This is a genomic window from Streptomyces sp. NBC_01116, assembly GCF_041435495.1.
In the GTDB taxonomy this organism is placed as follows: domain Bacteria; phylum Actinomycetota; class Actinomycetes; order Streptomycetales; family Streptomycetaceae; genus Streptomyces.
In genome coordinates this window covers 2,176,681-2,292,023 of the sequence record NZ_CP108644.1, presented here as the reverse complement: position 1 = coordinate 2,292,023, position 115,343 = coordinate 2,176,681, and the positions used below count along the sequence as shown (strand labels likewise).

The window sequence follows — 115,343 nt, the reverse complement described above, 5'->3', positions numbered from 1 at the left end:
AGGGACCAGCACAGGAAGAGCATCACCACGACGAAGGGCAGGGCCACCAGGATCGTCGCGCTCTGCAGGGACTCCAGGCCGCCGGCCACCAGCAGCGCCGCCGCGACCGCCGCCATGAGGAGGCCCCAGGTGACGACCAGCCAGCGCCTCGGGTGCAGGGCGCCCCTGCTGGTCAGCGAACCCATGACCAGGGAGGCGGAGTCCGCGCTGGTGACGAAGTACATCATGATCAGGATCATCGCGACCCAGGCGGTCACCGTGCTGACCGGCAGGGCGTCGAGCATCGCGAACAGCGTCGCCTCCGTCCCCTCCTCCGACTTCTCGGCCATGTCGACGACGCCCGTCTCCGCGAGGCGGATGCCGGTCCCGCCGAGCACCACGAACCACAGGGCGGTCGCCCCGCTCGGCACGAGCAGCACGGCGAGCAGGAACTCGCGGATCGTGCGGCCCTTGGAGATCCGCGCGATGAAGGTGCCGACGAAGGGCGCCCAGGACAGCCACCAGGCCCAGTAGAAGATCGTCCAGGCGCCCAGCCAGCTCTGGTCGCCGAAGGCGCCGGTGCGCGAGGCCATGGGCAGGAGCTGGTCCAGATAGCCTCCGACCGAGGACGGCAGCACGTCCAGGAGGTAGACGGTCGGACCCGCGACGAAGACGAAGACCATGAGGGCCGCGGCCACGACGAGGTTGATCGAGCTGAGCCACTTCACCCCGCCGTGCAGGCCGGTGAAGGCGGAGACCACGAAGGCCGCGCTGAGCACGGCGATGACCACCAGCTCGACGCCGGTGCTCTGGTCGAGGCCCGCCGTCAGATCCAGCCCGATGGCGATCTGGAGAGCGCCGAGCCCCAGGCTCGTCGCGGTGCCGAAGACCGTGGCGAAGACGGCGAGCAGGTCCAGCACCTTGCCGAAGACGCCGTCCGCCCTGCGTTCGCCGATGAGGGGGACGAACACGGCGCTCAACCGGTTGCCCCGCCCCTTGCGGAAGCTCGCGTAGCCCAGTGCCAGGCCCACGATGCCGTAGATCGCCCACGGAGTCAGGGTCCAGTGGAAGAAGGAGTACTCCATGGCGGCGCTCGCGGCGCCCGCCGTCTGCGGCTCGGCCCCGCTGGAGGGCGGCGGGCTCAGGTAGTGCGCGACGGGCTCCCCGACGCCGTAGAAGATCAGCCCGATGCCCATGCCCGCGCTGAACATCATCGCGATCCACGAGAAGTCCGAGAACTCCGGCGGGGAGTCGTCCCTGCTGAGCCGGATCCGGCCGTAGCGGCTGAAGGCGATCACGAGGCACAGCACCAGGAAGACGTCGGCGGCGATGACGAAGAGCCACGCGAAGTTGTCGAGCACCCAGGGCAGGGCCGCGTCCGAGGTGCTCTCGAAGGTGTCCTTGCCGAGGGCCGCCCACAGGACGACCCCGATGACGCCCAGCGCCCCGATCGTCACCACGACCCGGTCCGGTGAGGAGTCCGTCCCGGGAGCCGCACCGGGATCCGCGGGGCCGGAGGAAGACCGGCCGGGGGGCAGGTGAGGGTTCTCCGTACTCATAGCGCACCACTATGCGGGGCGTATGGGGTGATATGGGGGATGTGCCGCGCCGACGGCCGGTGTCCGGCGGCCGGCGTCGGGGGAGTGGCTCCCGATATCTGATGTACGGCCCGTTCACCGCCTGGGACCATGACCTCCATGCCTGACGTCTCCGCGCCCGTCTCCGCCCCGCCGACCGCCTCCCGAATACGGCCCAGCACCTGGGCGGTCGTGCTCGCCGCCTGCACCGGCCAGTTCCTCGTCGTCCTCGACGTCTCCGTCGTCAACGTGGCCCTGCCCTCGATGCGGGCCGACCTGGGGCTGAGCGCGGGGGGCCTCCAGTGGGTCGTCAACGCCTACTCGATCGCGTTCGCCGGGTTCATGCTGCTGGGCGGGCGGGCCGCCGACATCTACGGGCGCAAGCTGATGTTCCTCGTCGGGCTCGGCGTCTTCACCGCCGCCTCCCTCGCGGGCGGCCTCGCCCAGGAGGGCTGGCAGCTCCTCGCCGCCCGCGCCGCACAGGGCCTCGGGGCCGCCGTGCTGGCTCCCGCCACCCTCACCATCCTCACCGCGGCCGTGCCCGAGGGGCCGGCCCGGACGAAGGCCATCGGCACCTGGATGGCGGTCGGCGCGGGCGGCGGCGCGGCCGGCGGGCTCATCGGCGGGTTCCTCACCGACGCCCTCTCCTGGCGCTGGGTCCTCCTGATCAACGTGCCCATCGGCGCGGTCGTCCTGGTCGCCGCCGCCCTGCGGATCACCGAGGGCCGCGCGGGCGACCGCCGCCGCATCGACTTCCTGGGCGCGGTCCTCGTCACCGCGGGCCTCGCCGCCGTCGCGTACGGCATCGTCCAGACCGAGGTCGAGGGCTGGGCGGCCGCCGCCACCCTCGTGCCGCTGCTCTCCGGAGTCGTGCTGCTGGCCGCCTTCGTGCTGGTCGAGGCGCGGACCGCCGTCCCGCTGATCCCGCTGCGCGTGTTCTCCGTACGGGCCGTGTCCTCGGCCAACGTGTCGATGCTGCTCATGGGGTCGGCCACCTTCTCCATGTGGTACTTCATGACCGTGTACGCCCAGAACGTCCTGGGCTACACGCCGTTGCGGGCCGGCCTCGCGATGATGCCGACCTCGGTCGCCGTGATCATCGGCTCCAAGCTCGCCCCCCGCCTCATGGTGCGCACCGGGGCGAAGAGCCTCGCCGTCGCCGGGGTCCTGATCACGGCCGCGGGCTTCGGCTGGCAGTCCACGATGGGCGTGGAGGGCTCCTACCTCACCGCCATCTGCCTGCCCGGCGTCCTGATGATGGCCGGGGCCGGTCTCGCCTCCACGCCGCTCGCCACGCTCGCCACCTCCGGCGCTGACCCGGGCGACGCCGGGCTCGTCTCCGGCCTGATCAACACCTCCCGCACCATGGGCGGCGCGCTGGGCCTCTCAGTGCTCTCCACGGTCGCCGCCGCGCGCACCGCGGGTTCCGGCGACGCGGCCGAGGTCACCGCCGGATACGCGCTGGCCTTCCGCACGGCGACCGGGGTCCTGCTGGCCGGGGTGGTCGTGATGCTGATCTGGCTGCCGAACCACCGCAGGCCCCGCCCTCCGGCGGACCTCCCGGTCGAGGCCCCGACCGCGGGATGACGCCGGGCGCCACGTCATCGGTCCTGCGCCCACTGCGATGATCTGACGACACGTCAGCAGTCTTCCCAACTTCCGCGGCCTGCGTTATACATGGGCCATCGGCTAGAACGCGTTCTAGAAGGGCGGGTCCTGCCGGTCACCGCACGACCTCGGTGCGGCCGGCGGTGCGGACGGCCGTGCCGAGGTCTTCCCGCCATCAGGGACCACCAGGACCACCAGGGACGACCAGGGGCCACAAGGACCACCAGGGACCGCACGGACCATCAGGCACCACCTAGGACCATCAAGGAGCTGCTCCGTCATGCCCATTGATGCCCGGGCGGCACTCGCCGCCGAACCCCGCCGAGCCGAGATCGGCTGGGACCACAAGGACGTCCAGCTCTACCACCTGGGTCTCGGCGCGGGCAGCCCCGCCACCGACCCCGACGAGCTGCGCTACACCCTGGAGTCCCGGCTCCAGGTCCTGCCGAGCTTCGCCACCGTCGCGGGCGCGGGCACCGCCGCCTTCGGCGGCATGGGGGCGCAGGGGATCGACGTGGACCTCGCCGCGGTCCTGCACGGCGGGCAGTCCGTCACCGTCCACCGCCCGATCCCGGTGACCGGCAGCGCCGTGCAGATCTCGAAGGTCGCGGCGGTGTACGACAAGGGCAAGGCCGCCGTCATCGTGCTGCGTACCGAAGCGAGCGACGGCGACGGCCCGCTGTGGACCAACGACGCCCAGATCTTCGTACGGGGGGAGGGCGGCTTCGGCGGCGAACGCGGCCCCTCCGACCGGCTCGCCCCGCCCGAGCGGGCCCCCGACCGCACGGTCGAGCGGGCCGTCCGCGAGGACCAGGCGCTGCTCTACCGCCTCTCGGGGGACTGGAATCCGCTCCACGCCGACCCGGCCTTCGCGAAGCTGGCCGGTTTCGACCGGCCGATCCTGCACGGGCTGTGCACGTACGGCATGACGCTGAAGGCGGTCACCGACACCCTGCTGGACGGCGACGTCTCCCGGATCACCGCCTACCGCACCCGTTTCGCCGGCGTGGTCTTCCCCGGCGAGACCCTCCGCGTCCGGATGTGGACCGGGGACGGCCGCGTCCAGGTGACGGTCGCCGCCGCCGAGCGGGACGACGCGCCGGTCCTCGCCGACACGGTCGTCGAGCACGCCTGACGCCGGACACGCCTGTCGTCGAGCAGGCGCCTGTCGTCGGACACGCCTGAGCTCAGCAGAACCCTGATGTAGATGACGATGTGAGGGGAGCCGCACCCATGCGCGCAGCCGTACTGCACGAGATCGGCCAGGAGAAGCTCGAAGTCCTCGACGACGTCGAGGCGGTGGGCTTCGGCCCGGGAAAGGTCAAGCTCCGCATCCGCGCCACCGGCCTCTGCCACTCGGACGTCTCCGCGATGAGCGGCGTCCTCCCGCAGCCCGCCCCCTTCATCCCCGGCCACGAGGGCGCGGGCGAGGTCGTCGACGTCGGGGACGGGGTGACCGGGCTGAGCGCCGGCGACCGGGTCCTCGTCTGCTGGCTGCCCGCCTGCGGGGACTGCCCTTCCTGCAAACGCGGTCAGACCCAGCTGTGCCTCGCCGGTTTCATGAACGCGGGCACGCCGAACTTCAAGCGCCCCGGCGGCGACGTCTTCGGCTTCGCGGGCACCGGAACCTTCACCGAGGAGGTCGTCGTCGGCGCGGGCTGCGCGGTGCCGATCCCCGACGACGTACCGTTCGAGATCGCCGCCCTGATCGGCTGCGGGGTCACCACCGGACTCGGCGCGGCCATCAACACGGCCAAGGTGGAGGCCGGTTCGTCGGTCGCGGTGATCGGCTGCGGCGGCGTCGGCATCTCCACGATCCAGGGCGCGCGGGTCCAGGGTGCTGCGCAGATCATCGCCGTCGACCCGGTCGCCTCCCGCCGCGAGGCCGCCCTGCGCTTCGGCGCGACGGAGGCCGTCGCCCCCGACGGGCTGGCCGACGCCAAGCAGCGGATCACCGGCGGCGAGGGCTTCGACTACGTCTTCGAGGTCGTCGGCAAGTCCGCCACCGCCCGCACCGCCTACGAGAACACCCGCCGCGGCGGCACCCTGTGCGTCGTCGGGGCCGGAGCCATGGACGACAACTTCCAGGTCAACATGTTCGAGCTGTTCTTCGACGAGAAGCGCATCCTGCCCTCCATGTACGGCGGCGGGGACGTCCTGCGCTCCTACGAACGGGCCATCGCGCTCTGGCGGGCGGGCCGCATCGACCTGGAGTCGATGATCACCCACCGGGTCCGGCTGGACGGGATCAACGACGCCCTGGACCAGATGCGCACGGGCGAGTCGCTGCGTACCTGCATCGAGCTGTGAACCCGCGTCGAGCTGTGAACCAGGACCCCGAACACCGACGTTGAGGAATCCGATGTCACTCCCCCTTCCGCTGGACGGACTGTCCGCGATCGTCACCGGCGCGGGCCGCGGCCTCGGCCGGGCCGAAGCCCTCGAACTGGCCCGCCTCGGCGCGGCGGTCGTCGTCAACGACTACGGGCAGCCCGGCCGCGACGGCTCCGGCGAGGCGTCCGCCGCCCCCGCCGAGGAGGTCGCCGCCGAGATCCGCGCGGCGGGCGGACGGGCCGTCGCCCACCTCGGCGACGTCTCCGACCACGAACAGGCCCGCGCACTCGTCGACCTGGCCACCACCACCTACGGCAGGCTCGACATCCTGGTCAACAACGCGGGCATCCTGCGCGACCGGATGATCTTCTCGATGACCGAGGAGGAATGGGACTCGGTGGTCCGCGTCCACCTCAAGGGCCACTTCAACACCACGCACTTCGCCGCCGCCCACTGGCGCGCCCGCTCCAAGGAGACCGGCGGGCCGGTCTACGGGCGGATCGTCAACACCTCGTCGGAGGCGTTCCTCGCGGGCTCGGCGGGCCAGCCCAACTACGCGGCGGCCAAGGGCGGCATCGTCGGCCTCACCACCTCCACCGCGCTCGCCCTCGCCAAGTACGGCGTCACCGCCAACGCCATCTGCCCGCGCGCCCGGACCCGGATGACCGAGGACGTGTTCGCGGGCTTCCAGGAACCGGCGGACGGCACCCTCGACCCGCTGGCGCCCGAGCACGTGTCCCCGCTCGTCGGCTATCTCGCCTCACCGGCGGCGGCCGGGGTCAACGGGCAACTGCTCGTCGTCCACGGAGGGATGGTCGCCGTCGTCGAACGGCCGCGGGTGGCGGCCCAGTTCGACGCGGTGAAGGAGACCTTCACCTTCGCGGAGCTGGACGGGCTGCTCACCCCGTACTACGCGGAACGGCCACCGAACGAGACGTTCGCCGCCGCCGAGGTCCTCGGCCTGAAGCGGCGGTAGCGGCGGTAGCAGGGGTAGCGGGGGTAGCCGGCGGTAGCGGGTGAGGGCGGCGCGCGGGAGGGCCCGGCCGGCTGTTCGCCGGACCGGGCCCTCCTGTCGTGCTGACGTGCGCCTGCCGGGCGGCTCTCAGGCCGCCCTGGACTCCTCGTCGGCGGGCCGACGGTGGCGACCGTGCGGCTGCGCCGACGTGTTCTCCGCCGACGCACCCCCTCGGTGCTTTCCGGAACCGCCGTTCCGGCGCCCTCGTCCGCCCCCGCCGGGCGCTGCTCGTTCGTGTCGATCCGTGCTTCGGACATGTGGGAAGTCACCCCGTTGAAATCGCTTACGTGTTGTCGCGCCTACCTGTGTCGTAGCCCCGCCGCCATCCGACGTGGTCACCGTCGGTACCCGCCCGATACGGCCGCGTAGCCCAGGATCCCGATCTTAATCAGATCGGGCGACTCGGTGCAGGGGTGCCTGCCCCAACGGAACAGGCTTACACACAGCAGGAGCGGAGACGGCGGCGGAAGGTCGCGTTCCGCCCTCCGTGTCACCCGGACGGCCGGTCTCGGAAGAGGGTTCCACGTCCTGCGGTGCGTCCAGCATCGCCACGCCGCAGGACGTCGCCCTGTTCGTGTACGGGAGACGCAGCAGCCCGTCCCGGCCCCAGTACCCGGCCCCAGGCGCCCAGCCCAGCGGGGCCGCGAACTGGTGCAGCCGGCGTCCCGCCGGACGCCAGACCCCCAGCCAGCTGCCCGCGGCCCCGTCGATCCGCAGCGCCACCGCGCAGCTCTCCGGCATCAGCATCTGGCCCGGCTGCACCGCGAACGGCGTCACCGCCGCGTCCGCGAGGCGCAGGCACTCCGGGAACCTGACCGGCAGACAGCTCCCCAGCACGCCCCAGCCGAGCCGGTCCCGGCCCGGGGCGTCCGAGCGGATCAGCAGCAGCCCGCTGTCGGCGTCCGCGAGCAGCAGCCGGTCGTCGCTGCCCGGCGCGATCTGGAGCAGCGGCGTCACCTCGCCCCCGCGCCCCAGGTCGACGGCGACCGCCTTGACCGGTCCACCGTCCGGCGCCCGCCGGTCCAGCGCCAGTATCCGGCCCGCCCGGTCCAGCCAGGCCCCGCCCGAACAGCGCCCGGGAATCCGCGCGACCTCCTCGGGCCCGAACGCCCCGCCCGCCACCAGCCAGAGCGACGTGTGGTGTTCGCCCGCCGACAGGGCGTAGACGCACCGGCCGTCCGGCGACGGCGGCAGCAGGGTCATCTCCGCGCTTTCGACCGCGCCCAGCAGGAGTTCGCCGGTCGCGGGCCCCGTCGGATAGAGCAGCGAGAACATCTGCCGCTCCGCGACCCGCCGCCGGATCAGCACCCGCCCGTCGGCGAGCGGCGCCACCTCGGAGTCCGGCTCCTCGGGCTGATCGAGGGGGAGGGGCACCGCGTACGGCTCGGGCCCGTCCAGCGTCCACCGCTCCGGGTACCAGGCGCGCGTGCCCGGCGGGCCGGGAGCCGCGGTGAGCCGCGCGGCGTAGGCCCCGTCCGCGGTGAGCGTGAAGCCGCCGGGAAGCGGCGCGTCAGCGGCCGGTGACGCGGGGCCGCCCGCGGCGGACGACGCCTGGGAGCCGTCCTGGCGCGCAGCGGATCCGGGCGGGCCGGGAGCGTCCGCACCGGCGGATCCCACCGGGTCGCCGGACCCCTTCGGTCCCGGTTCCGCTCCGTATTTCTCCAGGCCGGATTCCGCTCCGGACTCTCTCGGGTCGGGTTCCGTTCTGGATTCCGCTTCGGGTTCCGCTCCGGGGTCCGCCGTCGCGGCGGCCCCGGCGGATCCGCCCTCGATGGCACAGGCAGTCATGGACTCGTCACCTCCGGCTACGAAAGTTAGTTTTCGCACTTCCAGCCGAACAACACGAGCCACCTGACTTCACACATAAGGGTGGTGATGCCCGGATTCTCCTGAGCGGGAGGGGGTGCGTGTGCTGCTGAGGACGGCCGTGTCTAGGGTGAGGCGACCCTTACCGAGGGCCCGTGCCCCACGCACGTACGCGGACCATCTGGAGCAAGTGATGTCCCTTCGACCCCGCGGTACCGCCGCAGTCGCCCTGGCCGTGGCGGCCGCCCTCTCCCTTTCGGCCTGCGGGAGCGGTGACGGCGGGGACGGCGACGCGGCGAAGTCCGACGGCGGCGGCAAGAAGGCCGCCGCCGCCACGGGTGGCAAGGACTTCGCGGACGCGGCGAAGAAGACGGCGGCGTACGGCACCGACGCCGAGGCCGGCGAGTTCCCGCGTACGGTCACCCACGCCATGGGAAAGACCGAGATCGGGGCCGCGCCCAAGCGTGTGGTCGTGCTGGACGTCGGCGAGTTCGACAACGTCGTCTCGCTGGGCCTGAAGCCGGTCGGCTACGCGCCCAGCGAGGGCGACGCGGCCATCCCCTCCTACCTGGAGAAGGGCGCGGGCGCGCCGAAGAGCGTCGGCACGATCAACAGCCTCAACCTCGAAGCCATCGCGGGCCTCCAGCCGGACCTGATCCTCGGCAGCCAGCTCCGCGCCGCGGACAAGTACGACGAGCTGTCCAAGATCGCCCCCACCGTGTTCTCCATCCGTCCGGGCTTCACCTGGAAGGAGAACTACCTCCTCAACGCCCAGGCGCTGGACCGCACGGAGCAGGCCGGGTCGGCGCTCGCCGCGTACGAGGACAAGGCGAAGAAGCTCGGCGAGGACATCGGCCCGGACAAGCCGACCGTCTCGATGGTCCGCTACATGCCCGACCGCCTCCGCCTCTACGCCAGGGCCTCGTTCATCGGCACGATCCTCGAAGACGTCGGACTGCCCCGTCCGAAGAACCAGCAGATCGACGACCTCGCCGCCGAGATCAGCCCGGAGAGGATCGACGAGGCGGACGCCGACTGGATCTTCACCGGCGTCTACGGCGACCCGAAGGCGACCCAGCGCGACAGCGCCCGCTCCAACCCGCTGTGGAAGAACCTGAAGGCGGTCGAGGAGGGCCGGGCCAAGGACGTCTCCGACGAGACCTGGTACCTGGGCCTCGGCGTCACCTCGGCCGGCCTGGTCCTCGACGACCTCCGCGCGGACCTGGTGAAGTAGCCGGCCCGGCGCCGGCCCGGTGGAGTGATCTCCTCCGCGCCGGCCCGTGAAGTAACGATTCGTGTCCGGCCGCCGGTCCTGGCGTACAGGTCCGGCGGCCAGGGGCGACGGACCACCCCGGACAGGTAGCCTTTCCCCCGTGCCCCGTCTGTCTGAAGTCATCGCCGCCCTCGACGCCCTCTGGCCCCCCGAGCGGGCCGAGGGATGGGACGCGGTCGGGACGGTCTGCGGTGATCCGGAGGCGGAGATCGACCGGGTGCTGTTCGCCGTCGACCCGGTCCGCGAGATCGCCGACGAGGCCCTGGAGCTCGGCGCCCAGCTGATCGTCACCCACCACCCGCTCTATCTGCGCGGCACGACGACGGTCGCCGCCGACACCTTCAAGGGCCGGGTCGTCCACACCCTCATCAAGCACGGCATCGCGCTCCACGTCGCGCACACCAACGCCGACACCGCGGACCCCGGCGTCTCCGACGCCCTGGCCGGCGCCCTCGACCTGCGGATCACCGGGCCCCTCGTCCCGGACCCCACCGACCCGGAGGGCCGGCGCGGACTCGGCCGGATCTGCGAGCTGGACCACCCCGAGACCCTGGCCGCCTTCGCCGCCCGGGCCGCCGCCCGGCTCCCCGCCACCGCGCAGGGCATCCGGCTGGCCGGCGACCCGGAGTCGCTCGTGCGCACCGTCGCCGTCAGCGGCGGCTCCGGCGACAGCCTCTTCGACGCCGTGCGCGCCGCGGGCGTCGACGCCTTCCTCACCGCCGACCTGCGCCACCACCCGGCGTCCGAGGCCGTGCAGCACTCGCCGCTCGGCCTCGTCGACGCCGCGCACTGGGCCACCGAGTGGCCCTGGTGCGAGCAGGCGGCCGCCCAGCTCGACGCGCTTTCCGACCGCCACGGATGGGACCTGCGGGTCCATGTCTCGAAGCAGGTCACCGATCCCTGGACCACCCACCATTCCTCTGGAGCCCCCAACTGAACGCCGCGCCCGCCGACCAGATCCGACTTCTCGACGTCCAGGCCCTCGACCTCCGTCTCGCCCAGCTCTCCCACAAGCGCACCTCGCTGCCGGAGCACGCCGAGATCGAGCAGCTCAGCAGCGACCTCGCCCAGCTGCGTGACCTGCTGGTCGCCTCCACCACCGAGGAGAGCGACACCACCCGCGAGCAGACCAAGGCCGAGCAGGACGTCGACCAGGTGCGCCAGCGCGCCGTCCGCGACCAGCAGCGCCTGGACTCCGGCGCCGTCTCCTCGCCGAAGGACCTGGAGAGCCTCCAGCGCGAGATCGTCTCGCTCGCCAAGCGCCAGGGAGACCTGGAGGACGTCGTCCTGGAGATCATGGAGCGCCGTGAGGGCGCCCAGGAGCGGGTAGCCGAGCTGACCGAGCGGGTCGCCGCCGTCCAGGCCAAGGTCGACGACGCCACCGCCCGCCGCGACGCCGCGACCGCCGAGCTGGACGCCGAGGCCGCCACGGTGACGAAGGACCGCCAGGTCGTCGCCGAGGTCATCCCCGCCGACCTGCTGAAGCTGTACGACAAGCTCCGCGCCCAGCAGGGCGGGGTAGGCGCCGCCCGGCTCTACCAGCGCCGCTGCGAGGGCTGCCGGCTGGAGCTGAACATGGCCGAGGTGGGCGACGTGCGCGCCGCGTCCCCCGACACCGTCCTGCGCTGCGAGAACTGCCACCGCATCCTGGTCCGCACCTCGGAGTCGGGCCTGTAATGAGCGCCGCGCGTCAGGTGGTGGTCGAGGCGGACGGCGGCTCCCGGGGCAATCCGGGGCCCGCCGGCTACGGTGCGGTCGTCATCGACCCGGCCACCGGCGAACCTCTCGCCGAGGCCGCCGAGTACATCGGGGTCGCGACGAACAACGTCGCCGAGTACCGGGGGCTGATCGCCGGTCTGACGGCCGCGAAGGCACTGTTCCCGGACGCGGGCGACGCGCTGCGGGTCCACGTCCGGATGGACTCCAAGCTGGTCGTCGAGCAGATGTCGGGGCGCTGGAAGATCAAGCACCCCGACATGAAGCCGCTGGCGGCCCGCGCCGCCGCGGTCCTGCCGCCGTCCTCGGTGACGTACGAGTGGATCCCGCGCGCGCAGAACAAGCACGCGGACCGGCTCGCCAACGAGGCGATGGACGCGGGCCGCGACGGCAGGCAGTGGGAGGCGTCCGCCTCGACCGCCGCCCTGGACGCCCCGGCGCGCGGCACCGTGAGCACCCCGCCGCCCGCCCAGGGCCCGCCCGGCGACCAGGCCGCGGGCGCGGCCAGGGCCCGCGCGGCTCTCGCGGCCGCACGCGGAGAGGCCGCCCCCGCGGCGGACACCCTCTTCCCGGTGCCCGAGCCCGGGGTGCCGGACACCACGGTCCCCGCCGCGCCGGTCTCCGCACCGGCCCCCGGGCAGCCGGCGGCCGGATCCCCGCAGCAGCCGTCCGGGGCCCCGCAGGTCGGCTGGGGTTCGGCCCCCGACCTCGGCGCGCCCGCCACGCTCGTCCTGCTCCGGCACGGCGAGACCGCCCTCACGCCCGAGAAGCGGTTCTCCGGCAGCGGCGGCACCGACCCCGAACTCTCCGCCACCGGCCGGGGCCAGGCCGAGCGGGCCGCCGAGCACTTCGCGGCCCTGGGCACCGTCCAGGAGATCGTCAGCTCCCCGCTGCGCCGCTGCCGCGAGACCGCCGCGGCCGTCGCCGGACGCCTCGGCCTCGACGTCCGGATCGACGAGGGCCTGCGCGAGACGGACTTCGGCGCCTGGGAGGGCCTGACCTTCGGGGAGACGCGCGAGCGGTACGGGGAGGACCTCACCGCCTGGCTGGCCTCCCCGGACACCGCCCCGACCGGCGGCGGCGAGAGCTTCGCGGAGGTCGCCGAGCGGGTCGCGGCCGCCCGGGACCGGATCGTCGCCCGGTACGCGGGCCGCACGGTCCTGCTCGTCACCCACGTGACCCCGATCAAGACGCTCGTCCGGCTCGCCCTGGGAGCTCCGCCCGAGTCGCTGTTCAGGATGGAGCTGTCGGCCGCCTCGATCTCCACGATTGCCTACTACGCGGACGGCAACGCCTCCGTGCGCCTGCTCAACGACACCTCCCACCTGCGCTGACAGCGGGCCGCACATGGACTGGCCGACAGGTCTGCTCGGGTTCGCGGCCGGGCTGCTGATCTCCGTGGCCACCGCGCCGGTGGGCGTCTCCGGCGCGGTGTTCCTGCTGCCGGTCCAGATCAGCGTGCTCGGGGTGCCCAGCCCGGCGGTCACCCCCACCAACCTGCTGTACAACGTGGTGGCGGGCCCCGGTGCCCTGCTGCGGCACCACAGGGCCGGGACCCTGCGGGGGCCGTTGACCCGGCTGCTCGTCCTCGGCACCGTTCCCGGCGTCGTGGTCGGCGCGGTGATCCGGGTGTTCGCGGTGCCCGGCCCGACGGTGTTCCGGCTGCTGATCGCCGTCCTGCTGCTGCCGCTGGGCGGCTGGCTCTGCCTGCGGACCCTGCGGCGCGCCTCCGACCCGGCCCCCGGCCGGGAGCCCTCGGACCGCGCCGTCACCCGGCTGGCCATGGCGGTCGGCGTGGCCGGAGGGATCTACGGGATCGGCGGCGGATCGCTCCTCGGCCCGATCCTGGTGGGGCGCGGCATGCCGGTGGCGAAGGTCGCCCCGGCCGCGCTCGCCGCCACCTTCGTGACCTCGGCCGTGGGCGCGGGAACGTACGCGCTGCTGTCCCTGACCGCCACCGGCGACATCGCGCCGTACTGGTCCCTCGGCCTGGCCTGCGGGCTCGGCGGACTGTGCGGGGGCTACCTCGGCGCCCGCCTCCAGCCGCGCCTGCCGGAGACGGCGCTGCGACTCCTGCTGGGGGTGTTGGCCCTCGGCGTCGGCGGGCTGTACGCCGTTCAGCTGCTGCGCTGAGGGCGTCGCCCGCGCGGCCCGGCAGACGGTGGTTCGACGACAGGGTCTAACGGACGAGCGCCGCGGCCTCCGCTGCCAGGCGGGCCACCCGATCCCAGTCCTTCGCCGCGACCGCGTCGCCCGGGACCATCCAACTGCCGCCCACGCAGCCCACGTTGGGCAGCGCGAGGTACGACGGCGCGGAGGCGAGCGAGATGCCGCCGGTCGGGCAGAACCGGGCCTGGGGGAGCGGTGCCGACAGGGCCTTGAGATAGGCCGTGCCGCCCGCCGCCTCGGCCGGGAAGAACTTCATCTCCCGCACCCCGCGCTCCAGCAGGGCCACCACCTCGGAGGTGGTCGAGACGCCGGGCAGGAACGGCACCCCGGACGCCTTCATCGCCTCCAGCAGCGCGTCGGTCCACCCCGGGCTGACCAGGAACCGGGCCCCGGCGTCGACGGTGTCCCGCACGTGCTCGGGCGAGATCACGGTGCCCGCGCCGACCACCGCGCCCGGGACCTCTGCGGCGATGGCCCGGATCGACTCCAGTGCGGCGGGCGTCCGCAGGGTCACCTCGATCGCCGGGAGCCCGCCCGCCACCAGCGCCCGCGCCAACGGCACCGCGTCGGCCGCGTCGTGCAGGACGACGACGGGGACGACGGGCGCGAGGTCCAGCACGGAGGCGTCGGAAGGGGTGGCGGGCGCGGCAGAGGAGGTCATGGGGTCATCCTGCCGCGAGCAAGGCAATATCTGCAACGAGCGTTGCGGAGAATGCAACGGTGTCGCGGAGTCGGTCAGTGGATGTCCGTCACCACCACGTCCAAGGACCACGGCCGCCCGGCCCGCGCGGGGGCCTCGGCCTCCACCACGTACCCGAGGTCCCGCAACACCTCCACCAACCGCGCCGGGCCCTTCGGCCGCGCGCCCGCCACCAGCAGGTCGCGCACCAGCCGGCCCTTGGTCGCCTTGTTGAAGTGGCTGACCACGGACCGCTTCTCCACCCCGTCCACGATCTGCGCGTGCAGCACCCGCACGCTCGCCGTGCGCGAGGCCACCTCGCCCTTCGGCTTCCAGGCCGCCGTGTAGGCGGAGGACCGCAGATCCAGGACGAGCCCGTCCCCGGCGGCCTCGGGCAGCACGGTCTCCATCGGGGCACGCCAGTGCGCGCCGAGCGCGCCGAGGCCGGGCAGCTTCACGCCCATCGAGCAGCGGTACGGCGGAATCCGGTCGCCGATCCGGACCGCGCCCCACAGCCCGGAGAAGACCAGCAGCGACTTCGCCGCCCGCCGCCGGGCATCCGCCTCCAGCGAGGCCAGATCGAGGGCGTCGTACAGCACGCCGGTGTACAGCTCCCCGGCCGGACGGGTCCCGGCGGTGCGCAGCTCCGCGTTCTTGCCTACCTCGCCCGCGAGCCCCACGCTCAGGCCCAGCACCTCACGGGCCTTCTCCTCGTCCGCCTGGCACAGCTCGACCAGCTCGTCCAGTACCGCCGCTCGGGCCGGAGCGAGCCCCGGCAGCGACAGCGACTCCGGCTTCAGCGAAGCCCCGCGCCCCGAGGCGGCCTTTCCTTCGGAGGGCGGCAACAGCACGAGCACGGCGGTTCTCCTTCGTACGTACGGCGCAAGCGCGGACCGGTCGGCGTGCGGGCTCTCCGGGTCCCCGGCAAGGGTACGGGGACAGGGAGGCGGTCCCCGTACGGTGACGGCCGCGCCCCTCGTACGGTGACGGCCCGCGCCCCCGTGCGCGCGGGCCCGCGTGCGCCCCGGATGCCGCCCGCCACCGCCCGGCCTACGCTCGGGCCATGCCCCGCCGCCACCTGCGTATGACCGGTGCAGCCGACTGCTCGCTCGGGACCGCCCTGCGGGCGCTGCGCACCGAGCTCGGCCTGCCCGGCGCCTTCCCGCCCGAGGTGCTCGCGGAGGCGGCCGAGGCGGCGCGGGCCCCGGACCTGTCGGCCCACGAGGACGCCACGGACCTGCCCTTCCTCACCATCGACCCGCCCGCCTCCACGGACCTCGACCAGGCGATGCACCTGGAGCGCCGTCGGCACGGCTTCCGGGTGCACTACGCCATCGCGGACGTCGCCGCGTACGTCCGGCCGGGCGGCGCGCTCGACGCCGAGGCCCACCGCCGGGTCACCACCCTCTACTTCCCCGACGACCGCATCCCCCTCCACCCGCCGGTCCTCTCCGAGGGAGCCGCCAGCCTCCTCCCCGGCGAGACCCGCCCGGCCGCGCTGTGGCGGATCGACCTGGACGGCGACGGGCGGGCCGTCCACGCCGACGTGACCCGGGCCCTGGTCCGCAGCCGCGCGAAGCTCGACTACGCCGGCGTCCAGCACAGGATCGACGCGGGCACGGCCGAGGAACCCCTCACCCTGCTCCGGGACATCGGGCGGCTGCGCGAGAAACAGGAACGGGCCAGGGGCGGCATCTCGCTGAACGTCCCCGAACAGGAGATCGTCCAACGGGACGGCTCCTACGGCCTCGCCCACCGCGCCACGCTTCCCGCCGAGGGCTGGAACGCCCAGATCTCCCTGCTCACCGGCATGGCCGCCGCCCGCCTCATGGCCGACACGGGCACCGGCATCCTGCGCACCCTGCCGATCGCCCCGGACGGAGCCGTCGCCCGGCTGCGGCGCTCCGCCCACGCCCTGCGCGTCGACTGGCCGCACCACGTCCCGTACGCCGAGGTCGTCCGCTCGCTCGACCCGGCGCGGAGCAACCACGCGGCGTTTCTCCAGGAGTGCACCACCCTGCTGCGCGGCGCGGGCTACACCGCCTTCGACGACGGCGAACTCCCCGACCCCGCCGTGCACGCGGCGGTCGCCGACCTCTACACGCACTGCACCGCACCGCTGCGCCGCCTCGTCGACCGGTACGCGTCCGAACTCTGCCTGGCCGCGACCGCCGGGACGGAACCACCCGAGTGGGTACGGGAGGCGCTCCCCGCCCTCCCGAAGGAGATGGCCGAGGGGACCCGCCGCGCGGGCACCGTGGAGCGGGCCTGCGTCGACCTGGTCGAGGCGGCGTTGCTGGAGGGGCGCGTGGGCGAGCTCTTCGACGCGTACGTCGTCGACGTCCAGGACCGCGACCCGGCCGTCGGCACGGTCCACCTCCGGGACCCGGCGGTCGTCGGCCGGATCGAGGGAGGCACGGACCCACTGCCGCTGGGGGAGCGGCTGCGGGTCCGGCTCACCCGGGCGGGCCCGGCGTCGAAGACGGTGCTGTTCGCTCCGGCGTGAGGGGAGACGGTGGTGTCCGCTCCGGCGTGAGCGGGGAGGGCGCCGTACGGTCCTCCGTGTCCTGGGCGCCCTTCGTGAGCGCCGCGACCGCCGCCCGTGGGTCGTCGGCGTGGAAGCGGAGTGTCCGGGCGCTCCCGCGCCGGCCGAGCGGCCGCACGAACTCCACCGGCTCCGTCAGCTTCACGGTCACCGTCGTCTGGCTCCCCACCGCCAGATCGAGCGTCCCGTCCCCGCCCACCCGGACGAGCCCCCCGCCCGGGAAGCGCCGCTCCACCCGGGCGGCGGCGATCACGGCGGCGGGCGCCCGCAGGTCGAACAGGGCGCCGTAGCGCAGCCGCAGCGAACCGTCCGCCTCCACGAGATGCGGCCGGGTCACACAGGCCGCCTGGAGGGCGAGGACGATGACGATCCCGTACACGTCCACCACGAGCAGGATCGCGTGGACCAGCGGCCAGGGGATCACCAGCGCCAGCACCACGGTCTCCACGACCGAGACGAAGACGAACACCCACATGATCGCGGTCTGCGGTTCGGTGTACGAGAACGGCCGGGCCCCCGCCGGTATCCGGTGACGGCGGCGCACGACCCACAGCCCGAGACTGTGCAGCGCCCGGAGTTCGTGCACCACCAGCCGCCGCACGGCCACCGGCACCACGGCCCGCACCGCGGACCGCCCGGCCTCCCGGCGCGTCTCCCCGGCCCGCCGCCGCGCCGTGTACAGCGGCCACATCACGTACGCCTCCAGCGCCAGGACACCCACCACCAGCGCCTCGGCCACCAGCAGGACGGCACCGGGGATCCGGACCCCGGCCACCAGACAGACCGCCAGCGCGACCTCCCCGGGCAGCACCGCCCACATCGCGACCCGCGCCATCCGCAGGCCCACCGCCCTCCCCGTACTCACGCGTTCCTCCCCCGCACCCGCTCGGCCAGCGCCTCCATCACCCGGCCCACCACCGCGCGCTGCGCGGGCGGATAGTCGTCGAGCAGCACCCGCCCCATCCCCGTCGACGACGGCTCGCCCTCCGGGATCACCGCCAGCACCTCGTCCGGTACGGCGGCGACCAGCTCGGCCGCCAGCGGCGCGATGCGCGGGTCGTCCACCCCGGCCCCGGCCAGCTCGTCGAGCCGCTCGTACAGCGCGAGCACGCCCGGGTCCTCGGCCAGCGGCCGCAGCGCCGCGTACACCTCGGCCCCGGCGCCGTCGCCCGCCGCGTCCAGCAACGACAGATGCTCGCGGTCCTTCGCCGCGGCCGGGGACGTGGTGGCGGGCGCGTGCTCCAGCAGTGCGGCGAGGCCGGGGGAGAGCGGCCCGTCCGAGGTGGGCGGCGCCTCCAGGAGCGCGGCCAGCACCTGCCGCCGCTCGTGGATCTCCCGCTCCTGGCGCGCCAGATCGGCGTCCAGCTCCCCGAGCACCTCGGCCAGCTCCCGCCCCGCGTCGTCGGCGAGCACGTCCCGCACCTCGTCCAGGGAGAGCCCGATCTCCGTCAGCCGCCTGATCCTGGCCAGCAGCACGGCATCGCGGACGGTGTACGCCCGGTAGCCGTTGGCCTGCCGGGCGGGCTCGGGCAGGAGGCCGATGTGGTGGTAGTGCCGGACGGCCCGGGACGTGACTCCCACGAGCGCGGCGATCTCTCCGATACGCATGCGGCCAGTAGAAACGTTGACGCCGCGACAAGGTCAAGCACCGCCACCGGGCGCCTCCACCCGACCCGGGGTTACCTCCCGTATGCGCGGCCCGGCTAGTATGTGAGGCACGGCAGACGAGCCGGGCGGACGGCCGCGTGAGGATCCTTCGGGGTTCTCCCGAGGAACGTCCGGGCTCCACAGGGCAGGGTGGTGGCTAACGGCCACCCGGGGTGACCCGCGGGACAGTGCCACAGAGAACAGACCGCCCGGGACCTCGGTCCCGGGTAAGGGTGAAACGGTGGTGTAAGAGACCACCAGCGCCTGAGGTGACTCAGGCGGCTAGGTAAACCCCACCCGGAGCAAGGTCAAGAGGGGGCGCCCCAGAAATGGGACGGCCCTGCGTGAACGTTCGAGGGCTGCTCGCCCGAGTTCACGGGTAGACCGCACGAGGCCGGCAGCAATGCCGGCCCTAGATGGATGGCCGTCTCCCCGGCCGCCGCGAGGCGACCGGGAGACAGAACCCGGCGTACAGCCCGACTCGTCTGCCGCTTCACCCGGCCCCGGCCGCCGCGCACCCCGGCACGCTCGCGGAGGCCGCGCGTTATTCCACCTGCGCGGAAGACTCCCGGTGTGTTCTGATCACCGCTGACCGGGCGCCGGCCGGGACCGTCCGGCGCCGAGCCGACGGGGAAGCGGGTAGACAGGCCGATGAGCGTTACGCAGAGCACCGGAGCCGGTCCGGCGGAGCAGCGGGGCGTACGGCTGCGCCCGGCCACGGCGCAGGACGCCGAAGCCGTCACCCGGGTCTTCCTCGCCTCCCGGGCCGCCGCCATGCCGTATCTGCCCCGGGTCCACAGCGACGCGGACACCCTCGCGTGGATCACCCATGTCGTGCTGCCCACCAGCACCGGGGTGTGGGTGGCCGAGGAGGCGGGCGGGAGCGGGGAGCTGCTCGGGTTCGCCGTGCTCGCCGGGGACGACGAGCTGGACCACCTCTACCTGCGGCCCGACGTGCTGCGGCGGGGGATCGGGAGCAGGCTGCTGGCGGAGGTGCGCGGCGCGGCGAAGGGGGCCCTGGAGCTGTACGTGTTCCAGCGCAACGCCGACGCCCGCGCCTTCTACGAGCGGCACGGCTTCACCGCCGTCGCGTTCGACGACGGCGCCCGCAACGAGGAGAACGAGCCGGACGTGCTCTACCGCTGGGTCCCGGGGACCGCTGAGGCCCCCGGAGACCGTTGAGGCCCCGGGCGGTGGCGGGTCAGATGACCGGCGGCCGGCCCAGCCGGGTCATCTGCCACACCGTGGACCAGCGCATCGGGCGCCGCTCGCCGCACGGGGTCCGGACGCCTTCGGCGAAGCCGCCCGCCCAGGCGCGCAGGCCCTTCGGGTCGCGGGTGCGGGCGAGGGTGAGCAGGGTCCAGGTGCCGAGGTAGGCGGGGACCAGGGGGAGGGGCAGGTTGCGGCGGGCCAGCCAGACGCGGTTGCGGGCCGTCATCCGGTAGTAGACCGCGTGCCGGGCCGGGGATGTCTTCGGGTGCTGGAGCAGCAGCTCGGGCTCGTACAGCACCTTCCAGCCCGCGTCGAGCGCACGCCAGGCGAGGTCCGTCTCCTCGTGGGTGAAGAAGAACTCCGCCGGCCACAGGCCGGTCTCGGCCAGCATCTTCATGGAGAACGCGTGGCCGCCGCCGAGGAAGGCGGTGACCTCGCCGCCGCGCATCGGGTCGCCGGCGCGCAGCCGGGGCACGTGGCGGCGCTGTGTCTCGCCGTGCTCGTCGGCGATCCGGAAGCCGACGATGCCGAGCCGGTCGTCGGCGGCGAAGTGGTCCCGTACCCGGCGGAAGACGTCCTTGTCGACCAGCAGCCCGTCGTCGTCCAGCTCGATCACCACGTCCACGTCGCCGATCTCGGCGAGCCTGCGCAGTCCTTCGTTCCGTCCGCCCGGGCAGCCGAGGTTCTCCGGCAGCTCGATGGCGGTCACCCCGCCGTCGAGGTCCTCCAGGCCGGGGAACGCGGTGAAGTCCGGGAGCGCCGTCCCGTTGCCGATGATCACGAGCCGGGTGGGCCGGACGTCCTGCATGGCGACCGACGCCAGCAGCGCCTCGACCGCCTGCGGGCGGTCCCCCATGGTCACGATGGATACGCCGATGCGTGGTGCGGACAAGTTCGGTACTCCTGGGCTCGGCTGCCGTGCGGCTGCTGGTCGGCTGCGGTGCCCGCGATCGTAACGCCTCGGTGTTCAGTGTGCGGTTACCGCCCGGCCATCCACGGGCCCGTCGGTGTTCAGCAGGGCGTACACGCTCATGTCCCGCCGCCGGTCTCCCACCTGCTGCCAGCCGCGCAGCAGCCCCTCCCGCCGGAAGCCGACGTCCTCGGCGGTCCGGGCGGATGCGGTGTTCCACGGTTCGACGAAGAGCTGGAGGCGCTGGACGCCGAGGTCGCGCAGGGCCCACCCCGTCACCGTACGCAGTGCGGCGCGGGCGACGCCCTGGCCGCGTGCGGGGCCGGTGAGCCAGTAGCCGAGCGTGGCGCGGCCCTCGGGCAGGTCGCGGAGCCAGAGCCCGATCGCGCCGACCGGGCGCCGGTCCCGGGAGCGGACGATGGTGAACGGGTATCCGGCGCCGGTGGCCGCGCGCTCCCACTGCCCGCGCACGAACGCCTCGCCGGCCGCGTCCGAGTAGCGGGACGGGATCGTGGTGATGAGCGGGATGTACGGGTCGAGCGAGGCCTCGCGGATCAGCGGGAGGTCGCTCATCTCCCAGGGGCGCAGGACGAAGTCCGGTCCCGCGGACATGCTCGGAACGGTCAGCGGCTCGGGCTCGGGCATGTCCGTATCCTCCCGCTGTCGACGCTGTTCCGCCCCCGGAGCCCTGGCCCCGGGGGCGGTCCGGTCCCGGCCCCGGGGGCCGGTGAGCCGCCCCGTGCCCGGCTCACTCCTCAGCCGCTGCCGCCGTCCGGTTCCTCCCGGTCAGGAAGTACCCGGCGAGCAGGGCGCCGACCAGGACCAGGGCGGAGTTCACGAGGATGGCGGTGGAGACGCCGGACAGCACGGCTCCCGGCCCCGTCGCGGCCCCTGTCCGGGCGGTGACGATCGCGCTCATCACCGGGATGCCGAGGGCGATGCCGACCTGCTGGGTCATCGTCGCCAGTCCGGTGGCCCGCCCCTGCTCCTCGTCGGGCAGGCCCGAGGTGGCCGTGACCATGAAGCCGACGATCATCAGCATGTTGCCCACACCGCCGACGAAGGTGGCCGCCAGCAGGAGCCAGATCCAGGAGCCGGACGCGCCGAGCGCGACGAGGGAGAGCGTGGCGGCGGCCTGGACGGCCCCGCCCAGCACGATGGCGCGCCGGTTGCCGAACCGGCCCACCGCCCGGCCGCCGAGCATCCCGCCGACGACCGTGCCGACGCCCAGCACGCCGAACGCGAGGCCGGTGGCCAGCGCGGAGTAACCGAGGACCTCCTGGAGGTACAGGGTGAGCAGGAACACCAGCGAGGTCTCGGTGACGAAGGCGATCAGCCCGGCGGCGTTGCCCCAGACGACGCTCCGCCGCTTCAGGATGTGCATCGGGACGAGCGGTGCGGCGGCCCGCTGCTCGATCCGGACGAACGCGATCAGGAGGGCGGCGCCGGCGGCCAGGGAGGCCAGCGTGGTGGGGGCGGTCCAGCCGGTCTCGCCGGCCTGGGTGAGACCGAGGACGAGCAGCAGCAGCCCGCCGGTGACGGTGACCGCGCCGGGCACGTCCAGCCGGGGCCGCCGCTCCGGCCGGGAGTCGGCGATCACGGACGGGGCCAGGATCACGACCAGGGTCGCGACCGGTACGTTGATGAAGAAGGCCCAGCGCCAGGAGAGCAGGTCCGTCAGGAGGCCGCCGAGGATCGCCCCGGCGGTGAATCCGGCGGACATCAGGGCGCCGTTGAGCCCCAGCGCCCGTTCCCGCAGCGGCCCCTCCCTGAACGCGGTGGTCAGCAGCGCGAGTCCGGCCGGGGTGACGGCCGCGGTGGCCAGGCCCTGGAGCACGCGGGCGGTGAGGAGGACCTCGGGCGAGGTGGCGAGGCCGCCGAGCGCGGAGGAGAGGCCGAGGACGGCCATGCCGCCGATGAACAGGTTCTTGCGGCCGACGAGGTCGGCGACGCGTCCGAGGAGCAGGGTGAATCCGGCGGCGGCGAGCGCGAAGGACGTGGCGATCCACTGGAGGTGGGAGAGGGAGAAGCCGAGCCCTTCCCCGACGACGGGCAGTGCCACGTTCAGGATCGAGAAGTCCACCGCGATCATGAACTGGGAGCCGAGCAGCAGTGCCAGCACCAGTTTCTGGCGTCTCGTCATGCGGGGGCCGGCGGGGCGCGGGGCGGCGGTCGGTCCGGTGGGTGCGGGCGTGGGGGAGGGTGCGGGTGCGGTACGGGACATGGCAGGCGCCTTCCTGAGCGCGGAACGGCTTAACGGGTCTGTGGTTCCGTTAAGATGGGTGTCACCGTAGCAGGAGGGCTGCCGTTAATGGAACTGGAGACCCGTTATGACTTCTGAAGGCTCTGAAGGCGTCGTCGACGCCGACGGTGGGGAGCCCGGCACCGTGCGCCCCGGCGGTCGTACCGCCCGGGTGCGGGAGGCGGTGCTGCGCGCCGCCGGGGACGCGCTGGTCGAGCACGGCTTCGACGGGCTCGACCTGGCCGACGTCGCCCGGCGGGCCGAGGTCGGCAAGACGACCGTCTACCGGCGCTGGTCCGCGCCCGCCGGGCTGGTGGCCGATCTGCTCTCGGACATGGCGGAGCAGTCGCTGCCGCGCGCGGACACCGGGTCGCTGGCCGAGGACCTCCGGGCCAACGCCCGCCTCGTCGTCCGCACGCTGACCGATCCCCGGCAGGGCGCCCTCTTCGCGGCCGTCATCGCCGCCGCCACCTGCGATCCGCGGACCGCCGAGGCCCTGCACCGCTTCTACGCGGTGCGGATCGGGGAGTGGTCCGGCTGTGTCGAGGCGGCGGTCGACCGCGGCGAACTCCCCGCGGGCACGGACCCGGGCGAGGTGATCGCCGCGGTGTCGGCGCCCCTGTACTACCGGCTGCTGGCCAGCGGGGCGCCGCTGGACGAGGGGGCGGCTGACCGGGCCGCCGCCGCCGCGGTCGCCGCCGCGCGGGGCGGGGTGTACGTGCGGTGAGGGCGTGCGAGGCCCCAAGGGGTGTCCCGCGATTCCCGGCGGGCGCGCGACGGCAGCTACGGCACCGCGCCGCGTTGTCGGGACGTCCGCATAAGTCCAGTTTGCGGACGTCCCTCCGCCGTGCGATGCACCGCATCTGAGGCCGCGCGCCGATCCACCGGGAATCGCGGGACACCCCTTGGGCGGCGACCGGCTTCGTGGTGCCCGACGGCGCGTCGATAAAGTGCTGGAATGATATTCGGTAAAGCCGGGTTCGGGGGAGCCGTCGCCGACTTCGAGGCAGCGGTGACCGCCCAGGACGCCAAGCGCTCCGGTAAGGCGTTCGTCCGGTTGCAGGAGACCTTCGGGCGGGCCGGGGAGATGGAGCTGCTCGACGGCGGGCCCCGGCTCGCCGCCGTGCTGGAGCAGGTACCGCCCGGCCCCCGTGCCGTCGTCGCCGTGCTCGTCGGGGCCTGCGTCGAGCGCGGTGCGGACGCCGAGCGCTGTGCGCCGGGTGTGCTGGCCGGGCTGCGGTGGGCCCTGGAGCAGGCCCTGGTGTTCTGCGAGGTGTGGGCCGCGACCGGGGGCGGCGCGTTTCCCGTTCCGGACGGCGGCGAGCCGGGCCCGGAGCCGGTGGAACGGGTGGGCTCCGACGCGGCCATCGGCTGGTGGACCCTTCCCCAGTGGGAGATGGCCGCGGTCGCGATGCTGAACCACCCCGGCGTGCGGCGGACGACCGCCTTCCGGGGCGAGGCGCTGCGGCTGCTCGGCGCGGTGGAGCGGGCCTCCGGCACGGAGTTGAAGTCCCTCGCCTACGCCCTCCTCGTGCTGGACGACGAACCGCTCGTCGCCCTCCACCGGGCGAGCGGCACCGGCTACCTCCTGCGGCTCTCGGGCATCGGGGACAACTTCCAGCTGCACACCCTGCTCGCCGACGCGCTCATCGGCGGCGGCCATGTGGAGGGCCGTGCGCCGTCGCCGCAGGAGGCGGCCGTCTGCCGGGAGACCCCCGGTCAGGTGGACACCGTGGGCTCCTTCGACCTGGTGGCCCCGGACGGCGGACTCATCTGGAACGAGGGCGCTCCCGCCGACATCCCCGTCGTCGACGGCGTCCGGCTGCTGGTCCTGGACGAGCCGTCCTACCAGCGGTCCTGGCCCGCGGGCCGCTTCTTCCCCGGTATGCGCGGCGACGCCCTGCTGGAGCGCCCGCTCGACCCGGAGGAGACGGAGCGCTGGTACGCCCACGTCTCCCCGGCCAAGGACGCCACCGGCTGAACGTCACCTGTCCGCCCGTGGCCCGGATGGCGGTTCAGCGGATCCGGGCGCCCGTCCCGCTGACCCGGACCCGGGCGTCGCCCGCGCGCAGCTCGACGGTGAGCGTGCCGGGGCGCCCCAGGTCCGCGCCCTGGTGCAGCGTCAGCACGGCCGCGTCCGGTACGAGCCCCAGCTCCCGGGCGTACGCTCCGAAGGCCGCCGCCGCGGCGCCCGTCGCCGGGTCCTCGACGACCCCGCCCACCGGGAACGGGTCCCGGACGTGGAAGACCTCGGGCCCCTCGCGCCACACCAGTTGCAGCGTGGTCAGGTCGAGCCGGTGCATCAGCGCTTCGAGGCGCGCGAAGTCGTAGTCCAGGTCCGCCAGCCGCTCCCGGGTGGCGGCGGCCAGCACCAGGTGCCGGGCGCCCGCGTAGGCGACCCGGGGCGGCAGGGCCGGGTCGAGATCGGCGGCAGCCCAGTCCAGGGCCGCCAGCGCCTCCGCCAGGTCGGCGGCGGCGGTCTCCTCGACGCGCGGGGCCACGCTGGTGAGGGTGGCGCGGAGTTCGCCGCCCTCCCGTACGACGCTCACCGGCACCGGGCCCGCGGCCGTGGCGAACTCCAGCTCGCCCGGCCCGTCCCGTTCGGCCAGGGCGAGCGCCGTGGCGACCGTGGCGTGGCCGCAGAAGGGCACCTCGGCCTTCGGGCTGAAGTAGCGGATCGTGTAAGCGCCTTCGCCGGTCCGCTCCGTCAGGAACGCCGACTCGCTGTAGCCCAGATCCGCGGCGACGGCGAGCATCGCCTCCTCGTCCATTCCGGAGGCGTCCAGGACGACGCCGGCGGGGTTACCGCCCGCGGGGTCGGCGGAGAAGGCGGTGTAGCGCAGGACTGCGGGTGCGGGTGCGGGTGCGGGTTCGGGCGTCATGCAGGGGTCCAACCGTGCCGCCGACCCCGGCATTCCCGCTGCGGGGCTACGGCGGTACGGCGCCGCGGCGCTGGCTGCGCGCGGGAGGGCCGGTCGCGGCCCCCCGTTCCGCGACCGGCCCTCCCGGGGCGTGTCAGTGGCAGTTCTTGACGCCCTTGTTCGCCTGGGTGGACTTCTTCCAGGAGCAGGAGTCCTGGAGCTTCCCGTTCGGCTTGATCAGCCGGGCCTTGTCGCCGGTGTTGTTCCAGACGTACGAGCCCCGGTTCCAGTGCACGGTGCCCGCGACGTTCTTGCCCTTGCCGGTGCGGAGCTTGACCGTCTTGCCCGCGCCGATCGTGTAGCTGCCGAAGGTGTAGGTGTAGCCGGTCCTGTCCTTCACCGTGAAGCCCTTGAGCTGGACCTTCTTCTTGCTGTTGTTGTGGATGTCCACCCACTCGGCGTTCAGCGACTTCGTGGTCCGGTTGTCCTTGCCGGGACCGTCGTACTGCACGACCCCGAAGTGCAGTCCGCCCTGGTGGCGTGCCGCCGAGGCCGGCGCCGCCGTGGCGAGGAGCGAGCCGGCCAGTGCGGTGGCGGCGGCCAGGGCGATCGGCGCAGCGGTGCGTATGCGCATGTGGTGTTCCTTCTGTGTCGATCTGGTGAAGACGTAACAGCATGCGATCATACGGTCAGCACGCGCTTGCTCGGCCGGATGGGGGGAAATCCGCAAATTCGGCCATTCAATGGCCAGTTCGAGCGAATCTGATCAGATCCTGACCCGACCTCGCACCCGACCTCGCACCCGACCTCGCACTCGGTCTCGCACTCAGCCTCAGCCTCGTCCGACGTACGGCATGTTCGTCGCCAGGACCGTGGCGAACTGCACGTTCGCCTCCAGCGGCAGCTCCGCCATGTGCACCACCGTCCGCGCCACGTCGGCCGCCGCCATCACCGGCTCCGCCGCCGTCTCCCCGTTGGCCTGGAGGATCCCGGTCGACATCCGCTCGGTCATCTCGGTCGCCGCGTTGCCGATGTCGATCTGCCCGCAGGCGATCCGGTAGGGGCGGCCGTCCAGCGACAGCGACTTCGTCAGCCCGGTCATCGCGTGCTTCGTCGCGGTGTACGCGATCGAGTGCGGGCGCGGCGCGTGGGCGGAGATCGAGCCGTTGTTGATGATCCGGCCGCCCTGCGGGTCCTGCTCCTTCATCAGCCGGTACGCCGCCTGCGCGCACAGGAACGCGCCCGTCAGGTTCACGTCGACGACCGCCCGCCAGTCCTCGACGGCCAGGTCCTCCAGCGGCACGCCGCCGGGGCCGAACGTGCCCGCGTTGTTGAACAGGAGGTCCAACCGGCCGAACCGCTCCCGTACGGCGGTGAAGAGCGCGCCGACCTCGTCGGCGTCGGCCACGTCCGTGGTGACGCACAGCGCCTCGGTGTCCCCGGCGGCGGCCGCTGTCTCCGCCAGCGGCTCGGCCCGCCGCCCGGCGAGCGCGAGCGACCAGCCCGCGCTCGCGAGGGCGAGCGCGACGGCCCGCCCGATCCCTGATCCCGCCCCCGTGACGACGGCGACTTTCCGGTCGGTCTGCTCAGTGTTCATGGCCCGGCAGCGTACGGGACGGATCGGTGCACGGGGCACGCGGTGCTCATCGACCCGCCATGCGGATGTTGTGCACGCGACAACGGTGCGTCGTCACGTGCGGCTGCCATGGAGCCAGACAGCATCCGGGCTGAGGAGGGGCATATGACAGCCGCACAGACCATCATGACGCCCGATCAGAACACACGGGCGGCCGAGCTCCGCGCCGCCGCAGGGCTGCTCGAACCGGGCGTGGGACGCAGACGCTTCCTGACCGTCACCGGAGCCGCCGCCGCGCTCGCCTTCGCCGTGAACCTGCCCGCCGCCGGCACGGCGAGCGCCGCGGAATTCGACGCCCGCCGGATCACCGAGGACCCGTTCACCCTCGGCGTCGCCTCCGGCGACCCGCACCCGGCGTCCGTCCTCATCTGGACCCGGCTCGCACCCCGCCCCTACGAGCCGGGCGGGGGACTGCCGCGCGGCCGGGTGGAGGTGCGTTGGGAGGTGGCCCGCGACGAGCGCTTCCGCCGCGTCGAGCGGCGCGGATCGGCCACCGCGCACCCCGAGTTCGCCCACAGCGTCCGCGCCGAGGTCCAGGGCCTCGACTCCGGACGGGTCTACTACTACCGCTTCCGCACCGGCAGCTGGACCAGCCCGGTCGGCCGCACCCGCACCGCCCCGGCCCCCGGAGCCCGCAACAGCTCCCTGACCCTGGCCGCCGTCTCCTGCCAGGCGTACCACGACGGCTACTTCACCGCCCACCGCCACCTCGCCGCCGAGGACGTCGACGTCGTCCTCCACCTCGGTGACTACCTCTACGAGTACGCCGTCACCGCCACGGGCGGGGCCCGCAACTACACCGACCGCAGACTCCCCGCGCACTACAACCGCGAGACGGTCACCCTGGAGGACTACCGGCTGCGCTACGCCCTCTACAAGTCCGACCCGGACCTGCGCGCCGCCCACGCCGCCCACCCCTTCGTCGTCACCTGGGACGACCACGAGACCGAGAACAACTACGCGGGCGGCACTCCCGAGAACGACGTGCCGCCCGAGGAGTTCCTGCTGCGCCGGGCCGCCGCGTACCGCGCGTACTGGGAGAACCAGCCGCTGCGCACCCCGCAGCGCCCCACCGGGCCCGACATGCGGCTCTACCGCCGGCTGAAGTTCGGTCGGCTCGCCCAGTTCGACATCCTCGACACCCGCCAGTACCGCAGCGACCAGGCGTACGGCGACGGCTGGCGCACCCCCGGACCCGAGTCCGAGGACCCCGCGCGCACCATGACCGGGGCCGCCCAGGAACGCTGGCTGACCGACGGCTGGCGGGCCTCGAACGCCACCTGGAACGTCGTCCCGCAGCAGGTGACCTTCGCGCAGCGGCGCGATGTGCCCACCGACGCCTTCAAGCTGTCCATGGACTCCTGGGACGGCTACCCCGCCTCCCGGCAGCGGGTGCTCGCCGGGGCCGAGGCCGCCGGGGTGGAGAACCTCATGGTCCTCACCGGCGACGTCCACGTCTCCTACGCCTTCGACCTGAAGAAGGACTTCGACGACCCCGCCTCGCGCACCATCGGCACGGAGATCGTCACCACGTCCGTCAGCAGCGGCAAGGACGGCGCGGACCGGCCCGCCAACTGGGAGAACCAGACCCGCGCCAACCCGCACCTGAAGCACTACAACGGGCGGCGCGGCTACGCGCTCGTCACCCTCGGAACGAAGGAGGCCCGCGCCGACTTCCGTACGGTGGCGGCCGTCACGACCCCCGGCGCGCCCCTCACCACGGCGGCCTCCTTCGTCACCGAGGCCGGGAACCCGGGGCTCACGCCCGCGTAGGCCGAGGCGAGGCGCCCTTCGTTCGGATCGGGCCGGATTGGGCCGGGTCGGGGCCGGGTCCGGGCCGGAGGGCGCTCGCGGGCCCTCCCGAGCCCGGCGTGGTCCGAACGAGAGGCGCGGGCGACGGCGGGCGGTGGCCCGGTAGCGGGACGGGGCCGGGGCCGTCAGGCCGCGGGATTCTTCGACACCGGGACGCGGAACCGGCGAACGCGCGGATTCATGATCGCGAGCGCGATCAGGAGCACCACACAGGACACGCCTCCGGAAATCGCGGACAGGGAGGTCGATGTGGCACTCGCCACCACGCCGGCGCGGAAATTGCCGATCTCCGGTCCCGCCGCGCCGAGAACGTGCTCGACCGAACTGACCCGCCCCCGGTACGCGTCGGGAGTGGCCACCTGGACGATCGCTCCGCGGCAGATGACCGAGATCGTGTCCGCCGCACCCGCGACCGCCAGGAATCCCAGAACGAGCCACAGGTGGTGGGACAGCCCGAACCCGGTCAGCGCCGCCCCCCACGTGACCGAGGCGAGCAGCATGATGGCGCCCGCCCGCTCGGAGCGCACGACGGCTCCGGACAGTGCCCCGGCGAGCACCCCTCCGATGGCGAACGCCGAGAAGAACAGGCCGAGGTTCTCCGGATTCCCGCCGAAACGCTCGGCGTTGATCATCGGGAACAGGGCGATCGGCATGGCGGTCACCGTGGAGAAGACCTCGGACAGAAAGGCTCCGGTGAGCGCCCGATGCTGCGCGATGAACTGCCAGCCGGCCCACATCGAACGGAGCCCGGGCCGCTCGGAGGACCCCGGAGGCGCGAGCCGCGGCAACTGCCGGGCGCCGATCAGCACGGCGCCGAACGTCACCATGTCCAGCAGATAGCAGCCCTGCACCCCCGCGATGGCGACGACGAATCCGCCGGCCACGGGACCGACGAGCATCGCCACCTGGAAGCCGAAGTGGTTGAGGGCGACCCCCGCGGCCACCTGGTCGCTGTCCAGCAGCCGGGCGACGAACGTACGCCGGGCCGGGGCGCCCACCCCGGCGCAGGCCGCCTGGATCGCCACCGCGGCCAGCACGGGCCACAGCCGGCCGGGATGTGCGACCGCCTGGACCACCAGCAGCGCGGCGGCGACGGCCTGGCCGCACGAGGTCAGGAGTACGAGCCTCCTGCGGTCCATCGAATCCGCCAGCGTGCCACCGACGAGCCCGCCGAGGATCATCGGAACCGCCTGGGCGAGTCCGACGGCGCCCACCGCGATCCCGCTCCCCGAGGTCTCCCACACCTGGTAGTACACGGCGACCACGGTCAATTGGCTGCCGAATACGGAAAGAGTGCTGCCCAGCCAGAACCAGCGGAAAGCGGGACTCGACCGCAGCGGCCTGATATCGAGCAGTTTGGATAAAACAGGCATAACGCCTTCACCTGGCTTCGGGGTCGTGGGCTGCCGGGCCGTGCCGTGACGCCCCCGGCCCGCGGCAGCGCGGGACAGCCTCAGGGGGTGGGGACAGTCTCAGGCGCTGGGGCCGTCCTCAGGGGGTGTCCGCCGGATAGCGGACGCCCACGCGGTCCCGTACCGCGTCGAGCGTCCGCATCACCGCCAGCGAACCCTCCAGCGGGACGAGCGGGGACTCCAGTTCGCCGGCACGCACCGCCCGGGCCACCTCGACGGCCTCGTACTGCATGCCCGAGAGCCCGCGCGGCCCCGGTCCCGAGGCGATCGTCTCCGGCTCCGCGCCCGCCCGCCGCAGGACGAAGTGGTCCGGGTGGAAGAAGTCGCGCGGGATGTCGATCCGCCCGGCCGTGCCGATGACGGTGGCCGCCGTCGGGTGGTGGCCGACGATCGAGCACGAGAGCAGCGCGTTCGCGCCGGAGTCCCAGCCGAGCAGCATCCCCGTGTTCAGGTCGACGCCCTCCGGGGACAGCAGCGCGTCGGCCGCCACCCGGTCCGGCTCGCCCAGCAGCAGGTGTGCGAACGACACCGGGTAGACCCCGAGGTCCAGCAGCGCCCCGCCGCCCAGCTCCGGATCGCGCAGCCGGTGCCCGGGAGCGAAGTCGCCCGCGAAGCCGAAATCAGCCTGTACGGTACGGATCTCGCCGATCGCCCCGTCCCGGACCAGCTCCGTGAGCCGGCGGACCACCGGGTTGAGATAGGTCCACATGGCCTCCATCAGGAAGAGGCCGCGGTCCCGGGCCAGCGCCACCAGCTCCTCTGCCTCCCGGCTGTTCAGCGTGAACGCCTTCTCGCACAGCACGTGCTTTCCGGCCCGCAGCGCCAGCCCGGCCGCCGCGTGGTGCGCCGAGTGCGGGGTGGCCACGTACACCACGTCCACCTCGTCGTCGGCGACCAGCTCCGCCCAGCTGCCGTAGGCCCGCCCGATCCCGTGCCGCTCGGCGAACTCCCGCGCCGAGGCCTCCGTGCGCGAGGCCACCGCCACCACCTCGGCGTCGGGGAGCGCCTGCACGTCCGCCGTGAACCGCGCGGCTATGCCGCCCGTCGCCAGAACACCCCAGCGCACCGTCCCACCCATGCCCGCCACCCCAGTCCGCCCGAAAAAGGTATCGACCACTCCGGCCGAGCTGAGAGCATAGATGCGGATTCAACGATGTGGAGAAGAGAATGCCGGACAGCGGCGGCAGCCGGGCCCAGCGGGCACACATACCCACCACCGGGACCGGGACCGGGGCCGACGACCGGCAGATCCCGCACGGGGACGCGGGCGCCCTCTCCGTCGACCCGGCAGCCCCGCAGGTCACCGCCCCCGCCGGCCTTCCCGGCCCGGCGGCGAGGACCGCCCGGCGCACCGGCCTCCTGGTCACCATGGTCCTCGGCGGACTCACCGCGCTGCCGCCGCTGTCCATGGACATGTACCTCCCCGCGCTCCCCGCGGTCACCGACTCCCTGAGCGCCCCCGCCGCCACCATCCAGCTCACCCTGACCGCGTGCCTGGCCGGAATGGCCCTCGGCCAGCTCGTCGTCGGACCCATGAGCGACCGCTGGGGCCGCCGCAAGCCGCTGCTCCTCGGCATGGTCGTCTACGTCCTCGCCACCGCCATCTGCGCCCTGGCCCCCACCGCCGAACTCCTCATCGGCTTCCGCCTCCTCCAGGGGCTCGCGGGCGCGGCCGGCATCGTCATCGCGCGGGCCGTGGTGCGCGACCTCTACGACGGCGTGGAGATGGCCCGGTTCTTCTCCACGCTGATGCTGATCTCCGGCGTGGCCCCGGTCATCGCCCCGGTGATCGGCGGGCAGGTCCTGCGGATCACCGACTGGCGGGGCATCTTCGTCGTGCTGACCGCCGTCGGCATCGTGCTCACCCTGGTCGTCTGGAAATGGCTGCACGAGACGCTGCCGCCCGCCGACCGCCACACCGGCGGGGTCGCCGACGCCCTGCGCACCATGCGCGGGCTGCTCGCCGACCGGGTCTTCACCGGCTACATGGTCGCGGGCGGACTCGCCTTCGCCGTCCTGTTCGCGTACATCGCCGCCTCCCCGTTCGTCGTACAGGAGATCTACGGGGCCTCGCCCCAGACCTTCAGCCTCCTCTTCGGGATCAACTCGATCGGCCTGATCACCGTCGGGCAGATCAACGGCAAACTGCTCGTCGGCCGGATCAGCCTCGACAAGGTCCTCGGCTTCGGCCTCGCCGTGATCGTGCTGGCCGCCGTCGCTCTGCTGCTCATGACGTCCGGCGTCTTCGGCGAGGTCGGCCTCGTACCGGTCGCCGCCGGGCTCTTCGTGCTGATGTCGGCGATGGGCCTCGCGATGCCGAACACCAACGCCCAGGCCCTGATGCGCACCAAGCACGCGGCGGGCTCCGCCTCCGCGCTGCTCGGCACGTCCTCGTTCCTCATCGGCGCCGTCGCCTCCCCGCTGGTCGGCATCGCGGGGGAGGACACGGCCGTCCCGATGGCCGTGGTCCAGGTGGTGTGCGCGGTGGCGGCGGTGGCCTGCTTCCTGCTCCTGTGCCGCCCCTGGCAGCGCGCGGGCCGCGAGGCCGGCGGCCTCTGAGCCACCGCTGCCCGCCGCGCGCCCGGCGCCCGCCGCGGAATCAGCCGGTCCGCGGGTAGCCGATCAGATGCGTGCGGTCCTGCCGGTCGGTCCAGCGGAACACCCCGACCCCGGTGGTCTCCGTGCCCGGCAGCCGCGCGTTGCGCGACAGCCGCTCGGTGCTCCAGGTGGCGAAGTCCATCGAGACCGGGAACCCGCCGCCGGACAGCGCCTCCGAGGCGTCGCGCGCGTTCTCGGCCCCGTACGCGATGCCGTCGTCCGTCACCGTGGCCAGCGTCAGATGGGCGGCGCCGCCCTCGTCCTCGAAGCAGCGGCCCTGCTTCGCCTCCAGGTCGAAGGCCAGGTTCCCGGCGATCAGATAGTCGCCCGAGGGGGAGAGGACCGCCTGCGGGAAACGCCCCGGCTTTATGGCGGGCTTGTGGCACTCCACCGAGGTGAGGACCTCACCGGTCGCCGCGTCGTGCACCGCCCACAGCTCGTGCGTCGCCGCCCGCTTGGTCTTCTTCGCGGGCGCCCACTTCGCCAGCACCTGGTCGGAGGTCGTCGACGTCACCACACCGCTGCCCTTGTCGGCGCCCTTGGGCGCGACGTTCCGGCTGAACCAGCCGCCGCGCACCCAGAACTCCCGTGCTCCGCCCAGCAGCAGGCCCTCGGAGGTCTGACCGTGCACCTCGGTGAGCTGCTTGCAGGCCGTGCAGCCCTTGGGGTACTTCAGCTTGTCCGCGCTCAGTTCGGACACCTCGCCGGTGACCGGGTCGATCAGGGTGCTGTTCGCCTTCCCGTCGCTGATCACGATGTCCGGCCCGGTCGTGTGGACGCTCGGGGCCCCCGACCAGGGCACCTCGACGCGCTGCCGGTTCCCGTTCGTGACGTCGTACAGATCGAGCGCGAGGAAGGTGTTCGCCGGCGACAGCCCGTCGCCGACCTTCCCGTAGGACCAGGTCACGAAGAACTGCCGGTCGCCCTTGGCCACCGTGGCGAGCTTCGGGTAGTGCAGCGGATCCGGCAGCCGCCAGGCCTTGCCCCGCCAGCCCAGCTCGCCGGTGGCCGTGTCCACGGTGCGCACGCGGTAGCGGTTGTCCTTCGACCGCTCCAGATAGGCCAGCAGGCCCGTCGCGTGGGAGACGGCGACATCGGGGGAGGAGCCGATGATCTCCCAGCCCCGGTCCGTCGTGTACTGCGGCGGAACGGTCAGCCGGGTCACCGGCCCGGCGCTCGGCAGCACTGGCTTCGCCGTCCCGGTGGCCGCGCCGCTCTTCCGGTCGTCCTCGTCGGGGCTGCCGCCACAGGTGGCCAGCAGCAGGAGCAGGGCGAGAAAGACCACCCCGCCGACGAGCGTCAGCCGCACGATCTTCTGCCTCATGGCTCCCCTGCTGGACCATCTTGACCTGGTGCCGTCCACGCGCGGGCCAGCGTAGCAACAGGCCGACAGCGGTGTGGAGTTCGACGGATTCCCGTTCCGTACCGGTTACGTGAAGCCTTGGTGCGGAACCGGCACGGCCCCGTGCCGCCGCGCACGTCTCTCCGTACCCCCGGGGAAGCGGAATACGTCCGCCGGGTCGCCTCCGACCTACAATTCGGCGGTGAACGTCACCCTCCCCACCGCACAGTCCCTGCGCGCGGCGCTGGCCGGACTGCTCGACGGACTGCCGCCCAAGCAGGCCACGCAGGCCGTCGACCGGCTGATCGCCAGCTACCGGGGGGAGACCCCGACGGACGCCCCGATCCTGCGGGACCGCGCCGATGTCGCCGCGTACGCCGCGTACCGGATGCCCGCCACCTACGAAGCCGTACGGTCCGCCCTCGACGCCCTGGCCGGGGCCGCGCCCGACTGGACGCCCGCCACCCACACCGACGTCGGCGGCGGCACGGGAGCGGCGAGCTGGGCGGTGGCCGGGGTCTGGGAGGGCCCGGCCACGACCGTCCTGGACTGGGCCGAGCCGGCCCTCGCGCTCGGCCGTGAACTCGCCGAGGCGTCCGGCGTTCCGGGGCTCCGCGACGCCCGCTGGGAGAAGGCCCGGATCGGGGCGGCGCTGGAGCTGGCCCCGGCGGACCTGATCACCGTCAGCTATGTGCTCAAGGAGCTGACCGCCGGGGCCAGGACCGAACTCGTCGACGCGGCGGCGAAGGCCGGGCAGGCGGTGGTGATCGTGGAGCCCGGCACCCCCGACGGCTACGCCCGGATCATCGAGGCCCGCGACCGGCTGACCGACGCCGGGCTGAGCGTCGCGGCCCCCTGCCCGCACAGCGACGCCTGCCCGATCGCCCCCGGGGCCGACTGGTGCCACTTCTCGGCCCGGGTCAGCCGGTCCTCGCTGCACCGGCAGGTCAAGGGCGGCTCGCTGAGCCACGAGGACGAGAAGTTCGCCTACGTCGCCGCCACCCGCTTCCCCACCGCCCCGGCGCCCGCCCGGATCACCCGCAGGCCGCAGATCCGCAAGGGCCAGGTGCTGCTGGAGCTGTGCACCCGTGACGACGGACTGGCCCGCTCCACGGTCACCAAGCGCCACGGCGAGCTGTACCGGGCGGCCAGGGACGTCGCCTGGGGCGATCCCTGGCCGCCCGCCGGCGCTTAGGCCCGCAGCTCCTGGGTGCAGCACTTCACACTGCCGCCGCCCTTCAGCAGCTCGCCCAGGTCCATCGGGACCGGCTCGAACCCCCGGTCCCGCAGGGGGTCCAAGAGCCCCGTGGCCCCCTGCGGCAGCAGGACGTGGCGCCCGTCGCTGACCGAGTTGAGGCCGAACGCCGTCGCGTCCGCCTCCCGGGCGAGCAGCGCGTCCGGGAACAGTCGGCGCAGCACCGCCCGGCTGCCGGGGGAGAAGGCGTCCGGGTAGTACATGATCTCGTCGGCCGCCGCGTCCAGCACGCACAGCGCGGTGTCCAGGTGGTAGTAGCGCGGATCCACCAGATCGAGCCCGATGACCGGCACCCCGAAGAACTCCTGGGCCTCGGCGTGCGAGAGCGGGCTGGAGCGGAAGCCGCGCCCGGCCAGCAGGTAGGAGGCGGTGACGGCGAAGTCCCCCTCGCCCTCGTTGACGTGCTCCGGCTCATGGACCTCGGTGAAGCCGTGCTCCCGGAACCAGTCCCGGTGGGCCCCGGCCTCCTCGTACCGCTCCCGGTACGCGAACAGCGCGCCGAGCACCCGGCCGCCGATCACCGTGGCGCCGTTGGCGGCGAAGACCATGTCGGGCAGGTCGGGACGGGGAGCGAGCAGTTCGACGGTGTGGCCGAGCGTGCGGTAGCGGTCGCGCAGATCCTCCCACTGGGTCTGGGCCAGCGGCAGGTCGACGGGTTTGGACGGGTCCATCCACGGGTTGATGGAGTAGGTGACCCGGAAGTGCGCCGGGGCGCACATCAGGTAGCGACGAGGGGTGGCGTCACGGTTCAACTCGGGCTCCTCGCGAACGGCGGCCGGAGCCGCGGAACGGTGGGATGCGCACGGTCTGTGCGTGAGCCCATGGTGCGCCGTGCGCGCCGGATCCGCAGTCGATCGATCGGGTGGTTCATCGGACCGCCCGGTCACGGTCACCGCCCGGATGCCCACCGCCCGGATACCTCCATCCTCCAGAGGACGGCGGGACGGCGGCGAGACGATGGCGAGACAGCGGAAGGGTGTCGGCAGGGCGGGCGACCACAAGACGATACGTATCGGATTGTTCGGCGCTAGATTGGACACATGGCACCCACCAAGGCACCCGACTCCAGCCGCCGCAGCGACCGCTCCCGCCGGGCGATCCACGACGCCGCCCTCGCCCTCGTCGGAGAGGTGGGCTACCGGCGCACGACGATCGAGGGTATCGCCGCCCGCGCGGGTGTCGGCAAGCAGACCATCTACCGCTGGTGGCCCTCCAAGGCCGCCGTGCTGATGGACGCCTTCCTGGACCTGGCGGGCCGGTCCGCCGAGGAGGCCGGGGCGCAGCCCGGCGACGCCGCGCAGGGCATCCCCGACACCGGCGATCCGGCCGCCGACCTCAAGCTCGTCCTGCGGGCCACCGTCGACGAGCTGAACGACCCGGCACTGGAGGTCCCCACCCGCGCGCTGACCGCCGAGGGCATCGTCGACGCCAAGCTGGGCGCCGAATTCGTCGCGAAGCTGCTCGAACCGCAGCTCGCGCTGTACGTCACACGCCTGCGGGCCGCCCAGGAGGCCGGGCACCTGCGCGCCGACGCCGACCCCCGGATCGCCCTGGAGCTGCTCATCGGCCCGCTGATGCACCGCTGGCTGCTGCGGACCCTGCCGCTCACCCACGCCTACGCCGACGCGATCGTCGACTACGCCCTCGGCGGGCTCACCCCGCGACCCTGACCCGAGGAGCCGGCGGCAGACCTCGGGCCCCTCGGTAAGGGGTGGAGACGCCCGGTATGGGGTGACATCGGGCGTGATGGTGCTCACTCGGTGCGGTGGTACACGGCCCCGCCGGCGAACTCTGGCCACCCGAACCGCAGGATGGTGCGACGATGGACAGGCAACGCTGAGGTGAACTGCTGAGGTGAGGGGATAGATGGGCGCCGATTCCGGCCGTTTCCGCGGCACAGAGAGCAGGATCTCCCAGTGGCTGCGGCGACGTCCCAAAGCACCGGGGGCCGAGGCCGACGAGTCGGCCAGGGTCGCGCTGCTCCTGGCGGTCGCCGACGCGGGCATGCCCATCGCCCCCGCAGCCCACCCCCTCGGATACCGATGTTCGTGCGAACGCATCGGCTGTCCCACGCCCGCCCGACATCCCATCTCGTTCGCCTGGCAGACGCAGTCGACGACCGACCGCGCCCAGATCGAGCGCTGGGCCGGCAGCCAGCCGCTGGCCAACTTCATCACCGCGACCGGCATGATCCACGACGTGCTGGACGTGCCGCTCACCGCGGGCCGCAGCGCCCTGGAGCGCCTTCTCGACGCGGGCATCGACGTCGGCCCGGTCGCCCAGTCCGGCGAGGACCGGATGCTCTTCTTCACCGCCACCCGCGGTACCCCCGAGGACGAGGACGAGTGGTGGCCCTGCGAGCTGGACTGCCACCCCGAGACCATGGACGCCCACCCGGGCCTGCGCTGGCACTGCCGGGGCAGCTACGTCCTGCTGCCGCCCGCCCGGCTCCCCGGTGAGCTCGACGTCCACTGGGTGCGCGGCCCCGAGCACGAGCTGCCCGACCCGCTGACCCTGCTGGAGACGCTCACCGACGCCTGCGCGCGGTATGCGGGCAGCGCCGAGCAGAGCGAGCTGGACCACGACTCGATCGCCTGGCCGCTGAGCCGCTGAGCCGGCTGGGCCGGTGGCCCGCCGAGCAGCTGAGCCAGTGGTCCGGTGTGCGGCCCGCAGGGACGGGCGGCGGCGGACGCCGTCGCTCTGCCGGGCGGCGCGGCGGCCCGGGCCGCTGCCCGCCCGCTCGCCTACTCGCCCTTCGCCGCGACCAGGCCCGGCAGCCGGTTCAGCATCCGCACCTTGCCGCCGGAGCCGGAGCCCGACTCGGAGCCGGCCGCTCCCTCGCGCGCCGGGACGTGCACCAGCTGGCTGGAGATCCGCTCCTTGGTGAGGCTGCTGTTCACCTCGCCGGTGAGCAGCGCCTTCACATCCGCGGTGACGTCGGGCCGCAGCCCCTTCGCCGCGGTCTGCCGCTCGAAGTGCTTGCTGCTGAAGAAGACCAGCGCCCCGCCGTCCTCGGTGCGCAGCCCGAGCGGCGCGAACGCCGCACGCGTCAGCGGCTGGTCGACGTACTGGTACGAGAACCCCGCCCGCCGCGTGGTGCGGCGCGTCTCGCGCCAGCCCGAGGTCGACGTGGAGGGCGCGAACACGTCGGGGCTGCCGTTCTGCAGGTAGCCGGTGTACGAGGCGCTCAGCTCCTCGGGCGCCACGGCCAGGCCGTCGTCCCCGGGCCCCACCGGGATGGCGAACCCGTCCTCGTCGAGGGCGAACTCCGGTACCTGGGAGGACGGGACGACCGCGAGGTACGACGCCTTCCACAGCGCGTCGGGGCCCGACCGTACGAACACCACCAGCCAGCGGGTGTCCAGCCTCCCGCCGTCCTGGTCCCGGTTGGAGTCGGTGTCCGCGAGGAACCAGCGCGGCCAGCCCGCCTTCTTGGGGACGACGTACGTCGCGTCGTCCAGCACCAGCGGTTCGTGCGCTTTGTTGCCGTCGGGGTTGTACGTCTTCCGCGCCTTCAGTCCGGCCTGGTTGATCGCGCCGAGCGAACCCGTCACCCGGTCCGCGTCCAGCGCCGGATCGAACGCCTTGTCCGCCGCGTTGTAGGCGGCGGTGAAGTCCTTGAGCGCCTGTGCGGCCTCCGGCTTCTTCGCCCCGGGCAGCACTTCCAGCTCCCCGTGCACCGTCACACAGCCGCTCGCCGTCACGCACAGCACCGTCGCCGTCGCGAGCCCCGCCGTCAGCCGGCCCAGCCCAGGGTGTCTCGTCATCCGTTGCTTCTGCGCCTTCTGCATCCGTCGCCCGCACTGACCGTCGAAACCCTACCGGGGCGGCGGACGGCGTGCGGGCGGGGACCGGATACAGCGTCCACACCGTGACCCGGGGCCTGTCGTCGAACTGCCGTCTGCCAGAAGCTGCCCGGCAGACGGCAGTTCGACGACAGGGCCCGGCGGCCGAAGCCGCCTCAGGCCCCGCGCACCGGCACGATCAGCGGCCTGCCCGTACGGGGATGAGGGAAGACCTCCACCGGCTGCCGGTAGACCTCGCCGAGCAGCTCGCCGCTGAACACCTCGTCCGGCGGGCCCAGTTCCGCGATCCGCCCCTCGTGCAGGACGGCCGCCCGGTCCGCGTACGCCGCGGCGAGGCCGAGGTCGTGCAGCACGACCACCACCGCGTCCCCGGCGGCGGCCCGGTCCCGGCAGATCCGCAGCACCAGCTCCTGGTGGCGCAGGTCCAGGGCGGCGGTCGGCTCGTCGAGCAGCATCAGCGGGGCCCGCTGTGCCAGCACCCGGGCCAGCGCCACCCGGGCCTTCTCACCGCCCGACAGCGCGGAGAACGGGCGCCCCGCGAACCGCGTCACCTCGGTCGCGGCCATCGCAGCGGCCACCGCCGCGTCGTCCTCGTCCTCCCGCTCCGTACCGGCCCAGGGCGCCCGCCCCATCCGGACGACGTCCTCCACCGGGAACGGGAAGGACAGCGCGGCGGACTGCGGCAGCACCGAGCGGCGCAGCGCCAGTTCGGGCGCGGACCACGCGGTGGCCGGGCGGCCGTCGATCCGCACCTCGCCGCTCCCGGCGGGCAGATCGGCGGCCAGCGCCGCCAGCAGCGTCGACTTGCCCGCGCCGTTCGGCCCGACCAGGGCGACCACCTCGCCCGCGTGGGCGGTCAGACCGACGGAGTCCAGCACCTGCCGCTGCCCGAGCCGGACCGAGAGCCCGACCGCCTCGACGGCGGGGGAGCCGGGGGCCACGGGCGAGGGCAGCTCCCGGGGGCGTACCGCGAACAGGTCTCTCAGCGTCCTCATGCCCAACCACCTTGCTTACGACGGGTCCTGCGCAGCAGCCAGAAGAAGAACGGGCTGCCGAAGAGCGCGGTCAGCACCCCGAGCGGCAGCTCGGCGGGGGCCGCGACCGTACGGGCCGCGAGGTCGCCCGCCACCAGGACCAGGGCGCCGCCGAGCGCGGAGCCCGGGACGAGGAAGCGGTGGCCGGGGCCGTTCGCCATCCGCAGCAGATGCGGGACGAGCAGCCCGACGAAGGAGATGATCCCGGCGACGGCGACCGCGGCGGCCGTCAGCAGCGCCACCACCAGCACCAGCACGATCCGCAGCCGTTCCACGTCCACGCCCAGGTGCCGGGCGGGCCGCTCGCCGAGGGCCAGCAGGTCCAGCTTGCGGGAGTAGAACGGGGCGATGAGGAGCCCCGCGAGCGCGCACGGCAGCACGGCGAGCACCTTGGGCCAGGTGGCCTGGGAGAGCGAACCGAGCTGCCAGAAGGTGATCTGGGTGATCTGCGCGTTGTCCGCGAAGAAGATGAACAGGCCGATCAGCGCGCCCGCGAACGCGTTGACGGCGATACCGGTGAGGATCAGCGTCACCACTTCGGTCCGGCCGCCGGACCGCGAGAGCGTGTAGACGAGCAGCACCGTGATCAGGCCGGCGACGAACGCGCAGACGGTGATGGTCCAGTTGCCGAAGAAGCTCAGGCCGAGCGCGATCGAGGCGACCGCGCCCACGGCCGCGCCCGCCGAGATGCCGATCACGCCGGGCTCGGCGAGCGGGTTGCCGAACACGCCCTGCATCAGCGCGCCCGCGCAGCCGAGGGACGCGCCGACGAGCAGGGCGAGGGCGACCCGGGGGAGCCGTACGTTCCACAGGACGCTCTCGCCGACCCGGTCCAACTCCTGGCCGCCGAGCCCGATCCGGTGCTGCACGGAGGACAGCACGTCGCCGAGCGGGATGGAGTACGCGCCGATCGCCGCGGACAGCAGACAGCCTGCGAGCAGGGCGAGGGAGAGCACGGCGGTGAGCACGAAGGCCCTGCTCCGGGGGGACCGGGGAGCGGCGACGCCGTCCGCTCCCTCGCCCGGGGACTTCGGACCGGTCCCCGTGCGTTCCTCGTACGCGGTGGTCACTGGCCCGTGCCGCCCTTCGCGTACAGCTGCTCGACGATCTCGGCGAGCACCCGGTCGGTGCGCGGCCCGTAGTTGAGCAGCACCCCGTCGTCGACGGTGACGATCCGGCGGTCCATCCCGGCCGGGGTCTCCGCGATGCCGGGGATCTTCACCAGACCGTCCATGCCGCCGACCGACTCGTACCCCTTGGTCATCAGGAGGATCGCGTCCGGCGCGGCCTTGGCGAGCGCCTCGCTGGTGATGGCGGTGAAGTCCTTGTCCAGCCCCGACTCCTTGCCGGCGTCGACCGCGCCCGCCGCCTCCAGCAGCGAACCGGCCCCGGACTCCGCGCCGCCCAGCAGATAGACGGAGGCCGAGCCGCGCAGGTAGAGGAAGGCGACCCGGGGCTTCTTGCCGCCCTTGTGGTCCGGGATGGACTTGCTGACGGCGGCGATCCGGGACTCGGTCCGCTCCTTGAGCTCCGTTCCGGCGGACGGTACGCCGAGGGCCTCGGCGACGGTGTCGATGCGGCGGCCGACGTCGGCGAGCTCCTTGGCGGGCTCGACGACGAGGAGCGGGATGCCCGCGTCGCGGATCTGGTCGATCGCCTCGGCCGGTCCGGTGGTGGTGTCGGCGAGGACGACCGTCGGCTTCAGCGAGAGCACGCTCTCCGCCGAGACGTCATGGGCACGGGTCACCACCGGGAGCTTCTCGGCCTGTTCGAAGGTGGCGGTGATGTCCCGGGCGACCACCTGCTCGCCGAGACCGAGGGTGAAGACGATCTCGCTCAGCGACCCGGTCAGCGGCACGATCCGGTCGGTGGAACCGATCGTGACCTCCGTGCCGTCCGCCGAGTCGACCGTCACCGGCAGCTTCGGCGCGGGCGGGGAGGCCAGCGGCTCGACCCGGTCGGCGTCGGCGGTCTTCGCGACGGTCTTCGGCGCCGAGTCGCCGCTTCCGCCTCCGCCGCAGCCGGTCAGGAGCAGGGCGAGGGCGACAGTGGCGGTGAGGGCGGCGGCCGCCCTGCCCCGGGCCGGGCGACGGCGCGGAGCCCGTCCGGAGTCCGGGCCCTCGGAGCCCTCGGGGCTCCTCGTGGCGAAGGCCTGCGAGATGTGCACGGGGCACCGTCCTGTCGTTCTGCGGCGTGCGGTGGGCCGTTCGCCGGTAACGGCGTGACCGGAGGGGGTTCCGGCCCGGGCTGGCAATACCTTAGGTTAGCCTTACCTGAGCATCCAGTCCTCGGAGGGGTCCTCATGCCGTCGTCCAGATCCACCCGCGCGCTCGCCGTCGCGCTCCTCGCGGTACTGCTGGGAGCCCTGCTCCCCGCCGCCACCGCGCAAGCCGCCGGCCGTACGGTGCAGGGCGGCCGACTGGACTGGGGCATCAAGTCCTCCTTCCAGAGCTATGTCACCGGACCCATCGCGAGCGGCAGTTGGAGCCTCACCGGCGGTGCCGCGACGGTCGGCGGCAGCCAGTTCCGCTTCCACTCGGCGACCGGCTCCTACGACCCGGACACCGGAGCGCTCACCTCCGGCTTCTCCGGCGGCGTGCACTTCACCGGTCACCGGAAGCCCGACGGCAGCAACGAGCTGGACCTCACGATCAGCCGCCCCACCGTCCGGATCAGCGGCGGCAGCGGCACGCTCCACGCGGACATGGTCAGCAAGGAGCGGGGGACCGGAAAGGTCTCCAACCGCTCCCAGGTGCCGCTGGCCTCGCTCGACCTCGGCGGGATCGACATGAAGGGCGGTTCCACCCCCATCGCCCTCACCAACGTCCCCGCCACGCTGACCTCCCAGGGCGCCTCCGCCTTCGCGGGCTACTACACCGCGGGCACCCCGCTCGACCCGATCAGCCTCTCCGTCGACACCCGGGGCGCGGCCGCCGAGCCGAAGCCGTCCGCCCCGGAGAAGAAGAAGGACGAGGACGAGAAGGAGAAGGCGGAGAAGAAGGACCGGGAGAAGGCGGGCCGCTTCGAGGACGCCGCCGTCGACTGGGGCGTACGCCGCACCTTCCGCGAGTACGTCACCGGCTCCATCGGCCAGGGCAAGTGGACGCTCGCCGACGGCGCCCAGGACGGCGGGGCCCTGTTCCGCTTCCCGCAGGGCAAGGGGACGTACGACGCGAAGAAGCAGACGCTGGACGCGGACTTCAGCGGCAGCATCCGCTTCACCGGCGCACACGACCTCGACCTCAAGTTCGCCGGCGTCACCGTCGCCGTCACCAAGGGCGAGGGCACGCTGTCGGCGGACGTCACCAGCGAGGGCGCCACCCGCGAGGACGTGCCCCTCATCACCTTCCCCGCGAAGGACCTCGCGCCGAAGGAAGGCCTCGCCGTCCTCACCGAGGTTCCCGCCACCCTCACCGCCGACGGCGCCAAGGCCTTCGGCTCCATGTACAGGGCGGGGACCGCGATGGACCCGGTCTCGCTCGCCGTGGCCGTCGACGAGAAGGCCCAACTGCCCGCGCTGCCGGACCTCGGCAGCGAGCCGACGGCGGCCGCCGAGCCCACGAAGAAGGCCGTCGAGGAGCCCTCCGCCGCACCGGCGGCCGCCTCCTCCGACTCCGGTCCGGGCGTCGGCGCCTGGGCAGTCGTCGGCGGCGGTGTGCTGCTGCTCGTCGCCGCCGGGGCCTTCTTCGGCCTGCGCCGCCGCGGGGCCGCGCGGAGTGCCGACGCCACCACGGGCTCCGACGCCCCCAAGACCTCCTGACCGGGCACCCATGAACGCCTTATGGGTCGTCACGCCCTCCCCCGACTTCTCTCTTCCCCCTCCCTCCGTTCCGCAAGGAGACCCACCGACATGGCAGCAACCCGCCGCCCCATAACGCTCGCCGCGGCCGTCGCCACGGCCGCCGTCCTGGGCGCGACCTTCGCCCTTCCCGCCCTCGCCGCCGACAACGCCTCCGAGGCCGCGCCCACGGCCGCCCCGAAGCTGGACCTGGTGGACGGCACGCTGGACTGGGGCATCCACGCGGACTTCCGCAGGTACGTGGCCGGTCCCATCGCGCACGGGAAGATCACGGTCACGGACGGCGCCCAGCAGGCCGCCGACAACGGTGTGTTCACCTTCACCGGCGGCACGGGCACCTACGACACCGGGACGCACGCGTCCGCGACCGCGTTCAAGGGCGGCGTCCGGTTCGAGGGCCACGAGGGCGTCCTCGACGTCGAGCTCAGCGACATCAAGGTCGGCACGGGCCGCGAGACCGGCACCATCACCGCCGACTTCAGCAGCAAGAAGATGGACGGCAGCGTCGTCACCAAGGACGACGCCCCCATCGCCGCGCTCGACATGACGGCCGCCAAGCGGGGCGGCGGCGCGGGCGGTGCGATGGTCTTCTCCGCCATCCCCGCCAAGCTGACCGCCGACGGCGTGGACGCCTTCGGCGGCTTCTACAAGGAGGGCTCCGCGCTCGACGCGGCGACCCTGACGGTCAAGACCGGCGCGCCCGGCCCGGACCCGTCGAAGGACCCGAGCAAGGACCCGAGCGACGACCCGTCCAAGGACCCGGGCAAGGACCCGGGCAAGGACCCGTCGGAGAACCCCGACAAGGACCCGGGCGAGGACCCCTCCAAGAACCCGGGCGAAGACCCTTCCAAGGAGCCGTCGAAGGAGCCGGTGACCGGCCCGTCGCCGTCCGCCTCCGAGACCGCCGCGCCCGTCAGCGGCCCGGTCGTCGACGGCACTCTGAACTGGGGCGTCAAGGAGCGGTTCCGCTCCTACGTGGTCGGCCCGATCGCGCACGGCAAGGTCGAGACCAGCGAGGGCGCCACCGCCACCGCCGCCGGCGACAGCTACCGGTTCGGCAGTGCCACCGGCGTCCTCGACGCCGACAAGAACACGCTGAACGCCGCTTTCAAGGGCAAGGTGCGCTTCCTCGGCCACGAGACCAAGGGCGAGTACGTCCTCGACCTGTCCCTCAGCAATCTGAAGGTCGACATCGAGGGCACCTCCGGCACGCTCCTCGCCGACGTCTCCTCCAAGGACCAGAAGACCGGCAAGGTCAGCAGGTTCACCGGCCTCTCCCTGGCCGGCCTGAAGGTGCCCGACGGCGCGCTCGCCGCCAAGGGCGGCATCGTGAACCTCAAGAAGATTCCGGCGACGCTCACCACGGACGGCGCCAAGGCCTTCGGCGGCTTCTACAAGAAGGGCGATGACCTCGACGCCCTGAACGTCGCGGTCTCCCTCGACAAGGACGCCCACATCCCGGCCGACTCCACGGGCGGCTCCGGCTCCACCACCGGCGGTTCGGGCTCCACCGGCGGCTCCACGGCGGGCGGCTCCACGGCGGGCGGCTCCACCACCGGCGGCGGCACGGTCGGCGGCTCCACCGGCGGCACGGTCGGCGGCTCCACCGGCGGCACGGTCGGCGGCTCCGGCGCCCTGGCCGCCACCGGCTCCGACGTCCCGACCGGCGCCCTCATCGCCGCCTCCGGCGTCGTCGTGGCGGCCGGAGCGGGCATCGTGATCGCGGCGCGCCGTCGTCGTGACGTCACCGCCTGATCCACCTCGCACCACCTGAACGGGCCCGGGGCCGTACCGGAAGCTCACCGCTTCCCGGTACGGCCCCGCCGCCGTACCGCCGACTCCCGCCCCGTCGCCCGGCAGTGCTTGAATGCCCCCGTGAGCGACTACGACGTACCCCGGGGCATCGACGTCCTGCGGGTGTTCTGCGGACCCGACGGCCGGCACGGCAACGCCCTCGGCGTCGTACGCGACGGACGCGACCACCCCGACGAGGCCTCCCGGCAACTGCTGGCCCAGCGGCTCGGCTTCAGCGAGACCGTGTTCGTCGACGACCCGGAGCGCGGGCGGGTGGACATCCACGCACCCGGCCTCCGGCTGCCGTTCGCCGGGCACCCGCTGGTGGGCGCCGCCTGGCTGCTGGACCTGGAGGTCCTGGAGCTGGAGGTCGGGGACGTGTTCGCGCGCCAGGACGGGGAGTTCACCTGGATCACCGCCCGCCCCGAGTGGGTCCCGCCGCGCACGTTCCAGCGGTACGCGAGCGCCGCCGAGGTCGACGCGCTGCCGGCCCCGCCGCCCGGTGAGGGGTGGCTCTACGCCTGGGCGTGGGAGGACGAGGCGGCGGGAAGGGTGCGCGCACGGGCCTTCCCGAGGCGCGGGAAGGCGATCGTCGAGGACGAGGCGACGGGGGCGGCGGCCCTGCTGCTCAGCGCGCGGCTCGGCCGGGCCCTGAACATCACACAAGGACGCGGCTCCCAGATCCTCACCGCACCCGCGCCGGACGGCACGGTGGAGGTCGGGGGCCGCGTTCTGATGGCCGTCCGGGGCTGACCCGCACGACCCGTACGACGGGACGACCCGCACGACGGGACGACCCGGACGACCCGGACCGGAGGGTCCCGCTGCGGGCCGCCGTCCCTGCCCCGGTCGCGCGTGCGGCTCCACCGGAAGCCGGTGGAGCCGCACGCTCACGGGCGCGGTCGCCCGCGCCCGGTCACGCGCTGAGCGGGAAGACCTCGCCCAGCTCGCGGAAGACCGCGGTGTTCAGCGCGAAGGCCCGCTTGCACTCCTCGACGATCCGCTGCTTCTCCAGGTCGTCCGCGTTCACCGCGTCCAGCAGCTCGCGGTAACCCCGCTTGAACGCGGCCGGGTTGGTGATCTCCTCGAAGACGTAGAAGCGCACGCCGTCGCCCTTGCGCTCGAAGCCCCAGGTCTTCTCCGCCTTGTCGCGGATGATCTGACCGCCCGAGAGGTCGCCGAGGTAGCGGGTGTAGTGGTGGGCGATGTAGCCGGCGGGCCAGGTGCGCGCGCACTCCGCGACCCGGGCCGCGTACGCGGCGGTGGCGGGCAGCGGCTCCACGCCCTCGCGCCAGTCGGCCCCGCGCAGGTGCGCCAGGTCGCGTTCCAGCTCGGTCGAACGCATCAGCTCCGGCTGTATGAAGGGGCCGGCGACCGGGTCGTCGCGCAGGGCGTCCGCGCCCTCCTCCAGAGCCCGGTACACGAACCACAGCTGCTCGGTGTAGCGCGTGTAGGCGTCCACTCCCAGCCGCCCGCCGAGCAGGTCACTCATGAAGGTCGAGGTCTCCGCCTCGGTGTGCTGCTCGTGCGACGCGGTGCGGATGAGCGTCGAGAAGGGAGTGACGGTGGCGGTTGCGTCCAAGGCGGGCCTCCGGGGACCGAGGGGACGGGAAGTCCAGAAAGAGACGGATATATCAGCAGCGACCGCCGCAGCGGTGCGGCGGCGCGTGCCGATACGCCCGATCCTCCTACTTAGGTTTACCTAAGTCAACTGGTTCCCGACTGCCTGTCGGTAAAAGGTTAGACGCAGAGGGAGGAGAGGGTCCTGTTATGCGCGTTATGGGGTGATTACGGGAGGGTGAGGATCTCCGCTCCGGTCTCCGTGACCACCAGCGTGTGCTCGAACTGGGCCGTCCGCTTGCGGTCCTTCGTCACCACGGTCCAGCCGTCCTCCCACATGTCGTACTCGTGGGTGCCCAGCGTCAGCATCGGCTCGATGGTGAACGTCATGCCCGGCTGCATCACCGTGGTGGCGTGCGGGCTGTCGTAGTGCGGGATGATCAGGCCGGAGTGGAACGAGGAGTTGATCCCGTGGCCGGTGAAGTCGCGCACGACTCCGTAGCCGAACCGCTTCGCGTACGACTCGATGACCCGGCCGATCACATTGATCTGGCGACCGGGCCTGACCGCCTTGATGGCGCGGTTCAGTGACTCCCGGGTGCGCTCGACGAGCAGCCGGGACTCCTCGTCGACGTCGCCGCAGAGATAGGTGGCGTTGTTGTCGCCGTGCACGCCGTTGATGTACGCGGTGACGTCCAGGTTCACGATGTCGCCGTCGCGCAGCACGGTGGAGTCGGGGATGCCGTGGCAGATGACCTCGTTGAGCGAGGTGCACAGCGACTTCTGGAAGCCCCGGTAGCCGAGCGTCGAGGGGTAGGCGCCGTGGTCGACCATGAAGTCGTGGGCGACCTTGTCGAGCTGGTCCGTGGTGACCCCCGGGGCGATGTGCTTGGCGGCCTCCTCCATCGCCTGCGCGGCGATGCGGCCCGCGACGCGCATCCGCTCCACGGTGTCGGCGTCCTGGACCTCCGGGCCGGTGTACGGCGTCGGGGCCGGCTTCCCCACGTACTCGGGGCGCCGGATGTTTCCGGGGACGGAACGGACGGGAGTGATCTCCCCTGGTACGAGAAGCGACTGGCCAGACATGCCAGCGAGTCTAACCAGCGGCCCCGGGGGCACTATGGCGACAAGGAAAGGAGCAGTCGATGGCCCTGTTCAAGAAGCGCACGGTCGGCAAGCCGGGCGAGTGGTACTACTGCCTGGAGCACAAGAAGGTCGAGGAAGGCCCGGAGTGCCCGGCGCAGAACCGGTTCGGCCCCTACACCTCCCGTGAGGCGGCCCAGCACGCGATGGACACGGCGCGCGACCGGAACCTGGAATGGGACACCGACCCCAAGTGGCACGACGAGGACAAGGGCGACCGCTCCGGCCCGTCCGGGGGCAGCCCGGGCCCGTCCGGGGGGTAGATCAGGCCCGTCTCGGGCGGTGAATCAAACCCCGTCCGGCGTTTGAGGAGGTCTTTTCGGCCCCTCCGGCGCTTGAGGAGCGGGGTACGGGGCGGAGCCCCGGAAGCCCGGCCGCCCGGCCGGGCCCGGGTCACGCCTCCTCCCGCGCCTCCCGCCTCCGCATCGCGTCCTCGTCCGTCTCCGAGTCGTACCGCACCAGCTTCGGCAGCGCGGCGGTCAGCAGCACCACCGACGCCACGCACGCCACCCCGCCCGTCCAGATCGCCGACCGGGTCCCCGTCCAGCCCGCCATCGCCCCGGCCCGCACCTGGCCCAGCTGCGGGCCGACGCTGTACGAGAGCACCTCGATGCCCGCCAGCCGGCCCCGCAGCTCCTCCGGGATCGTCTGGTTCCAGATGGTCGCGCGCCCCAGCCCGCTCAGCATGTCGCCCGCCCCCGCGACGGCCAGGCAGAGCAGCACCACCCACACGCTGGAGAACCAGCCCGCCGCGGCGATGGCCAGCCCCCACGCCGTCGCACCGAACACCACGAACAGCCCGTGCCTGCGCACCCGGCTCGTCCAGCCGCTGGTCAGCCCCAGCGCCAGCGAGCCGACCGAGCCCGCCGCGTACATCAGTCCCAGCGACCACTCCGCGTCCAGGTCGTCCGCCAGGAACGGGAAGATCGTGTTCGGGAAGGCGAAGAACATCGCCGCCATGTCGATCGCGTACGTCCCCAGCAGCACCGGCCGGCTCCAGGCGTACCGCGCCCCCTCGACGATCCCGCGCAGCGACGGCTTCTGCGCGTCGCGCGCCGGCGGTGCGGGGGACAGCCGCAGACAGAGCACGACGGAGGCGGCGAACGTGCAGACCGTCACCCCGTACGCCGTGCCGTGACCGGCGTACGCCACCACCAGACCGGCCAGCGCCGGGCCCGCGATGGCCCCGATCTGCCAGCGCAGCGAGTTCAGGGCGGCCGCCGCCGTCTGCTGCTTGTGCGGCACGATCCGGGCCATCAGGGAGTCCAGCGCGGGCCGCTGGAGCCCGGCGAGCGCGGACACCCCGCCGGCCACCACGTACAGCGGCCACAGCAGCGGCTCCGGGAGCAGGGCGTTCACCAGCAGGATCGCGGCGAGCACACCGAGCCCCGCCTCGGTGAGCAGGATGACCCGGCGGCGGTCCACCGAGTCCGCGAGCGCCCCGCCGTACAGCCCGAAGACCACCAGCGGCACCAGCTCCACGGCTCCCATCGCCCCGACCGCGAGCGGGGAGCCCGTGAGGTCCTTGATCTGGAGCGGCAGCGCGATGAGCGCCATGAAGCTGCCGAAGTACGTGATCAGGCCCTGGACCCACAGCAGCCGGAAGTCCGGCGACGAGCGCCAGGGAGAGAGGTCCGGCAACAGGGCCCGGAACCGGGCCGACGCCGGTGAGGGGGACGGCGAGGGGGCCGAGGAGGGGGAGGGCGGGGGAGGCGCTGAGGTCACGAAGGGCCATGATCCGCACTGCCGGGCGTTTCGGGCAAGCCGATATTCCGTGACGCCCGCCGGGCCGGGCGAACGGGTCCGCCGACGCCCGCCGCCCGACGGCCCGCACCTCCTCCCTCACCCGAACGGAGGACCGTGCTAGGAGCGGGTGGGGCGCCGGTGGCCAGTGGGCCGGGAACGGCACCGGGACCCCGCAGCGACGGCCTCCCGGGGGCTACCTGGCAGTAGGGTCGGGCCCATGACTACACAGGACAGCGGCAGCGCGCCCAAGCCCCCCGCCAGGGACCCCTGGGACCTCCCCGACGTCTCCGCCCTCAGCGTCGGCGTGCTCGGCGGCACCGGCCCGCAGGGGCGCGGCCTCGCCTACCGGCTCGCCCGCGCCGGACAGCGGGTCACCCTCGGCTCCCGGGACGCGGCCCGCGCCGAGCAGGCCGCGGCCGAGCTGGGCTTCGGCGTCGAGGGCGCGGACAACGCGGAGTGCGCCCGGCGCAGCGACATCGTGATCGTCGCGGTGCCGTGGGACGGCCACGCCAAGACGCTCCAGTCCCTGCGCGAGGAACTCGCGGGCAAGCTCGTGATCGACTGCGTCAACCCGCTCGGCTTCGACAAGAAGGGCGCCTACGCCCTCAAGCCGGAGGAGGGCAGCGCCGCCGAACAGGCCGCCGCCCTGCTGCCGGACTCCCGGGTCACCGCCGCCTTCCACCACCTCTCGGCCGTGCTGCTCCAGGACGAGTCCATCGAGGAGATCGACACCGACGTGCTGGTCCTGGGCGAGGCCCGGGCCGACACGGACCTCGTGCAGGCGCTGGCGGGCCGGATCCCCGGCATGCGGGGCATCTTCGCGGGGCGGCTGCGCAACGCCCATCAGGTCGAGTCGCTGGTCGCCAACCTGATCTCGGTCAACCGCCGCTACAAGGCCCACGCCGGGCTGCGCACCACCGACGTCTGACCGGCCCTGCCGACCGGCCCTGCCGACCGGCCCGCCGACCGTCCCGCCGGGCCCGGTCAGGGCACAACGGGGCATGGGGGACACTGGACGGGACCGCGACCCGTTCCCGACAGGAGTCGACCCCCATGCCCCGCATCGCTCTCTACGCCCTCGTCGTCTGCGTCCTCGCCGTCGTGGCGGCCGTGGTCTCCTTCGCCCAGGGCAGTCTGCTCGGGATCGTCTGGGTGCTCGTCGCGGGGCTCTCGTCGAACATGACCTGGTTCTACATCCGCAGGCACCGGCTCGCCGTGGCCGCCGAAGCGGCCTGATCGAAACGGCCGACGAGCCGCACCGCCGTCAGCCCACCGCGCAGCCCGGGTCCTGCTCGTCGAAGAGGCCCCGCCAGAAGCGGTACAGGTCGTAACCGCAGTACCGCTGGAACTCCTCGACGCCCAGCCCGCGCAGCAGCGCGTGGACGGCGTCGAAGAACACGGTGTTCACCTCCGGGATCCAGAGCAGCGCGAACACGGCGATCAGCCCGAACGGCGCGATCGGCTCCACCTGGCGGCGGACCTTGTACGAGAGCCAGGGCTCGATCACCCCGTACCCGTCCAGCCCCGGGATCGGCAGGAAGTTCAGGATCGCGGCCGTCACCTGGAGCATCGCCAGGAACGCCAGCGCGTACTGGAAGGAGCGGGGCACCCCGTCGAGCGCGTCCAGCCAGAACGGCGCGGTGCACACCACCGCGAACGCCACGTTCGTCAGCGGGCCCGCCGCCGAGATCAGGCTGTGCTTCCAGCGGCCCTGGATCCGTCCTCGCTCGATGTACACCGCGCCGCCGGGCAGCCCGATCCCGCCCATGATCACGAAGAGCACCGGCAGCACGATGCTGAGCAGCGCGTGCGTGTACTTCAGCGGATCGAGCGTCAGATAGCCCTTCGCCCCCACCGAGAGGTCCCCGCTGTGCAGCGCGGTGCGGGCGTGCGCGTACTCGTGCAGACAGAGCGAGACGATCCAGGCCCCGGTGACGAACAGGAACACCGCGAAGCCGGTGGCGTCCGCGAAGCCCGTCCACACCGCCCAGCCCGCGACCGCGGTGACGGCGGCGATGCCGAGGAAGACCGGGCTGATCCTCCGGTCGCCGCGGGTGGCTGCGGTGGTCATCGGCGTTCGACTCCTGAGGTGGGGGCTGCGGAGCTGGCCGCAGAGCGTGATCGTACGGTCCGACAGGGCTGGAACGTCGGAGACCGCTTGTGGAGTTCCACCCGGCCAACGCCCCGCCCTCCTCCGTCACGGACAATGGGCCCGTGCGCTACTGCATCCTCGGCACCACCCGGGCACTCCGCGACGACGGCACGGCCGTCCCCCTCGGCGGGGCGCGGCTGCGCGCCCTGCTCACCGTGCTCGCGCTGCGCCCCGGCCGGACCGTCCCGGTCGGGGTCCTCGTCGACGAGGTGTGGGACGGCGACCCGCCCGCCGACGCGGCCGGCGCCCTCCAGGCCCTGGTCGGCAGGGCGCGGCGGGCCCTGGGCCGGAGCGCCGTCGAGTCCGTGGAGGGCGGCTACCGGCTCGCCGCCCCGCCGGACGCCGTCGACCTGCACCGCTTCGAGCGTCTGGCGGGCGAGGGGAGCCGGGCCCTGGAGAACGGCGACGCGTCGGGCGCCCTCGCCCTCCTGAAGGAGGCCCTCGCCCTGTGGCACGGGCCCGCCCTCGCCGATCTGCCCGACCGCGCGGCGACGGCGTCCCGCTGGGAGGCCCGCAGGCTCGACGCACGCCGCGCCGGGCTCACGGCCCTCCTCGCCTCCGGGCGACCGGGGGAGGCGCTGCCGGAGCTGGCCGTGCTCTGCGACGCCCACCCGCTCGACGAGCCGCTCCAGGTCCTGCGCATCACGGCCCTGCGGGACGCCGGCCGCCCCGCCGAGGCGCTGGCCGCGTACGAGGAGGTCCGCACCCTGCTCGACGACCGCCTCGGCACCGCCCCGGGCCCGGCCCTGCGCGCCCTGCACACCGGACTGCTCCACCAGGAACCGGCCGCGCCGCCCGCGCCGGGGCCCGCACCCCGCCCCGCCCCGGTCGACCCGCCCGCCCCGGGGACGCACCCCTCCCCGGCGACCCCGCCCCCGACCCCGATGTCGGCCCCGCCCGGGAACCTCCGGGCCCGGCTCACCAGCTTCGTCGGGCGCGACAGCGACATCGCCGCGCTCCGCGACGACCTCGCCCGGAGCCGGCTCGTCACCCTGCTCGGCCCCGGCGGCGCGGGCAAGACCCGGCTGTCCCAGGAGACCGCGGAGGCCGCCGCCGATGGCTGGCCCGACGGCGTCTGGCTCGCCGAGCTGGCACCGGTCGACGACCCGGACAGCGTGCCCGAAGCCGTCCTGTCCGCGCTCGGCGCCCGCGAGACCGTGCTGCGCGGGGCGGGGGCCGAGGAACTGCGGGCCACCGACCGCACCGGCGCCGACCCCCTCGTACGCCTCACCGAGCACTGCGCCCCGCGCCGGATGCTGCTCCTCCTGGACAACTGCGAGCACGTCGTCGAAGCGGCGGCCGCTCTCGCCGACCGGCTGCTGACCCACTGCCCGCAGCTCACCGTCCTCGCCACCAGCCGCGAACCCCTCGGTGTGCCGGGCGAGTTCGTCCGCCCCGTCGACCCGCTGCCGGACCCGATGGCGCTGCGCCTGCTGGCCGAGCGCGGGGCGGCGGCCCGCCCCGGCTTCCGCACCGACGCGGACGAGGCGACCGCGGCCGCCTGCGCCGAGATCTGCCGCCGACTGGACGGACTGCCGCTCGCCATCGAACTGGCCGCCGCCCGGCTGCGGATGCTCACCCCGCGCCAGATCGCCGACCGGCTCGACGACCGCTTCCGCCTCCTCACCAACGGCAGCCGGACCGTGCTGCCCCGCCAGCAGACCCTGCGCGCCGTCGTCGACTGGTCCTGGGACCTGCTCGACGCCGCCGAACGCGCCGTGCTGCGCCGTCTCTCCGTCTTCGCCGGAGGCTGCTCGCTGGCCGCCGCCGAGGAGGTCTGCGCACTCCCCGCCCCCGACGGCGGCGTCGCCGTCGACTCCCTGGACGTCGCCGCCCTCCTCGGGTCCCTCGTCGACAAGTCCCTCGTGGTCGCCGCGCCCGGCGACGACGAGGAGATGCGCTACCGGCTGCTGGAGACGGTCGGCGAATACGCCGCGGAGCGCCTGGAGGAGGCCGCCGAACGGGACGCCGTCGAGCGCCGCCACCTGGTCCACTACCGGGAGCTGGCCCGGATCACCGGACCCAGGATGCGCGGAGGCGGCCAGCGCGAAGCCATCGCGGTGTTCCAGCGGGAGTACGAGAACCTGCGCACCGCGCTCCGCCACGCCGTCGCCGCCCGGGACGAACACGAGGCCCTCTGCATCGTGCTGTCGCTGGCCTGGTACTGGATGCTGCGGGACCTGCGCTCGGAAGCCCGCCAGTGGAGCGAGCTCGCCGCCTCGCTCGGCCCCGACCCCTTCGCCCCGCCCGGTGTCCGGGCCCCGGCGCTCCTGGAAGGGCCCACCGACCGGCCGCCGCCGATGGACGACGAACAGCTCGCGGAGGCGCGGCGCGGGGTGTCGCTGATCCAACTGGCCGGTGTGGACAACGCGATCAGCGCATGGTCGACCCCCGAGGGCAAGGCGCGCCTGAAGATCATCACGGACACCTACCGGCCCGGCATGCCGCAGACCTGCCGCATGCCCGGATCGTTCTGGCTGTTCGCGGTCATGCTCACCGGTGACATGGACCGGCTGTTCGCGGTGCTCGACGAGACGGTCAGGGCCTCCCGGGTCCATGGCGGCGAGTGGGAGCTGGGCTCCGCGCTCCACACCCGCGCCAACCTCCTGTCCAACAGCCCCGCGCGGGTGGCGGACGCGCGTGCCGACGCCGACGAGAGCCTGGAGATCTACACCCGGCTGGGCGACGACTGGGGCGCCGCCGAGGCGCTGTCCGCGCGGGGAGAGGCCAACGAGCGCGCCGGGGAGTTCGCGGCGGCCCTGGACGACTACCGGGCCGCGGTGGAGTACGCGCAGAAGATCGGCGCCCAGAGCCAGGCGGCGCTGCTGCGTGCCCGGTACGCCGGAGCCCTCATCGAGCTCGACCGCCTCCCGGAGGCCGAGGCCATCCTGCGTGACGTCACCGAGAACGGCCGGCAGTCCGGTCACGAGGCGACGCCGATGGCCCGCATCCACCTGGGGTTCGTCCTCGGGCTCCAGGGGCGGGTCGACGAGGCACGGCGGGAGGCGCAGCTGGTCCGCGAGGACTTCAAGTCCCGCGACGTCGCCATCTTCGGCGGGTTCGTCCACGGCGTGCTGGCCTGGCTCGACAACCTCGACGGCGCCCACGTCTCCGCCCTCGACAACGCGCTGATCGCGCTGGAGAGCGCGCTGGAGCCGCTGTCGATGATGGTGGCCCCGCAGATGCCCTCGGCCCATCTGACGGCCATCGCGCACGCGCTCGCCGGCTTCGGAGGCCCCGGAGCGGGCGAGGACGCCGCCCGGCTGCTGGCGTTCCAGGCGACGCTCCTCCCGGAGGGGCACGTGCCGAGCCTGATGGAGCACCGCAACTCGGTGCTCGCCGAGCAGGCCGCCCGGGACCGGCTCGGCGACGAGGCGTACGCGGCGGCGTACGGGGAGGGCGGTGGCCTCACTCTCGACGAGGCCACCGCCCTGGCGGAGACGTACCGGCGCACCCCTCCGGCGTAACGCTTCTGCGACGGGCCCACCCGCTCGGGCCCGTCGGCTCAGGCCTTCTTGCGGAACTTGGACACCGCCAGCGGAGCCATCACCAACGTGATGCCCGCAGCCCAGGCGAGCGTCACCCAGACGGAGTCGGCGACCGGGCCGCCCATCATCAGACCCCGCGCCGCGTCCGCCAGATTGGACAGCGGGTTGTAGTCGGTGAACGCCTGGAGCCAGCCCGGCATGGTCGTCGGCGGCGCGAAGATGGAGGATCCGAACTGCAGCGGCATCAGCACCAGCATTCCCATCCCCTGGACCGCCTGGGCCGTCTTCATGGCCAGGCCGAGCACGATGAAGATCCACATGATGGCGGCGCCGAACACCGCCGACAGCGCCACGGCCCCCAGCAGCCCGAGCACCGAGGTGCCCAGCGTCATGCCGAGGGCGAAGCCCATCGCGAGCAGGATGGTGATGGCGACCATCATCCGGCCCAGCTCGACCACGATCTTGGAGATGAGCACCGAGGAGCGGGCGATCGGCATCGTCCGGAACCGGTCCATGACGCCCTTGCGGAAGTCGTCGTTGACGCCGGTGCCGACCGCCATGGCGATGTTCATGCCCATCATCGCCATCAGCCCGGGAATCAGGTAGTTCAGGTAGTCCTGCCGGGTCCCGCCGAGGCTGCCGCCGACCGAGCCGCCGAAGACGTACACGAACAGCAGCGTGAAGATGATCGGCATCAGGAGGACGTCGAACATCGACTCGGGGTCCTTCTTGATCTGGAGCAGATTGCGCCGCGCCAGAGCCCCGATGTGCCGCAGATTGGCCCGCAGCCCGATCCGGCCCTCCTCGTCCCGCACCTTCGGATGCGTGGTTCCCGCGGTCCCGGCGGGGGCGGGGGTCAGTGTCGTGGTGCTCATGCGGCGACCTCCTGGGGAGCCGGGTCGGAGAGGGGCGCGGTCTTGTCGCCGGTGATCGCGAGGAACACCTCGTCGAGGCTGGGCAGGGCGGTGGAGACATGGGCGAGGGAGAACCCCCGGACGCCCAGCAGCCCGATGACGGCGGTCAGTTGCTCGTCGCTGAGGATCGGCACGTACAGCAGGCCCTCGTCCGGCACCGCCTGCGCACCGGCGACGCCGTCGAGGCCCGCCTCCCGGATCGCCTGCGCCATCGCGGCCAGCTCCGCCGGGTCCGAGGGCCGGATGTGGAGGGTGCGTCCGCCGACCTTCGCCTTCAGCTCGTCGACCCCGCCCCGGGCGATGATCTTCCCGCGGTCGATGACGGTCAGCTCCTTGGCGAGCTGCTCCGCCTCCTCCATGTACTGGGTGGTCAGCAGGACGGTCGCGCCCTCGGCGACCATCCGCTGCACCTCGTCCCAGACCTCGTTGCGGGTCCGGGGGTCGAGCCCCGTCGTCGGCTCGTCCAGGTAGAGCACGGAGGGGTTGCCGATCATGGAGGCGGCCAGGTCGAGCCGCCGGCGCATTCCGCCGGAGTACTCCATGCAGGCCCGCTTGCCGGCCTCGGTGAGCGAGAACCGCTCCAGCAGCTCGTCGGCACGGGCCCTGGCCCGCTTGCGGGGCAGATCGAGCAGCCGCCCGATCATGTAGAGGTTCTCCCAGCCGGAGAGCTTCTCGTCGACCGAGGCGTACTGCCCGGTGAGGCCGATGGTGCGGCGGAGCTGCCGGGGCTGCTTCACCACGTCGTAGCCGGCGACGACCGCGCGGCCGGAGTCGGGGGTGATCAGGGTGGACAGGCAGCGTACGAGGGTGGTCTTGCCGGCGCCGTTGGGTCCGAGCACACCGAGGACGGTGCCTTCGCGGACGTCGAGGTCCACGCCGTCCAGTGCTTTGGTCTCGCCGTAGTGCTTGACCAGCCCCCGCACCTCGACGGCGTTCCGGCCGCTGCTGGGGTTCTTGTCGATTCGTTCCATGTCCACCAGCACACCAGGGCCCGCCGACAGTTCGCCGACAGGCCGCCGACACGGCCCGGCACCGGGTGCCACGCAGGCGACAGCCCGCCGATGGGGGATGTCGGCGGGCTGTCGGTGGTGCGGGAAATGGCTGGTGGGCGCGGGTCGGACGCGCGCCGGAAGAGCTGGAGGCCCGCGGGCCTCAGGGGAGCATCAGTGGAAGGTGTGCTCCGGCGCCGGGAACGTGCCGCCGACGACCTCGTCCGCGAACTCCTTCGCGGCGTCGCCGAGCACCTGGCGCAGGTTCGCGTACTGCTTGGTGAAGCGCGGCACCTTGCCGCCGGTCAGCCCGACCATGTCCGTGTAGACGAGCACCTGGGCGTCGGTCGCGGAACCGGCGCCGATGCCGACGGTCGGGATGTGCAGCGTACGGGTGACCTCGGCGGCCAGCTCGGCGGGCACCAGCTCCAGCACGACGGCGAACGCGCCCGCGTCCTGTACGGCCTTGGCGTCGCGCAGCAGCTGCTGGGCGGCCTCCTCGCCGCGCCCCTGGACCCGGTAGCCCATCGCGTTGACGGACTGCGGGGTCAGGCCGATGTGCCCCATGACCGGGATCCCGGCCTCGACCAGCAGCCGGATCTGCTCGTGGGACCGCTCGCCGCCCTCCAGCTTGACCGCGCCGACGCCCGACTCCTTGATCAGCCGGGTGGCGTTGCGCAGCGCCTGGACCGGACCCTCCTGGTACGAGCCGAAGGGCAGGTCGGCGACGATCAGGGCGCGCTTGGTGCCCCGGACGACGGCGGCGGACAGCATGGCGATCTCGTCCATCGTGACGGGCACGGTGGTCTCGTAGCCGAGGTGGACGTTGCCCATGGAGTCCCCGACGAGCATGACCGGGATGCCGGCCTCGTCGAAGACGGACGCGGTCATCGCGTCGTAGGCGGTGAGCATCGGCCACTTCTCGCCGCGCTCCGTGGCGGCGGCGATGTCGTGGACGGTGATGCGGCGGGTGGACTTCCCTCCGTACAGCGCTTTGCTGCTGTCGGCGGACGCACCTGCGGGGGAGGCGGAGGTGCCCGTGGGGGAAGACGGATTCTGTGCAGCCTGAAGCGACATGGCCGGTGGCTCCTTCGTCATCTCGAGGCGCCCTGACGGCGTCCCCGGATCCCTTCCATGGTGGCATCCCGCCCCGCGACTCGGGAAGTGGGCCCGCACGCGTGTCCGAACGACGGCCGGCGCGGAACAGGCGGGGAGTCAGCGGGGAACCGGCGGCGAGCCGGTGGGGAGCCGGTGGGGAAACCTTCAACAATACGAGACGGTCTCGTATCGAAATGAGGTTAGGATCGTCCGCATGCCCATACCGTCCGGCGCTCCCGCCGCCGCGCCCCGTGTTCCCGAGGCGATCCACCGCCGCCGCTGGTGGATCCTCGCCGTCCTCATGTTCAGCCTGCTCATCGTGGTGCTGGACAACTCGATCCTGAACGTCGCGGTCAAGACGATCGCGAGCCCCGCCCCCACCGGCATCGGCGCCACCCAGAGCGAGCTGGAGTGGGCGATCAACTCCTACACGCTCGTCTTCGCCGGGCTGCTGTTCACCGCGGGCCTGCTCGGCGACCGGATCGGCCGCAAGAAGGTCCTCCTCGCCGGCATCCTGGTCTTCGGCGTCGGCTCCGCGCTGGCCGCCTTCTCCGCCTCGCCCGGTGAGCTCATCACCTGGCGGGCGCTGATGGGCTTCGGCGCGGCCTTCGTGATGCCCGCCACCCTCGCCGTCCTGATGAACGTCTTCGAGCGCGACGAGCAGCCCAGGGCCATCGGCATCTGGGCGGGCAGCGTCGGGCTCGGCATCGCCATCGGCCCGATCACCGGCGGGCTGCTCCTGGAGCACTTCTGGTGGGGCTCGATCTTCCTGGTGAACGTCCCGGTCGTCGTGATCGCCCTGGTCGCCATGGCGGTCCTGGTCCCCGACTCCCGCGACCCGAAGCCCGGCAAGGTCGACCCCGCGGGCGTCGCGCTCTCCATCGTGGGCCTGGTCCTGCTGGTGTACGGGATCATCCGGGGCGGCGAACTGGCCGACTTCACCGACACCACCGTCCTGGTCGCCATCGTCGGCGGACTGCTGGTGCTGGCCGGATTCGTCTGGCACGAGAAGCGCAGCAGCCACCCGGCCATCGACATCACGTACTTCCGCAAGCCCGCGTTCTCCGCCGCCGTCGCCGCCATCGCGCTGGTCTTCTTCGCGCTCATGGGCGTGACCTTCTTCTCCGCCTTCTACCTCCAGAGCGTGCGCGGCTACACCGCCCTGGAGTCGGGCCTGCTGATCGTTCCGCTCGCCGCCGCCCAGATGATCTTCGCGCCCCGGGCCCGGCTGGTCGTCGACCGCTTCGGCGCCCGCGCCGTCTGCACGGTCGGCATGCTGCTCGTCGCCGCCGGGCTGGCGTCGTTCGCCCTGTTCGACACCGGTACGCCGGTGTGGGTGATGTGCCTCGTCTTCTTCGTCCAGGGCACCGGGATGGCGCACATCATGCCGCCCGTCACCGTCGCCGTGATGCAGGCGCTGCCCCGCGAGAAGGCCGGTTCCGGATCGGCCGTCAACAACACCTTCCGCCAGGTCGGCGGGGCGCTCGGCATCGCGGTCCTCGGCTCGGTGCTCTCCACCGTCTACCGGGGCGACATCGAGGGCCACCTCGGCGCCGTCCCGGCCGGGGCCAGGGACGTGGCGGGCGAATCCATCGAGGCCACGCTCGGCGTCGCCGAGAAGCTCGGTCCGGTGGCCGGAAAGCCGCTGGTCGCCGCCGCCCACGACGCGTTCATCAGCGCCATGCACGTGACCGCGCTCGGCTCGGCGGCCGTCGCTCTGACCGGCGCCCTCGTCGTCGGCCTGTTCCTGCCCGGCCGGACCCCGGCGTCGACCGGGGCGGCCGAGGCCGCGGAAGCCCCGCCCGCGGAAGCCCCGCCCGCGAAGGAGCAGAAGGAGGAGAAGGAGAAGCTGAGCCGCTGACACCCGGTCGCACGGTGTCGTACGGTCCCGGTCGGACACGGCCGGCCCGGTGAGAACCTGGCAGGACGGGCCCCGCGGGCCGAGGCCCGCCCGGTGGGCCCGTCGCTCCGGGCCTCCCGGGTCGGCGAGAATCGGGGCGACGCACGTACCGGGGCGAGCGCCGGGAACGTACGCGGGACGACAGCGCGGCGAGAGGCGGCTTCAGGTGCAAGGCCAGGACGGCGAGCGGGACGGATACGGGGCGCGGGACGGCGGCGAGCCGCCGGCCGGGGCGGCGGATCCGGAGCCCCGCCGCGGACGGCCCCGCTCCGCCGCGGCGGAGCGGGCGATCCTGGACGCCGTCATCGTCCTCCTGGAGGAGGGCGAGCCGCTGGCGGGCCTCTCCATCGAGCGCATCGCGCGCACCGCGGGCGTCGGCAAGGCCACCATCTACCGGCGCTGGAGCGGAAAGGAGGAGCTCTTCGTCGACGTCGTACGCGACATGGAGCCCACCGACCCGCCCGTCTCCGGCACCGCCGGACTCGCCGACCTGCGCGTGATGCTGGAATCGATGCGCACCCGGGGCCTCGCCCAGCGTTCCTCGGTGCTCCTGGTCAACATCTTCGCCCAGATGAAGAGCCACCCGAAGCTGTGGCAGGAGTACTCCGGCACGGTGATCGCCCCTCGGCGCGTCGCGATGCTGGAGGCGGTGCGGCGTGCCGTCGCCGCCGGGGAACTGCGCGACGACCTCGACGTGGAGCTGATCGACGACCTCTTCGTCGGCCCCATGCTCGTCCGCACGGTGCACCGCCCCGACGCGCCGCTCCCCGAGGACCTCGTGGACCGCGTCATCGGCGCCCTGCTGGGAGGGCTCGCCCCGGTACGAGGGTGACCGTGTCGCTGGAAGGGCTCGTCCCCGTACGAGTGTGATCGTTCTGTCACAAGGCCCCCCGGCCTGCCCCGCGCCGGAACCCGTCGTCCGGCCTCCGTCGTCCTGTCGTCCGTACGGGCACTCCGTACGGACGTGGGACGTCGGGCGGGTCTGTGGGCCGACGGCCGGAAAGACGCCGCTCATCGCCTAGGGTCGAGTGCGCGGCGATGTGCAGGGCAAGGCAGTGAGGACAGTGCGATGGTGCAGGCGTACGGGGCGGACACGGACCACGGCAGCGCGGAGCGGCCGGAGACCGGCGGGTCCCGCTTCCGGGGCCTGTGGGACAGGCTGAGGTCCGACCGGGGCGTCTGGCGGCGAGGGATCGTGCTGGCGCTCTGTTCGGTGCTGCTGACCCTGCTGATGGTCGTCCACGCGCAGATCCCCAACCGGCTCGGCAACCTCGGCAGCCTCGTCGAGACGTTCCTGCCGTGGGTCGCGCTCTTCATCCCGGTGCTGCTGATCCTGGGCCTGGTGCGGCGCTCCGCGACCGCCGTGATCGCGCTGCTGCTGCCCGCCGTGGTCTGGCTCAACGTCTTCGGGGGCCTGCTCACCGACAAGTCCGGCGGCGGCGGCGACCTCACCGTCGCCACCCACAACGTCAACGCGGGCAACCCCGACCCCGACGGCACCGCCCAGCAGGTCGCCGGTTCCGGGGCGGACGTCGTGGCCCTCCAGGAACTCCCGGGCGGGCAGGTCTCCACGTACGAGGAGTCGCTGGCCGACCGCTACCCGTACCACTCGGTCCAGGGCACCGTCGGCCTGTGGAGCAAGTACCCGCTGGCCGACACCAAGCCCGTCGACATCAAGATGGGCTGGACCAGGGCGATGCGCTCGACGGTCAGGACCCCGCAGGGCGAGGTCGCGGTGTACGTGGCCCACCTGCCGTCCGTGCGCGTGAAGCTGCACGCCGGGTTCACCGCCAACCAGCGCGACAACAGCGCCGACGCCCTCGGCGAGGCCATCGCCGACGAACGGGTGGAGCGCGTCGTCCTGCTCGGCGACCTGAACGGCACGATGAACGACCGCTCGCTGAACGCGGTCACCGCGCAGATGCGGTCCACCCAGGGCGCGGCGGGCGACGGCTTCGGATTCAGCTGGCCGGCCTCGTTCCCGATGGCCCGGATCGACCAGATCATGGTCAAGGGCGTCGAGCCGATGGCCTCCTGGACCCTCGCGGCGACCGACAGCGACCACCTCCCGATCGCGGCCCGCGTGGAGCTGTGATCACGGCCCGCGCCAAGCGGTGATCGCGGCCGCGCAACCGCCCGTTCACCGCGCGGCACAGAACGTCTGCGACAATTTGTTCCAGCCGCATACATAAAGAAGACCCAGCCGTCGCCCGGCACCGCCCGAGGCGACGGCTCTTCGTTCTGCCGCTGCCCCCTGCCTCTGCTCCCGCCCCGAGTGATCGCGAAAGGTCCCCTCCCCATGCCCCTGGCTCTCCTCGCCCTGGCCGTGAGCGCCTTCGGCATAGGCACGACCGAGTTCGTCATGATGGGGCTGCTGCCCAACGTGGCGGACGACCTCGGCACGTCCGTGCCCACGGCCGGATACCTCGTGTCGGCGTACGCGATCGGCGTCGTTCTGGGCGCGCCCCTGCTCACCGGCCTCGGCTCGCGGGTCCCGCGCAAGCGGATGCTCCTGCTCCTCATGGCCCTGTTCACCGTCGGCAACCTGGCCTCGGCGCTCGCCCCGGACTTCGGCTGGCTGATCGCGGGCCGCTTCCTCGCGGGGCTCCCGCACGGCGCGTTCTTCGGCGTCGGCGCGGTCGTCGCCGCCCGGCTGGTCTCCGAGGGCCGCCAGGCGCGGGCCGTCGCGACGATGTTCCTCGGCCTGACGGTGGCGAACATCGTCGGCGTACCGGCCGCCACCCTGCTCGGCCAGCACCTCGGCTGGCGGGCCACCTTCCTCGTGGTCGCGGCGATCGGCCTCGCCGCGATGGCGGCCCTCACGCGCCTGGTGCCCCACATTCCCGTCGAGGCGCACCAGGACGTCCGCCGCGAACTGCGCGCCCTCGGCAACCGTCAGGTGGTCCTCGGCCTGCTCACCGCCGTCTTCGGCTTCGCCGGGGTCTTCGCGGTGTACTCGTACCTCTCGGCCATGACCACGGAGGCGATGGGCTTCGGCGCGTCCTCGGTCACCCTGGTCCTGGCCCTCTTCGGTATCGGGATGACCCTGGGCGCCCTGGCCGCGGGCCCCCTCACGGACCGGGCGCTGCGCCCGACCCTCTACGGATCGCTCGGCGCGCTCGCGGTGATCCTGGTGGTCTTCCCGTTCACGGCGCACGTGCCGTGGGCGGCGCTGGTGATGGTGGTGCTGCTGGGCGGAGTCGGCTTCATGACGACGACCCCGCTCCAGATGCTGGTGATGAACAAGGCGAAGGACGCCCCGACGCTGGCCTCCGCCTCCAACCACTCCGCGTTCAACCTGGCCAACGCCGGCGGCGCGTGGCTGGGCGGCCTCGCCATCGCGGCGGGCTGGGGCTGGACCTCCCCGGCCCTGGTCGGCGCGGTGCTGGCGGTGACCGGCCTGGCGGTGGCGGCGACAGCGGGCTACCTGGACCGCGCCCCGTCCCGGAAGTCCCGCGTGGTGGCAGCAGGCTCCCGAGCCACGACCACCGAACCGCCGGCACCCATCCCGCCCGACACCCACCACTCCAGCCGGTCCGGCACCCACTCCAGCCCGTCCGGCGTTTGAGGACGGAACCGTCGCGGCGGACGGGCCCGCGGCCACCTCGGCCTCGGGCCTGCGGGACCACCGGCCCGTCCGGCGCTCGAGGACAGAACGAAGCGCCGGACGCCCCCGGTAACCACCCTCCCCGCTAGGACGACTCGCGCCACCGGTTCGTGATCGGCAGCCGCCGGTCCTTCCCGAACCCCTTGGGCGAGATCTTCGTCCCCGGCGGATACTGCCGCCGCTTGTACTCGGCCGCGTCCACCATCCGCAGCGTCTTCGCCACCAGCTCCGCGTCGAAACCGGCCGCCACGATGGCGTCGAGACCCTGGTCCCGGTCGACGTACATCTCCAGGATCGCGTCCAGGACGTCGTAGTCCGGCAGCGAGTCCGTGTCGACCTGCCCCGGCCGCAGCTCGGCGCTCGGCGGCTTGGTGATCGAGGCCTCCGGGATCGGCGGGGTCTGCCCCCGCTCCTCGGCGGCCCGGTTGCGCCACTTCGCCAGCCGGAAGACCGACGACTTGTAGACGTCCTTGATCGGCCCGTACGCGCCGACCGCGTCCCCGTACAGCGTGGAGTAGCCGACCGCCAGCTCGGACTTGTTGCCCGGCGCCAGCACGATCTGCCCCTCCTGGTTGGACAGGGCCATCAGCATCGTGCCGCGCAGCCGCGCCTGGAGGTTCTCCTCGGCGAGACCGGTGAGCTCCAGCGACTCCATGTACGCGTCGAACATCGGCTCGATCGGCACCGTACGGAAGTTGAGCCCGGTCCGCCGCGCCAGCTCGGCCGCGTCGCCCTTGGAGTGGTCCGAGGAGTACTTCGACGGCATCGAGACGCCGTACACGTGCTCAGCGCCGAGCGCGTCGCAGGCGATGGCCGCGCAGATCGCCGAGTCGATGCCGCCGGAGAGCCCGATCAGCACGCTGCTGAAACCGTTCTTCGCGGCGTACGCGCGCAGCCCCACGACCAGCGCGGAGTAGATCTCCTCCTCGTCGCCCAGCCGCTCCGCGTACCCGCCCGCCAGCTCCGGCTCGTACGCGTCCACGGGGCGGTCGGACAGCTCCACGTGGTCGATGCGCAGTCCGTCGTCCACCACGCCGGAGGGCGCCGCGGGTTCGGCGGCGGGCAGCTCCAGATCGAGGATGACGCTGCCCTCGGAGAACTGCGGGGCGCGGGCGATGACCTCGCCCTCCTTGTCGACGACGATCGAGTCGCCGTCGAAGACCAGCTCGTCCTGGCCGCCGATCATCGCCAGGTAGGCCGTCGTGCAGCCGGCCTCCTGGGCCCGCTTGCGGACCAGCTCCAGCCGGGTGTCGTCCTTGTCCCGCTCGTACGGCGAGGCGTTGATCGACAGCAGCAGCCCGGCCCCGGCGGACCGGGCGGCCGGGACGCGCCCGCCGTCCTGCCACAGGTCCTCGCAGATCGCGAGGGCCACGTCGATGCCGTGGATCCGGACGACGGGCATCGAGTCGCCCGGCACGAAGTACCGGAACTCGTCGAACACCCCGTAGTTCGGCAGGTGGTGCTTGGCGAAGTTGAGCGCGATCCCACCGCGGTGCAGCACGGCGGCGGCGTTCCGCGGAGACCCGGCGGGCTGCCCGTAGCGCGCCGCGGCGTGCTCGGAGCGGTCCAGGTAGCCGACGACGACCGGCAGTTCACCGAAGCCCTCCGCGTCGAGCCGGGCGGCCAGCGCGCGGAGCGCCTGCCGCGAGGCCTCGACGAAGGACGACCGCAGGGCCAGGTCCTCGACGGGGTATCCGGTCAGCACCATCTCGGGGAACGCCACCAGGTGGGCGCCCTGCTCGGCGGCGTGCCGGGTCCAGTGGACGATCGCCTCAGCGTTGCCGGCGAGGTCGCCGACGGTGGAGTCGATCTGATTCAGTGCGAGGCGTAGTTGAGGCACGCCGCCCAGTGTAATCGTCTTTCTGACGCGATGTCCCGGCGGGCCGGGCAAAATCTGCTCCGGCCCACCGAAACCGCAGGTCGAAGCTGTTACCGGCCCTGACCCGCCGGGGATCGCAGGGTCAGCTGCGGTAGCCGAGGACCGTCATCATCCCCGCCTCCGCGTGGTAGACGTTGTGGCAGTGGACCATCCACAGCCCGGGGTTGTCGGCGTCGAACTCCACGGTCAGCGACCGGTGCGGCAGCACGATCGCGGTGTCCTTGCGGGCCCCGGCGGCGTTCCCGCCGAGCGCGAAGGTGTGCCCGTGCAGATGGAGGGGATGCCACATGGCCGTCCCGTTGTCGAAGACGACCCGCACCCGCTCGCCCGCTTCCACCGGCCGCCGGTGCTTCGCGCTGTACGGCTGCCCGTCGAAGGCCCAGTCGTACTTCGCCATCCCGCCGGTGAGCCGGATCCGGATCGTCCGGTCCGGCGCGCGGGCGGACAGCGCCACCGACGGATCCGGCACCAGCCGCCCCGCCTCCACCAGCTTCCCGTCCAGCTCCTTGGGCCGTACGGAGGCGCCGGGCGCGGCCCCGCTCCCGGTCCGCAGCACGGCCAGCGCGGAGGCCTCCCTCTTCCCGGACTTCTTCCCCTCGGCCAGCGCGGTCAGCGGGAAGACCCCGTCGCCGGCGGTGACGAGGACGTCGTACCGCTCGCCCATTCCCAGCAGCAGCGCGTCACCCGTGGTGTGCCGGACCGGGAACCCGTCGGTGTGCGTCACGGTCATCCGGTGCCCGCCGAGCGCGACCCGGAAGGCCGTGTCGCCACCGGCGTTGATGATCCGCAGCCGGATGCGGTCGCCGGGCCGCGCGGAGAAGGAGGACGGGTCCTGCGGCACCCGCCCGTTGACCAGGTAGTGCGGGTAGGCCACATCACCGGCGTCACCGCCGAGCAGTTCGCTGGTGGCCCCCATCATCATCCGCGAGGGCCCGTCACCGCTCCGGTCACCGCTCCCGTCCTTCTCGTCCTCCTCGCCCGACATGGTGTGCGCGCCGTGGTCCATCCCGCCGCCCATGCCCCCGGACAGCTCCCCGAGGACGGCGTCCGGAGTGGACCCGTCCACGCCGTCGACCCAGTCGTCGAGGACGACGACCCACTCCTTGTCGTACGCCAACGGCTCCTTCGGGTCCTCGACGATCAGCGGCGCGTACAGCCCCCGGTCCTGCTGGACGCCGGAGTGCGGGTGGAACCAGTACGTCCCCGGGTGCGGCACGGTGAACCGGTACGCGAAGTCGGCCCCCGGCGCGATGTCCCGCTGGGTCAGCCCGGGGACCCCGTCCATGTCGTTGCGCAGGGCGAGGCCGTGCCAGTGCAGGGAGGTGGGCTCCGGCAGATGGTTGGCGAGGGTGAGGGCGAGCGTGTCGCCCGCCGTCACCCGCACCTCGCGCCCGGGAAGCCGGTCCCCGTACGCCCAGGAGGCGACGGTCCGCCCGCCGCCGAGGTCGAGCCGGGCGCGGGTGGCGGTGAGGGAGACCTCGCGCACGGGGCCGGAGCCGCGCGCCGCCTCGGCCGCCTCGACTTCCTTGCCGCCGGGCGAGACGTACGTACCTGAGTCCTGCGCACCGCCGGGGGAGTGCGCACCGCCGTGGTCGCCGCCGCCACCGTCGGAACAGGCGGCGAGGGCTCCCGTGCCGGCGACGGCGAGAGCGGCGCCGAGCACGGCGCGTCGAGTGGGTTGCGTGGGCATGCCGAATACACCTCTGAAGAACTGCAAGAACCGAAGGGCTGTCGTGACGGGGTGTCACGAGGAAGGAGTGGGCGGAGGTGAGACGCCCACTCCTAAATACGCAGCACCGAGACGCTGTCGAGCACCGATATCCGGGGCGGCGGAATCGGCCGCAGGGCCCGCAGCAGCCCCGCACCCACCGGCGTACCGAGGGGCCGTCCGTCGGCGCGCAGGCCGAGCAGCCAGGAACCGACGAGAGCGAGGCCCCAGGCGCCGAGGACGGCGAGGCAGACGGAGAGCGGATCCATGCCGCTCATGGGTGTGCCCGAGCCGGGGGAGTCGTGCGGCGACTGCCGGGCGTCGGCGACGCCCGGAATGAGAGCTTGGGCCGGGTCCTGGGCCGGGTTCATGATCGGGCCCTGGGCCGGGCCGGGGCCCTGGGCCGTGTGCTCGCTCGCGGCGGGGGCAGAGGGAGACGAACCGCCGTGCTCCGCCGGATGCCCGACCGTGTGCATGGTGACGATGCCGAACAGCAGAGCGGCGAACAGCATCAGCTGCCCGTACGTCACGCCCCTGCTCCGCGTCCTGCCCGCCATGCGGGCCACCCTACCCCTGGCGGGTATACGCCCCTGGGTGGGGGCGGCCCGGCACCGTTCCCTCACACCTCCGTCACTCCGCCGGAGCGGGGGCGGGCGCCGGGCCACCGCCGTACGGGTGCTCAGCCGCGTGCGTAGACCTTCTCGGCCCAGCCCGCGATCTGCTCCTCGGTGAGGTGCTGCGCGAGGTCGGCCTCGCTGATCATGCCGACCAGCTTCTTGTTCTCGACGACGGGCAGCCGGCGGATGCGATGGGTCTGCATCTCCTCCAGGACCGCGTCCACATCGGCCTCCGCCTCGATCCAGCGGGGCGTGCCCTGCGCGAGATCGCCCGCCGTGACCTTCGCCGGGTCGTGCCCCTTGGCCACACAGCCGACGACGATGTCGCGGTCGGTGATGATGCCGACCATCCGGTCGGAGTCACCGTTGGCGGACACCGGAAGCGCGCCCACGTTGTGCTCGCGCATCAGCTGCGCGGCACGGTCGAGCGTCTCGTGGGCCGGGATCCAGCGGGCCCCGCTGTGCATGATGTCTCTGGCGGTCGTCATGGGGGATTTCCTCCTGCGTGCCGATAGCACTGCCGTACGGCCCCGAGCGCAACCCATGGTCACCGGCCTGCCGGGGCCGCGCGACCGTAATCACCCGTTCGGGTGCGCCGACGCAAGGGCGAAAGTTGACGCACCCGTCGTCGGTCCCCGGAGCCCCGGAGCCCCGGAGCCCCGGAGCCCCAAGCCCGGGAGCTCCGGGTTCCGACTCAGGGTCCCGGGGCCCGGGTCCCGGCTCAGGGGCGAGGCTGGGTATCCCGCTCAGCCAGCATGTCCCGCATCAGCCCCAGCTCGGACTGCTGGCCCTCGACCATGCCCCGGGCGAGCCGCTGCTCGGCCGGGACCGCGCACAGGGACGCGCAGGCCTCGGCCATGTCGACGCCGCCCTTGTGGTGGTCCGTCATCAACTGGAGGAAGAACACCTCGGCCTCCTCACCGTCGAGACGGCCGAGCCGCGCCAGCTCGGAGCGGCTCGCCATGCCGGGCATGAGCACCCCGTCCGCACCGGAACCCGCTCCGGCGTCGCCCGAGCCGTGCCCGCCGTGCTCGTGCCCATCCGTATCGGCCATCCACGCCATGGGCTGCTCCCCGCCCGGGGCGACCTTCGGCAACTCCCACAGGTCGAGCCAGCCCAGCAGCATGCCGCGCTGGTTGGCCTGGGTGTTGGCGATGTCGTAGGCGAGACGGCGTACGTCCTGGTCGTCCGTGCGGTCGCGGACGATGAACGACATCTCGACGGCCTGCTGATGGTGGACGGCCATGTCCCGGGCGAACCCGGCGTCGGCGGACGAGGCCCCCGGAACCCGCACACCGGCGTCCTCCGCCGCTGCCCCGTCCCCGTCCCCGCCGCCCCGCGCGGAGGCGACGGTGGCCGCCCCCGCGAAGAGCAGGGCGAGGGCCACGGCGGCACCGGCCGCCCGGCGGACGCGCCGGGTCTTCCGCCGCTCCACGAGGGCCTGAGGAACCTCGCCGCCATCACCCCCGGCCGTCACCGCGGCACCGTCGCCAGCCCGCCGGTGCAGGGGGCGCCGGGCTCGGGGGTCTGCGCGCCCTGGACGTACCGCGCGAGGAACTGGTCCACCCGCTTGTCGTCGGCGGAGTCGACGGAGACCTGCTTGCCCCAGGCGCTGAGCATGATCGCGCCCTCCTGACCGGCGTACGGGCTCATCAGCGTGAACGGGGTCTTCCCGACGCGCTCCGCCAGCGCGGCCACCTCGGCGTCGGCGGCCTTGCCGTTGTAGGTGACCCAGACCGCGCCGTGCTCCAGGGAGTGCACGGCGTTCACGTCCGGGAGCGCCTTTTCGTATACGTCGCCGTCGCAGTTCATCCAGGACTGGTTGTGGTCGCCGCCGACCGGAGGCTTCATCGGATAGTCCACCGAGCCCGTGACGTGCCGACGGCCGAGCTTCGCCGCGTCCCAGGACTTCAGCCCCTCGATGGCCGCGCCCGTGGCGTTGCCGTGGGAGTCGCCGTGGCCGCCCGGGTGCTTGCCGTCCTGGGCCGCCGAAGCGCCTGTGGACTTCTCGTTCGCCTCGGAGTTCTCCAGCAGCAGGTACGAACCGAAGGCGACGAGACCGGCCACGACGGCAGCGCTCAGCCCTATGGCGATGGCCCGGTTGCGGGTGGCGCGGGCGCGCGTGTCGGGGGCCTGCGGCTGGGGGTTCCGGGGGTCGAAGCTCATGTCGTCGAGTCCTTCTGCGAAGGGGCCGGGAAGCGGGAGGGCGGTCCGTGGACCGCCGCGCGCGGACGGGCGGAAAAGCCGGGTGGGAAGCAGGGCGGGAAGCCGGCCACTGCTCGGCTGCCGCCCCCGTGCGCCACGGTCGCCGATCGTAGTGGGTGGCCGAGTGCTCTCTCTCACACCGTGTGCGTAATCTGGGGGAAATCCCGGGTCGCGATACTGAAGTGTCCCCCTACCCCGGGCGGTGGTGCACGGACCGTCTGAACTGCAAGGATGTGGCAATGGACAAGCAGCAGGAATTCGTCCTCAGGACCCTTGAGGAGCGCGACATCCGCTTCGTGCGGCTGTGGTTCACCGACGTCCTCGGGTTCCTCAAGTCCGTCGCCGTGGCTCCGGCCGAGCTGGAGCAGGCGTTCGACGAAGGCATCGGCTTCGACGGCTCGGCCATCGAGGGCTTCGCCCGGGTGTACGAATCGGACATGATCGCCAAGCCGGACCCGGGCACCTTCCAGATCCTGCCCTGGCGCGCGGAGGCCCCCGGCACCGCGCGGATGTTCTGCGACATCCTGATGCCGGACGGCTCCCCGTCCTTCGCGGACCCGCGCTACGTCCTCAAGCGCATCCTCGCCAAGACGTCCGACCTCGGCTTCACCTTCTACACCCACCCCGAGATCGAGTTCTTCCTGCTGAAGAACAAGCCGGTCGACGGCACCCGCCCGACCCCGGCGGACAGCTCGGGCTACTTCGACCACACGCCGCAGAACGTCGGCATGGACTTCCGCCGCCAGGCGATCACCATGCTCGAATCGATGGGCATCTCGGTCGAGTTCAGCCACCACGAGGGCGCCCCCGGCCAGCAGGAGATCGACCTGCGGTACGCGGACGCGCTCTCCACGGCCGACAACATCATGACGTTCCGTCTGGTGATGAAGCAGGTGGCGCTGGAGCAGGGCGTGCAGGCCACGTTCATGCCGAAGCCGTTCTCGGAGTACCCGGGTTCGGGCATGCACACCCACCTCTCCCTCTTCGAGGGCGACCGCAACGCCTTCTACGAGTCGGGCGCGGAGTACCAGCTCTCCAAGGTCGGCCGCTCCTTCATCGCGGGCCTGCTGACGCACGCGGCGGAGATCTCGGCCGTCACCAACCAGTGGGTCAACTCCTACAAGCGCATCTGGGGCGGCTCGTCCCGCGCGGCCGGCGCGGGCGGCGAGGCCCCCTCGTACATCTGCTGGGGCCACAACAACCGCTCCGCCCTCATCCGCGTCCCGATGTACAAGCCCGGCAAGACCGGCTCGGCCCGCGTCGAGGTCCGCTCCATCGACTCCGGCGCCAACCCGTACCTCACCTACGCGGTCCTGCTCGCCGCGGGCCTCAAGGGCATCGAGGAGGGCTACGAACTCCCCGCCGGCGCCGACGACGACGTCTGGGCCCTCTCCGACGCCGAACGCCGCGCGATGGGCATCGAGCCGCTCCCGCAGAACCTGGGCGAGGCGATCTCGCTGATGGAGAAGAGCGAACTGGTCGCCGAGACGCTGGGCGAGCACGTCTTCGACTTCTTCCTCCGCAACAAGAAGCAGGAGTGGGAGGAGTACCGCAGCGAGGTCACGGCCTTCGAGCTGAAGAACCTGCTGCCGGTGCTGTAACCGCGGGCCGGCGGTTCTGGGAACGCCCTGTGGGCGGGCCACCCGGTTCAGCCGAGGCGGCCCGCCCACAGGGCGTTCTTCTCGTCGGGGCGGCAGCCTGCCGACGATGCGGGCCGATCGAGGTCGGACAACGCGCGCTCATCCCGAGACGGTGAACCTTCTCGACTCGGTCGCGAACCGGACTTCGGGAGCGCGAATCCGCCTCCATGTGAGCCCCCTGTGTGACGTTGGCAACTCGACGGGTGGGAACTGCCTCTCGGCGCTCGACGCACCGTCATGAAGGTCCGCAGCTAGGGGGCTTGGAGTGACCCTGCGGTGGCTCTGCGTGCCGTGTGAATCGAGTCGCCATGGCACCGGGTGCCCCAATGAACCTGACTGGTGTCCGTGTTGACGGGAACGCGCGGTGCCCTTCACCCGGGTAGAGTACGGGCCACTCACTCGCTCTGAGGGCTCGGAGTTCTCGTGCCTCCCGCGGAGTCCACGATCCTTGTGGGCCTCACCAGGCGGGTCCTGCGAACCGCGCGGACCCAACCGGCAGAGAGGGTGAGCCCCCGAATGGCCAAGAAGAAGAACAAGAAATCCCGGCCAAAGGGAGAGCACCAGGACTGCGGCCAACGGGACCGGGCCTACCGGACCGCCCGATGGCTGGGGCCGATCTACGCGGCGTACCGCGCCGTGAGGGATCTGCTCGTCTAACGCGAAAAGCCCCGACCTGACCGGCCGGGGCCTCGCTGCAGTCGGTGTGCGGGAGGGCCTCACCTAGTGCTTCGCGGGCGCGGGTGGGGCCTTCCTTGTGTCCGGATGCCGGACTGCTTACTGACTGGTATTGCAACGCCCGGTGGAGTGATTGGCGTCACATTCGGGCCGGGCGACGTCCCCATCTTGCCTTGCTTTACGGGCGCTGTGCACCCGGAGATCGCATGTTGATCAGCGCGGTCGGCCCGTGGAAACCGGGAAGGATGCTGCTCAATGGGATTTCATGGCCCAGGTTGTGACGTAAGTCACCCTCCAAGGGTGACTCAACGCACATGCGATCGGGCGCTGTGTAGGCGTCTTTTGGTGCGTATTAGCCGTACTCCACACCCGGAGTGCCATGCTCCGTTTGTGGGGCGGCCTACAGTACCCGAGGCCACTGACAGGGAGGGGTTTCGGGTGGCCATTTCTCCCCGGCGTGGCGCATGAACGGCTCGGGTCGGGATGCCGGGTCGCGGGGCTTGCCCTTCGGCCCCGTTGCCTCCAGGAGGATGCGGGGGCTCGCTACACCGGTGGTGTCCCGCGCGGTGACGGCGTCGGGGGCGGGTTCGGCAGGGGAGGGCCCGGGTTGGGCGGGGGCTTCGGGGGGCCGCTGCCGTGTCTGCCGTCGTTCAGGACCTTGCGGGCCGTCAGGCCGTAGACGCCGAACGGTGGGAAGAGGTCGACGCGGCGTGGATAGTCGCCCTCCACGCACTCCTCGCAGAGCAGGTCACGGCCGGTGGAGGTATGGCGGGCTGCGGTGACCGGGGCGTTCCAGCACGCCTCGCAGACGCGGACGTCCGTCGCGGAGAGGGCGATCATTCCGGCCTCCCGGATGGTGCCGGTAACGCCTGGTGGGTCCTGCGCATCAGGTGCCTCCGTCTCTGGTGAGGGGGTGGTGGCGATCCGGCCCGGCCGGTGTTCCGGCGAGGAAGGGATGGCCGGGTCCGGGGCGGATCGAGGGGTTCGCCGACCGTGTGCCGCCGGTTCGTCGCGGCCGCGATCCGTTCCCGTCGGCGCTCCGCACCGCACCTCATCGGCGGGTCTCCCGCCAGACGCGTACGAGCTTCGTGGCGTCGGGGCAGATCGCGCCGGTCCGGCAGGCGGTGCACGTCATCGTGTGGCCGAGCAGGGCGCGGTACGCCGTGTCCGGGGATTCGGTCGTCGTCACGTTCGCCTCTCTGCCGATCTCGGCCCACACGTATTCGGCGGTGCGGCTGAGCGTGTGGCCGTAGCGGTCCGCCGTGGCCAGGGCGGCCAGGACGGCCGAGTGCGCGGTCGCGCTCAGCCGGGAGGGGAGATCGGCCTCGACGCGGAACGCGTCCAGGCCGGCCGTGACGCGCGGTTCGGTGCCCGTGGCGGCGGCCAGCATGCCGGTCAGTGCCGCGACCCGCGCTTGTGCAGAGCGCACACTTCTCCCCTGATGAACCGAATGTCACTCCATGTAATGCTGAATACTCAGCTTCAACCTGATGGGTTAGCTTTGTCAACAGCGACGCCCCTACCGACGCCGAACACACGGAGCTGCTCAAATGCCACGTGATACGCCGTACTTGCAGGTGGCGGATGCTCTGAGAGCGCGTGTGCGGGCCGGTGAATGGGCGGTGGGGGACAAGCTGCCGTCCCGGGCCCGGTTCGCCGAGGAGTACGGCGTCGGTCAGTCCGTGGCGCAGCGGGCCATGGAGCGCCTGATCATCGAGGGCATCCTCGAAGGCCGCGCCGGCTCCGGCACCTATGTCCGCCGGGCCCGCGAGCGTCGGCGCATGGTCCGCTCGCGCCACCGCGAGCAGCGCGCCGGCGGCCCCTTCGCCGCGGACATGAGCGAGCTCGACCACGAGGCCGACTGGGAGTGCACCAGCACGGCGCGCGTTCCCGCGCCCGAGGACATCGCCGAGCGGCTGGCGATCGAGCCCGGTGACCTCTGTGTCGTGACCGACTACGAGTTCCTCGCCGACGGCCTGCCCGTACAGCTCTCCAAGAGCTGGGAGCCGATGGCCATCACCGACGGCACCCCGGTCCTGCTCCCCGAGATGGGTCCGCTCGGCAAGATCGGTGTCGTGGAGCGGATGCGGTCGATCGGCGTGAACATCGCCACCGGCATCGAGCTTCCCCGCCCGGCCCGCGCGACGCGGGAGCAGGCGAATCTGCTCGGGATCTCCATCGGTGACCTGGTCATCGAGGTGGAGCGCACGTACTTCGACCGCGAGGGCCGCCCCGTGGAGACGGCCGACATCATCGTGCCGGACATCCGCTGGGAGATCGCCTACGAGATCCGCGTCGATCAGCCGGATTCCTGAGACGGGAGCTGAGGGCCGGGCTCCGGGTGGCGCCCTCCTCGGGGCGTCGACGGGCCGCCGAGTCGTGAGCCTTCGGTCGTGCGTTCAGGTGTGAGTCGTCAGCCGTCGGCCCTGAGCCGCCAGCCGCCAGCCGTCAGTCATGAGCTGTCAGGCGTCGGGCGTGCGTGGGGAGGTCCTGGGTCCGCCCCGTCCCGTCCCGTCCCTCACGCGAAGCCCCGCCCCATCTCGTCCAGGATCTCGTCGATCACCGCCGCCGGTTCGCGGGCCAGGTCCTCCTCGATCCACATGCGCATCGCGATCCGGAGCGAGGAGAGGAAGCCCGCCGCCAGGACGATCGGGCGGACCGGCGCCGAGGCCGGGCCGGGACGGGCGGCCACCGCATCGGCCAGGTCGCGTTCCAGGGTGGCGTGGTTGGCCAACTGGCGTGCCAGCAGCGAGGGGTGGCGCATCGCCAGGCGGGTGCGCACCGCCCACTCGCGCTCCGGGGGCGCCACGCGTTCCGCGAACTGGGCCACCGCCGCGCGCAGCGCCGGCCAGGCGGGTTCGTCGGCGGGGCGGCCCCTCACCGTGCGGACCAGGGCCCTGATCTGCTGCTCCTCGCCGTAGAGGAGGGCATCCTCCTTGTTGGTGAAGTAGTTGGAGAACGTCCTGCGGGAGATTCCGGCCGCGTCCGCCACCGCCTCGACCGTCACCTGGTCGAAGCCGTGCTCCACCGTCAGGCGCAGGGTCGCCTCGTGCACGGCCTGGCGGGTGGCTTCCTTCTTGCGTTCCCGGAGTCCCGGTCCCGCGGTGCTGCTGTCCATGGGGGCATTATCCCCCGGGTGCGAGATTGTTGCGCAGTGGGCAAAATTGCCCAGTGTGTATGTATGGTGAAGTCTTCTCCCTCCCGTACCCGGCGCGCGCGGAAACCGTGACGACCGCCCCGTACGGGCCTCTCGTACGAACTTTCCGGAGGTTGCGCGTGAGCGCAGCAGACACCGCCACCGCCCCGGCCGGGGCCCCCGCCGCCGCACCCATGGACCACCGGCACGTCCTGCGGGCCCTGAGCGGACTGCTCATCGTGCTGTTCGTGGCGATGATCAGCAGCACCGTGGTCTCGGTCGCGCTCCCGCAGATCATCGGGTCCCTCGACGGCACGCAGTCGCAGTACACCTGGGTCGTCACCGCGACCCTGCTCGCCTCCACGGCCTCCACCCCGATCTGGGGCAAGCTCGCCGACCTGTTCAGCAAGAAGCTGCTGCTCCAGATAGCCATCGGGCTCTTCGTCGTCTCGTCGATCGCCTGCGGATTCGCCCAGTCCACCGAGCAGTTGATCGCCTTCCGCGCCGTACAGGGGCTCGGCATGGGCGCGCTCCAGGTGCTCGTCCAGGTGATCATCGCCGCGATGATCAGCCCGAAGGAGCGCGGCCGCTACAACGGTTACCTCGGCGGCGTCATGGCCGTCGCCACCGTCGGCGGGCCGCTGCTCGGCGGGTTCATCACCGACGCCTCCTGGCTCGGCTGGCGCTGGTGCTTCTTCATCGCCGTGCCGTTCACGCTGGTCGCCTCCGTGATCCTCGCCCGCACCCTGCACCTCGCCGAGGTCCGCAGGCCCGGGACCAAGGTCGACTACCTCGGCGCGTCGCTGATCGCCGCCGGGGTCAGCCTCCTGCTCCTCTGGGTCACCTTCGTCGGCACCGACTTCGACTGGATCTCCTGGCAGAGCGGCCTCATGGTCGGCGGGAGCGTACTCATCCTCGGTGCGGCCGTCCTCGTCGAGACCCGGGTCAAGGACCCCGTCGTCCCGATGCACGTCGTCCGCCGCCGGGACCCCGCCCTCGCCATCGTCGCCAGTCTCGCGGTCGGCATGGCCATGTTCGGCGGCGCGGTCTTCCTCGGCCAGTACTTCCAGATCGGCCGGGGCTACTCGCCCACCGAGGCCGGACTGCTCACCATCCCGCTGATGGCCGGCGTACTCGTCTCCTCGACCGTCGCCGGACGCCTCGTGTCGAAGACCGGCAAGGTCAAGCCGTTCATCGTCGCGGGCGTGATCGTCCTCGCCCTCGGCTTCCTCGGACTGTCCTTCATCGACCACCGGACCTCGCTCGTCCTGGTGTCGCTGGGGATGCTGGGCGTGGGCGTCGGGGTCGGCATGTCGATGCAGAACCTGGTGCTCGTCCTCCAGAACACCGTCCCGCTCAGCGAGATCGGCGCGGCCAGCGGGGCGATCACCTTCTTCCGCTCCCTCGGCGGCACCATGGGCGTCTCGGTACTCGGCGCGGTCCTCGCCCACCAGGTCGCCACCAGGATCACCGACGGACTGACGGGACTCGGCATCGACCCGGCCGCGTCCGGCTCCAGCGGTTCCACCCTCAACGTCGCCGCCATGCCGCCCCAGGTCCAGGACGTCGTCCGGGCCGCGTACGGGGAGGCGACCGGCCACATCTTCCTCATCTCGGCCGGCATCGCCGTCATCGGCGTCATCGCCTCCCTGTTCCTGACGCCCACCAAGCTGCGGGACAGCGTCGATCTGTAGGAGAGCGACACCGGGATACGTGCCGACAGCCCGCTCCCGCGCCCCGTACGGGTGCGGGAGCGGGCTGTTGTAGTGTTACCACCCCCGTACGCCACGGGGATCGACGAGACCGTCCGAGGAGGTGAGACCCATTACCGCTGGATCAGGCCGGGTGCTCACCCCGCGCGACCGCGTCGGACGACCGGCAGCAGCCGACCGGACGGCATAAGCCGATCGCGGAGCGCCCATCGGTTTCCCCGAAAGGCTCCGCTCGTATGCCGGTTCACCCGTTGACTTCCCTCTCCTCCACCGTCCTCGCCCTCCGCCGCGCCGGCTGTGTCTTCGCCGAGGACGAGGCCCGTCTCCTCCACGAGGCCGCCGCGTCCGCCGGCGAACTGTCCTCCCTCGTCGAGCGCCGGGCCGCCGGGCTGCCGCTCGAACACGTCCTGGGCTGGGCGGACTTCCACGGCCGCCGCTTCGCCGTCGACACGGGCGTCTTCGTGCCCCGCCGCCGTACGGAGTTCCTGGTCGCGCGGGCCGCCGCCCTCGCGCCCCGCCGCGCCGTCGTCGTCGACCTGTGCTGCGGCTCCGGCGCGCTCGGCGTCGCGCTCGCCGCCGCCGCGGACACGGCCGAACTGCACGCCTGCGACGTCGAACCCGCCGCCGTGCGCTGCGCCCGGCGCAACGTCGGCGACCTGGGACACGTCTACGAGGGCGACCTGTTCGCCCCGCTGCCCGCCACCCTGCGCGGCCGGGTCGACGTGCTGCTCGCCAATGTGCCGTACGTCCCGACCGGCGACGTCGAGCTGCTGCCCGCCGAGGCCCGCGTCCACGAACCGCGCGTCGCCCTGGACGGGGGCGGCGACGGGCTCGACGTCATGCGCCGGGTCGCGGCCGAAGCGCCCCAGTGGCTCGCGCCCGGCGGCAGCCTGCTCGTGGAGGCGAGCGAACGCCAGCGCGACACGGCGGTCGAGGTCCTGCACGCCGCCGGGCTGAGCCCCCGGGTCCTGGTCTCCGAGGAGCTGTACGCCACCGTCCTCGTCGGGACGGTCCAGGTCGCGGCAGTCGCGGAGGCCACCGTCCCGGCGGCGGAACAGCCGGGGAATTCCCCGGGGCCGGACCCCGCCGCCGCCCCGAACCCGGCGGCACAGGACTAGGCTCGAAGGGCCCCGGGGCGGCGACGAGCCACACCCGGGGCGACCGGGAACACGCGTTCGGTTCGGCTGGCGGGAGAGCACGGAATGACGACGGCGCCGGGGCGCAGGAGCAGTACGTTCACCAGGCTGCTGCGGCACGGATTCACCGACCCGTCCGCCGCGGACCAGCTCCTCGGCCTGGACACGCTGGCCTCCGTACGCTCGGACCCGGTCCTCCTGGAGGCGCTCGGGGCCACCGCCGACCCGGACCTGGCCCTGCGCGGCCTGGTCCGGATCGTCGAGGCCGAGACGGAGAGCGAGCGGCAGGTGCTGCTCGACACCCTCGTCACCGCCAAGCCCCTGCGCGACCGGCTCCTCGGGGTCCTCGGCGCCTCGGAGGCGCTCGGGGACCACCTGGCCCGCCACCCGCGCGACTGGCAGACGCTCGTCACGTACGAGGCGGTCGACCTGAACCCCGGGGTCGCCGAGTTCGAGCGTGGGCTCGCCGACGCCGTCGACCCGGACTCGCTGCGGGTCGCCTACCGCAGGTGTCTGCTCACCCTCGCCGCCCGGGACGTGTGCGGGACGACCGACCTCGCGCAGACCGCCGCCGAACTGGCCGACCTCGCCACCGCCACCCTGCGCGCCGCTCTCGCCATCGCCCGGACGGCCGCACCCGAGGACGCGGCCCGGTGCCGGCTCGCCGTCGTCGCGATGGGCAAGTGCGGCGGGCGCGAGCTGAACTACGTCTCCGACGTCGACGTGATCTTCGTCGGGGAGGCGCGCGACGGGGCCGACGAGACCAAGGCCATGCAGGCCGCCACCCGGCTGGCCGCCCACATGATGAGGATCTGCTCCGAGACCACCGTCGAGGGCACCATCTGGGAGGTCGACGCCAACCTCCGCCCCGAGGGCCGCAACGGGCCGCTGGTGCGCACCCTCAGCTCCCATCTCGCCTACTACCAGCGCTGGGCCAAGACCTGGGAGTTCCAGGCGCTGCTGAAGGCCCGCGCGGTGGCCGGCGATCCCGAGCTGGGCGCGGAGTACGTCGAGGCGGTGTCGCCGCTCGTCTGGGGGGCCGCCGACCGGGAGAACTTCGTCCCCGACGTGCAGAAGATGCGCCGCCGCGTCGTCGACAACATCCCCGCCGACCGGATCGAGCGGGAGCTGAAGCTCGGCCCCGGCGGGCTGCGGGACGTCGAGTTCGCGGTGCAGCTCCTCCAGCTGGTGCACGGGCGCAGCGACGCCTCGCTGCACAGCGGCTCCACCCTCGAGGCGCTGCGGGCGCTCGCGGAGGGCGGGTACGTGGGGCGCGCGGACGCCGCCCAGCTCGACGAGGCGTACCGCTTCCTGCGCTCCATGGAGCACCGCATCCAGCTCTACCGGCTGCGCCGTACCCACCTCGTCCCCGAGGACGAGGCGGACCTGCGGCGGCTCGGCCGGTCGCTCGGGATGCGCACCGACCCGGTGACCGAGCTGACCAAGGCCTGGAAGCGGCACGCCTCCGTCGTACGGCGGCTGCACGAGAAGATCTTCTACCGGCCGCTGCTGGACGCCGTCGCCCAGCTGGCCCCAGCCGAGTCCCGGCTCAGCGCGAAGGCGGCCGCGATCCGCCTGGAAGCCCTCGGGTACGCCGACCCGGCCGCCGCCCTGCGGCACCTGGAGGCCCTCTCCTCCGGGGTCACCCGCAAGGCCGCCATCCAGCGCACCCTGCTGCCGGTGCTGCTCGGCTGGTTCGCGGACTCCGCCGACCCGGACGCCGGGCTCCTGGGCTTCCGCAAGGTGTCCGACGCGCTGGGCAAGACCCCGTGGTACCTGCGGCTCCTGCGCGACGAGGGCGCCGCCGCGGAGAACCTCGCCCGGGTCCTCTCCGCCGGCCGCCTCGCCCCGGACCTGCTGATGCGGGCCCCGGAGGCGGTGGCGATCCTCGGCGACCCGGAGGGGCTCACGCCCCGCACCCGGGCCCACCTGGAGCAGGAGATACTGGCCGCGGTGGGGCGTGCCGGGGACGCGGAGTCGGCCGTCGCGGTGGTGCGCGGGGTGCGCCGCCGCGAGCTGTTCCGCACGACGGCCGCCGACCTCATCGGCTCGTACGGCACCGAGGACAACCCCGCCGAGCAGGACCACGGGGCCCTCGTCGACCGGGTCGGCTCGGCCGTCAGCGACCTCAACGCCGCCACCGTCGCGGGCGCGCTGCGGGCCGCCGTCCGCGCGCAGTGGGGCGACACCCTGCCGACCCGGTTCGCGGTCATCGGCATGGGCCGCTTCGGCGGGCACGAGCTGAGCTACGGCTCCGACGCCGACGTCCTCTTCGTCCACCGGCCGCGCGAGGGCGTGAGCGACGAGGAGGCGGCCCGTGCCGCCAACACGGTCATCGCGGAGATGCGGCGGCTGCTCCAGCTGCCGACCGCCGATCCGCCGCTCCTGATCGACGCCGACCTGCGCCCGGAGGGCAAGAGCGGGCCGCTGGTCCGCACCCTGAAGTCGTACGAGGCCTACTACCGGCGCTGGTCGCTGGCCTGGGAGAGCCAGGCGCTGCTGCGGGCCGAGCCGGTGGCGGGCGACGAGGAGCTGGGGCGCGACTTCATCGAGCTGGTCGATCCGCTGCGGTATCCGATGGAAGGGCTCGGCGAGGACGCCGTACGGGAGATCCGCCGGCTCAAGGCGCGGATGGAGTCCGAGCGGATGCCGCGCGGCGCCGATCCCACGCTCCACACGAAGCTGGGGCGGGGTGGGCTGAGCGACGTCGAGTGGACCGTGCAGCTGATGCAGATGCAGCACGGGTGGGCGGAGCCGGGGCTCCGTACGACGCGCACGCGCGAGGCGCTGGCCGCCGCGTGCGCCGCGGAGCTGATTCCGGCGGAGGACGCGCAGACGCTGGACGAGGCGTGGGTGCTGGCGACGCGGGTGCGCAACGCGGTGATGCTGGTGCGGGGGCGGGCGGGCGACACGTTTCCGTCCGACCCGCGTGAGGTGGCGGCGGTCGGGCGGTACCTGGGGTACGAGCCGGGGCATGTCGGGGACATGCTGGACGACTACCGTCGGATTACGCGGAGGGCGCGGGCGGTGGTGGAGGAGCGGTTCTACGGGGCGGTGTCCTAGGCGTCCGCCCGGCCCGGGGCGTCCCGCCCCGGACCCCTCGGGGCTCCGCCCCGGACCCCGCTCCTCAAGCGCCGGACGGGCTGGAAGGGACGTCCTCTAGCGCCGGACGGGCTGGAAGGGACGTCCTCTAGCGCCGGACGGGCTGGAAGGGACGTCCTCTAGCGCCGGACGGGCTGGAAAGGACATCCTCAAGGGCCGGGCGGGCTGGAAGGCTGTCCTCAGCGCCGGACGGGCCCGAGAGAACGGCCGGAAACGGTCCGGGCTACGGCCTCCGCGAGCCCGTCGTCTGCGGTGCGGGCTGCGGGTCCGGTTCCGATGCCGGGCGCGGGAGTCTGGTCCGCAGGGCGGTCAGGCGGCTCTTGCCGGTCGGGACCCACTTCGGCAGCCGGTGCGGCAGCGAGCCGTACCAGACGCGGGAGACCCCGTAGCCGAACGCCAGGCAGGCCATGCCGCCCACCGCGTCCAGCCAGAAGTGGTTGGCGGTGGCCACGATGACGACCAGGGTGAGCGTCGGGTAGAGCAGGCCCAGGATGCGGGCCCAGGGCGCCGAGGCCAGGGCGAAGATCGTCAGGCCGCACCAGAGCGACCAGCCGATGTGCATCGACGGCATCGCCGCGTACTGGTTCGACATGTTCTTGAAGTTGCCCGACGCCATCGAGCCCCACGTCTCGTGCACGAGCACGGTGTCGATGAAGTTCGCGCCGTTCATCAGACGCGGTGGCGCCAGCGGGTAGAGGTAGTAGCCGAGCAGGGCCACGGCCGTCGTCGCGAAGAGGACCAGCCGCGTCGCCGCGTAACGGCCCGGGTGGCGGCGGAACAGCCAGACGAGGACGCCGATGGTCACGACGAAGTGCAGCGTCGCGTAGTAGTAGTTCATCGACACGATCAGCCATGTCACGGAATTGACCGCGTGGTTGACCGTTTCCTCGAAAGCGAGGCCCAGGGACTTCTCCGCCGACCAGATCCAGTCCGCGTTGCGCAGCGCCTGTGCCTTCTGCTCCGGCACGGCATTGCGCACGAGCGAGTACAGCCAGTAACTGACCGCGATGAGCAGGATCTCGAACCAGAGCCGGGGGCGGCGCGGCGTCCGCAGGGAGCGGAGCCGGGCGAGCAGCCGGCCGGTCTTCCCGGAAGCCGGGGGAGTGGTGGACGCGGTGGCGGCTTCGGGGGCCGCCTCGGCCGCGATGGGTGAAGGATCGGCCGTCGACCGGCCTTCGTGCGTTGTCAGCTGTGTTTCACCCATAGGCAGAGAGTCTTCCATAGTGATTCCCCTGCCCCCGATCATCCTCCGGTCGGGTTCCGGCCGCACGTCCTGCGTCTCAAGGACGAGGGAGTGACCCCGAGCCGCCTGCGGGGCCCGAGGCCGTCGAGCCGCGGACCACCAGCTCGGGCATGAAGACGAACTCACTGTGCGGTGCCGGGGTTCCGCCGATCTCCTCCAGGAGCGTGCGGACGGCGGCCTGGCCCATCGCCGTCACCGGCTGCCGGATCGTCGTCAGCGGCGGGTCCGTGAACGCTATGAGCGGCGAATCGTCGTAGCCCACGACCGAGAGGTCGCGCGGCACGTCCCTCGACAGCCGGCGGGCCGCCCGGATCGCCCCGAGCGCCATCATGTCGCTCGCGCACACGACCGCCGTGCAGCCCCGCTCCATCAGGGCGGAGGCGGCGGCCTGGCCGCCCTCCAGGGTGTACAGAGAGTGCTGGATCAACTCCTCCACCTCGTCCGGTGCGAGTCCCAGCTGCTCCCGCATCGTCGCGTGGAAGCCCTCGATCTTGCGGAGCACCGGCACGAAGCGCTTGGGGCCGACCGCCAGGCCGATACGGGTGTGGCCGAGTGCCACCAGGTGGGTCACCGCGAGGCGCATCGCCGCCCGGTCGTCCGGGGAGATGAACGGCGCCTGCACCTTGGCGGAGAAGCCGTTCACCAGGACGAAGGGCACGCCCTGGCCGCGCAGTTGCTCGTAGCGCTGCATGTCGGCCGAGGTGTCCGCGTGCAGCCCGGAGACGAAGATGATGCCGGAAACGCCCCGGTCCACCAGCATTTCGGTGAGTTCGTCCTCGGTGGAGCCGCCGGGCGTCTGGGTCGCCAGCACCGGGGTGTAGCCCTGCCGGGTCAGCGCCTGGCCGATGACCTGCGCCAGCGCCGGGAAGATCGGGTTCTCCAGCTCCGGGGTGATCAGTCCGACCAGTCCCGCGCTGCGCCTGCGCAGTCGCACCGGACGTTCGTACCCCAGGACGTCGAGCGCCGCGAGGACGGATTCGCGGGTGGTCGCCGCGACTCCGGGCTTGCCGTTCAGGACCCGGCTGACCGTTGCTTCGCTGACCCCCGCCTGAGTTGCGATATCGGCAAGCCGTGCGGTCATGGGATGGGACTGTACCGGGCCGGTGTCGGATTGCCCACTGTGTACGGGGTGGCGCGGAGGCGGAGACGCGAGGGCTTTCCGGCAACGTCTTGCAAGGACTTGCGGCCCCCGATCGCGGGCTGCGGTCGGATCGTCGCACTGCGGACAGGCCGTGTCCCGCCTGCCCCTGCCAGGGATGAGGGAGTGTCGTCAAGGGGCTTGACGGCAACCTTGAGGACACGCGAATGTAACGATCACCAAGCCTTGCAGAAATCTTCCGCAAGGTCTTTCGGTCGTCTTTCATCCTTGTTACGTTCACGTCGACCCGGCGCCGCGACGGAGCGGTACGGCAGTTGAAGGAGTTCAGATGCGACGTGGCATAACGGCCACCGCCCTGGTCGCGGCCCTGGCGCTCGCGGCGACCGCCTGCGGCAGCGACGAGGAGTCCGGCGGCGGCAAGAGCTCGGGCGAGCTCTCCGGCACGGTGACCTGGTGGGACACCTCCAGCGTCGGCAGCGAGGACAAGGTCTTCAAGAAGCTGGCCGAGGGCTTCGAGAAGAAGCACCCGAAGGTCGACGTCAAGTACGTCAACGTGCCCTTCGGCGAGGCGCAGAACAAGTTCAAGAACGCGGCCCAGGCCGGCGACGGCGCCCCCGACGTGATCCGCTCCGAGGTCGCCTGGACGCCGGACTTCGCGAACCTCGGCTACCTGGCCCCGCTGGACGGCACCCCCGCCCTGAAGAACCAGGACGACTTCCTCGAGCAGGCCGTCGCGTCCACGGAGTACGACGGCAAGACCTACGCCGTCCCGCAGGTCATCGACTCCATGGGCATCTTCTACAACAAGAAGATGTTCAAGGAGGCCGGCGTCGACGCGCCCGCCGATCTGGGCGACCTCAAGACCGTGGCCGAGAAGATCAAGGACAAGACCGGCAAGACCGGTCTCTACCTCCGCGGCGACGACCCGTACTACTTCCTCTCCTTCCTCTACGGCGAGGGCGGCGACATGGTCGACGCCTCCTCCAAGAGCGTCACCATCGACAAGCCCGAGGGCGTCAAGGCGTTCAAGGCGGTCAAGGACCTGGTCGACGACGGCACCGCGAAGACGGACGCCTCGGACGGCTGGGAGAACATGATGCAGTCGTTCAAGAACGGCGACGTCGCGATGATGATCAACGGCCCCTGGGCCGTCGCCGACACCCTGACCGGAAGTGAGTTCACCGACAAGGACAACCTCGGCGTCGCCCCGGTCCCGGCCGGCTCCGCCGCCCAGGGCGCCCCGCAGGGCGGCCACAACCTCGCCGTCTACGCCGGCTCCAAGAACCTCGACGCCTCCTACGCCTTCGTCGAGTACATGACCTCCGTGGACAGCCAGGCCACCGCCGCCGGCGAGCTGAACCTGCTGCCCACCCGCACCTCCGCGTACGCCAAGCAGGAGGCCGTCGACAGCGAGATCGTCGGCTTCTTCAAGCCGGTCGTCGAGACCGCCGTCGAGCGCCCCTGGATCCCCGAGGGCGGCAGCCTCTTCGAGCCGCTGCGCATCGAGTACACCAAGGTCCTCACCGGCCAGACCACGCCGGAGAAGGCCGCCAAGGCCACCGGCGACTCCTACCGCAAGCTCCTCGAGGGCTGGAAGTAACAGGAAGGTTGGCCGACTGATGGCTGTCCACACCAGCCAGTCGGTGGTGAAGGCCGCGGGCGAGGACGTCGCCCGCGGCCGGAGCCGCGGTACTGGCACCCCACCACCGAAGCCCGGCCGTCTGAGGCGGGCGCTGTCGGTCCACTGGTACGCCTGGGCCATGGTCGCCCCGGTCGTCGTCGTGATCGGCGTGATCATCGGCTATCCGCTGGTCCGCGGCATCTACCTCTCGATGACCGACGCCGACGAGCGCAACGTCGCCCGCTCCATCGGCGTCAACGAGATCCCCGCCACCTACGAGTTCGTCGGCGCGGACAACTACATCGACGCGCTGACCGGCTCGCAGTTCCTCGGCACGCTCGGCTGGACGCTGGTGTGGACCGTCTCCTGCGTGAGCGTCACGTTCGTCCTCGGCATGGCCCTGGCGAACATCCTCAACCGCCGCATCGCCGGACGCTCCGCCTACCGCATGGCCCTCATCCTGCCCTGGGCCATCCCCGGCTTCGTCTCCGTCTTCGCCTGGCGCTTCCTCTACAACGAGGAGCGCGGTCTGCTCAACAAGGTCCTCGGCGGCGCCGGCATCGACGCCGTGCCGTGGCTGAACGACCCGACCTGGGCCAAGTTCGCGGTCATCGCCGTCAACGTCTGGCTCGGCATCCCGTTCATGATGGTCGCCCTCCTCGGCGGACTCCAGTCCATCCCCTCCGAGCAGTACGAGGCGGCCGAGATGGACGGCGCCACCGCCTGGCAGCGCTTCCGCCACATCACGCTGCCCGGACTGCGCCCGGTCTCCACCACGGTGGTCCTGCTCTCCACCATCTGGACCTTCAACATGTTCCCGGTGATCTTCCTGCTGACCCGCGGCGGACCCGGCGAGGCCACCCAGATCCTCGTGACCCAGGCGTACAAGTTCTCCTTCGAGATCAGCCCGCGCGACTACGCGCAGTCCTCCACCTGGGGCGTGCTGATCCTCGTACTCCTGATGCTCTTCGCCGTCGTCTACCGGCGGGTCCTGCGCTCCCAGGGAGACAACTGGTGACCACCGCGACCGACACCCCCGCCCGGCACACCGTGCCCAAGGTCCGGCTGCGCGGCGAGCGCTCCCCGCTCGCCTCCGTCGCCCTGCACCTCACCCTGATCACCGCCTCGGTGATCGCGGTCTTCCCGGTGCTCTGGGTCCTGCTGACCTCGCTCAAGCCCGCCAAGTTCGCGACCACCACGGACTTCTTCCGCGAGACGACGTTCGTCAACTACACGAACCTGATCCGCGACACGGAGTTCCTCAACTGGTTCGCCAACTCCGTGATCATCTCCGCGCTCTCCACCGTGATCGGCGTCTTCGTCGCCGCCACCACCGGATACGCGGTGAGCCGCTTCCGCTTCCCCGGCAAGCGCGGGCTGATGTGGACGCTGCTGATCACCCAGATGTTCCCGGTCGCCGTCCTCATCGTGCCGATCTACAACATCATGTCGAGCCTCGGACTGCTCAACCAGCCCGCCGGACTCGTCATCACCTACCTCACCATCTCGGTGCCGTTCTGCGCCTGGATGATGAAGGGCTTCTTCGACACCATCCCGCGCGAGATCGACGAGTCGGGCGAGGTCGACGGCCTCACCCCGTTCGGCACCTTCTTCCGGCTGATCCTGCCGCTGGCCAAGCCGGGCCTCGCGGTCACCGCGTTCTACTCCTTCATCACCGCCTGGGGCGAAGTGGCGTACGCCTCCGCCTTCCTGGTCGGCGACGAGAACCTCACGCTGGCCGGCGGACTCCAGAAGTTCGTCAACCAGTACGGAGCCCAGTGGGGCCCCATGACCGCGGCCTCCGTGCTCATCGCCATCCCGGCCGCCCTGGTGTTCCTCTTCGCCCAGAAGCACCTGGTCACCGGCATGTCCGCCGGAGCCGTCAAGGGCTGACCCCCCTGGCCACCCGCACCAGCACCCGCACGCACCACCGCACCCGTCACGGCGGCGCCGGAAACCCCGGACCCGGTCCCGGCGCCGCTCCCCACCCAGACACCCCAGGGACGACATGACCCAGCACCTCGCTGCCCCCTCCACCGGCACGTCCGACGACGCCCCGGGCCACCGCACCGGCTGGTGGCAGGACGCGGTGATCTACCAGGTCTATCCGCGGAGCTTCGCCGACGGCAACGGCGACGGCATGGGCGACCTCGCCGGCGTCACCGCCCGCCTGCCCCACCTGAAGGACCTGGGCGTCGACGCGGTCTGGCTCAGCCCCTTCTACGCCTCCCCGCAGGCCGACGCGGGCTACGACGTCGCCGACTACCGGGCCATCGACCCGATGTTCGGCACCCTGCTGGACGCCGACGCGCTGATCCGCGAGGCGCACGGCCTGGACCTGCGCGTCATCGTCGACCTGGTCCCCAACCACTCCTCCGACCAGCACGAGTGGTTCAAGCGCGCCCTCGCCGAGGGCCCCGGCTCCGCCCTGCGCGAGCGCTACCACTTCCGCCCCGGAAAGGGCGCCGACGGCGAACTCCCGCCCAACGACTGGGAGTCCATCTTCGGCGGCCCCGCCTGGACCCGCACGGCGAACCCGGACGGCACCCCCGGCGACTGGTACCTCCACCTCTTCGCCCCCGAGCAGCCCGACTTCAACTGGGAGCACCCGGCCGTCGCCGACGAGTTCCGCTCCATCCTGCGCTTCTGGCTCGACATGGGCGTCGACGGCTTCCGGGTCGACGTCGCCCACGGCCTCGTCAAGGCGGAGGGGCTGCCCGACCTCGGCTCCCACGACCAGCTCAAGCTGCTCGGCAACGACGTCATGCCGTTCTTCGACCAGGACGGCGTGCACGCGATCTACCGCAGCTGGCGCACCATCCTCGACGAGTACCCGGGCGAGAGGATCGCCGTCGCCGAGGCCTGGACCCCGACCGTCGAGCGCACCGCCAACTACGTGCGCCCCGACGAGATGCACCAGGCGTTCAACTTCCAGTACCTGGCCACCGCCTGGGACGCCGCCGAGCTGCGCCGGGTCATCGACTCCTCGCTCGCCGCGATGCGCCCGGTCGGCGCGCCCACCACCTGGGTGCTCTCCAACCACGACGTCACCCGGCACGCCACCCGCTTCGCCAACCCGGCGGGCCTCGGCACCCAGATCCGCACCCCCGGCGACCGCGAGCTGGGCCTGCGCCGGGCCCGCGCCGCCTCCCTGCTGATGCTCGCCCTGCCCGGCTCCGCCTACGTCTACCAGGGCGAGGAGCTCGGCCTGCCCGACGTCACCGACCTGCCCGACGAGGCCCGCCAGGACCCCTCGTTCTTCCGCGCCGAGGGCCAGGACGGCTTCCGCGACGGCTGCCGCGTCCCGATCCCGTGGACCCGCGAGGGCGGTTCGTACGGCTTCGGCGAGGGCGGCAGCTGGCTCCCGCAGCCCGCCGGCTGGGGCGAGCTGTCCGTCGAGGCGCAGACCGGTGTGGAGGGCTCCACCCTGGAGCTGTACCGGGCCGCCATCGCCGCCCGCCGGGAGCACCCGGGCCTCGGCGCGGGTACGGACGTCGAGTGGCTGGACGGCCCCGAGGGCGTCCTCGTCCTCGCCCGCCCCGGCTTCGTCTGCACCGTCAACACCACCGGCGCCCCCGTCCGCATCGCCGCCCGCGGCCAGGTGCTGCTCGCCAGCTCCCCGGTCACCGTGGACGGCGCCGAGGCCGAGCTGCCCGCCGACACCACGGTGTGGTGGACGGTGTGACACTGCCCGCGCCCAGGACCACGGCGGCGCCCCGCCTCTCCGACATCGCCGGACAGGCGGCGGTCAGCGAGGCGACGGTCAGCCGGGTCCTGAACGGGAAGCAGGGCGTCGCGGACTCCACGCGTCAGCGGGTGCTCGCGGCGCTCGACATCCTGGGCTACGAGCGGCCCGTACGGCTGCGGCAGCGCAGCGCCGGGCTGATCGGCCTGGTGACGCCCGAACTCACCAACCCGATCTTCCCGGCGTTCGCGCAGTCCGTCGAACAGGTGCTGGCCGGGCACGGCTACACCCCCGTGCTCTGCACCCAACTGCCGGGCGGTGCGACGGAGGACGAACTCGTCGAGCAGCTCGTGGAGCGCGGCGTCGGCGGCATCGTCTTCCTCTCCGGGCTGCACGCGGACACCTCCGCCGACCCGGGCCGGTACGCCGCGCTCACCGAGCGCGGCGTGCCGTTCGTCCTGATCAACGGCTACAACGAGCGCATCAGCGCCCCGTTCGTCTCGCCCGACGACAACGCCGCCGTACGGATGGCCCTGGGACATCTCGCCGACCTCGGCCACCGCCGGATCGGCCTGGCCATAGGCCCGCAGCGCTACGTCCCCTCCCGCCGCAAGCGCGACGGGTTCGTGGAGGCGGCCGTCTCGGTGCTCGGCATGGACCGGTCGGAGGCCGAACCGCTCGTCTGCTCCACGCTGTTCAGCGTGGAGGGCGGCCAGGTGGCGGCGGGCGCCCTGCTGGACGCGGGCTGCACGGGCATCGTCTGCGGCAGCGACCTGATGGCCCTCGGCGTGGTCCGGGCCGCCCGGGGGAGGGGCCTGGAGGTGCCCCGTGACGTCTCGGTCGTCGGCTTCGACGACTCCCAGCTCATCGCGTTCACCGACCCGCCGCTGACCACGGTGCGCCAGCCCGTGCAGGCGATGGCGGCGGCCGCCGTGGGCGCGCTGCTGGAGGAGATCGGGGGCAGCCCGGTGCAGCGCACCGAGTACGTCTTCCAGCCGGAGCTGGTCGTACGGGGCTCGACGGCGGCGGTACGCAACGGCTGACCGCGAAGCGGCAGCGGGCTCGTGGGCAGTGGGCACGTACAGGAGAGGCACCAGGAGTCGGCCCAGGAAGGGCCGGCGGGGAGTTGTGCGACTCCGGGTGCCTCTCTTGCCGTGACCGGCCCGGCCGGCCGGGCGCGTGGGGTCCGACGACGTGAAGCGGTGCCGGAACCCCCGGCCGACCGGACCGGAGTCGGGATGAAACGTAACAGGCCCGCAATATCTTGCGAAAGACCTTGCAGCGATAAATCGCCAGGGAGTCGGGAAGAAAACTCCGCTGTTTCACGGATGTGAGCGGGGGATGTCCAAAGGGTTGACCGGTGGCGGGAGGGCTCGTACGGTCTGCTCCGCGGCAAGGTTTGCATTCTTGCAGCAAGAACCTTCAGGAGCCTTGAGGGCACGGCGCGTTGCCGACTGAGGCTGCACCGTCACCCGCGTTTCCCCCACCCGCAGGAGGAAAGACATGGCACGCAGATCCCTGTCTGCCGCGCTCGCACTCGTGGCCGGCGCCGCCGCCCTCGTCGTCCCCACCGGATTCGGCGCCGCCGGCACCGCACAGGCCGCCGCTCCGGGCGACAAGGACGTCACCGCCGTGATGTTCGAGTGGAAGTTCGCCTCCATAGCCAAGGCCTGCACGGACACCCTCGGTCCGGCGGGCTACGGCTACGTCCAGGTCTCGCCGCCCCAGGAGCACATCCAGGGCGGCCAGTGGTGGACGTCCTACCAGCCGGTCAGCTACCGGATCGCCGGGCGGCTGGGCGACCGGGCCGCCTTCTCCGCCATGGTCAACACGTGTCACTCGGCCGGGGTCAAGGTCATCGCCGACTCGGTCATCAACCACATGTCGGCGGGCAGCGGCACCGGCACCGGAGGCTCCGCCTACACCAAGTACGACTACCCGGGCCTCTATTCGGGCAGCGACCTCGACGACTGCCGGTCCCCGATCACCAACTACAACGACCGGGGCAACGTCCAGAACTGCGAGCTGGTCGGCCTCGCCGACCTGGACACCGGCGAGGACTACGTACGCGGCAGGATCGCCGGCTACCTCAACGACCTGCTCTCGCTCGGCGTCGACGGCTTCCGGATCGACGCCGCCAAGCACATGCCCGCCGGCGACCTCGCCAACATCAAGTCCCGGCTGACCAACCCGAACGTCTACTGGAAGCACGAGGCGATCTTCGGGGCCGGCGAGGCCGTCTCGCCCTCCGAGTACCTGGGCAGCGGAGACGTTCAGGAGTTCCGGTACGGGCGGAGCCTCAAGCAGGTCTTCCTCAACGAGAGCCTCGCCCACCTGAAGAACTTCGGCGAGGGCTGGGGCTTCATGGAGTCCGGCAAGTCCGCCGTCTTCGTCGACAACCACGACACCGAGCGCGGCGGCGACACCCTCAACTACAGGTACGGTTCCGCCTACACCCTGGCCGGTGTCTTCATGCTGGCGTATCCCTACGGCTCCCCGGACGTCCACTCCGGCTACGAGTTCAGCGACCACGACGCCGGACCGCCGAACGGCGGCCAGGTGAACGCCTGCTACAGCGACGGCTGGAAGTGCCAGCACGCCTGGCGCGAGATCTCCTCCATGGTCGGCTTCCGCAACACCGCACGCGGCCAGGGAGTCACCAACTGGTGGGACAACGGGGGCGACCAGATCGCCTTCGGCCGGGGGAACAAGGCGTACGTCGCCATCAACCACGAGGGCTCCGCACTGAACCGGACCTTCCAGACCTCGCTGCCCGCCGGCGACTACTGCGACGTCCAGTCGGGCAGGGGCGTCAGCGTCAACGGCTCCGGCCAGTTCACCGCCACCGTCGCGGCCGGCACCGCCGTCGCCCTGCACACCGGCGCCCGGACATGCGGGGGCGGCGGCACGAACCCCGACCCGGGTCCCGGCAACGGCACCTCCGGCGCCTCCTTCGGCGTCAACGCCACCACCCAGCTCGGCCAGAACATCCACGTCACCGGCGACCAGGCCGCCCTCGGCAACTGGAACCCGGCGAGCGCGCCGAAGCTCGACCCGGCGGCGTACCCCGTCTGGAAGCTGGACGTGAACCTGCCCGCCGGGACCACGTTCGCCTACAAGTACGTCCGCAAGGACGCCGGTGGCAACGTCATCTGGGAGAGCGGCGCCAACCGCACCGCCACCGTCCCGGCCTCCGGGAAGGTCACGCTGACCGCCGACGTCTGGCGCGGCTGACCCCTCGACCCCAGCGGGCCGGTGGCACCGCCACCGGCCCGCTTCCCCACCGCTCGGCCGACCGCTCGTCCCACTTCGGCCGACCGCTCGTCCCACTTCGGCCGACCGCTCGTCCCATCGCCCGACCCACCGTTCGACCGACCGATCAAGCCCTGAGGAGCACCCTCCGTGTCCCGAACCATCCTCGGACGATGGACGGTGGCCGCCCTGTGCGCGGCGCTGCTGCCCGTCGTCCCGGCGGCCACCGCCGCCGCGTCGCCCCGGCCGCCGGCCCCGCCCTCGGACGCGAAGCTCGCCCGCGAGGCGGACCGGCACGACCTCACGCGCGAGCAGTTCTACTTCGTGCTGCCCGACCGGTTCGCCAACGGCGACACCTCCAACGACCGTGGCGGGCTGACCGGTTCGCGGCTGGAGCACGGCTACGACCCCACCGACAAGGGGTTCTACCAGGGCGGCGACCTCAAGGGGCTGACCGGGAAGCTCGACTACATCAAGGACCTCGGCACCACCGCCATCTGGATGGCGCCGATCTTCAAGAACCGGCCCGTGCAGGGCACCGGCAAGGACGCCTCGGCGGGTTACCACGGCTACTGGATCACCGACTTCACCCAGGTCGACCCGCACTTCGGCACCAACGCCGACCTGGAGCGGCTGATCGACAAGGCCCACGCCAAGGGCATGAAGGTCTTCTTCGACGTCATCACCAACCACACCGCCGACACCGTCGACTACGCCGAGAAGGCCTACGGCTACAAGCCGAAGGGCGCCTTCCCCTACCTCGACGCGGACGGCCGCCCCTTCGACGACCGCGACGGCGTCGAAGAGGTCGACGAGGACTCCTTCCCGTACACCCCGGTGAAGACCCCCGGCGCCGGGAAGAAGGTCCCCTCCTGGCTCAACGACCCCACCATGTACCACAACCGGGGCGACTCGACGTGGGCCGGCGAGTCCAACGAGTACGGCGACTTCTCCGGGCTCGACGACCTGTGGACCGAGCGTCCCGAGGTCGTGAAGGGCATGGAGGAGATCTACGAGAAGTGGGTCCGCGACTTCGACATCGACGGCTTCCGCATCGACACGGTCAAACACGTCGACCTGGACTTCTGGACCCAGTGGGCCACCGCGCTCGACGCGTACGCCGCGAAGCGCGGCCGGGACGACTTCTTCATGTTCGGTGAGGTCTACTCCGCCGACACCGAGGTGACCTCCCCGTACGTCACCCGGGGCCGCCTGGACTCCACGCTGGACTTCCCGTTCCAGGACGCGGCCCGGCAGTTCGCCTCCCAGGGCGCGCCCGCCGGCAAGCTCGCCTCGGTGTACGGCAACGACTACCGCTACACCACCGACAAGGCCAACGCCTACGAGCAGGTCACCTTCCTCGGCAACCACGACATGGGCCGCATCGGGACCTTCCTCAAGCAGGACAACCCCACGGCCGACGACGCCGAGCTGCTGAAGCGGGCCCGGCTCGCCAACGAGCTGATGTTCCTCGGCCGGGGCAACCCGGTGATCTACTACGGGGACGAGCAGGGCTTCACCGGAGCCGGCGGCGACAAGGACTCCCGCCAGACGCTCTTCGCCTCGAAGACCGCCGACTACCTCGACGACGACCAGCTCGGCACCGACCGGACGCACGCCTCGGACGCGTACGACACGCAGCACCCCGTCTACCGCTCCATCGCCGCGCTCTCGAAGCTCACCAGGGCCCACCCGGCGCTGCGCGACGGCACCCAGATCGAGCGGTTCGCGGAAGGCTCGGTGTACGCCACCTCGCGCATCGACACCGAGCGGCCCAGCGAGTACCTCGTCGCCTCCAACAACGGGACGAGCCCGCGGAACGTCCAGCTCGCCACCGAGTCGGCCGACATGAACTTCCGCACGCTGTACGGCGGTTCCGGCTCGGTCCGCAGCGGCAAGGACAAGCGGGTCACCGTCACCGTGCCCGCCCTCTCCAGCATCGTGCTGAAGGCGGACCGGACCGTGGGCGCTCCCGCCGCCAAGCCCACGATCGCGCTGAAGGCCCCGGCGGCCGGCGCCACCGGCACCGTCGGGATCACCGCCGACGTGGACGGCGGACAGCTCAACCGGGTCGTCTTCGCCGCCCAGGTCGGCAACGGGAAGTGGAAGACGCTCGGTTCGGCCGACCATGCCCCGTACAAGGTCACCCAGTACCTCGACGAGACGGTGAAGGCGGGCACGCCGCTGCGCTACAAGGCCGTCGTCGTCGACCGGGCCGGCCGCACCGCCGGCGCCCTCGCCGCGACCACCGCCGGAGCGACCCCGCCGAAGCCGAAGCCCGTCGCCGTCGAACGCGACCGGGCGGTCGTCCACTACCAGCGGCCCGACGGCGACTACGAGGGCTGGCAGCTGAAGTCGGGCGACCGGATCGCCGAGTTCATCGGGCGGGACGCCTACGGCGCGTTCGCCTGGATCGACCTGGAGAAGGGCACCGACTCCGTCCCGTACACCGTCGAGAGGAACGGCACGGCCGACGGACCGCGGCGGACCGTCGACCTCGGCGTCACCGGTCAGGTCTGGATCGAGCAGGGCAAGGACGGGCAGCGGACCGAAGCCCCCGAGGCCCCGCCGCAGGACACCACCAAGGCGGTCCTCAACTACCACCGCCCGGACGGGAACTACGACGGCTGGGGGCTGCACACCTGGACCGGCGCCAAGGAGCCCACCGACTGGGCCAAGCCGCTGGCGCCGGTGAGGAAGGACGCCTACGGGGTCACCTTCGAGGTGCCGCTCGTGGAGGGGGCCACCAGCCTCGGCTACATCCTGCACAAGGGCGACGAGAAGGACCTGCCCAGCGACCAGTCCCTCGACCTCGCCACGTACGGCCACGAGGTCTGGATGCTCGGCGGCAAGCCCGGCTACCTCCTCCCGCAGACCGGCGGCGGCGCGGCCCCCGACCTGTCGAAGGCCGAGGCGCAGTGGATCGACGCGGACACCGTCGTCTGGAAGGTGAAGGCCACCGACGCCACCAGCCAGCAGCTCGTGTACGCGCCCGAGGGCGGCATCTCCGTCGTCGACGGGGCGCTCTCCGACGAGGGCCGGTGGCTGCGGCTCACGCAGTCCGCGCTGAGTGACGCGCAGAAGGCGAAGTACCCGCACCTCACGGACTACCCGGCGTTCACCGTGGACGCCCGCGACCGGGACCGGGTCCGGGAGTCCCTGCGCGGCCAGCTCGTCGCCACCCAGCGCGCCGCCAACGGGGCCCTGCTCGCCGCCACCGGCGTACAGACCGCGGGCATCCTGGACGACCTGTACGGGAAGAAGGCCGCCTCCGCCGACCTCGGCCCGGTCTTCCGCAAGGGCACGCCCACGCTCTCCGTGTGGGCCCCCACCGCCCGGACCGTCTCGCTCGAACTCGACGGCCGCACCCACCCGATGAAGCGCGACGACCGCACCGGCGTCTGGTCGGTCACCGGCAAGAAGAGCTGGCGGGGCAAGCCCTACCGGTACGCCGTGACCGTCTGGGCCCCCACCGTCCAGAAGCTGGTCACCAACAAGGTCACCGACCCCTACTCCACCGCCCTGACCGCCGACTCCGCCCGCAGCCTCGTCGTCGACCTCACCGACCCGGAGCTCGCACCGCGCGGCTGGTCCGCTCTGAGGAAGCCCGCCGCCACCCCGCTGCGGGACGCCCAGATCCAGGAACTGCACGTCCGCGACTTCTCCGTCACGGACCGCACGGCGCGACACCCCGGTGAATACCTCGCCTTCACCGACACCCGCTCGAAGGGCATGAAGCACCTCGAGAAGCTCGCCGACTCCGGCACCAGCTACGTCCACCTGCTGCCCGTCTTCGACATCGGGACGATCCCGGAGAAGAAGAAGGACCAGCAGAAGCCCGCCTGCGACCTGTCCGTCTACGCCCCCGACTCCGAGGAGCAGCAGGCCTGCGTCAGCAAGGCCGCCGCCAAGGACGGCTTCAACTGGGGCTACGACCCGCTGCACTACACCGTCCCCGAGGGCTCCTACGCCTCCGACCCGGACGGCACCGAGCGCACGGTCGAGTTCCGGCAGATGGTGCAGGGCCTCAACCGGGCCGGACTGCGTACCGTCATGGACGTCGTCTACAACCACACCGTCGCCTCCGGGCAGGACGACAAGTCGGTCCTCGACAGGATCGTCCCCGGCTACTACCAGCGGCTCCTGGAGGACGGCAGCGTCGCCACCTCCACCTGCTGCGCCAACACCGCGCCCGAGAACACCATGATGGGCAAGCTCGTCGTCGACTCGATCGTCACCTGGGCGAAGGAGTACAAGGTCGACGGCTTCCGCTTCGACCTGATGGGCCACCACCCCAAGGACAACATCCTCGAGGTCCGCAAGGCGCTGGACCGGCTCACCCTCGCCGAGGACGGCGTCGACGGCAAGAAGATCATCCTGTACGGCGAGGGCTGGAACTTCGGCGAGATCGCGGACGACGCCCGCTTCGTCCAGGCCACCCAGAAGAACATGGCCGGCACCGGCATCGCCACCTTCTCCGACCGGGCCCGCGACGCCGTGCGCGGCGGCGGCCCCTTCGACGAGGACCCCGGCGTCCAGGGCTTCGCCACCGGCCTCTACACCGACCCCAACTCCTCCCCGGCCAACGGCACCCGCGCCGAGCAGAAGGCCCGGCTGCTGCACTACCAGGACCTGATCAAGGTCGGGCTCACCGGCAACCTCGCCGACTACACCTTCACCGACACCTCCGGCCGCACGGTCAAGGGCTCCGAGGTCGACTACAACGGGGCGCCCGCCGGATACGCGGCCGCACCCGGCGACGCCCTCGCCTACTCCGACGCCCACGACAACGAGCCCCTCTTCGACACCCTCGCCTTCAAGCTCCCGGCCTCCACCACGGCAGCCGAACGCGCCAGGGCCCAGGTGGTGGCCATGGCCGCCTCCGTCCTCTCCCAGGGCCCCTCGCTCTCCCAGGCGGGCACCGACCTGCTGCGCTCCAAGTCACTGGACCGCAACTCCTACGACAGCGGCGACTGGTTCAACGCCCTGCACTGGGACTGCCGCGACGGCAACGGCTTCGGCCGGGGCCTGCCGCCCGCCGCCGACAACCGTGACAAGTGGGCGTACGCGAAGCCGCTCCTGGCCGCCACCGGCACCATCGCGCCGAAGTGCGCGCAGATCGACGGGGCCTCGGCCGCCTACCGCGACCTGCTCACCATCCGCTCCACCCAGAAGGAGTTCTCCCTGCGCACCGCCGGACAGGTGCAGTCGGCCCTGTCCTTCCCGCTCTCCGGAACGGCCGAGACACCGGGCGTGATCACCATGCGTCTCGGCGACCTGGTCGTCGTCCTCAACGCCACGCCGGCCCCCGCCGACCAGCGGCTCGCCGCGCCGGCGGGGAAGACGTACGCACTGCACCCCGTCCAGGCCAAGGGTGCGGACTCTACTGTCAAACGAGCCAGGTACGACGCGAAATCGGCCGTTTTCACCGTCCCGGGACGCACGGCGGCCGTCTTCACGCTGCGCTGACCGCGGGCGGCACTACGGTGACGGCAGACGTCGGCAATGGAGCCGCGACAGCCGTCCTGGTTCACCGGGCCGGCCTCGCTCTCCCCGCTCGGGGAGAGCGAGGCCGGCCCGGTGCGCGCGGCAGGAGCCCCACCCGGGGCGGTCGGCTCGCCGGCGCACTCTGCCCCAGCGTGCGGACGGTGATGATGACCAAGGTGGGATACCTTCCCGACGAGACGAGCAGCTTCGTCGGGAGGCGGGCCGAACTGGCCCGGCTGGGAACCGCGTTGACCACCCGGCGGATGACCACCCTGATCGGCCCCGGCGGCGTCGGCAAGAGCCGGCTCGCGCTCCGGGCCGCCAGCGCCGCCGCCGACCGTTACGCGGACGGCGCCTGGTGGGCCGACCTCTCCCCGCTCTACGACGACGGGCTGCTGCTCCCCACCGTCTCGGACGCGGTCGGACTCGCCGACCACACCCTGCGGGTGCCCGTCGAGGCGCTCTGCGAATGGCTCGGCGACAAGCACCTCCTGCTGGTCCTCGACTCCGCCGAACACCTCCGCGCCGCCTGCTCCCATCTGCTGGCCGAGATCCTGACCACCTCACCGGGCCTGACCGTCCTGGTCACCAGCAGGCAGCCGCTCGGCACCCGGGGCGAGCACGTCGTCGAGGTGCCGCCGCTCCCGGTCGACGGCGCGCCCGACGCCCTCCAGCTCTTCGCGGACCGGCTGCGCGCCGCCGATCCCCGGGCCGGCCTCGACGCCCCGGGCGACGAGGCGGCGGCCGCCGAGATCTGCCGCCGCCTCGAAGGCATCCCGCTCGCCATCGAGCTGGCCGCCGCGGGCATCGGCCGGCACAGCGTGGCCCAGCTCGCCACCCGCATCGGCAGCCGCTTCGACGCCCGGAGCGCCGGCCACGGCGGGCCCGGCCGCAGCGGCGTCCTCGCCCTCGCACCCGGCTTCGGCGCGCCCGGTTCCGGGGCGCCGGGCCCGACCGGGGCGGACGGGGCGGACGGGGTCGACGAGAGCCCGGACACGGCCCGCCTCGACCTCCTCGCCGACGCGACGGTGTGGCCCCGCCGCCACCGCACCCTGCGTACCGCCATCGGCTGGTCCCACGAGCTGTGCACGCCGCTGGAGCGCCTCCTGTGGGCCCGACTCACCCCGCTGCGGACCGACTTCGACGAGGAGGTCGCCCGCGAGGTCTGCACGGGCGGCCCGCTCACCGCGGACGAGGTGGACCGGGCGCTCCAGGGGCTCGTCGCCCAGAGCGTCGTCCAGCGCGACGGCGACCGCTACCGGATGCTCGACACCCTCCGGGAGTACGGCCGGATGTGGCTCACCGAGCTGGGCGAGGCCCGCGCCGCCGCCGACCGGCACGCGAGCAGCTTCCTCGGCCTCGCCCGCCGCGCCCACGACGGCTGGACCGGTGCGGACCAGGTGTCCTGGTACCACAAGGTGTCCGACACCCACCTCGACCTGTGCGCCGCCCTGGAGCACCTGCTCGTCCACGACGTCGGCGGGGCCCAGGAGATGGCGGGCCGCGTCGGCTTCTTCTGGGCCTGCTGCGGCCACCTCTCCGAGGCCCGGAGCTACGCCCAGCGCGCCCTGGAAGCGGGCCCCGTGGAGGGGCCCCACCTGACCAGGCTGCAGTGGGTCCTCGGCGTCGCGGCCCTGCTCCAGGGCGACTTCGCGACCGCGGAGAAGTACGGGGCGCTGTGCACGGCCGTCGCGCTGTTCGACCGGGACGACGAGGGGATGCTCGGCGCGGCCTATCTCTCCGGCCTCACCCAGCTGATGACCGGGGAGCCCGCCGCGGCCCTGGAGGCGGCCGGGCGGGTCCTGCGGATGACCGAGGGCGTCCCGGTGGGCGCGGCCCACCGGCTGCGCTGCCACCTCGTCACCGTCTTCGCGCTCACCGCGCTCGGCCGGCTCGACGAGTCCGAGGCGGCGGCCACCACGCTGCGCCGGGCCTGCGAACGCGGCGGCGAGTACTGGACCCGTTCCTACGCGGACTACCAGCTCGCCCTGATCGCCCTGTTCCAGGACCGCCCGGCGGCCTCCGCCGCGCACGCCCGGTCGATGCTCGCGGGCAAGCACCGGCTCCGCGACAGCTTCGGCATCGCGCTCGGCCTGGACATCCTGGCCGCCGCCGTCGCCGCCCAGGGCGCCGGCGCTCAGGCCGCCCGGATCTACGGCACCGGGCACGCCTACTGGCGCATGGTCGGCCATCCCCAGCGCGGCACGCCCGAGCTGGGTCCGGTCCGGGAGAGGTGCGAGCTCCAGGCGCGGGCGGCCGTCGGCGACGAGGCGTACCAGCGCGCCTTCGAGCGCGGCCAGTCGGACAACGCGGAGGTCGGCCTCGCCGCCGCGCTGCGTACCGAGCTACAGCTCTGACCTAAGGGCTGTCCCGCAATCCCTGGTGGATCAGCGTGCGGCGTCGGATGCGGTGCATCGCAAGGCGGAGGGGCGTCCGCATACTGGATGTATGGGGACGTTCCGACAACGCGGCGAGGTGCCGTAGCTGTCGTCGCGCGCCCGCCAGGGGGTGCGGGACAGTCCTTAGGCGTGAGCGGAGAGCGATACGCCGATGGAGTCCCCGGGCTACCCACACCCGGACCATGTGAGTAAGGTTAGGCATACCTAAGTAACCGCTTGGGTTCCGCTGACCCCTCCTGGAGGACTCGGATGCGTCTTTCCCGCCCCCGCGCCACGCAGCCGACCCGCGCCGAGCGCGTCCGGTCGATCCTGACCGTCGCCCACTCCATGACCGTGGTCAGCGATGGACTGCACACCGAAGTCCGCCGCCTCGACGGCACGGGCGCGATGGGCCACATCCACCTGCACGCCCCGAACGACGGCGGCCACGCACCGAGCGCCGAACGCGTCCCGGCCCGCCTGGAGTTCACGGACATCGCCCCCACCCCCGTACGCGACCGGCTGCGCGCCCGCGTCACGGTCACCGGGCTGCTCGCCGCCCCGTACGGCACCGGCACCGAGCAGAGCACCTGCATGGAGTTCGGGCAGGCCGTCCTGGAAGACGCCCAGGGGCGCACCTTCGTCACCCTGGAGGAGCTGGAGGAGGCGGAGACCGACCCGATCGCCGCCTGCGAGGCGGGCATGCTCACCCACCTGGTGGACGACCACGCCGAACTCGTCCCGCTGCTCCTGCGCCTCGTCCACCCCCGCCCGGAGCGCGGCATGACCCGGGCCGTGCCACTGGCGATGGACCGCTTCGGGGTGACCCTGCGGCTCGAATACCCCAGCACCCACGAGGACGTCACCCTGCCGTTCCCCCGCCCGGTCACCGAGATCGACCAGGCGGGCCCGCAGATCCACGCCCTGCTGGCCGCCGCCCGCCGCGTCTCCCACCGCAACGGCCTGCCGGCCTGATCCGGACGGAAGGCCCTGGCCGTGCCGGGGACCGGCGGTCGTGCCGGGGGGCGGCGGTCGTGCCGGGGATCAGCGCGGCGGCAGGCGCTGCGCGGGCACGCCGGGCACGTCCGGGGCGAACGCGGAGAGCCGGGCGAGCAGTTCACCGAACGGGCCGTCCGCCGGCTCCTGGGACAGCACCCGCAGCACGATGCCCGCCATCTCCTGGTCGTACGCGGCACTGACGGCGGCGAGCGCCGCGAAGTCGTGCACCAGCTGCGTCTCCAGCTCGGCGCGCGGGATGCGCCGTCCGTCCAGCCAGATCAGCGCCGTCGACTCGGCGAGCGAGACCCAGGAGCGGACCACCAGCTCCAGCCGGGCCGGTGGTTCGGTCACCCCGAGATGCGTGATGATCTGCTCGTACGCGGCCTGCCGCACCCCGTCGATCATGGCGTTCGCCGTGGAGGAACCGACCGCGGGCCCGCCCCGCATCAGCGCCGAGAAGCCGGGGCCGTGCTCGTCGACGAAGTCGAAGAACCGCCCCATCACCCGGAGCAGCCGCGCGCCCAGGGGCCCTTCCAGGGGCTCCAGGAAGCGGGCCGCCAGCTCGTCCGCGGCCCGCCGCAGCGCCGCCTCGTACAGGCTCTGCTTCCCGGGGAAGTAGTGGTACACGAGCGGACGGGAGATGCCGGCGGCCGCGGCGATCTCGTCGATCGACACGTCCTCGGGCGAGCGGCGGCTGAACAAGTCCAGCGCGACGCCGATCAGTTGCTGTCTGCGCTCCTCGACGCCCATCCTGCGCCGCATCCCGGTCGTCATACGGACAGCCTATCCGGGGCCGGGGAGGGCGTCGCGCCCGGCGTGCACCGGCCGGCGAGCGCCCTACAGGTCCAGGACGAGACGCCCGCCCCGGCACCGCGAGACGCAGATCAGCATCGAGTCGCCCCGCTCGTCGTCGGTCAGCAGATCGTCCCGGTGATCGATCTCGCCCTCCAGGACCCGCTGCTGGCAGGTCCCGCAGAACCCCTGCTCGCAGGAGTACGCGACGTGCGGCGCCGCCGTGCGGACCGCGTCCAGCACCGACTGCCCGGCCGCGACCGGCACCGTGCGCCCGCTGCGCCGCAACTCCACCTCGAACGCCCCGGAGCCGGGGCCCGACGCGTCACCCGTCGCGGCCGAGAACCGCTCCAGGTGCAGCGGGTGCCCCTCCGGGAGCGCGGCGGCGACGGCGTCCATCAGCGGCTCGGGCCCGCAGCAGTAGACCGCCGTGCCCGGGGCGAGCGCGCCCAGCGCCGCCGCGACGTCCGGGTGACCCGCCTCGTCCTGGGCGACGACCGTGACCCGGCCCCCGTCCGCGTCGAGCCCCTCGATCTCCGCCAGGAACGGCATCGACCCCCGCGACCTGCCCCCGTACAGCAGCCGCCAGTCCGCCCCCGAAGCGGCCAGCGACCGCAGCATCGGCCACACCGGGGTGATCCCGATGCCGCCGACGACGAAGACGTAGGCCCCGGCCTCGGCCAGCGGGAAGCGGTTGCGCGGCCCGCGCACCTCGATCTCCAGGCCCTCCCGGAGCTGTTCGTGCACCTCCCGCGAACCGCCGCGGCCGCCCTCCACCAGCCGGGTCGCCACGGTGTACGCACCGGTGTCGTCCGGGTCGCCGCACAGGGAGTACTGCCGCACCAGACCGGACGGCAGCACCAGGTCCAGATGGGCCCCCGGCTCCCAGCGCGGCAGACCGGCCCCCTCCAGCCGGAGCTGGACGACACCGTCGGCGACCACGGTCCGCCCGGTGATCAGCAGCCGGCGGACCGAGGTCGCGCGCCGCTTCGAGTGGCCCGACACCGGCTCGGGCAGAGCGGGCAGCGGCCACAGCGGGGACCGGGCGATCCGGCGCCTCAGGGCGCGCCGGGTGAGCAGGGCGGCGCCGGAGACGAGCACGACGGTACGCAGACGGGGCAGAGCCATGGGTCAGGCCCCTTCCGTCGTGGCGGCCTCGGCGGCGAGCGCGGCGGGGGAGCGGGTCAGGTAGGCGACGGCCTGGGCCGTACTGCCCTCCTGGGAGGGGTGGTACGACCGGCTGAGATAGCTCGGCACGGACCGCAGGATCGAGCCCGTGCTGGGCAGCGTGCCCTGCTTGCCGCTCGCGTGGAACGCCTTGAAGGAGGCCTTGCCGCCCAGCAGCGTGGGGTCGTTCTCCATGAAGAAGCGGGTGCCGCGCTGCCAGAGGAACAGCAGCGCGGAGAACGCCGCCGCCCAGGTGCGCACCCGCCGCCGGTAGCCGCCGTCCACGTGCATGAAGACGTCGAAGGCCACCGACCGGTGCTCGACCTCCTCCGCCCCGTGCCAGCGCAGCAGATCGAGCATCGTCGGATCCGCGCCCCGGCGGTCCAGGGCGTCGGCGTTGAGGATCCAGTCGCCGAGGAACGCGGTGTAGTGCTCGATCGCCGCGATCGTCGCCACCCGCTCCATCAGCCACCACTTCGAGGCCCGCCCCGGCGGCAGGGTCCGGTCCCCGAGCAGCTTCTCGAAGAACCAGTCGACCTGCGCGGTGTACGGGGTCGGGTCGAGGCCCGACTCCCGCAGATGCGGCAGCACATCGTCGTGCGCCTGCGAGTGCACGGCCTCCTGCCCGATGAACCCGATGACGTCCTCGCGCAGCCGGTCGTCGTGGATGTACGGGAGTATCTGCCGGTAGACGTGGATGAACCAGCGTTCCCCGGCCGGGAGCAGCAGATGGAGCACGTTGATGGTGTGCGTGGTGAACGGGTCGCCCGGCACCCAGTGCAGAGGGGTCTGCTCCCAGGCGAAGGACACCTTGCGGGCCTTGAGGGGCGTCCGCTCCGACGCGACCGCCGCTGGCTGCGTATTAGACATGGTGTCAATGTACTGACGGGTATGTGGGGGGACCAGAGGCGTGCACGGATTGCCGGTGCCGAATGAGGCGCGGCGGCCGCGGAGGCCCCTCGACCGACGCTCCGGGCGCTCGGCCCACGGCACGGTGCTGTCAGACGCGCCGTTCGACGGTGTTCGGGGTCGAGGTGCCCCAGTCCTCGTCGTCCTCCGCGATACGCCGGCGCTCCGGCGCGGGCCGGGAGGCGGGCGGCTTCGGGGCGCCTCCGCGTGCGTGTTCCAGCAGTGTGCGCAGCGTGGGCTGGATCGCGCGCTGGTCGCCGAACTCCCTGTCCAGGGCCGCGGGCAGGGTCTCCGCCCAGAATTCCCACAGCGGCCGGATCCAGCCGTCCACGCGTCGGCCGCCCTGCTCCCGGCGCTCCTCCAGGAGTTCCAGCTGGCGCGGGGCGATGCGCTCGACGAGCTCGACGAAGAGGGCGTCCGGTCCGGAGCCTGCCCGGGAGAGGCCGAGGGGGCGGGCCGCCATGAGCTTGGCCCCGTAGTCCTCCACGGTGTGTTCGTCGTCCAGCACCGTCCAGCGTTCGTAGGAGCGCAGCAGCTCCGACCAGCTGGAGATGCCGCCGGGGAAGTCGCCGAGCCGCAGCCGTACGCCGGGGACGTTCGCCCCCTTCTCCGGGAACAGCCGCAGCCGCACCCGCGAGGGCGAGGCGGACTCGCCGTCCAGGACGTCGACCTGGCCGTTCCACAGGCAGCACAGCAGGCGGTGCAGGATCGTGCGCCGGTCCTCCTCGCTGCTGACCATCCAGTCGTCCTCGAAGCCGAGGCGCTGGCGCCAGCGCAGTACGTCGTGGGCCTGCTCGTCGTCCTTGGCCCTGGCCCACTGGCGGAGCACCTTGCGGGCCTCGGGCACCTGGGTGAGGCTCATCTCGCTGCGGAAGAGGACCACGGTGATCGAGTCGCTTCCCACCTCCCGGTACTCCACGGACGCCCTGGGCACGGACGGCAGCCGCAGAGTCCGGTAGAGGTACTCCTGTACCACCTCCTCGGCCGTTTGGACCTGCGGGTGGGTGACCAGGACCCGCAGCGGCCCGGTGCCCTCCGGGGTGAAACCCACCGGCAGGAGCCCTGCCAGCCCGTGTTCGAACCGGTCGAGCGTCCCCCGGCTCACGGAGTCGAAAGCGTTCGGTTCGCCCGCGGCGGCAGCCAGCAGCAGGCCCATCGGTGGGAGCAGCGGCGGAGTCTTCAGGTGTTCGCCGGAGAACACCTGCATGACGCGTGCCGCGAGGAGCGCCTGTGTTGCGGCCACCGCGCCCGCAGGGTCATTGCGCGTGCGCGTGTACATCGAACGCCAGGTTTCCCCGTTGATCGTCCTGAGGAGCAGGTCGGCTTCGTCGCCGTTCTCGCGAGGCGCCTCGCCGCGGACGAGCTGGGCGGCGACGTCCTCGTAGAAGTGGTTGAGGTCGAGCTGCGGCGGCAGCAGGTACGCGATCCCGACGCGGTCCGCGTACAGCTCCCGGCTCTTCTCCACCGAGCTCCGGCGTTCCTCGCCGGCATGATGGTAGAAGGCGTCCAGCAGGCTGCTGAGTTCGCCGACCGCTGTCTCCGCTTCCGGTAGCCAGCGCTGCTGCTGCTCCCGCCAGGCCTCGTGCCAGACGGCCCGGCAGCGCCAGCGGTACCAGGTGTCCTGGGCCTGGAGGGCGGCCCGTACGTCGTCGTCGCCCCACCGGGCCGGGGACATCCCGGCGATACGGCCCTTGATCCGGGGGGTCTTCGGCGGCTGGTCGGTGACGCCCGCGGGCCGCTTCGGGGAGCGGGAGCGGGCGGTGAGCATGCCGAGGAACCCGAGCCGGGTGATCTCGTTCTCGCTGTCCGGAACGCCCCTGACGAGGCGTTCGGCGAGGAACGGGTCGACGCTCTGGAGGAGCTTCTCGATCGCCGGGCGCGGGCTGAACCGGGCCGCCATCGCGGCGGCCTGGCGGTCGGCGATGGAGTGGAGCCCGGACAGCAGGCGCTGCATGTCCCCGATCCGCTGGTTGAGCGCCTCCTCGATCGCCTTGCCGCCGCGCGGCAGCGGCTGCGGGTCCCCCACGGGCAACTGCTCGGGTTCCCAGAGCTCTTCGAGCTGGGAGTCGGCGAACAGCTGCCGGACCCGGTAAGCGGTCTCGTCCCCGGACACAAGGGGTGGACGCCCCGCCAGATCGGTGACCGCGACCCGCAGCAGCCGTCCGGCGACCAGGTCGGCCAGCTGGTCCATGGGCGCGGTCATCGAGGCGACCAGGCTGGTGGAGACCCCCTGCCGGCCGATGCCGGTGGGGGACGGGCTGCCGCGCTGCACGCCCCGGTTGATGAAGTCGGCGGCGAACGTCTGGAAGTCGTCGTCTCCGGCCATCGACCGGCCCTGGGAGCGGCTGCCGCCCAGCCCGGTGCCGATCAGCGACATCACCAGCGAGACGATGGAGCGACGCAGGTCGTCCTGGCGCATGCCCGCGGTCGGGCTGAACAGGAGCGCGGTCGGCAGGATGCCGGTGCGTAGCTTGATCGGCCGGGTGCCGGGGTAGCGGATGCCGAGGCCGGTCTCCTGATCGAGGTCGCCGATGTCGACCGCTGCGACCGGCGCGTTCTGCCCGTCGACCAGCCGGAACAGGTCGACGAGCGAGCGGGCCGCGTTCAGCTCCGCCTCGCGCCCGCCACCGGCCCCGTCGGGGAACGCGGACGGCATCAGGACGAGTGGGTGGAGTCTCACGCCGTTGAAGCGGCGCATCGTGAACGCCTGGTTGATCAGGTGCAGATAGTCCAGGAAGATCCCGGCCCCGGTGCCGCCGGCCACCGAGAAGGCGACGAAGACGTCGCAGCCGTTGATCCGGCCGCCGCCCAGTGCGCTCAGTTCTGCCGCGGAGTGCGCGATGGCGTCGATGGCCTGGAGGAGGGGTTCCAGGACCGGCTGGAGGGAGTGCCGCAGCGTGGCGAAGAGCGCGGCGCGGCCCACCGTGGGGAGCTGGCCCGCGCCGTTGTGCAGCGGGGTGACGCGCGGTTCGCCCTCGTGCGGGGGCAGCCAGCCCGAGACCTCCTCGCGCAGGCTCGCCCGCAGCATCTGCGTCACCTCCGGCGAATTCTCGGAGTCGGGGCGGAGGTCGTGGGTGGCCCGCGAGGTGCGGGCGTACGCCGCGCGCAGCGAGGAGTCCACGTTGAACTGGGGCAGCCGCTGGAGGTCGGGCTCGCTGAAGTCCGCGTACACGAACTGCAGGCAGTCGGGCAGTTGGTAGGGGGCGAGGCCGCCGATGTGCTGGAGGGCGGTGCCGTCGGGGCCGCACAGGTCCACGCGCAGCTTGCGTTCCAGTTCGGCGCCGACGAGGCCGCCGGTCCCGCCCAGCCCGACGAAGAGCATGGGGGCACGCAGGGCCATACCGGAGGGCGTCCAGCGGGCGCTGCGCCGGATCTCGCCGACCCAAGGAAGAGCGGTGCGCGCGGAGGCGTGGGGAGGAGCGGAGCGGGCAGAGGCGGCGGGGGAGGACGTGGCCTCGATGCGCTCGGTGAGTGCCGCGGCGGCTGTCCGGTAGTCACCGCCCATGCCTGCGAGGACCGAGGCGGCGACCCGGGCGAACGGCAGGCTCCCGGCCGGGAGGCGCCACGTGTCCTGCGCATCGGCCGACGGGATCAGCGAACGGAAGTTGAGGCTGCCTCCCAGCTGCTGGGCCACCCGCCCCGACACCTGGCCCACCACGTCCAGCGTGCGGAGGGACTCCTGTCGGGTCAGCGTGCTCAGCAGGACATCACGGACGCCGGGCAGGAAGTCGTACAGCGTCAGATCCGGGTCCTCGCCGAGGACCGCAGTGCTGCCGTCGGCCCGATGCATCAGACCGGACAGGAAGACTTCGGCGAGATGCGACGGCTTCGAGCGGGGCATCATGACCCGCTGGATCAACCGCATGACCGGCATGACCAGCGGAGCGGCCGCGAGGTAGCCGGCCAGTTCGAAGGCGCTCTGCGAGGCTTCCCCGCGGAATCGCTCGACGAGGGCCTGCGCGGACAGCCCTCCGGGCGCGGTGTCGTACGCCTCGGGCACGGCACCGCTGTCCGCCTCCGGACCGTCGGTGGGCAGGGCCAACAGGGGCGTCCAGCCCGCCGCGCGTCCCGACACCACGTGAGCCCACGGCGCGATCCACTCGGCGTCCAGTTCCAGCACCGGCACCCAGCCGCCGCTCCGGGGCGCCGGTGGTGTACCGCGTACGCTGCTCCCGCCCCGGAACAGTGGAGTGTTCCGCCCCTGGGGCGCTGGCCGGGCGAGCACCGGCACAGGAGCCAGACCGGTGCGGTGCCACAGGGATCGGGGCAGTACCTGGAGCACCGCGACCGGCCGGTCGCGGGACCACTGCCGTAGGGCCGATCTCATCCCGTCACGGCGCCACAAAGGACCCACACCGTCGGTCAGGAGCAGCAGGAGGCGCCGGCCGGTCGGATCGGCCAGCTGCTCCCACGGCATGCCGCGCTTGGGCCGCGCGCCAGTCGCCCGACGGAAGGTGGAGAATCGCGGCTCGGTCCCACCGCTCTCCAACGACCAGGCGCGTACGGTGCGGAACGCTCCCTGGCCCTCCAGCAGGGTGCGCAACTCCGCTGCCAGCTGATGCCAGATCACCATGGACGGGCCGGTGTCCACGACCAGGTCCACAGAGAGCCATCGCTCGGTGCGGGGGAGCCAGGCGGGCACCAACAGGGAAGCCTCACCCGTGGCGGTGGCCGTCGCCGCCTCGTCGAGAATTCGGGTCCCGGACGTCTCCACCCGTCTCTTCAACGGTCGTAGCGCGCGGGCGATGGCGAGGGAGTCGCCGAGCGCGGGTTCGCGGGGTGCCCGGACCATGGCGCCGGGATCACCGGACGCGATGGGACCGTTGCCGGGGACGACGGACCTGGGGTCCCGGTGGAAAGCGGGTGCAGAGGTACGTCGGGCGCGGAGCTGGAAGGCTCGCCGCCTCTCTCCGTCCGCCCGTCGAACGCATCGGCCGACGCAGGACGGGGGGACGGCTCCGGCGGACGCGTGCCGCCGGGAACCCGAGTCCCACCGGTGCCTCCCGACGGGCCACCCAGGTCCGACCCGACGCCGTACCGGGCCGCGCTTCCTGACCGGGACTCCTCCCTCTCCTCGCCAGGTGTGGCGCGGCTGATGGCCCGGGCCATCCACAGGAGGTCCGCGACGTCCTCCGCCGACGGCGAGTCCGTACCAGCAAGCAATGCGGCCAAGCCCCGTGCCAGGGAATCGTCCTGCGGGCTCACCCTTCGTTCAGCGGCCGCATCAGGTGGTCCCTGACGAGGTCACGCTCCTCCGGATCGCTCCAGATGCTCTGCGCCACCCGCACCGCGTTCAGCAACTGGTCGTTCGCGAGTTCCGCTCCGTCGTCGTCCTGCTTCCGCAGGAACTCCATGATGAGCTGCTCGCGCACTTCCTCGGACGGCCCCTCGGACGCCGGCAGGTGCGCGGCCACGAGCCGTGCCAGCTTGGCCCGGTCCGGTTGGCGGATCTCCAGTCGGATGCAGCGCCGCAGGAAGGCCGGCGGGAACTCCCGTTCTTCGTTGCTCGTCATGATCACCACAGGGAACTCGTGGCAGCGGACCTGCCCGTGTCTCAATTCGACGGAGCCGTCGTGGTCAGACGTCATTACCTGGGCGGTAGGCCGGCTGAGACGGGTGAGTTCGGGGATGGTGAACTCACCCTCCTCGAACACATGGAGAAGGTCGTTCGGGAAGTCCAGGTCGCTCTTGTCGATCTCATCGATGAGCAGGACGCGAGGGGTGCGCCAGGGGAGCAGCGCCGTCCCCAACGGCCCCAGGCGCAGGTATCGGCCGATGTCGGGCGGCTCCACCGCGGCCGGCTCGGTGGTCCCGGGCCGGGACACCTCGACGAGTCGCTCCCGCAGACCGACGTCCTGGAGTCGGCCGATCGCGTCGTAGTGGTACTGGCCGTCCTGCATGGTGGTACGACTGGTGACCGGCCAGCGCAGTACGGGCCCGAGCCGCAGTTCCCGGGCGATGCTGTACGCCAAGGTCGACTTGCCGACTCCGGGCCGCCCGGTCACCAGCAGAGGTCGGCGAAGCATCATGGCCATGTTCACCAGGTGGATCTCCTCGCGGTCCGCCTGGTAGGTGACCGCCCTGAGCTGACGGCCGAGCCGGCGGTGCCCGTCCCGTTCCTCCCTCAAGGGGGGCGGCTCGGGCATCTCTTCGGACGCCGCCGAGGTGGAGAACGAACGCCACGGCGGCGCGGGCGGCAGCCGGTCGATGCCGTCGTGCGGTTCGGGAGCGCACCGGTAGAGCCACCAGTCCGGGTCCGGTGCCTCCGACGCCTCTCCCTCGCTCGGAGGCGTGATCGGGCCGCTGCTGCTGCCGCTGTTCGCCACGCTCATGCCGGTCCGCCGCTTCCTCTCGTTGCCTTCATGACTTCCGCGGACGCACGTCCGGCGCGGTCAGGGTCCCTTCCCGAGGGACACATTTGGGGTCGTCCCACAGAAGGGTCAGGTGGTTGTGCATGTCCTCGCTGTCGTCCTTGGCCGCCGCGCGCCGCCAGAGCCTGAGGTGATCGGGAAGTAAGGAGAACTGGGTGGCTGTCATCTCCCCGATGCGAGCCGCGAGTTCTTCGGGGTCGCCGTCGTCCCGTCGCCACATGATGAGGGGGATTCCCTCGCACACGGCTTCCTGGAGGGCGAGCGCTCGTTTCGGATTCTGTGGATCGTAGGCGAAGGCAAGAGCGAAAGAGGCGGCCTCCGGGTGGGTGTCGAGCCAGGCGCGCACTTCCCCGTCACGTCCTCGCAGACGCAGCACGTCGCCGTTCAGTTTGCTCGCGCGTGCCGATTCCAGAGCCAGCCAGGCGATTCTGTCGCACTGCTGTGCCGTGGTGGCCGGATCATGCAGAGCCTCCCACCGAAGGCTCCAGTCCCGGCGCCAGGACTGCCTCTCCATACGGTCCAAGGAGCGTATGACGACCGGGTACTTGTGTCCCAGAAGGTAGGTGTGGCCGTCGGTCAGCCAACGCTCCACCGGATGGCCGAGCAGGGACCACGGCAACAGGAACTCCACACGGACCTGGCCCGCGTCATCGAGGTGCGCTGTCAGGTCGGACCAGTCGGCGAGACAGGTACGGCCGAACCGCTTGAGTTCACCGAGACCGAATGTCCGTAGGGCCTCCCTCTTGCGGGGGTGGCTCAGACCGTCCTCCGTCCAGTCGAACAGGGCGGCGTCGACGGTGTACCTCTGTTTGCCCGGCGTCGTCTCCCGGAGACGGATCTGCAGAACCCGGCGCCCGCCCCGGGCCGTCGGCCGTCGGCCGCGGCCCGCGAGATCGGTCTTCGCCCCGGCGGGCAGCCCCAGTTCCTCGACCGCGAGGCTGACGTGGCTGCGCAGCATGGCCTGCTCCGTACCGGGCAGATCGGCGGCGAGCTCCGCAAGGAACCGCAGGACCAGGGGCGTGTCGGCGGACGGATCCGCGTCGGCCGCGGTGAACTCACGCGCGTCGCCCAGCCGTGCGACCATCCCGGACACGGATTCACTGCCCCGGAGCCCTGAGGGCTCGCCGGGGAGCAACGCCCTGCGCAGCGCTTCGCCGGCCACGGGCAGCGGCACGGTGTCCCTCATGGACTCGAGTTGGGCGACGATCGCCCGCAGTCTCGGCTTGGGGAGCCTTCCGGCGGGTGCCAGCTCGCTGACGACCCTGTCCAGCCGTGTCACCGCGGCCTCGTCCCCGCGCAGGAGGCGCAGGGTGTCGGCGAGAGCCCGCAGAGCGGCTCCGCGATCCCGGTGCCGGTCCATGGCACCGATCAGCGCGGCCACTTGGCTGCGGGGATCGGCGTGGTGCTCGACCACGAACGGGGCGGCGCTCCCGTCGAGGCGCTTACCCATGAGGAGCACGACCTGCCGGAAGAAGTCGGGATTGTGGAAGTCGGGGAATCCCACCAGTGCGCGCAACAACTCCTCGTAGGACCTGGCCGACCACTCGCCCCCGTCCGGCCGGATGCCGCTGGCTGTCGCTATGTCCTCCGGTTCGTGCCCCGGTCCTTCCTTCGGCACCGCCGTGGAACGGGGCCTGCCCCGCAGGCCGAGCCATGACCACGGCGAGCTACGGGTGCTGCCCGAACGGCCGGGCCCCGCGGACACACTCATTCCGGGTCCCTGATCATCGCGCCCAACGTGGCTGTGGCGGCATCGTCGGGACGCAGGACGGTGACGGCGTCGCGGAAGGCGGCGAGCGCGGCGGCACGCAGACGGTGGGTCTGGCAGCGCTCCACGATCTCCAGCAGGTGATCACGCGGATGGGCCCGGAAAGCGGGAGAGAAGCCCGCCTCCGGTTCCAAGGTGCTTCGCACCAGGCCGATCACCCGCCGCCGGAAGTCGGGGTCGTCCATGTCGGAGACCTGTTCGGCCACCCGCACGATGTCGATCGTGTCGGGAAAGACGCTGGGAGGGCTCTCCGGCACGGCTTCCACGGGCTTCGGCGCGGTGGGTGGGCCGTTCGTCGCGGAACTCAGGTTCGCCGGGGCGGCAGGAACAGGCTCCTGCTCGGCCGCCGCACCGGTGATGGGGCTGGTGGTGAAGGGGATCCCGGTGCCCGTGAGGACGAGGCGCCTGAGCGTGGAGTACGCGCGGGGCGACCGCACGATGCCGGAATGGCCGCCGGGGAGGACAGCGGTGTCGGGGAAGGTGCCGAGCGCGGAAGCAGGTGTCACCACGTTGTCGGTCTCGCCGGCGTAGACCGAGAACGGGATCGGACTCGTCCGGGCCGTTGTCTCCCGCGCGTTGACGATGTCACGCAGGACGATGCGCTGGGTATCAGCAATCTGTTGGTTCAGCGGCCTCAGCTGGCTTTCCTGCGGGTTGCGTGACAGCAATCCCCGACGCAGGGACAGGGCCAGCTGAGAGCCGTTGTTCGGGCAGGCGAAGAGCACGACTCGCCGGATACGGGCCAGGTCCCTGCCGCGTCCCTCGGCGAGCATCCGGGCCAGGAAGCGCTGGGCCACCAGCCCGCCCTGGCTGTGACAGACCAGCATCAGGCGGTCGAAGACCTCGGCTTCGGTGTCCAGGAACTCCTTCAAACTGTCGGCCACGGTGTCGAAAGCGGGAATCCTGCGCACGGGGACGACTTGCCACAGACGGGTGTCGTAGGTGAAGGGCAGTGCGGTGACGCCCTTCAGGCCGTCATCCTGCTCGATCGACGCGATGAGCGGATTCCACATCTCCGCCGATGAGCGGAAGCCGTGGACGAACACCACGCCCAGCCGTTCCTGCCTGTCCGCCGATCCCATCACAGCCCCCATGACGTCCGCCTGGGTGGTCAACCTACCCAAGAATGGCCCACTTTGGATCTCTCACGGAGAAGCCGGTCGGTATTGCCTTTCACCCCGGACTTCGTCTGCAACATCATGGAGGGATGACAACGAGATCCGTACAGGCCCGCTCCTTCGACGCCATCGCCGCCGCCTACGACGCGCACCGCCCCTCCTACCCGCCCGCCCTGTTCGACGCCGTCGAGGAGCTGGCCGGACTGCCGCTCGCCGGAGCCCGGGTCGCGGACGTCGGAGCGGGTACGGGTCTCGGCACGGCACGGCTGTACGAGCGCGGGGCCCGGGTCACGGCGGTGGAGCCGGGCGACGGGATGGCCGGGCAGTTCCGCCGGGGGCTGCCGGACGTGCCGCTGGTCCGGGGCGACGGGAACAACCTGCCGCTGCGGACCGGTTCCATGGACCTGATCACGTACGCCCAGGCGTGGCACTGGACCGACCCGGCCCGCTCGATCCCCGAGGTCCGCCGGGTGCTGCGCCCCGGCGGGGCGCTGGCGCTCTGGTGGAACGACGGCGACCCCGACGTGGAGTGGCTCGTCGACCAGGAGAACCGGATGCGGGTCTTCTTCGGGGCGGAGGTCCCCGCCGTCCCGTCCCACCGGGCCCGCTTCCGGGCCGCGCTGCCCGAGGGGCTCGACTTCCGCACCCGGCTGGTCGCGTGGAGCCGCCGCGTACCGGTCGACGCCCATGTCGCCAACCTGGCCACCCACTCCGACTTCCTGATCGGCGACCCGGTCGGGGTGCGTGACTTCTTCGACCGCGAACGGGCCCTGCTGACCGCGCTGTTTCCGGACGGCGAGGTCGAGGAGGCGTACCTCGTGAGTCTGGCCGTGGCCCACCCCTGAGCCCGGGGTCCGGGGTCCGGGGTGCGGGATCAGCCGTGGTCCAGATACGCCAGCACCGCCAGCACCCGGCGGTTGTCGTCGTCCGACGGGGGCAGGTCCAGCTTGCCGAAGATGTTCGACGTGTGCTTGGCCACCGCCCGC

The 115,343-nt window shown here is 72.4% G+C and carries 90 protein-coding genes, 1 other RNA gene and 1 pseudogene (2 of these 92 only partly in view); 46 read left to right on the top strand and 46 right to left on the bottom strand.

What is annotated here, in order from left to right; genetic code table 11:
* A protein-coding gene (locus OG245_RS09955) for a BCCT family transporter (protein WP_371623164.1) crosses the window boundary here: on the bottom strand, positions 1-1,538 show its 5' portion. The gene continues 244 nt to the left of window position 1, outside the view; only the first 1,538 of its 1,782 coding nucleotides appear in the window; its start codon is at positions 1,536-1,538; its stop codon lies beyond the left edge, outside the window.
* A gap of 129 nt (positions 1,539-1,667) precedes the next feature.
* On the opposite strand from OG245_RS09955, the gene OG245_RS09950 reads away from it, so the two are divergent.
* The 4 genes from OG245_RS09950 (at position 1,668) to OG245_RS09935 (ending at position 6,474) form a co-directional block, all read left to right on the top strand.
* Entirely contained in the window at positions 1,668-3,143 is a 1,476-nt protein-coding gene (locus OG245_RS09950; RefSeq protein WP_371623163.1) for an MFS transporter, read from the top strand.
* Between the two features lie 301 nt (positions 3,144-3,444).
* Positions 3,445-4,299, top strand: a complete 855-nt coding sequence (locus OG245_RS09945; protein ID WP_371623162.1) for a MaoC/PaaZ C-terminal domain-containing protein — start codon at positions 3,445-3,447, stop codon at positions 4,297-4,299.
* 98 nt (positions 4,300-4,397) lie between these two features.
* Positions 4,398-5,474 carry a Zn-dependent alcohol dehydrogenase gene (locus OG245_RS09940; RefSeq protein WP_371623161.1) on the top strand — a complete coding sequence of 359 codons (1,077 nt, stop codon included), beginning with the start codon at positions 4,398-4,400 and terminating at the stop codon, positions 5,472-5,474.
* Between the two features lie 52 nt (positions 5,475-5,526).
* Positions 5,527-6,474, top strand: coding sequence for a 3-oxoacyl-ACP reductase (locus OG245_RS09935; RefSeq protein ID WP_371623160.1), 948 nt, complete (start codon positions 5,527-5,529; stop codon positions 6,472-6,474).
* A gap of 423 nt (positions 6,475-6,897) precedes the next feature.
* Here OG245_RS09935 and OG245_RS09930 read toward each other — a convergent pair whose 3' ends face one another.
* Complete coding sequence (locus tag OG245_RS09930) at positions 6,898-8,301, bottom strand: hypothetical protein (protein WP_371623159.1); 1,404 nt, start codon at positions 8,299-8,301, stop codon at positions 6,898-6,900.
* Between the two features lie 211 nt (positions 8,302-8,512).
* On the opposite strand from OG245_RS09930, the gene OG245_RS09925 reads away from it, so the two are divergent.
* The 5 genes from OG245_RS09925 (at position 8,513) to OG245_RS09905 (ending at position 13,441) form a co-directional block, all read left to right on the top strand.
* On the top strand, positions 8,513-9,553 hold the full coding sequence (locus OG245_RS09925) for an ABC transporter substrate-binding protein (RefSeq protein ID WP_371623158.1): 1,041 nt from the start codon (positions 8,513-8,515) through the stop codon (positions 9,551-9,553).
* A gap of 139 nt (positions 9,554-9,692) precedes the next feature.
* The gene (locus OG245_RS09920) at positions 9,693-10,529 is read left to right on the top strand and encodes a Nif3-like dinuclear metal center hexameric protein (RefSeq protein WP_371623157.1); all 837 of its coding nucleotides are present in this window, start codon (positions 9,693-9,695) and stop codon (positions 10,527-10,529) included.
* Positions 10,526-11,269 (top strand): zinc ribbon domain-containing protein, encoded by a 744-nt coding sequence (locus tag OG245_RS09915; RefSeq protein ID WP_179889976.1) that lies wholly within the window; start codon positions 10,526-10,528, stop codon positions 11,267-11,269. The genes OG245_RS09920 and OG245_RS09915 overlap by 4 nt, the downstream gene beginning before the upstream one ends.
* Positions 11,269-12,642 carry a bifunctional RNase H/acid phosphatase gene (locus OG245_RS09910; protein WP_371623156.1) on the top strand — a complete coding sequence of 458 codons (1,374 nt, stop codon included), beginning with the start codon at positions 11,269-11,271 and terminating at the stop codon, positions 12,640-12,642. Before OG245_RS09915 ends, OG245_RS09910 begins: the two co-directional genes overlap by 1 nt.
* 13 nt (positions 12,643-12,655) lie before the next feature.
* Entirely contained in the window at positions 12,656-13,441 is a 786-nt protein-coding gene (locus tag OG245_RS09905) for a sulfite exporter TauE/SafE family protein (RefSeq protein ID WP_371623155.1), read from the top strand.
* A 46-nt stretch (positions 13,442-13,487) separates the two neighbouring features.
* Here the strand turns inward: OG245_RS09905 and eda are convergent, their stop codons facing one another.
* Entirely contained in the window at positions 13,488-14,138 is a 651-nt protein-coding gene (eda, locus tag OG245_RS09900) for a bifunctional 4-hydroxy-2-oxoglutarate aldolase/2-dehydro-3-deoxy-phosphogluconate aldolase (RefSeq protein ID WP_371623154.1), read from the bottom strand.
* A gap of 74 nt (positions 14,139-14,212) precedes the next feature.
* Positions 14,213-15,013 (bottom strand): peroxide stress protein YaaA, encoded by an 801-nt coding sequence (yaaA, locus tag OG245_RS09895; RefSeq protein ID WP_371623153.1) that lies wholly within the window; start codon positions 15,011-15,013, stop codon positions 14,213-14,215.
* A 206-nt stretch (positions 15,014-15,219) separates the two neighbouring features.
* On the opposite strand from yaaA, the gene OG245_RS09890 reads away from it, so the two are divergent.
* On the top strand, positions 15,220-16,662 hold the full coding sequence (locus OG245_RS09890; protein ID WP_371623152.1) for an RNB domain-containing ribonuclease: 1,443 nt from the start codon (positions 15,220-15,222) through the stop codon (positions 16,660-16,662).
* On the opposite strand, the gene OG245_RS09885 is transcribed toward OG245_RS09890, so the two are convergent.
* Positions 16,613-17,536, bottom strand: a complete 924-nt coding sequence (locus tag OG245_RS09885) for a hypothetical protein (protein WP_371627851.1) — start codon at positions 17,534-17,536, stop codon at positions 16,613-16,615. The two genes, OG245_RS09890 and OG245_RS09885, sit on opposite strands and share 50 nt — an antisense overlap.
* Positions 17,537-17,562: 26 nt before the next feature.
* Positions 17,563-18,309, bottom strand: a complete 747-nt coding sequence (locus OG245_RS09880) for a MerR family transcriptional regulator (RefSeq protein ID WP_371623151.1) — start codon at positions 18,307-18,309, stop codon at positions 17,563-17,565.
* Between the two features lie 117 nt (positions 18,310-18,426).
* Here OG245_RS09880 and rnpB point away from each other — a divergent pair.
* Both rnpB and OG245_RS09870 read left to right on the top strand, forming a co-directional pair.
* Positions 18,427-18,836: RNase P RNA component class A (gene rnpB / locus OG245_RS09875), an RNA gene on the top strand.
* Between the two features lie 163 nt (positions 18,837-18,999).
* A complete protein-coding gene (locus tag OG245_RS09870) occupies positions 19,000-19,530 on the top strand; it encodes an N-acetyltransferase family protein (RefSeq protein WP_371623150.1) in 531 nt (176 codons plus the stop codon).
* Between the two features lie 19 nt (positions 19,531-19,549).
* Here the strand turns inward: OG245_RS09870 and OG245_RS09865 are convergent, their stop codons facing one another.
* The 3 genes from OG245_RS09865 to OG245_RS09855 all read right to left on the bottom strand — a co-directional run bounded on the left by OG245_RS09865 (position 19,550) and on the right by OG245_RS09855 (position 22,694).
* Positions 19,550-20,452 carry a glycosyltransferase family 2 protein gene (locus OG245_RS09865; RefSeq protein ID WP_371623149.1) on the bottom strand — a complete coding sequence of 301 codons (903 nt, stop codon included), beginning with the start codon at positions 20,450-20,452 and terminating at the stop codon, positions 19,550-19,552.
* Positions 20,453-20,527: 75 nt separating this feature from the next.
* Complete coding sequence (locus tag OG245_RS09860; protein ID WP_371623148.1) at positions 20,528-21,115, bottom strand: GNAT family N-acetyltransferase; 588 nt, start codon at positions 21,113-21,115, stop codon at positions 20,528-20,530.
* Positions 21,116-21,218: 103 nt separating this feature from the next.
* Entirely contained in the window at positions 21,219-22,694 is a 1,476-nt protein-coding gene (locus OG245_RS09855) for an MFS transporter (RefSeq protein ID WP_371623147.1), read from the bottom strand.
* A gap of 106 nt (positions 22,695-22,800) precedes the next feature.
* Between OG245_RS09855 and OG245_RS09850 the strand changes: the two genes are divergently transcribed.
* The gene (locus OG245_RS09850) at positions 22,801-23,439 is read left to right on the top strand and encodes a TetR/AcrR family transcriptional regulator (protein ID WP_371623146.1); all 639 of its coding nucleotides are present in this window, start codon (positions 22,801-22,803) and stop codon (positions 23,437-23,439) included.
* 231 nt (positions 23,440-23,670) lie between these two features.
* Positions 23,671-24,693 (top strand): hypothetical protein, encoded by a 1,023-nt coding sequence (locus OG245_RS09845; RefSeq protein ID WP_371623145.1) that lies wholly within the window; start codon positions 23,671-23,673, stop codon positions 24,691-24,693.
* A 34-nt stretch (positions 24,694-24,727) separates the two neighbouring features.
* Here OG245_RS09845 and OG245_RS09840 read toward each other — a convergent pair whose 3' ends face one another.
* The 3 genes from OG245_RS09840 to OG245_RS09830 form a co-directional block, all read right to left on the bottom strand.
* Positions 24,728-25,594, bottom strand: coding sequence for a PhzF family phenazine biosynthesis protein (locus OG245_RS09840; RefSeq protein ID WP_371623144.1), 867 nt, complete (start codon positions 25,592-25,594; stop codon positions 24,728-24,730).
* A 133-nt stretch (positions 25,595-25,727) separates the two neighbouring features.
* The gene (locus OG245_RS09835; RefSeq protein WP_371623143.1) at positions 25,728-26,207 is read right to left on the bottom strand and encodes a lamin tail domain-containing protein; all 480 of its coding nucleotides are present in this window, start codon (positions 26,205-26,207) and stop codon (positions 25,728-25,730) included.
* A 198-nt stretch (positions 26,208-26,405) separates the two neighbouring features.
* Positions 26,406-27,170 carry an SDR family oxidoreductase gene (locus OG245_RS09830; RefSeq protein ID WP_371623142.1) on the bottom strand — a complete coding sequence of 255 codons (765 nt, stop codon included), beginning with the start codon at positions 27,168-27,170 and terminating at the stop codon, positions 26,406-26,408.
* Between the two features lie 144 nt (positions 27,171-27,314).
* Here OG245_RS09830 and OG245_RS09825 point away from each other — a divergent pair, with 144 nt between their 5' ends.
* Positions 27,315-28,982, top strand: a complete 1,668-nt coding sequence (locus OG245_RS09825; protein WP_371623141.1) for an alkaline phosphatase — start codon at positions 27,315-27,317, stop codon at positions 28,980-28,982.
* A 164-nt stretch (positions 28,983-29,146) separates the two neighbouring features.
* Here OG245_RS09825 and OG245_RS09820 read toward each other — a convergent pair whose 3' ends face one another.
* Entirely contained in the window at positions 29,147-30,394 is a 1,248-nt protein-coding gene (locus tag OG245_RS09820; protein WP_371623140.1) for an MFS transporter, read from the bottom strand.
* A 118-nt stretch (positions 30,395-30,512) separates the two neighbouring features.
* Positions 30,513-31,511: a Gfo/Idh/MocA family protein gene (locus OG245_RS09815; protein ID WP_371623139.1), complete on the bottom strand. Its 999-nt coding sequence runs from the start codon at positions 31,509-31,511 to the stop codon at positions 30,513-30,515.
* 89 nt (positions 31,512-31,600) lie between these two features.
* Between OG245_RS09815 and OG245_RS09810 the strand changes: the two genes are divergently transcribed.
* Positions 31,601-32,992 (top strand): multidrug effflux MFS transporter, encoded by a 1,392-nt coding sequence (locus OG245_RS09810; RefSeq protein ID WP_371623138.1) that lies wholly within the window; start codon positions 31,601-31,603, stop codon positions 32,990-32,992.
* Positions 32,993-33,032: 40 nt separating this feature from the next.
* Here the strand turns inward: OG245_RS09810 and OG245_RS09805 are convergent, their stop codons facing one another.
* Entirely contained in the window at positions 33,033-34,355 is a 1,323-nt protein-coding gene (locus tag OG245_RS09805) for a hypothetical protein (protein WP_371623137.1), read from the bottom strand.
* Between the two features lie 220 nt (positions 34,356-34,575).
* Here OG245_RS09805 and OG245_RS09800 point away from each other — a divergent pair, with 220 nt between their 5' ends.
* The gene (locus OG245_RS09800) at positions 34,576-35,568 is read left to right on the top strand and encodes a small ribosomal subunit Rsm22 family protein (RefSeq protein ID WP_371623136.1); all 993 of its coding nucleotides are present in this window, start codon (positions 34,576-34,578) and stop codon (positions 35,566-35,568) included.
* On the opposite strand, the pseudogene ddaH reads toward OG245_RS09800, so the two are convergent.
* Positions 35,565-36,401: pseudogene (ddaH, locus tag OG245_RS09795) on the bottom strand (dimethylargininase); the annotation flags it as partial. The gene OG245_RS09800 and the pseudogene ddaH sit on opposite strands and share 4 nt — an antisense overlap.
* A 267-nt stretch (positions 36,402-36,668) precedes the next feature.
* Between ddaH and OG245_RS09790 the strand changes: the two are divergent.
* Positions 36,669-37,298 carry a TetR/AcrR family transcriptional regulator gene (locus OG245_RS09790; RefSeq protein ID WP_371623135.1) on the top strand — a complete coding sequence of 210 codons (630 nt, stop codon included), beginning with the start codon at positions 36,669-36,671 and terminating at the stop codon, positions 37,296-37,298.
* Positions 37,299-37,494: 196 nt separating this feature from the next.
* Positions 37,495-38,241 (top strand): bifunctional DNA primase/polymerase, encoded by a 747-nt coding sequence (locus OG245_RS09785; RefSeq protein ID WP_050357925.1) that lies wholly within the window; start codon positions 37,495-37,497, stop codon positions 38,239-38,241.
* Positions 38,242-38,372: 131 nt separating this feature from the next.
* Here OG245_RS09785 and OG245_RS09780 read toward each other — a convergent pair whose 3' ends face one another.
* The 4 genes from OG245_RS09780 to OG245_RS09765 all read right to left on the bottom strand — a co-directional run bounded on the left by OG245_RS09780 (position 38,373) and on the right by OG245_RS09765 (position 42,635).
* A complete protein-coding gene (locus OG245_RS09780; protein WP_371623134.1) occupies positions 38,373-39,395 on the bottom strand; it encodes a hypothetical protein in 1,023 nt (340 codons plus the stop codon).
* Positions 39,396-39,589: 194 nt separating this feature from the next.
* Positions 39,590-40,429 carry a heme ABC transporter ATP-binding protein gene (locus tag OG245_RS09775; RefSeq protein WP_371623133.1) on the bottom strand — a complete coding sequence of 280 codons (840 nt, stop codon included), beginning with the start codon at positions 40,427-40,429 and terminating at the stop codon, positions 39,590-39,592.
* Entirely contained in the window at positions 40,426-41,538 is a 1,113-nt protein-coding gene (locus tag OG245_RS09770) for a FecCD family ABC transporter permease (protein ID WP_371623132.1), read from the bottom strand. The genes OG245_RS09775 and OG245_RS09770 overlap by 4 nt, the downstream gene beginning before the upstream one ends.
* Positions 41,535-42,635, bottom strand: coding sequence for a hemin ABC transporter substrate-binding protein (locus tag OG245_RS09765; protein ID WP_371623131.1), 1,101 nt, complete (start codon positions 42,633-42,635; stop codon positions 41,535-41,537). The genes OG245_RS09770 and OG245_RS09765 overlap by 4 nt, the downstream gene beginning before the upstream one ends.
* Positions 42,636-42,770: 135 nt before the next feature.
* Between OG245_RS09765 and OG245_RS09760 the strand changes: the two genes are divergently transcribed.
* The 3 genes from OG245_RS09760 (at position 42,771) to OG245_RS09750 (ending at position 46,814) form a co-directional block, all read left to right on the top strand.
* A complete protein-coding gene (locus OG245_RS09760; protein ID WP_371623130.1) occupies positions 42,771-44,228 on the top strand; it encodes an HtaA domain-containing protein in 1,458 nt (485 codons plus the stop codon).
* Between the two features lie 90 nt (positions 44,229-44,318).
* Positions 44,319-46,022: an HtaA domain-containing protein gene (locus OG245_RS09755; RefSeq protein WP_371623129.1), complete on the top strand. Its 1,704-nt coding sequence runs from the start codon at positions 44,319-44,321 to the stop codon at positions 46,020-46,022.
* A gap of 120 nt (positions 46,023-46,142) precedes the next feature.
* Positions 46,143-46,814, top strand: a complete 672-nt coding sequence (locus tag OG245_RS09750) for a PhzF family phenazine biosynthesis protein (RefSeq protein WP_371623128.1) — start codon at positions 46,143-46,145, stop codon at positions 46,812-46,814.
* A gap of 163 nt (positions 46,815-46,977) precedes the next feature.
* On the opposite strand, the gene OG245_RS09745 is transcribed toward OG245_RS09750, so the two are convergent.
* Both OG245_RS09745 and map read right to left on the bottom strand, forming a co-directional pair.
* Positions 46,978-47,643 (bottom strand): heme oxygenase (biliverdin-producing), encoded by a 666-nt coding sequence (locus OG245_RS09745; RefSeq protein WP_371623127.1) that lies wholly within the window; start codon positions 47,641-47,643, stop codon positions 46,978-46,980.
* A gap of 206 nt (positions 47,644-47,849) precedes the next feature.
* Complete coding sequence (map, locus tag OG245_RS09740; protein WP_371623126.1) at positions 47,850-48,707, bottom strand: type I methionyl aminopeptidase; 858 nt, start codon at positions 48,705-48,707, stop codon at positions 47,850-47,852.
* A 59-nt stretch (positions 48,708-48,766) separates the two neighbouring features.
* Between map and OG245_RS09735 the strand changes: the two genes are divergently transcribed.
* Positions 48,767-49,027, top strand: a complete 261-nt coding sequence (locus tag OG245_RS09735; protein WP_371623125.1) for a hypothetical protein — start codon at positions 48,767-48,769, stop codon at positions 49,025-49,027.
* 130 nt (positions 49,028-49,157) lie between these two features.
* Here OG245_RS09735 and OG245_RS09730 read toward each other — a convergent pair whose 3' ends face one another.
* Entirely contained in the window at positions 49,158-50,405 is a 1,248-nt protein-coding gene (locus OG245_RS09730) for an MFS transporter (RefSeq protein WP_371627850.1), read from the bottom strand.
* A 322-nt stretch (positions 50,406-50,727) separates the two neighbouring features.
* On the opposite strand from OG245_RS09730, the gene npdG reads away from it, so the two are divergent.
* On the top strand, positions 50,728-51,438 hold the full coding sequence (gene npdG, locus OG245_RS09725) for an NADPH-dependent F420 reductase (protein WP_371623124.1): 711 nt from the start codon (positions 50,728-50,730) through the stop codon (positions 51,436-51,438).
* Positions 51,439-51,563: 125 nt separating this feature from the next.
* Positions 51,564-51,746 carry a hypothetical protein gene (locus tag OG245_RS09720; protein WP_371623123.1) on the top strand — a complete coding sequence of 61 codons (183 nt, stop codon included), beginning with the start codon at positions 51,564-51,566 and terminating at the stop codon, positions 51,744-51,746.
* A gap of 28 nt (positions 51,747-51,774) precedes the next feature.
* Here the strand turns inward: OG245_RS09720 and OG245_RS09715 are convergent, their stop codons facing one another.
* Positions 51,775-52,581: a site-2 protease family protein gene (locus tag OG245_RS09715; RefSeq protein WP_371623122.1), complete on the bottom strand. Its 807-nt coding sequence runs from the start codon at positions 52,579-52,581 to the stop codon at positions 51,775-51,777.
* A 143-nt stretch (positions 52,582-52,724) separates the two neighbouring features.
* Between OG245_RS09715 and OG245_RS09710 the strand changes: the two genes are divergently transcribed.
* A complete protein-coding gene (locus OG245_RS09710) occupies positions 52,725-56,129 on the top strand; it encodes a BTAD domain-containing putative transcriptional regulator (protein ID WP_371623121.1) in 3,405 nt (1,134 codons plus the stop codon).
* 38 nt (positions 56,130-56,167) lie between these two features.
* Here the strand turns inward: OG245_RS09710 and OG245_RS09705 are convergent, their stop codons facing one another.
* From OG245_RS09705 to panB, 3 genes are all read right to left on the bottom strand, one after another.
* Positions 56,168-57,025 (bottom strand): ABC transporter permease, encoded by an 858-nt coding sequence (locus OG245_RS09705; RefSeq protein ID WP_371623120.1) that lies wholly within the window; start codon positions 57,023-57,025, stop codon positions 56,168-56,170.
* Entirely contained in the window at positions 57,022-58,035 is a 1,014-nt protein-coding gene (locus tag OG245_RS09700) for an ATP-binding cassette domain-containing protein (RefSeq protein WP_371623119.1), read from the bottom strand. The genes OG245_RS09705 and OG245_RS09700 overlap by 4 nt, the downstream gene beginning before the upstream one ends.
* A 192-nt stretch (positions 58,036-58,227) precedes the next feature.
* A complete protein-coding gene (panB, locus tag OG245_RS09695; protein WP_371623118.1) occupies positions 58,228-59,130 on the bottom strand; it encodes a 3-methyl-2-oxobutanoate hydroxymethyltransferase in 903 nt (300 codons plus the stop codon).
* Positions 59,131-59,365: 235 nt separating this feature from the next.
* On the opposite strand from panB, the gene OG245_RS09690 reads away from it, so the two are divergent.
* The 4 genes from OG245_RS09690 (at position 59,366) to OG245_RS09675 (ending at position 64,619) form a co-directional block, all read left to right on the top strand.
* A complete protein-coding gene (locus OG245_RS09690; RefSeq protein ID WP_371623117.1) occupies positions 59,366-61,012 on the top strand; it encodes a DHA2 family efflux MFS transporter permease subunit in 1,647 nt (548 codons plus the stop codon).
* A 205-nt stretch (positions 61,013-61,217) separates the two neighbouring features.
* Entirely contained in the window at positions 61,218-61,883 is a 666-nt protein-coding gene (locus OG245_RS09685) for a TetR/AcrR family transcriptional regulator (RefSeq protein ID WP_371623116.1), read from the top strand.
* Positions 61,884-62,120: 237 nt separating this feature from the next.
* On the top strand, positions 62,121-63,146 hold the full coding sequence (locus OG245_RS09680; RefSeq protein WP_371623115.1) for an endonuclease/exonuclease/phosphatase family protein: 1,026 nt from the start codon (positions 62,121-62,123) through the stop codon (positions 63,144-63,146).
* Positions 63,147-63,350: 204 nt separating this feature from the next.
* Positions 63,351-64,619, top strand: a complete 1,269-nt coding sequence (locus OG245_RS09675) for an MFS transporter (protein ID WP_371623114.1) — start codon at positions 63,351-63,353, stop codon at positions 64,617-64,619.
* Between the two features lie 124 nt (positions 64,620-64,743).
* On the opposite strand, the gene OG245_RS09670 is transcribed toward OG245_RS09675, so the two are convergent.
* The 6 genes from OG245_RS09670 to OG245_RS09645 form a co-directional block, all read right to left on the bottom strand.
* Positions 64,744-66,498 carry an NAD+ synthase gene (locus OG245_RS09670; RefSeq protein WP_371623113.1) on the bottom strand — a complete coding sequence of 585 codons (1,755 nt, stop codon included), beginning with the start codon at positions 66,496-66,498 and terminating at the stop codon, positions 64,744-64,746.
* A gap of 121 nt (positions 66,499-66,619) precedes the next feature.
* Positions 66,620-68,227: a multicopper oxidase family protein gene (locus OG245_RS09665; RefSeq protein ID WP_371623112.1), complete on the bottom strand. Its 1,608-nt coding sequence runs from the start codon at positions 68,225-68,227 to the stop codon at positions 66,620-66,622.
* Positions 68,228-68,319: 92 nt separating this feature from the next.
* Complete coding sequence (locus OG245_RS09660) at positions 68,320-68,802, bottom strand: hypothetical protein (RefSeq protein WP_371623111.1); 483 nt, start codon at positions 68,800-68,802, stop codon at positions 68,320-68,322.
* 122 nt (positions 68,803-68,924) lie between these two features.
* Positions 68,925-69,350 carry a CBS domain-containing protein gene (locus tag OG245_RS09655; protein ID WP_371623110.1) on the bottom strand — a complete coding sequence of 142 codons (426 nt, stop codon included), beginning with the start codon at positions 69,348-69,350 and terminating at the stop codon, positions 68,925-68,927.
* A 233-nt stretch (positions 69,351-69,583) separates the two neighbouring features.
* Entirely contained in the window at positions 69,584-70,339 is a 756-nt protein-coding gene (locus OG245_RS09650; protein WP_371623109.1) for a DUF305 domain-containing protein, read from the bottom strand.
* Complete coding sequence (locus OG245_RS09645; RefSeq protein ID WP_371623108.1) at positions 70,336-71,028, bottom strand: DUF3105 domain-containing protein; 693 nt, start codon at positions 71,026-71,028, stop codon at positions 70,336-70,338. Before OG245_RS09645 ends, OG245_RS09650 begins: the two co-directional genes overlap by 4 nt.
* 278 nt (positions 71,029-71,306) lie before the next feature.
* Between OG245_RS09645 and glnA the strand changes: the two genes are divergently transcribed.
* Both glnA and OG245_RS09635 read left to right on the top strand, forming a co-directional pair.
* Positions 71,307-72,668: a type I glutamate--ammonia ligase gene (gene glnA / locus OG245_RS09640; protein ID WP_003969536.1), complete on the top strand. Its 1,362-nt coding sequence runs from the start codon at positions 71,307-71,309 to the stop codon at positions 72,666-72,668.
* 555 nt (positions 72,669-73,223) lie between these two features.
* Entirely contained in the window at positions 73,224-73,364 is a 141-nt protein-coding gene (locus OG245_RS09635) for a hypothetical protein (protein WP_371623107.1), read from the top strand.
* 561 nt (positions 73,365-73,925) lie between these two features.
* Here the strand turns inward: OG245_RS09635 and OG245_RS09630 are convergent.
* Both OG245_RS09630 and OG245_RS09625 read right to left on the bottom strand, forming a co-directional pair.
* Positions 73,926-74,222 (bottom strand): hypothetical protein, encoded by a 297-nt coding sequence (locus OG245_RS09630; protein WP_371623106.1) that lies wholly within the window; start codon positions 74,220-74,222, stop codon positions 73,926-73,928.
* A 211-nt stretch (positions 74,223-74,433) separates the two neighbouring features.
* Positions 74,434-74,772 (bottom strand): hypothetical protein, encoded by a 339-nt coding sequence (locus OG245_RS09625; protein ID WP_371627849.1) that lies wholly within the window; start codon positions 74,770-74,772, stop codon positions 74,434-74,436.
* Positions 74,773-74,932: 160 nt separating this feature from the next.
* Between OG245_RS09625 and OG245_RS09620 the strand changes: the two genes are divergently transcribed.
* A complete protein-coding gene (locus tag OG245_RS09620; protein ID WP_371623105.1) occupies positions 74,933-75,697 on the top strand; it encodes a GntR family transcriptional regulator in 765 nt (254 codons plus the stop codon).
* Positions 75,698-75,900: 203 nt separating this feature from the next.
* Here OG245_RS09620 and OG245_RS09615 read toward each other — a convergent pair whose 3' ends face one another.
* Positions 75,901-76,500, bottom strand: coding sequence for a TetR family transcriptional regulator (locus OG245_RS09615; protein WP_371623104.1), 600 nt, complete (start codon positions 76,498-76,500; stop codon positions 75,901-75,903).
* Between the two features lie 212 nt (positions 76,501-76,712).
* Between OG245_RS09615 and OG245_RS09610 the strand changes: the two genes are divergently transcribed.
* From OG245_RS09610 to OG245_RS09600, 3 genes are all read left to right on the top strand, one after another.
* Complete coding sequence (locus OG245_RS09610; protein ID WP_371627848.1) at positions 76,713-78,212, top strand: MFS transporter; 1,500 nt, start codon at positions 76,713-76,715, stop codon at positions 78,210-78,212.
* A gap of 254 nt (positions 78,213-78,466) precedes the next feature.
* Positions 78,467-79,348 carry a putative protein N(5)-glutamine methyltransferase gene (locus OG245_RS09605; protein WP_371623103.1) on the top strand — a complete coding sequence of 294 codons (882 nt, stop codon included), beginning with the start codon at positions 78,467-78,469 and terminating at the stop codon, positions 79,346-79,348.
* An 84-nt stretch (positions 79,349-79,432) separates the two neighbouring features.
* Positions 79,433-82,429 (top strand): bifunctional [glutamine synthetase] adenylyltransferase/[glutamine synthetase]-adenylyl-L-tyrosine phosphorylase, encoded by a 2,997-nt coding sequence (locus OG245_RS09600; RefSeq protein WP_371623102.1) that lies wholly within the window; start codon positions 79,433-79,435, stop codon positions 82,427-82,429.
* A 262-nt stretch (positions 82,430-82,691) separates the two neighbouring features.
* Here the strand turns inward: OG245_RS09600 and OG245_RS09595 are convergent, their stop codons facing one another.
* Both OG245_RS09595 and OG245_RS09590 read right to left on the bottom strand, forming a co-directional pair.
* Positions 82,692-83,672 carry a phosphatase PAP2 family protein gene (locus OG245_RS09595; protein WP_371623101.1) on the bottom strand — a complete coding sequence of 327 codons (981 nt, stop codon included), beginning with the start codon at positions 83,670-83,672 and terminating at the stop codon, positions 82,692-82,694.
* 76 nt (positions 83,673-83,748) lie between these two features.
* Positions 83,749-84,792, bottom strand: a complete 1,044-nt coding sequence (locus OG245_RS09590) for a LacI family DNA-binding transcriptional regulator (RefSeq protein ID WP_371623100.1) — start codon at positions 84,790-84,792, stop codon at positions 83,749-83,751.
* A 346-nt stretch (positions 84,793-85,138) separates the two neighbouring features.
* Between OG245_RS09590 and OG245_RS09585 the strand changes: the two genes are divergently transcribed.
* From OG245_RS09585 to OG245_RS09545, 9 genes are all read left to right on the top strand, one after another.
* On the top strand, positions 85,139-86,410 hold the full coding sequence (locus OG245_RS09585; RefSeq protein WP_371623099.1) for an extracellular solute-binding protein: 1,272 nt from the start codon (positions 85,139-85,141) through the stop codon (positions 86,408-86,410).
* A 19-nt stretch (positions 86,411-86,429) separates the two neighbouring features.
* A complete protein-coding gene (locus OG245_RS09580) occupies positions 86,430-87,449 on the top strand; it encodes a carbohydrate ABC transporter permease (protein ID WP_371623098.1) in 1,020 nt (339 codons plus the stop codon).
* The gene (locus OG245_RS09575) at positions 87,446-88,324 is read left to right on the top strand and encodes a sugar ABC transporter permease (protein ID WP_371623097.1); all 879 of its coding nucleotides are present in this window, start codon (positions 87,446-87,448) and stop codon (positions 88,322-88,324) included. Before OG245_RS09580 ends, OG245_RS09575 begins: the two co-directional genes overlap by 4 nt.
* Positions 88,325-88,439: 115 nt before the next feature.
* Positions 88,440-90,116, top strand: a complete 1,677-nt coding sequence (locus tag OG245_RS09570; protein ID WP_371623096.1) for a glycoside hydrolase family 13 protein — start codon at positions 88,440-88,442, stop codon at positions 90,114-90,116.
* The gene (locus OG245_RS09565) at positions 90,101-91,159 is read left to right on the top strand and encodes a LacI family DNA-binding transcriptional regulator (RefSeq protein WP_371623095.1); all 1,059 of its coding nucleotides are present in this window, start codon (positions 90,101-90,103) and stop codon (positions 91,157-91,159) included. Before OG245_RS09570 ends, OG245_RS09565 begins: the two co-directional genes overlap by 16 nt.
* Positions 91,160-91,619: 460 nt before the next feature.
* The gene (locus tag OG245_RS09560) at positions 91,620-93,350 is read left to right on the top strand and encodes a carbohydrate-binding module family 20 domain-containing protein (RefSeq protein ID WP_371623094.1); all 1,731 of its coding nucleotides are present in this window, start codon (positions 91,620-91,622) and stop codon (positions 93,348-93,350) included.
* Positions 93,351-93,518: 168 nt separating this feature from the next.
* Positions 93,519-98,837 carry a pullulanase-type alpha-1,6-glucosidase gene (gene pulA / locus OG245_RS09555; RefSeq protein WP_371623093.1) on the top strand — a complete coding sequence of 1,773 codons (5,319 nt, stop codon included), beginning with the start codon at positions 93,519-93,521 and terminating at the stop codon, positions 98,835-98,837.
* Between the two features lie 182 nt (positions 98,838-99,019).
* Positions 99,020-101,212 (top strand): regulator, encoded by a 2,193-nt coding sequence (locus tag OG245_RS09550; RefSeq protein WP_371627847.1) that lies wholly within the window; start codon positions 99,020-99,022, stop codon positions 101,210-101,212.
* A 291-nt stretch (positions 101,213-101,503) separates the two neighbouring features.
* The gene (locus OG245_RS09545) at positions 101,504-102,208 is read left to right on the top strand and encodes a DUF2470 domain-containing protein (RefSeq protein WP_371623092.1); all 705 of its coding nucleotides are present in this window, start codon (positions 101,504-101,506) and stop codon (positions 102,206-102,208) included.
* A 69-nt stretch (positions 102,209-102,277) separates the two neighbouring features.
* Here the strand turns inward: OG245_RS09545 and OG245_RS09540 are convergent, their stop codons facing one another.
* The 7 genes from OG245_RS09540 to OG245_RS09510 all read right to left on the bottom strand — a co-directional run bounded on the left by OG245_RS09540 (position 102,278) and on the right by OG245_RS09510 (position 114,354).
* Positions 102,278-103,006, bottom strand: a complete 729-nt coding sequence (locus OG245_RS09540; protein WP_371623091.1) for a TetR/AcrR family transcriptional regulator — start codon at positions 103,004-103,006, stop codon at positions 102,278-102,280.
* Between the two features lie 63 nt (positions 103,007-103,069).
* Positions 103,070-104,152 carry a 2Fe-2S iron-sulfur cluster-binding protein gene (locus tag OG245_RS09535; RefSeq protein ID WP_371623090.1) on the bottom strand — a complete coding sequence of 361 codons (1,083 nt, stop codon included), beginning with the start codon at positions 104,150-104,152 and terminating at the stop codon, positions 103,070-103,072.
* A gap of 3 nt (positions 104,153-104,155) precedes the next feature.
* The gene (locus OG245_RS09530; protein ID WP_371623089.1) at positions 104,156-105,061 is read right to left on the bottom strand and encodes a metal-dependent hydrolase; all 906 of its coding nucleotides are present in this window, start codon (positions 105,059-105,061) and stop codon (positions 104,156-104,158) included.
* A 130-nt stretch (positions 105,062-105,191) separates the two neighbouring features.
* A complete protein-coding gene (locus OG245_RS09525; protein ID WP_371623088.1) occupies positions 105,192-110,213 on the bottom strand; it encodes an SAV_2336 N-terminal domain-related protein in 5,022 nt (1,673 codons plus the stop codon).
* 88 nt (positions 110,214-110,301) lie between these two features.
* Positions 110,302-111,432, bottom strand: coding sequence for an AAA family ATPase (locus OG245_RS09520; protein ID WP_371623087.1), 1,131 nt, complete (start codon positions 111,430-111,432; stop codon positions 110,302-110,304).
* Positions 111,433-111,460: 28 nt separating this feature from the next.
* Positions 111,461-113,182, bottom strand: coding sequence for a hypothetical protein (locus OG245_RS09515; RefSeq protein ID WP_371623086.1), 1,722 nt, complete (start codon positions 113,180-113,182; stop codon positions 111,461-111,463).
* Positions 113,179-114,354 carry an esterase/lipase family protein gene (locus OG245_RS09510; RefSeq protein ID WP_371623085.1) on the bottom strand — a complete coding sequence of 392 codons (1,176 nt, stop codon included), beginning with the start codon at positions 114,352-114,354 and terminating at the stop codon, positions 113,179-113,181. The genes OG245_RS09515 and OG245_RS09510 overlap by 4 nt, the downstream gene beginning before the upstream one ends.
* Before the next feature lie 92 nt (positions 114,355-114,446).
* Here OG245_RS09510 and OG245_RS09505 point away from each other — a divergent pair, with 92 nt between their 5' ends.
* Positions 114,447-115,202 carry a class I SAM-dependent methyltransferase gene (locus OG245_RS09505; RefSeq protein WP_371623084.1) on the top strand — a complete coding sequence of 252 codons (756 nt, stop codon included), beginning with the start codon at positions 114,447-114,449 and terminating at the stop codon, positions 115,200-115,202.
* A gap of 29 nt (positions 115,203-115,231) precedes the next feature.
* Here the strand turns inward: OG245_RS09505 and OG245_RS09500 are convergent, their stop codons facing one another.
* On the bottom strand, positions 115,232-115,343 hold the 3' portion of the coding sequence (locus OG245_RS09500; RefSeq protein ID WP_371623083.1) for a LuxR C-terminal-related transcriptional regulator. It continues 536 nt past the right edge of the window; 112 of the gene's 648 nt are visible here — the last part of the coding sequence; the start codon falls outside the window, past its right edge; its stop codon occupies positions 115,232-115,234.

Excerpts from the sequence above, each read along its gene's own strand:
- OG245_RS09655 (WP_371623110.1), bottom strand. The coding sequence starts at position 69,350 with ATGACGACCGCCAGAGACATCATGCACAGCGGGGCCCGCTGGATCCCG.
- OG245_RS09545 (WP_371623092.1), top strand. The coding sequence starts at position 101,504 with ATGCGTCTTTCCCGCCCCCGCGCCACGCAGCCGACCCGCGCCGAGCGC.
- OG245_RS09680 (WP_371623115.1), top strand. The coding sequence starts at position 62,121 with ATGGTGCAGGCGTACGGGGCGGACACGGACCACGGCAGCGCGGAGCGG.
- OG245_RS09515 (WP_371623086.1), bottom strand. The coding sequence starts at position 113,182 with ATGAGTGTGTCCGCGGGGCCCGGCCGTTCGGGCAGCACCCGTAGCTCG.
- OG245_RS09665 (WP_371623112.1), bottom strand. The coding sequence starts at position 68,227 with ATGCCCACGCAACCCACTCGACGCGCCGTGCTCGGCGCCGCTCTCGCC.
- OG245_RS09785 (WP_050357925.1), top strand. The coding sequence starts at position 37,495 with ATGGGCGCCGATTCCGGCCGTTTCCGCGGCACAGAGAGCAGGATCTCC.
- OG245_RS09805 (WP_371623137.1), bottom strand. The coding sequence starts at position 34,355 with ATGAGGCAGAAGATCGTGCGGCTGACGCTCGTCGGCGGGGTGGTCTTT.
- OG245_RS09625 (WP_371627849.1), bottom strand. The coding sequence starts at position 74,772 with ATGCTGGCCGCCGCCACGGGCACCGAACCGCGCGTCACGGCCGGCCTG.
- OG245_RS09870 (WP_371623150.1), top strand. The coding sequence starts at position 19,000 with ATGAGCGTTACGCAGAGCACCGGAGCCGGTCCGGCGGAGCAGCGGGGC.
- OG245_RS09775 (WP_371623133.1), bottom strand. The coding sequence starts at position 40,429 with ATGAGGACGCTGAGAGACCTGTTCGCGGTACGCCCCCGGGAGCTGCCC.
- OG245_RS09930 (WP_371623159.1), bottom strand. The coding sequence starts at position 8,301 with ATGACTGCCTGTGCCATCGAGGGCGGATCCGCCGGGGCCGCCGCGACG.
- OG245_RS09935 (WP_371623160.1), top strand. The coding sequence starts at position 5,527 with ATGTCACTCCCCCTTCCGCTGGACGGACTGTCCGCGATCGTCACCGGC.
- OG245_RS09815 (WP_371623139.1), bottom strand. The coding sequence starts at position 31,511 with ATGGGTGGGACGGTGCGCTGGGGTGTTCTGGCGACGGGCGGCATAGCC.
- OG245_RS09950 (WP_371623163.1), top strand. The coding sequence starts at position 1,668 with ATGACCTCCATGCCTGACGTCTCCGCGCCCGTCTCCGCCCCGCCGACC.
- OG245_RS09540 (WP_371623091.1), bottom strand. The coding sequence starts at position 103,006 with ATGACGACCGGGATGCGGCGCAGGATGGGCGTCGAGGAGCGCAGACAG.
- OG245_RS09945 (WP_371623162.1), top strand. The coding sequence starts at position 3,445 with ATGCCCATTGATGCCCGGGCGGCACTCGCCGCCGAACCCCGCCGAGCC.
- OG245_RS09550 (WP_371627847.1), top strand. The coding sequence starts at position 99,020 with ATGATGACCAAGGTGGGATACCTTCCCGACGAGACGAGCAGCTTCGTC.
- OG245_RS09905 (WP_371623155.1), top strand. The coding sequence starts at position 12,656 with ATGGACTGGCCGACAGGTCTGCTCGGGTTCGCGGCCGGGCTGCTGATC.
- OG245_RS09535 (WP_371623090.1), bottom strand. The coding sequence starts at position 104,152 with ATGGCTCTGCCCCGTCTGCGTACCGTCGTGCTCGTCTCCGGCGCCGCC.
- OG245_RS09570 (WP_371623096.1), top strand. The coding sequence starts at position 88,440 with ATGACCCAGCACCTCGCTGCCCCCTCCACCGGCACGTCCGACGACGCC.
- OG245_RS09755 (WP_371623129.1), top strand. The coding sequence starts at position 44,319 with ATGGCAGCAACCCGCCGCCCCATAACGCTCGCCGCGGCCGTCGCCACG.
- OG245_RS09735 (WP_371623125.1), top strand. The coding sequence starts at position 48,767 with ATGGCCCTGTTCAAGAAGCGCACGGTCGGCAAGCCGGGCGAGTGGTAC.
- OG245_RS09595 (WP_371623101.1), bottom strand. The coding sequence starts at position 83,672 with ATGGGTGAAACACAGCTGACAACGCACGAAGGCCGGTCGACGGCCGAT.
- OG245_RS09780 (WP_371623134.1), bottom strand. The coding sequence starts at position 39,395 with ATGACGAGACACCCTGGGCTGGGCCGGCTGACGGCGGGGCTCGCGACG.
- OG245_RS09890 (WP_371623152.1), top strand. The coding sequence starts at position 15,220 with ATGCCCCGCCGCCACCTGCGTATGACCGGTGCAGCCGACTGCTCGCTC.
- OG245_RS09830 (WP_371623142.1), bottom strand. The coding sequence starts at position 27,170 with ATGAACACTGAGCAGACCGACCGGAAAGTCGCCGTCGTCACGGGGGCG.
- OG245_RS09790 (WP_371623135.1), top strand. The coding sequence starts at position 36,669 with ATGGCACCCACCAAGGCACCCGACTCCAGCCGCCGCAGCGACCGCTCC.
- glnA (WP_003969536.1), top strand. The coding sequence starts at position 71,307 with ATGGACAAGCAGCAGGAATTCGTCCTCAGGACCCTTGAGGAGCGCGAC.
- OG245_RS09835 (WP_371623143.1), bottom strand. The coding sequence starts at position 26,207 with ATGCGCATACGCACCGCTGCGCCGATCGCCCTGGCCGCCGCCACCGCA.
- OG245_RS09860 (WP_371623148.1), bottom strand. The coding sequence starts at position 21,115 with ATGCCCGAGCCCGAGCCGCTGACCGTTCCGAGCATGTCCGCGGGACCG.
- OG245_RS09850 (WP_371623146.1), top strand. The coding sequence starts at position 22,801 with ATGACTTCTGAAGGCTCTGAAGGCGTCGTCGACGCCGACGGTGGGGAG.
- OG245_RS09675 (WP_371623114.1), top strand. The coding sequence starts at position 63,351 with ATGCCCCTGGCTCTCCTCGCCCTGGCCGTGAGCGCCTTCGGCATAGGC.
- OG245_RS09720 (WP_371623123.1), top strand. The coding sequence starts at position 51,564 with ATGCCCCGCATCGCTCTCTACGCCCTCGTCGTCTGCGTCCTCGCCGTC.
- OG245_RS09925 (WP_371623158.1), top strand. The coding sequence starts at position 8,513 with ATGTCCCTTCGACCCCGCGGTACCGCCGCAGTCGCCCTGGCCGTGGCG.
- OG245_RS09605 (WP_371623103.1), top strand. The coding sequence starts at position 78,467 with ATGCCGGTTCACCCGTTGACTTCCCTCTCCTCCACCGTCCTCGCCCTC.
- OG245_RS09530 (WP_371623089.1), bottom strand. The coding sequence starts at position 105,061 with ATGTCTAATACGCAGCCAGCGGCGGTCGCGTCGGAGCGGACGCCCCTC.
- OG245_RS09505 (WP_371623084.1), top strand. The coding sequence starts at position 114,447 with ATGACAACGAGATCCGTACAGGCCCGCTCCTTCGACGCCATCGCCGCC.
- OG245_RS09520 (WP_371623087.1), bottom strand. The coding sequence starts at position 111,432 with ATGAGCGTGGCGAACAGCGGCAGCAGCAGCGGCCCGATCACGCCTCCG.
- OG245_RS09700 (WP_371623119.1), bottom strand. The coding sequence starts at position 58,035 with ATGGAACGAATCGACAAGAACCCCAGCAGCGGCCGGAACGCCGTCGAG.
- npdG (WP_371623124.1), top strand. The coding sequence starts at position 50,728 with ATGACTACACAGGACAGCGGCAGCGCGCCCAAGCCCCCCGCCAGGGAC.
- OG245_RS09690 (WP_371623117.1), top strand. The coding sequence starts at position 59,366 with ATGCCCATACCGTCCGGCGCTCCCGCCGCCGCGCCCCGTGTTCCCGAG.
- OG245_RS09610 (WP_371627848.1), top strand. The coding sequence starts at position 76,713 with ATGGACCACCGGCACGTCCTGCGGGCCCTGAGCGGACTGCTCATCGTG.
- OG245_RS09580 (WP_371623098.1), top strand. The coding sequence starts at position 86,430 with ATGGCTGTCCACACCAGCCAGTCGGTGGTGAAGGCCGCGGGCGAGGAC.
- OG245_RS09590 (WP_371623100.1), bottom strand. The coding sequence starts at position 84,792 with ATGACCGCACGGCTTGCCGATATCGCAACTCAGGCGGGGGTCAGCGAA.
- OG245_RS09630 (WP_371623106.1), bottom strand. The coding sequence starts at position 74,222 with ATGATCGCCCTCTCCGCGACGGACGTCCGCGTCTGCGAGGCGTGCTGG.
- OG245_RS09885 (WP_371627851.1), bottom strand. The coding sequence starts at position 17,536 with ATGGCGCGGGTCGCGATGTGGGCGGTGCTGCCCGGGGAGGTCGCGCTG.
- OG245_RS09845 (WP_371623145.1), top strand. The coding sequence starts at position 23,671 with ATGATATTCGGTAAAGCCGGGTTCGGGGGAGCCGTCGCCGACTTCGAG.
- OG245_RS09705 (WP_371623120.1), bottom strand. The coding sequence starts at position 57,025 with ATGAGCACCACGACACTGACCCCCGCCCCCGCCGGGACCGCGGGAACC.
- OG245_RS09940 (WP_371623161.1), top strand. The coding sequence starts at position 4,398 with ATGCGCGCAGCCGTACTGCACGAGATCGGCCAGGAGAAGCTCGAAGTC.
- eda (WP_371623154.1), bottom strand. The coding sequence starts at position 14,138 with ATGACCTCCTCTGCCGCGCCCGCCACCCCTTCCGACGCCTCCGTGCTG.
- OG245_RS09910 (WP_371623156.1), top strand. The coding sequence starts at position 11,269 with ATGAGCGCCGCGCGTCAGGTGGTGGTCGAGGCGGACGGCGGCTCCCGG.
- OG245_RS09880 (WP_371623151.1), bottom strand. The coding sequence starts at position 18,309 with ATGCGTATCGGAGAGATCGCCGCGCTCGTGGGAGTCACGTCCCGGGCC.
- OG245_RS09825 (WP_371623141.1), top strand. The coding sequence starts at position 27,315 with ATGACAGCCGCACAGACCATCATGACGCCCGATCAGAACACACGGGCG.
- OG245_RS09760 (WP_371623130.1), top strand. The coding sequence starts at position 42,771 with ATGCCGTCGTCCAGATCCACCCGCGCGCTCGCCGTCGCGCTCCTCGCG.
- map (WP_371623126.1), bottom strand. The coding sequence starts at position 48,707 with ATGTCTGGCCAGTCGCTTCTCGTACCAGGGGAGATCACTCCCGTCCGT.
- OG245_RS09855 (WP_371623147.1), bottom strand. The coding sequence starts at position 22,694 with ATGTCCCGTACCGCACCCGCACCCTCCCCCACGCCCGCACCCACCGGA.
- OG245_RS09560 (WP_371623094.1), top strand. The coding sequence starts at position 91,620 with ATGGCACGCAGATCCCTGTCTGCCGCGCTCGCACTCGTGGCCGGCGCC.
- OG245_RS09585 (WP_371623099.1), top strand. The coding sequence starts at position 85,139 with ATGCGACGTGGCATAACGGCCACCGCCCTGGTCGCGGCCCTGGCGCTC.
- panB (WP_371623118.1), bottom strand. The coding sequence starts at position 59,130 with ATGTCGCTTCAGGCTGCACAGAATCCGTCTTCCCCCACGGGCACCTCC.
- OG245_RS09620 (WP_371623105.1), top strand. The coding sequence starts at position 74,933 with ATGCCACGTGATACGCCGTACTTGCAGGTGGCGGATGCTCTGAGAGCG.
- OG245_RS09810 (WP_371623138.1), top strand. The coding sequence starts at position 31,601 with ATGCCGGACAGCGGCGGCAGCCGGGCCCAGCGGGCACACATACCCACC.
- OG245_RS09715 (WP_371623122.1), bottom strand. The coding sequence starts at position 52,581 with ATGACCACCGCAGCCACCCGCGGCGACCGGAGGATCAGCCCGGTCTTC.
- OG245_RS09820 (WP_371623140.1), bottom strand. The coding sequence starts at position 30,394 with ATGCCTGTTTTATCCAAACTGCTCGATATCAGGCCGCTGCGGTCGAGT.
- OG245_RS09840 (WP_371623144.1), bottom strand. The coding sequence starts at position 25,594 with ATGACGCCCGAACCCGCACCCGCACCCGCACCCGCAGTCCTGCGCTAC.
- OG245_RS09645 (WP_371623108.1), bottom strand. The coding sequence starts at position 71,028 with ATGAGCTTCGACCCCCGGAACCCCCAGCCGCAGGCCCCCGACACGCGC.
- OG245_RS09600 (WP_371623102.1), top strand. The coding sequence starts at position 79,433 with ATGACGACGGCGCCGGGGCGCAGGAGCAGTACGTTCACCAGGCTGCTG.
- OG245_RS09660 (WP_371623111.1), bottom strand. The coding sequence starts at position 68,802 with ATGGCGGGCAGGACGCGGAGCAGGGGCGTGACGTACGGGCAGCTGATG.
- OG245_RS09615 (WP_371623104.1), bottom strand. The coding sequence starts at position 76,500 with ATGGACAGCAGCACCGCGGGACCGGGACTCCGGGAACGCAAGAAGGAA.
- OG245_RS09635 (WP_371623107.1), top strand. The coding sequence starts at position 73,224 with ATGGCCAAGAAGAAGAACAAGAAATCCCGGCCAAAGGGAGAGCACCAG.